Source organism: Candidatus Chlorohelix sp., assembly GCF_037138995.1.
Lineage (GTDB): Bacteria > Chloroflexota > Chloroflexia > Chloroheliales > Chloroheliaceae > Chlorohelix.
This window is the reverse complement of record NZ_JBAXHI010000009.1, coordinates 1-115343: the sequence shown is the minus strand read 5'-3', so window position 1 is coordinate 115343 and position 115343 is coordinate 1. Positions and strand designations below refer to the sequence as shown.

General features: G+C 47.8%; 97 protein-coding genes and 1 pseudogene (1 of these 98 running past the window's edge). 57 read left to right on the top strand and 41 right to left on the bottom strand.

Going from position 1 to position 115343, the window contains the following annotated elements:
• A protein-coding gene (locus WCK19_RS06605) for an ABC transporter permease (RefSeq protein ID WP_342396585.1) crosses the window boundary here: on the bottom strand, positions 1-120 show its 5' portion. Its footprint begins 735 nt before the window's first position; 120 of the gene's 855 nt are visible here — the first part of the coding sequence; the start codon lies at positions 118-120; its stop codon lies off the left edge, out of view.
• A 243-nt stretch (positions 121-363) separates the two neighbouring features.
• Complete coding sequence (locus WCK19_RS06600; RefSeq protein ID WP_342396584.1) at positions 364-1665, bottom strand: CAP domain-containing protein; 1302 nt, start codon at positions 1663-1665, stop codon at positions 364-366.
• Positions 1666-2221: 556 nt separating this feature from the next.
• On the opposite strand from WCK19_RS06600, the gene WCK19_RS06595 reads away from it, so the two are divergent.
• Together WCK19_RS06595 and WCK19_RS06590 are read left to right on the top strand one after the other, a co-directional pair.
• Positions 2222-2638 carry a response regulator gene (locus WCK19_RS06595; RefSeq protein ID WP_342396583.1) on the top strand — a complete coding sequence of 139 codons (417 nt, stop codon included), beginning with the start codon at positions 2222-2224 and terminating at the stop codon, positions 2636-2638.
• 113 nt (positions 2639-2751) lie between these two features.
• A complete protein-coding gene (locus WCK19_RS06590; RefSeq protein ID WP_342396582.1) occupies positions 2752-3147 on the top strand; it encodes a metalloregulator ArsR/SmtB family transcription factor in 396 nt (131 codons plus the stop codon).
• Here WCK19_RS06590 and WCK19_RS06585 read toward each other — a convergent pair.
• Positions 3144-4097 (bottom strand): hypothetical protein, encoded by a 954-nt coding sequence (locus WCK19_RS06585; protein WP_342396581.1) that lies wholly within the window; start codon positions 4095-4097, stop codon positions 3144-3146. The two genes, WCK19_RS06590 and WCK19_RS06585, sit on opposite strands and share 4 nt — an antisense overlap.
• 97 nt (positions 4098-4194) lie before the next feature.
• Between WCK19_RS06585 and WCK19_RS06580 the strand changes: the two genes are divergently transcribed.
• On the top strand, positions 4195-4725 hold the full coding sequence (locus WCK19_RS06580; protein WP_342396580.1) for a DUF2231 domain-containing protein: 531 nt from the start codon (positions 4195-4197) through the stop codon (positions 4723-4725).
• 78 nt (positions 4726-4803) lie between these two features.
• On the opposite strand, the gene WCK19_RS06575 is transcribed toward WCK19_RS06580, so the two are convergent.
• Entirely contained in the window at positions 4804-6129 is a 1326-nt protein-coding gene (locus WCK19_RS06575) for a Rieske 2Fe-2S domain-containing protein (RefSeq protein ID WP_342396579.1), read from the bottom strand.
• Between the two features lie 515 nt (positions 6130-6644).
• Here WCK19_RS06575 and WCK19_RS06570 point away from each other — a divergent pair.
• Positions 6645-7865 carry an acyl-CoA dehydrogenase family protein gene (locus WCK19_RS06570; protein WP_342396578.1) on the top strand — a complete coding sequence of 407 codons (1221 nt, stop codon included), beginning with the start codon at positions 6645-6647 and terminating at the stop codon, positions 7863-7865.
• 330 nt (positions 7866-8195) lie between these two features.
• Positions 8196-9596, top strand: coding sequence for a hypothetical protein (locus WCK19_RS06565; RefSeq protein WP_342396577.1), 1401 nt, complete (start codon positions 8196-8198; stop codon positions 9594-9596).
• Positions 9597-9664: 68 nt separating this feature from the next.
• On the opposite strand, the gene WCK19_RS06560 is transcribed toward WCK19_RS06565, so the two are convergent.
• Both WCK19_RS06560 and WCK19_RS06555 read right to left on the bottom strand, forming a co-directional pair.
• A complete protein-coding gene (locus tag WCK19_RS06560) occupies positions 9665-10150 on the bottom strand; it encodes a CoA-binding protein (protein ID WP_342396576.1) in 486 nt (161 codons plus the stop codon).
• 113 nt (positions 10151-10263) lie between these two features.
• The gene (locus WCK19_RS06555) at positions 10264-10854 is read right to left on the bottom strand and encodes a TetR/AcrR family transcriptional regulator (protein ID WP_342396575.1); all 591 of its coding nucleotides are present in this window, start codon (positions 10852-10854) and stop codon (positions 10264-10266) included.
• A 127-nt stretch (positions 10855-10981) separates the two neighbouring features.
• Between WCK19_RS06555 and WCK19_RS06550 the strand changes: the two genes are divergently transcribed.
• The gene (locus WCK19_RS06550) at positions 10982-11617 is read left to right on the top strand and encodes an NAD(P)-binding domain-containing protein (RefSeq protein ID WP_342396574.1); all 636 of its coding nucleotides are present in this window, start codon (positions 10982-10984) and stop codon (positions 11615-11617) included.
• A gap of 256 nt (positions 11618-11873) precedes the next feature.
• Here WCK19_RS06550 and WCK19_RS06545 read toward each other — a convergent pair whose 3' ends face one another.
• The 3 genes from WCK19_RS06545 to WCK19_RS06535 all read right to left on the bottom strand — a co-directional run bounded on the left by WCK19_RS06545 (position 11874) and on the right by WCK19_RS06535 (position 14467).
• Positions 11874-13274, bottom strand: a complete 1401-nt coding sequence (locus tag WCK19_RS06545) for a hypothetical protein (protein WP_342396573.1) — start codon at positions 13272-13274, stop codon at positions 11874-11876.
• Positions 13275-13387: 113 nt separating this feature from the next.
• Positions 13388-14203 carry an alpha/beta hydrolase gene (locus tag WCK19_RS06540; protein WP_342396572.1) on the bottom strand — a complete coding sequence of 272 codons (816 nt, stop codon included), beginning with the start codon at positions 14201-14203 and terminating at the stop codon, positions 13388-13390.
• A 42-nt stretch (positions 14204-14245) separates the two neighbouring features.
• Entirely contained in the window at positions 14246-14467 is a 222-nt protein-coding gene (locus WCK19_RS06535; RefSeq protein WP_342396571.1) for a hypothetical protein, read from the bottom strand.
• Between the two features lie 302 nt (positions 14468-14769).
• Here WCK19_RS06535 and WCK19_RS06530 point away from each other — a divergent pair, with 302 nt between their 5' ends.
• From WCK19_RS06530 to WCK19_RS06515, 4 genes are all read left to right on the top strand, one after another.
• Positions 14770-14934, top strand: a complete 165-nt coding sequence (locus WCK19_RS06530) for a hypothetical protein (protein ID WP_342396570.1) — start codon at positions 14770-14772, stop codon at positions 14932-14934.
• Between the two features lie 130 nt (positions 14935-15064).
• On the top strand, positions 15065-15949 hold the full coding sequence (locus tag WCK19_RS06525; RefSeq protein ID WP_342396569.1) for an SCO1664 family protein: 885 nt from the start codon (positions 15065-15067) through the stop codon (positions 15947-15949).
• 133 nt (positions 15950-16082) lie between these two features.
• Positions 16083-16589, top strand: coding sequence for a CvpA family protein (locus WCK19_RS06520; RefSeq protein WP_342396568.1), 507 nt, complete (start codon positions 16083-16085; stop codon positions 16587-16589).
• 167 nt (positions 16590-16756) lie between these two features.
• Positions 16757-17098, top strand: coding sequence for an FmdB family zinc ribbon protein (locus WCK19_RS06515; RefSeq protein ID WP_342396567.1), 342 nt, complete (start codon positions 16757-16759; stop codon positions 17096-17098).
• Positions 17099-17114: 16 nt separating this feature from the next.
• Here the strand turns inward: WCK19_RS06515 and WCK19_RS06510 are convergent, their stop codons facing one another.
• Positions 17115-17414 carry a hypothetical protein gene (locus WCK19_RS06510; RefSeq protein WP_342396566.1) on the bottom strand — a complete coding sequence of 100 codons (300 nt, stop codon included), beginning with the start codon at positions 17412-17414 and terminating at the stop codon, positions 17115-17117.
• Between WCK19_RS06510 and epsC the strand changes: the two are divergent.
• The 4 genes and pseudogenes from epsC to WCK19_RS06490 form a co-directional block, all read left to right on the top strand.
• Positions 17413-18027 (top strand): annotated as a pseudogene (epsC, locus tag WCK19_RS06505) (serine O-acetyltransferase EpsC); the annotation flags it as partial. The gene WCK19_RS06510 and the pseudogene epsC sit on opposite strands and share 2 nt — an antisense overlap.
• A 217-nt stretch (positions 18028-18244) precedes the next feature.
• Entirely contained in the window at positions 18245-19672 is a 1428-nt protein-coding gene (cysS, locus tag WCK19_RS06500) for a cysteine--tRNA ligase (protein ID WP_342396565.1), read from the top strand.
• A gap of 3 nt (positions 19673-19675) precedes the next feature.
• The gene (gene rlmB / locus WCK19_RS06495; RefSeq protein ID WP_342396564.1) at positions 19676-20431 is read left to right on the top strand and encodes a 23S rRNA (guanosine(2251)-2'-O)-methyltransferase RlmB; all 756 of its coding nucleotides are present in this window, start codon (positions 19676-19678) and stop codon (positions 20429-20431) included.
• Positions 20428-20652 carry a hypothetical protein gene (locus tag WCK19_RS06490; protein ID WP_342396563.1) on the top strand — a complete coding sequence of 75 codons (225 nt, stop codon included), beginning with the start codon at positions 20428-20430 and terminating at the stop codon, positions 20650-20652. The genes rlmB and WCK19_RS06490 overlap by 4 nt, the downstream gene beginning before the upstream one ends.
• A 48-nt stretch (positions 20653-20700) precedes the next feature.
• Here WCK19_RS06490 and WCK19_RS06485 read toward each other — a convergent pair whose 3' ends face one another.
• Positions 20701-21930, bottom strand: coding sequence for a hypothetical protein (locus tag WCK19_RS06485; RefSeq protein WP_342396562.1), 1230 nt, complete (start codon positions 21928-21930; stop codon positions 20701-20703).
• 228 nt (positions 21931-22158) lie between these two features.
• Here WCK19_RS06485 and dcm point away from each other — a divergent pair, with 228 nt between their 5' ends.
• Positions 22159-23217 (top strand): DNA (cytosine-5-)-methyltransferase, encoded by a 1059-nt coding sequence (gene dcm, locus WCK19_RS06480; protein ID WP_342396561.1) that lies wholly within the window; start codon positions 22159-22161, stop codon positions 23215-23217.
• A 157-nt stretch (positions 23218-23374) separates the two neighbouring features.
• Entirely contained in the window at positions 23375-24712 is a 1338-nt protein-coding gene (locus tag WCK19_RS06475) for a hypothetical protein (RefSeq protein ID WP_342396560.1), read from the top strand.
• Between the two features lie 62 nt (positions 24713-24774).
• Here the strand turns inward: WCK19_RS06475 and WCK19_RS06470 are convergent, their stop codons facing one another.
• On the bottom strand, positions 24775-25494 hold the full coding sequence (locus tag WCK19_RS06470) for a Bax inhibitor-1/YccA family protein (RefSeq protein ID WP_342396559.1): 720 nt from the start codon (positions 25492-25494) through the stop codon (positions 24775-24777).
• A 464-nt stretch (positions 25495-25958) separates the two neighbouring features.
• Here WCK19_RS06470 and WCK19_RS06465 point away from each other — a divergent pair, with 464 nt between their 5' ends.
• Positions 25959-27701, top strand: a complete 1743-nt coding sequence (locus tag WCK19_RS06465) for an MDR family MFS transporter (protein WP_342396558.1) — start codon at positions 25959-25961, stop codon at positions 27699-27701.
• 201 nt (positions 27702-27902) lie between these two features.
• A complete protein-coding gene (locus tag WCK19_RS06460) occupies positions 27903-29714 on the top strand; it encodes an endo-1,3-alpha-glucanase family glycosylhydrolase (RefSeq protein WP_342396557.1) in 1812 nt (603 codons plus the stop codon).
• A 99-nt stretch (positions 29715-29813) separates the two neighbouring features.
• On the opposite strand, the gene WCK19_RS06455 is transcribed toward WCK19_RS06460, so the two are convergent.
• Positions 29814-30869: an SIS domain-containing protein gene (locus WCK19_RS06455; protein WP_342396556.1), complete on the bottom strand. Its 1056-nt coding sequence runs from the start codon at positions 30867-30869 to the stop codon at positions 29814-29816.
• A gap of 254 nt (positions 30870-31123) precedes the next feature.
• On the opposite strand from WCK19_RS06455, the gene WCK19_RS06450 reads away from it, so the two are divergent.
• A complete protein-coding gene (locus WCK19_RS06450; protein ID WP_342396555.1) occupies positions 31124-32503 on the top strand; it encodes a hemolysin family protein in 1380 nt (459 codons plus the stop codon).
• Between the two features lie 15 nt (positions 32504-32518).
• On the opposite strand, the gene pgeF is transcribed toward WCK19_RS06450, so the two are convergent.
• The 3 genes from pgeF to cofD are packed head-to-tail and all read right to left on the bottom strand — an operon-like array spanning position 32519 to position 35161.
• Positions 32519-33385: a peptidoglycan editing factor PgeF gene (gene pgeF / locus WCK19_RS06445; protein WP_342396554.1), complete on the bottom strand. Its 867-nt coding sequence runs from the start codon at positions 33383-33385 to the stop codon at positions 32519-32521.
• 10 nt (positions 33386-33395) lie between these two features.
• Positions 33396-34196, bottom strand: coding sequence for a coenzyme F420-0:L-glutamate ligase (gene cofE, locus WCK19_RS06440; RefSeq protein WP_342396553.1), 801 nt, complete (start codon positions 34194-34196; stop codon positions 33396-33398).
• Entirely contained in the window at positions 34193-35161 is a 969-nt protein-coding gene (cofD, locus tag WCK19_RS06435; protein ID WP_342396552.1) for a 2-phospho-L-lactate transferase, read from the bottom strand. Before cofD ends, cofE begins: the two co-directional genes overlap by 4 nt.
• Positions 35162-35351: 190 nt before the next feature.
• On the opposite strand from cofD, the gene WCK19_RS06430 reads away from it, so the two are divergent.
• Both WCK19_RS06430 and WCK19_RS06425 read left to right on the top strand, forming a co-directional pair.
• The gene (locus tag WCK19_RS06430; RefSeq protein WP_342396551.1) at positions 35352-36209 is read left to right on the top strand and encodes an aldo/keto reductase; all 858 of its coding nucleotides are present in this window, start codon (positions 35352-35354) and stop codon (positions 36207-36209) included.
• Between the two features lie 21 nt (positions 36210-36230).
• On the top strand, positions 36231-38747 hold the full coding sequence (locus WCK19_RS06425) for a hypothetical protein (RefSeq protein WP_342396550.1): 2517 nt from the start codon (positions 36231-36233) through the stop codon (positions 38745-38747).
• An 86-nt stretch (positions 38748-38833) separates the two neighbouring features.
• On the opposite strand, the gene WCK19_RS06420 is transcribed toward WCK19_RS06425, so the two are convergent.
• Entirely contained in the window at positions 38834-39688 is an 855-nt protein-coding gene (locus WCK19_RS06420) for an N-acetylmuramoyl-L-alanine amidase (protein ID WP_342396549.1), read from the bottom strand.
• Between the two features lie 789 nt (positions 39689-40477).
• On the opposite strand from WCK19_RS06420, the gene WCK19_RS06415 reads away from it, so the two are divergent.
• A complete protein-coding gene (locus tag WCK19_RS06415; protein ID WP_342396548.1) occupies positions 40478-41101 on the top strand; it encodes a HEAT repeat domain-containing protein in 624 nt (207 codons plus the stop codon).
• Here the strand turns inward: WCK19_RS06415 and WCK19_RS06410 are convergent.
• Both WCK19_RS06410 and WCK19_RS06405 read right to left on the bottom strand, forming a co-directional pair.
• Positions 41093-42130 (bottom strand): hypothetical protein, encoded by a 1038-nt coding sequence (locus tag WCK19_RS06410; RefSeq protein WP_342396547.1) that lies wholly within the window; start codon positions 42128-42130, stop codon positions 41093-41095. The two genes, WCK19_RS06415 and WCK19_RS06410, sit on opposite strands and share 9 nt — an antisense overlap.
• 76 nt (positions 42131-42206) lie before the next feature.
• The gene (locus tag WCK19_RS06405; protein WP_342396546.1) at positions 42207-44264 is read right to left on the bottom strand and encodes a PQQ-binding-like beta-propeller repeat protein; all 2058 of its coding nucleotides are present in this window, start codon (positions 44262-44264) and stop codon (positions 42207-42209) included.
• Between the two features lie 407 nt (positions 44265-44671).
• Here WCK19_RS06405 and WCK19_RS06400 point away from each other — a divergent pair, with 407 nt between their 5' ends.
• Positions 44672-45766 (top strand): glycosyltransferase, encoded by a 1095-nt coding sequence (locus WCK19_RS06400; protein ID WP_342396545.1) that lies wholly within the window; start codon positions 44672-44674, stop codon positions 45764-45766.
• Positions 45767-45978: 212 nt separating this feature from the next.
• Here the strand turns inward: WCK19_RS06400 and WCK19_RS06395 are convergent, their stop codons facing one another.
• The gene (locus WCK19_RS06395) at positions 45979-46695 is read right to left on the bottom strand and encodes a hypothetical protein (protein WP_342396544.1); all 717 of its coding nucleotides are present in this window, start codon (positions 46693-46695) and stop codon (positions 45979-45981) included.
• Between the two features lie 757 nt (positions 46696-47452).
• On the opposite strand from WCK19_RS06395, the gene WCK19_RS06390 reads away from it, so the two are divergent.
• From WCK19_RS06390 to WCK19_RS06355, 8 genes are all read left to right on the top strand, one after another.
• Positions 47453-48334 (top strand): bifunctional 5,10-methylenetetrahydrofolate dehydrogenase/5,10-methenyltetrahydrofolate cyclohydrolase, encoded by an 882-nt coding sequence (locus tag WCK19_RS06390; RefSeq protein WP_342396543.1) that lies wholly within the window; start codon positions 47453-47455, stop codon positions 48332-48334.
• Positions 48331-48966 carry a cyclodeaminase/cyclohydrolase family protein gene (locus tag WCK19_RS06385; RefSeq protein ID WP_342396542.1) on the top strand — a complete coding sequence of 212 codons (636 nt, stop codon included), beginning with the start codon at positions 48331-48333 and terminating at the stop codon, positions 48964-48966. The genes WCK19_RS06390 and WCK19_RS06385 overlap by 4 nt, the downstream gene beginning before the upstream one ends.
• A 378-nt stretch (positions 48967-49344) precedes the next feature.
• A complete protein-coding gene (locus WCK19_RS06380) occupies positions 49345-49878 on the top strand; it encodes a hypothetical protein (RefSeq protein WP_342396541.1) in 534 nt (177 codons plus the stop codon).
• A gap of 187 nt (positions 49879-50065) precedes the next feature.
• Positions 50066-51058: a zinc-binding dehydrogenase gene (locus WCK19_RS06375; RefSeq protein WP_342396540.1), complete on the top strand. Its 993-nt coding sequence runs from the start codon at positions 50066-50068 to the stop codon at positions 51056-51058.
• Between the two features lie 317 nt (positions 51059-51375).
• Positions 51376-51969, top strand: a complete 594-nt coding sequence (locus tag WCK19_RS06370; RefSeq protein ID WP_342396539.1) for a hypothetical protein — start codon at positions 51376-51378, stop codon at positions 51967-51969.
• A 335-nt stretch (positions 51970-52304) separates the two neighbouring features.
• Positions 52305-52583 (top strand): Lrp/AsnC ligand binding domain-containing protein, encoded by a 279-nt coding sequence (locus WCK19_RS06365; RefSeq protein ID WP_342396538.1) that lies wholly within the window; start codon positions 52305-52307, stop codon positions 52581-52583.
• A gap of 5 nt (positions 52584-52588) precedes the next feature.
• Positions 52589-53878, top strand: a complete 1290-nt coding sequence (locus WCK19_RS06360) for an O-acetylhomoserine aminocarboxypropyltransferase/cysteine synthase family protein (RefSeq protein ID WP_342396537.1) — start codon at positions 52589-52591, stop codon at positions 53876-53878.
• A 442-nt stretch (positions 53879-54320) separates the two neighbouring features.
• Complete coding sequence (locus WCK19_RS06355) at positions 54321-57431, top strand: hypothetical protein (RefSeq protein WP_342396536.1); 3111 nt, start codon at positions 54321-54323, stop codon at positions 57429-57431.
• 315 nt (positions 57432-57746) lie between these two features.
• Here WCK19_RS06355 and WCK19_RS06350 read toward each other — a convergent pair whose 3' ends face one another.
• The 3 genes from WCK19_RS06350 to WCK19_RS06340 all read right to left on the bottom strand — a co-directional run bounded on the left by WCK19_RS06350 (position 57747) and on the right by WCK19_RS06340 (position 66527).
• On the bottom strand, positions 57747-58868 hold the full coding sequence (locus WCK19_RS06350) for a response regulator (protein WP_342396535.1): 1122 nt from the start codon (positions 58866-58868) through the stop codon (positions 57747-57749).
• Positions 58865-61813 carry an ATP-binding protein gene (locus WCK19_RS06345; RefSeq protein WP_342396534.1) on the bottom strand — a complete coding sequence of 983 codons (2949 nt, stop codon included), beginning with the start codon at positions 61811-61813 and terminating at the stop codon, positions 58865-58867. The genes WCK19_RS06350 and WCK19_RS06345 overlap by 4 nt, the downstream gene beginning before the upstream one ends.
• 430 nt (positions 61814-62243) lie before the next feature.
• Positions 62244-66527, bottom strand: coding sequence for a PAS domain S-box protein (locus WCK19_RS06340; protein ID WP_342396533.1), 4284 nt, complete (start codon positions 66525-66527; stop codon positions 62244-62246).
• Between the two features lie 481 nt (positions 66528-67008).
• Between WCK19_RS06340 and WCK19_RS06335 the strand changes: the two genes are divergently transcribed.
• The 4 genes from WCK19_RS06335 (at position 67009) to WCK19_RS06320 (ending at position 71082) form a co-directional block, all read left to right on the top strand.
• Positions 67009-67857, top strand: a complete 849-nt coding sequence (locus tag WCK19_RS06335; protein ID WP_342396532.1) for a PHP domain-containing protein — start codon at positions 67009-67011, stop codon at positions 67855-67857.
• 384 nt (positions 67858-68241) lie between these two features.
• Positions 68242-68835 (top strand): non-canonical purine NTP pyrophosphatase, encoded by a 594-nt coding sequence (locus WCK19_RS06330; protein WP_342396531.1) that lies wholly within the window; start codon positions 68242-68244, stop codon positions 68833-68835.
• Positions 68828-70396 (top strand): glycosyltransferase family 39 protein, encoded by a 1569-nt coding sequence (locus WCK19_RS06325; protein ID WP_342396530.1) that lies wholly within the window; start codon positions 68828-68830, stop codon positions 70394-70396. Before WCK19_RS06330 ends, WCK19_RS06325 begins: the two co-directional genes overlap by 8 nt.
• Before the next feature lie 38 nt (positions 70397-70434).
• Positions 70435-71082, top strand: coding sequence for an HAD-IA family hydrolase (locus WCK19_RS06320; RefSeq protein WP_342396529.1), 648 nt, complete (start codon positions 70435-70437; stop codon positions 71080-71082).
• Positions 71083-71085: 3 nt separating this feature from the next.
• Here the strand turns inward: WCK19_RS06320 and WCK19_RS06315 are convergent, their stop codons facing one another.
• The 5 genes from WCK19_RS06315 to WCK19_RS06295 form a co-directional block, all read right to left on the bottom strand.
• Positions 71086-72387, bottom strand: a complete 1302-nt coding sequence (locus tag WCK19_RS06315; RefSeq protein WP_342396528.1) for a hypothetical protein — start codon at positions 72385-72387, stop codon at positions 71086-71088.
• A 36-nt stretch (positions 72388-72423) separates the two neighbouring features.
• Positions 72424-73089, bottom strand: a complete 666-nt coding sequence (locus WCK19_RS06310) for a hypothetical protein (protein ID WP_342396527.1) — start codon at positions 73087-73089, stop codon at positions 72424-72426.
• Complete coding sequence (locus WCK19_RS06305) at positions 73086-73841, bottom strand: ADP-ribosylglycohydrolase family protein (protein ID WP_342396526.1); 756 nt, start codon at positions 73839-73841, stop codon at positions 73086-73088. The genes WCK19_RS06310 and WCK19_RS06305 overlap by 4 nt, the downstream gene beginning before the upstream one ends.
• Before the next feature lie 310 nt (positions 73842-74151).
• Entirely contained in the window at positions 74152-74745 is a 594-nt protein-coding gene (locus tag WCK19_RS06300) for a PadR family transcriptional regulator (RefSeq protein ID WP_342396525.1), read from the bottom strand.
• Positions 74732-75868 (bottom strand): ABC transporter ATP-binding protein, encoded by a 1137-nt coding sequence (locus tag WCK19_RS06295; protein WP_342396524.1) that lies wholly within the window; start codon positions 75866-75868, stop codon positions 74732-74734. Before WCK19_RS06295 ends, WCK19_RS06300 begins: the two co-directional genes overlap by 14 nt.
• A gap of 499 nt (positions 75869-76367) precedes the next feature.
• Here WCK19_RS06295 and WCK19_RS06290 point away from each other — a divergent pair, with 499 nt between their 5' ends.
• The 8 genes from WCK19_RS06290 to WCK19_RS06255 all read left to right on the top strand — a co-directional run bounded on the left by WCK19_RS06290 (position 76368) and on the right by WCK19_RS06255 (position 83539).
• Entirely contained in the window at positions 76368-77525 is a 1158-nt protein-coding gene (locus WCK19_RS06290) for a L,D-transpeptidase (protein ID WP_342396523.1), read from the top strand.
• Positions 77526-78080: 555 nt separating this feature from the next.
• On the top strand, positions 78081-79328 hold the full coding sequence (locus tag WCK19_RS06285; protein WP_342396522.1) for an acetyl-CoA hydrolase/transferase C-terminal domain-containing protein: 1248 nt from the start codon (positions 78081-78083) through the stop codon (positions 79326-79328).
• Between the two features lie 11 nt (positions 79329-79339).
• Entirely contained in the window at positions 79340-79828 is a 489-nt protein-coding gene (locus tag WCK19_RS06280; protein WP_342396521.1) for a 6-carboxytetrahydropterin synthase, read from the top strand.
• A 51-nt stretch (positions 79829-79879) separates the two neighbouring features.
• A complete protein-coding gene (locus WCK19_RS06275; RefSeq protein WP_342396520.1) occupies positions 79880-80248 on the top strand; it encodes a response regulator in 369 nt (122 codons plus the stop codon).
• A 21-nt stretch (positions 80249-80269) separates the two neighbouring features.
• Positions 80270-81187 (top strand): hypothetical protein, encoded by a 918-nt coding sequence (locus tag WCK19_RS06270; protein WP_342396519.1) that lies wholly within the window; start codon positions 80270-80272, stop codon positions 81185-81187.
• A gap of 10 nt (positions 81188-81197) precedes the next feature.
• Positions 81198-81923 (top strand): hypothetical protein, encoded by a 726-nt coding sequence (locus WCK19_RS06265; RefSeq protein WP_342396518.1) that lies wholly within the window; start codon positions 81198-81200, stop codon positions 81921-81923.
• Positions 81924-81987: 64 nt separating this feature from the next.
• A complete protein-coding gene (locus tag WCK19_RS06260) occupies positions 81988-82401 on the top strand; it encodes a thioesterase family protein (protein ID WP_342396517.1) in 414 nt (137 codons plus the stop codon).
• Between the two features lie 31 nt (positions 82402-82432).
• Positions 82433-83539: a PLP-dependent aminotransferase family protein gene (locus WCK19_RS06255; protein ID WP_342396516.1), complete on the top strand. Its 1107-nt coding sequence runs from the start codon at positions 82433-82435 to the stop codon at positions 83537-83539.
• 73 nt (positions 83540-83612) lie between these two features.
• On the opposite strand, the gene WCK19_RS06250 is transcribed toward WCK19_RS06255, so the two are convergent.
• The 3 genes from WCK19_RS06250 to glyA all read right to left on the bottom strand — a co-directional run bounded on the left by WCK19_RS06250 (position 83613) and on the right by glyA (position 87184).
• Entirely contained in the window at positions 83613-84884 is a 1272-nt protein-coding gene (locus tag WCK19_RS06250; protein WP_342396515.1) for an adenylosuccinate synthase, read from the bottom strand.
• A 319-nt stretch (positions 84885-85203) separates the two neighbouring features.
• A complete protein-coding gene (gene upp / locus WCK19_RS06245) occupies positions 85204-85830 on the bottom strand; it encodes a uracil phosphoribosyltransferase (protein ID WP_342396514.1) in 627 nt (208 codons plus the stop codon).
• 58 nt (positions 85831-85888) lie between these two features.
• Complete coding sequence (gene glyA / locus WCK19_RS06240) at positions 85889-87184, bottom strand: serine hydroxymethyltransferase (protein WP_342396513.1); 1296 nt, start codon at positions 87182-87184, stop codon at positions 85889-85891.
• 371 nt (positions 87185-87555) lie between these two features.
• Between glyA and WCK19_RS06235 the strand changes: the two genes are divergently transcribed.
• The 4 genes from WCK19_RS06235 (at position 87556) to WCK19_RS06220 (ending at position 90523) form a co-directional block, all read left to right on the top strand.
• Positions 87556-88158 carry a hypothetical protein gene (locus WCK19_RS06235; RefSeq protein ID WP_342396512.1) on the top strand — a complete coding sequence of 201 codons (603 nt, stop codon included), beginning with the start codon at positions 87556-87558 and terminating at the stop codon, positions 88156-88158.
• A gap of 65 nt (positions 88159-88223) precedes the next feature.
• A complete protein-coding gene (locus WCK19_RS06230; RefSeq protein ID WP_342396511.1) occupies positions 88224-88847 on the top strand; it encodes a nucleotidyltransferase family protein in 624 nt (207 codons plus the stop codon).
• A 55-nt stretch (positions 88848-88902) separates the two neighbouring features.
• Positions 88903-89553 (top strand): HAD family hydrolase, encoded by a 651-nt coding sequence (locus WCK19_RS06225; protein WP_342396510.1) that lies wholly within the window; start codon positions 88903-88905, stop codon positions 89551-89553.
• Between the two features lie 16 nt (positions 89554-89569).
• Positions 89570-90523: an EamA family transporter gene (locus WCK19_RS06220; RefSeq protein WP_342396509.1), complete on the top strand. Its 954-nt coding sequence runs from the start codon at positions 89570-89572 to the stop codon at positions 90521-90523.
• 176 nt (positions 90524-90699) lie between these two features.
• Here WCK19_RS06220 and WCK19_RS06215 read toward each other — a convergent pair whose 3' ends face one another.
• Together WCK19_RS06215 and WCK19_RS06210 are read right to left on the bottom strand one after the other, a co-directional pair.
• Positions 90700-92037, bottom strand: coding sequence for a biotin carboxylase N-terminal domain-containing protein (locus WCK19_RS06215; RefSeq protein ID WP_342396508.1), 1338 nt, complete (start codon positions 92035-92037; stop codon positions 90700-90702).
• A gap of 4 nt (positions 92038-92041) precedes the next feature.
• On the bottom strand, positions 92042-92254 hold the full coding sequence (locus WCK19_RS06210) for a biotin/lipoyl-containing protein (RefSeq protein ID WP_342396507.1): 213 nt from the start codon (positions 92252-92254) through the stop codon (positions 92042-92044).
• A gap of 138 nt (positions 92255-92392) precedes the next feature.
• Here WCK19_RS06210 and WCK19_RS06205 point away from each other — a divergent pair, with 138 nt between their 5' ends.
• The 3 genes from WCK19_RS06205 (at position 92393) to WCK19_RS06195 (ending at position 94686) form a co-directional block, all read left to right on the top strand.
• Positions 92393-92950 carry a GNAT family N-acetyltransferase gene (locus WCK19_RS06205; RefSeq protein ID WP_342396506.1) on the top strand — a complete coding sequence of 186 codons (558 nt, stop codon included), beginning with the start codon at positions 92393-92395 and terminating at the stop codon, positions 92948-92950.
• Between the two features lie 74 nt (positions 92951-93024).
• The gene (locus WCK19_RS06200) at positions 93025-93822 is read left to right on the top strand and encodes an acyl-ACP thioesterase domain-containing protein (RefSeq protein WP_342396505.1); all 798 of its coding nucleotides are present in this window, start codon (positions 93025-93027) and stop codon (positions 93820-93822) included.
• Between the two features lie 90 nt (positions 93823-93912).
• Positions 93913-94686 (top strand): SDR family oxidoreductase, encoded by a 774-nt coding sequence (locus WCK19_RS06195; protein ID WP_342396596.1) that lies wholly within the window; start codon positions 93913-93915, stop codon positions 94684-94686.
• A 5-nt stretch (positions 94687-94691) separates the two neighbouring features.
• Here WCK19_RS06195 and WCK19_RS06190 read toward each other — a convergent pair whose 3' ends face one another.
• Together WCK19_RS06190 and WCK19_RS06185 are read right to left on the bottom strand one after the other, a co-directional pair.
• Entirely contained in the window at positions 94692-94964 is a 273-nt protein-coding gene (locus WCK19_RS06190; protein WP_342396504.1) for a hypothetical protein, read from the bottom strand.
• Positions 94965-95104: 140 nt separating this feature from the next.
• Entirely contained in the window at positions 95105-95863 is a 759-nt protein-coding gene (locus tag WCK19_RS06185) for a dienelactone hydrolase family protein (protein ID WP_342396503.1), read from the bottom strand.
• Positions 95864-96003: 140 nt separating this feature from the next.
• Between WCK19_RS06185 and WCK19_RS06180 the strand changes: the two genes are divergently transcribed.
• Positions 96004-97725 carry a sugar phosphorylase gene (locus WCK19_RS06180; RefSeq protein WP_342396502.1) on the top strand — a complete coding sequence of 574 codons (1722 nt, stop codon included), beginning with the start codon at positions 96004-96006 and terminating at the stop codon, positions 97723-97725.
• 291 nt (positions 97726-98016) lie between these two features.
• A complete protein-coding gene (locus WCK19_RS06175) occupies positions 98017-98274 on the top strand; it encodes a hypothetical protein (protein WP_342396501.1) in 258 nt (85 codons plus the stop codon).
• A 63-nt stretch (positions 98275-98337) separates the two neighbouring features.
• Here WCK19_RS06175 and WCK19_RS06170 read toward each other — a convergent pair whose 3' ends face one another.
• On the bottom strand, positions 98338-99495 hold the full coding sequence (locus WCK19_RS06170; RefSeq protein ID WP_342396500.1) for a peptidoglycan recognition family protein: 1158 nt from the start codon (positions 99493-99495) through the stop codon (positions 98338-98340).
• 231 nt (positions 99496-99726) lie between these two features.
• Between WCK19_RS06170 and alaS the strand changes: the two genes are divergently transcribed.
• The 3 genes from alaS (at position 99727) to ruvX (ending at position 105174) form a co-directional block, all read left to right on the top strand.
• On the top strand, positions 99727-102342 hold the full coding sequence (gene alaS, locus WCK19_RS06165; RefSeq protein WP_342396499.1) for an alanine--tRNA ligase: 2616 nt from the start codon (positions 99727-99729) through the stop codon (positions 102340-102342).
• 107 nt (positions 102343-102449) lie between these two features.
• Entirely contained in the window at positions 102450-104735 is a 2286-nt protein-coding gene (locus tag WCK19_RS06160) for a hypothetical protein (RefSeq protein WP_342396498.1), read from the top strand.
• Between the two features lie 16 nt (positions 104736-104751).
• Positions 104752-105174, top strand: a complete 423-nt coding sequence (ruvX, locus tag WCK19_RS06155; protein ID WP_342396497.1) for a Holliday junction resolvase RuvX — start codon at positions 104752-104754, stop codon at positions 105172-105174.
• Positions 105175-105218: 44 nt separating this feature from the next.
• On the opposite strand, the gene WCK19_RS06150 is transcribed toward ruvX, so the two are convergent.
• The gene (locus WCK19_RS06150; RefSeq protein WP_342396496.1) at positions 105219-106787 is read right to left on the bottom strand and encodes a zf-HC2 domain-containing protein; all 1569 of its coding nucleotides are present in this window, start codon (positions 106785-106787) and stop codon (positions 105219-105221) included.
• Entirely contained in the window at positions 106787-107521 is a 735-nt protein-coding gene (locus tag WCK19_RS06145) for a sigma-70 family RNA polymerase sigma factor (protein WP_342396495.1), read from the bottom strand. Before WCK19_RS06145 ends, WCK19_RS06150 begins: the two co-directional genes overlap by 1 nt.
• A gap of 360 nt (positions 107522-107881) precedes the next feature.
• Between WCK19_RS06145 and WCK19_RS06140 the strand changes: the two genes are divergently transcribed.
• A complete protein-coding gene (locus WCK19_RS06140; protein WP_342396494.1) occupies positions 107882-109783 on the top strand; it encodes a serine/threonine-protein kinase in 1902 nt (633 codons plus the stop codon).
• A 52-nt stretch (positions 109784-109835) separates the two neighbouring features.
• Here WCK19_RS06140 and WCK19_RS06135 read toward each other — a convergent pair whose 3' ends face one another.
• The 3 genes from WCK19_RS06135 to phaC are packed head-to-tail and all read right to left on the bottom strand — an operon-like array spanning position 109836 to position 113183.
• Positions 109836-110822 (bottom strand): site-specific DNA-methyltransferase, encoded by a 987-nt coding sequence (locus WCK19_RS06135; protein ID WP_342396493.1) that lies wholly within the window; start codon positions 110820-110822, stop codon positions 109836-109838.
• Positions 110819-112039 (bottom strand): dGTP triphosphohydrolase, encoded by a 1221-nt coding sequence (gene dgt, locus WCK19_RS06130; RefSeq protein ID WP_342396492.1) that lies wholly within the window; start codon positions 112037-112039, stop codon positions 110819-110821. The genes WCK19_RS06135 and dgt overlap by 4 nt, the downstream gene beginning before the upstream one ends.
• On the bottom strand, positions 112032-113183 hold the full coding sequence (phaC, locus tag WCK19_RS06125; protein WP_342396491.1) for a class III poly(R)-hydroxyalkanoic acid synthase subunit PhaC: 1152 nt from the start codon (positions 113181-113183) through the stop codon (positions 112032-112034). Before phaC ends, dgt begins: the two co-directional genes overlap by 8 nt.
• A 184-nt stretch (positions 113184-113367) precedes the next feature.
• On the opposite strand from phaC, the gene WCK19_RS06120 reads away from it, so the two are divergent.
• Positions 113368-114945, top strand: a complete 1578-nt coding sequence (locus WCK19_RS06120) for a class I adenylate-forming enzyme family protein (protein WP_342396490.1) — start codon at positions 113368-113370, stop codon at positions 114943-114945.
• Positions 114946-115343 lie beyond the last annotated feature (398 nt).

Sequence of the window (115343 nt, the reverse complement as noted above, 5' to 3'; positions counted from 1 at the left end):
AGAGCTTTTATAGCGGAGTTTTAAATCCTTTAAAGTTAGTTGTTTAACCAGTTCTCGGTAACGGTAGAGGTTAATCAGGCTATGCCAGATAGAGGTATGGCTGGAATCAAATCTACCCACTTGTGGTTTTTCGGTACGATTGAAAGATGTTGAGATGGTAATATTCCTCCTGAACTACCGGCGAGAAAATTAACTCACCAATTTAGCGCATAAATGCACAAACCCTATTCAGTAAAAATACCAAATTCAGGGGAGTGAGTCAAATTTGGCTTAAAATCAGGTTAAAACTTGCGCCCTTTTTTAGGTAAGGCGCAAGCTTTATCTTTAGAAATAACGGTTAGAGGTGGGTTGGGGTTGCGTTACTTATGGCGTACCGAAGTCGGTAGTCCAGTACCATTTATAAAGCGAACTGGCTGTATAGACCCTACCAATGCCTATTTCAGTATAATTTCCTAGCATATTAGTATTATGTCCGGGTGAGTTCTTCCATCCGATGAATACATCTTGGGCGGCTTCATAGCCTGCCGCTATATTTTCTGCTGCCGAGTGATAGGTGTATCCGAAATCGCTCATACGCTTGAAGGGGTCACGTCCCAACGAATCGGTATGGTTGAAGTAATTTTTAGCGCCCATATCACTGCTCATCCAGCGTGAGGCATCGGTTAATTTCTGGTTAATGCTCAATGCACCCTTACCGTTAGTAGCCCGATACTGGTTAATAATACCGAGAAAAGCCTGTTCCTCTGTATCAAGCCCATTTGTGGGAGTGGGTGTAGTCGTTGGCGATTTGGGTGGTGTGGTAGTGACTGGCGTTGCGATATTGCGCCATTCCTTGTAGTGCATCCCAATATTCCCCATCTCTACTTGCCAGACCGGGTCATTTGCAGGGTTAAAAGTAAGGGCGCGTCGCTCAAAGAGTTGTACCAATACTTCCCGCTCAGCCCCTGCTATTTTAAATTTAGCCCAGAATGGTTCGGTGATAGGCAGACCAACGGCATATTGCCAGTCTATTCCTCTTCCTTTAAGACCTACCATCCAATTGTAGAATACGTCCGGAATGTTATGCCCCAGATTATTTTCATAGAAAGCATAACTGGCGCGTTGCGGGTAGCCTGTATTTTTGCTAATAGTGCCTTGTCGGTCAATAAAATCAGTAACATAGCCGCTTTTGTTACCGGCACGCTGGTCATTATTTAATGAAGCAATACTGTTAAAGGTAGCGTAGGTAGGTCCGTAAGGGCTATCAAGATCGCCGCCGATAGGCACATTGGCAGGCTCTCTTTGCTCGGTAGTGTAATCGCCAAGCGCCATTTGCCCTGAAACCAACTCACGGCATAGCAAGCCATTAGTAACAAACCAAATGCTATTGCGATCTCCATTAGGGTTGTTGATTTCCATGCGGCTTTTGTCAAAATAAGAAACAAGGCGTTGCCCACCGGGCGACTCTTTGTAAAGTTCGTAGCGATTCAAGCGCGGTTCTGGTCCCCAAATCCAACTGGCTTTGAGGCTTCCATTGGCAACCGCCTGATCCGTTTTTTGCCAGATATTTGCAAAAGCTTGATCGGAAAAAGCTTCCGCGCTGGTGAATCCCGGCACTGCCAAGAGCAAAGGTGATAGTATTAGTAATACCAATGTGAGTCTAAAGAAATATTTCGTTTTATCCATGTCTGATTTTATCCTCAAAAAAATAAGCATATTAGATGCCAAAATAAGCCATTTTAAACTAGTGTAATCCTATAATAAATGGAGTTCTTCTTCCGCTAATATTTTACGCCAATAGTAGCGTACACCTTTGGCTACACCTAACCGCGCTGCTTCTCTTTCAAATCCAATTGGATGCTTTTTCTGCCATTTTCTTGGAATATTATACCATCCCTCTCTTTTGATACTCCACGAATTCGCGTTAATTTTACGAAAAGTCTGCCGGGTTCGCAAGGGGTGTTCCTTTGAACCACCTTCACCTCCTTTCTTCTTAGTAATAGCCTATTACTGCCTTAAAAACGTTTCTTGCAACTGCCCTGACTGCATTTATCTCTAATTATTGAAAGGATACGAGAAACTGATATATAATGAATAAGGAAGCGATTTACCAGATAAAGCCGCTGAGTCGAGCCATATTGCCCTTGTCCTACAGTTGTAAGGGTTTATCAGTGTTGAATAACAGCCTGAAAGCGGCGCTAACTTTAATAGTTACCTACGTTTTAACTCGGAGAATTCCGGTATGGAAACGTTAAGTGTGCAAATTCAGCCTGTTGTATTCAAAATATTGATTATGGATGATGAGTCAGCAATACGTACCCTGTTAAAACGCGCTCTCATAAATTTGGGGTACAAGGTTTTGGAAGCGGCGGATGGGAAACAAACTCTCAAAATTTATGCAGAAGAAAAGATGTCCGGTGAGCCTGTCTCGGTTGTTATTATGGATCTAACTATACCCGAAGGGATGGGCGGAGAAGAAACAATCAAAAAATTGCTTGAATTTGACCCCGAAGCTAAAGCCATTGTTTCCAGTGGTTATTCCACCAGCCCTGTGATGTCCAATTTCTATGAGTATGGTTTTAAAGCTGTATTGGCTAAACCCTACACACTGGTAGAACTAAAAAAAACTATCGCAAGAGTTCTGAGGACTAACGTATAAAGTGAATCCATTAATTCTGTGCAAAGTGAAATTGAATTGACAGAGCAATCCCGGTCATCTAGTATATCTTTATAGACTTATTAGAATATTTTTGTGTATGGAGTAACTTTAAGGTGCTAAAGCACCGTGTTCCATTTGAAAATGAAGAAATCACGCTAGAACAAGTGCGTGCCGCAATGCCCAGTAATGAAGAAATGGGTATAATAGCACGCATATTTCAGGCACTCTCTGACCCTACCCGTTGCAAAATAATCTTGGCGCTTACCCGGCACGAACTCAGGGTAACTGACCTCGCCACAGTAGTGGGTAGTTCTACTTCCAGCGTCTCGCATCACTTAAAAGGCTTGCGTGATATTCGACTGGTCAAGTTCCGGCGCGAAGGAAACACCATTTTTTATTCAATAGACGATGACCACGTTGGCAATCTTTTCATTGAAGTGATTTGCCATCTGGATCATGTGCAGAACAATCTGCCTGACCACCATCTCCCTGAATTTAAACCGGATTAATAAACGCTCTTAAAACGTACTGAGGGGCTACGTAAGCCCATTTGGACGTATTTACGCGCTAGGTAATCCGCAACGCTGGCATCCAAACTTATGCGGTTGCCAAAAGAGACATTGAAATGTACCGAAGGCTCTCCCGGAGTGATTGATTCGGGAGGCATCTGGGTGCATTGGAAACTCATTATCTCAAAAGGCGCATTCTGTGACGGGTCGGCATAAAACTCGCGCACCCAAATGTTAGCTGTTTTGCCATCCGGTATTGCCGGGACAATATCAAACTTTTGATTAGCTTTGAGGCTTTCTTCCATAGGGTATGCGCCTCGCCGGGTAGCATAACTCATAGACATCGCGGTGGCGGCTTCCACGTCTGTTGGGAAGCTGTATTTATAGCTCACCCCGTTAAATTCAACCTCGAAGTTGTTGTACTTCACGGATAAACCTTGATCTAGAATCGTCCACCAATCGCCTGTCTGAGGGTCAACCGAATGAAATATCGAGCGGGACGGCTCAACGCCATAATCCTTCAATAATTCTCGATTAACCGCAGCCTCATAGCCGGAAGACAATTCGTAATCGCGTATTCCTTTCTGGGTCAGGTATTGCAAGGTCGGAGCTTGCGCCGGAACATCCACCAGATATACTTCGCCCAAATCTTCGGGTAAATAAACCAGAGCAGAAAGATCATCAGGACTCTGCAATAAGTTCTTCACCAAAAATAACCATTCAGTCCAATAATAATTATAGCCGCTAACCCAAAGATCCCAGTAAGGCTGCACATAATCAGTTCGGCAGACGGCTACAAAATCACCGATGACCGTGTTTCTTCGGAGGTTCTGGAGCATACCCTGCTCGTTTTGAGTTAAAGGAGCGTATTTTGCCAGTGTTTGGTTTTTTTTGGTTGCCACGATTTGCCCACCCTTTTTGAGGTAACCTACTCCAATGCCTTTTACCATACTAAAGCAATAAAGCTGCTTTAGCGGTATAATACCATTTTAGCAGATACATTCAAGACTTTGTTATATTTCGCTAAAATTCGGAGGAACTTTTTTTATGACTCCCTATGGCGCTCCCCTACACCCATTACTTGTTCACTTTCCCATTGCATTATTAATAGCTGGTGTTGTTGCCGGATTTGTTGCAAGCTTTCCAAAGCTAGGTTGGTTACGAGTGGTGGAACTGGTATTAATGGCAGTGGGTGGCATTGCCGCTTTGGTAGCCCGCCAAACCGGAGAAGATAATGCCGAACGCTTCATGTCCGCGATAAGAAGTAGCGGCGCATCCACCGATATTTATCAAACCCACAAGCTGTTTGCCAATTTAACAATCGTTGCCTTTGGCTTATTAATCATGTTCAGGTTGGCAATCTGGGGTTGGTTTTTATGGCGTGACAGACAAAAACTATCAGAACTCAGGAATACGCCGTTGGTGTTTCTGAGCGCAATTTTTGCACGCACCCAAAATGTGCCTGTCCTTTTACTGATTGTGTATCTTCTTGGAGCGTTGGTTGCGGTTGGATTTCTGTCTGCAACTGGCTATTATGGTGGCGAACTGGTATTTACCTATGGTATCGGTATAAAGTAGCGGTATTCTCTCTAAAAAAGCAAGGGGCTTAAACCCCTTGCCAAAAACCTTTTGAAGCGGAAGTCCCAAGTAGTTTAACTATCCGTAGATAATGTTCCCGTTACTATCCACTTTAACCGCATATTTTTTCAGAGCGGTACGTGCCGGCATTGACGATGGATTGCCGTTCTGGGTATCGAAAGATACATCGTGACGAGGGCAATAAAGAGATTGGCTCGACTCATTAAATACTAGGTTAACCGGTTCGTGAGTACAAACCCCACCGAAACAACCCACCGAACCATCTTTACGATGTACTACAAAAGCTCTTTGGTTGTTAGGCGTGGTAAAGAGCAAAGCTTTGCCTGTTGCGAGGGTGGCTGTCGTTGCCAGAATGGTCACTCCTGACGCTGTGGTGGTGGCTGTCTTGCTAATAGCGCTTGCCGTTGTCGGTACACTTGCTGTTGCCGCCGAGGTTGTCGCTGTATTAGCGGGAGTTGCTGTAGCGGTAGAAACTGCCGTTGTGTTTTCAGCCACAGTCGCCGAAGCTACTTTCTCCTGAGAAGTTCCCAAAAGGGATATTGCTGTACCGGCAGCAACTCCGGTTATAAAAGCTCCAGCCCCAATTTTCAAAAACTGTCGGCGTGCCATATTCGATGCTATGGCTATTTTTACGGGCTGCCTAGTCAGGTTGGTAATCGGACTGACCTCGGTATTAGACAATTTGCGCTGGCGGTTGCGTACAATAGTTATGGCAATTCCGATTGATTGGGCAACTAGCACACCCATAGTTGCAATAACTGTGCTAACGCTAAACCAAGCTTCTCGCACGTTGTAAAACTGAAAACCAATAGTATGGAGCAAACCGAAAGCAAAAACCAGATAGGTCAGGCGTTGCAAACCCTTCCAACGTTTTCCCTTCATTAGCTTCAGGGAAATTTGGTTTGAGGTAAACAGCACGGGCAAGATTACCAGAAAAGAAACCAAACCAATATCATTGCTGACCCCGAAAATATCAGTACGCACACCGCCCGTTTGTGTCAGAAAGTAAAGTAAAACTTGCCCTTTCTGGAAAAGCTGAAAACTAAAGAAAACGTGAATTAAGGTATTAATACCTGCCCAGATACCAATATCTCGGCGCAGATCGATATTTACAGGATTACGACGCTGACGCAATAGCTTGTAGGGACCGATTAGTAGCGTAATCGCCATTAACAGTAGCGCGTAGTAGCCGGTACCGATTGATATAGTTTCACTGATGTCTGCTTCGGGTCGATATATTGCAGCAAGGATACAGGCGATTATACTCGTAACCAGCATGATTAGATGCGTTACCGGACGATTTTGGCTCTTTTTTACTTTTTTATTCAGCGTTTTACTAGGCTGGACAAGCGGTTCTACCTTTTCTTCCATTATGACTGACATAGCTTTGTTCCTTTTTGTTTAATAAAATAAATGCGTTTTAGATACTTTGCAGTTTGCTTCACAAACTAACTAATACCACTATAGCGAGCTTAGATTGTGAATCCCTTATAAAAAACTGAGAGGTTACTTAGAGAAAATGGGCTTCTCCAATATGAAAGCTCTTATAAACGTGAGTTTTTGGTCAATTCTTACAAAGTTTGAACCTGTTTCCACTACGCCTATGGAAAATGGTCGCTGAATATTCTCAGCAAATTCTAAGCAACGCAGATGCTTGTCTTAAGCTCACGGATGTAAAACTGATAATAGATAAATACAGAAAACCACGGGATAGGTAATTAAAATCAAAAAGCCTGAATTAATTGGAGAATTGGTTTTGAGCGCGGTTTATTTTGTTGTATTATTAACAAGTTATTTGTAACTGCATCATCTTTTCCTCACCAACCCTTTACGCCGGGGCTACAGGCGTTATATTCGACAACAGGGCAAATTTAGCATTCGTTCAAGGGTGAACCGCAATGGATTTTGAGTATTCAGACAAAGTGAATGAATTGCGCCGCAAGTTGCAGGCGTTTATGGATACGTATGTCTACCCTAATCGGGTGACTTTTGAGCGGCAGGTTGCCGAATCGGGCAACCCCCATTATTACCCGCCTATTCTGGAAGAATTGAAGGCGAAAGCGCGTGACGAGGGTCTTTGGAACTTGTTCTTGCCCGATGATGAGTACGGAGCAGGGCTGACTAACCTCGAATACGCTCCGCTCGCAGAAATTATGGGGCGTGTGGAATGGGCTTCGGAAGTCTTTAACTGCAACGCGCCCGATACCGGCAATATGGAGATTTTCGCGCAGTTTGGCACTGAGGAACAGAAAAAGCAGTGGCTTGAGCCGTTGCTGGAGGGCAAAATCCGCTCCGGCTACGCCATGACCGAACCGGGCGTTTCCAGTTCCGACCCGATTAATCTGCAATTCACCATCAAGCGTGATGGCGATGAGTATGTGCTGAACGGGCGTAAGTGGTGGACTACCGGGGCGAGTCGCGAGCGTTGCCAGATTTTCATTGTGATGGGGCTAACGAACCCGGACAACCCGATTAAGCATCAACGCCACACGATGGTGCTGGTTCCGCGCAAGACACCCGGTCTGACGGTGCTGCGAAACCTGAGCGTGATGGGCTACACCCACAATGACGGGCATGCCGAACTGGTTTTTGAGAATGTGCGTGTGCCTGTCAGCAACCGTCTGGGGGATGAGAACGCCGCTTTTGCCATTTCTCAGGCGCGTCTTGGTCCTGGACGTATCCACCACTGCATGCGTTCTATCGGGGCGGCTTCGCTGGCATTGGAAATGATGATTAAACGCGCCACCGAGCGTTCCACCTACGGCAGCAGGTTGGCGGATCACGGCATTATCCAGAATTACATCGCCGAATCCGCCATCGAAATCGAACAGGCGCGTTTGCTAACCTTCAAAGCCGCTTGGACGATGGACACCATCGGCAAGAAAGCTGCCATGAGCCAGATTGCCATGATTAAGATAGTTGCGCCTCGTGTGCATACCAACGTGGTCAATCGCGCTATTCAGGTGTATGGTGGGGAGGGCATCAGCCAAGATACGCCGTTGGCGCATATGTGGGCTTTCGGACGTATGATGCATATCGTGGACGGACCGGATGAGGTTCATATCCGGGCGTTAGCGCGGTATCTTCTCAAGCAAGCCGCGCTGGCAAAATCGGAGTAATTTTTATAAAAGGCGGTTCGCGAAACTCAAAAGAGGGGACGAACCGCTTTTTAATATTCGTCTCATAAAACTACTTTTATCAGTATCGTATAATATAAGTAGTAAGGGTGAGTAAACTACCTTTATTCTTTATTATTTCGCCGTCTCTGCGGTGGAAATGTTCATGCCTCTCGCACGCCTCATCCATCGCAATCCGAACTGATACCCTCTGCAATACATCTTTCATTTATGGGTGTCAGGCAGGAAGCCTTACAGTAGTTGGCAGTAAAAACCCTATGATATACAGCCCTAAAAATTGTATGTTGGGATTGCCAAGTGAAAGGAGGCTATATGAAAAACAAGATTAGTGGTATTTGTATCATGTTACTGGTGCTGGGTGCGCTTTTGACAGCTTGTGGCGATACTAATGCTACCTCTGTACCTGCTACAAGTCTTGCTACTACCAAACGCTCCTTTATCAATACTGGTAACCAACCTTATCTGGGTGGTACGTCTGAAGCTACGATTGCTATTTCTGAAATGAACGAGCTAACAACCGCATATTCCTCAGAAGTGGTATTAACAGCACAGGAGGCAACCTATCTTTACCGAAAGTTGCGGCAGGCAGTAAGCAATTTTGACTCGGTCAGGATTGAGGAAACTTACCTTACAGAGGGCAAGGCAAATGGTGATTACTATAAAGCGGTAGTAATTACCACACCGTCAGAGGCTTTTTATGAGGAGCATAAATCCGGCGGTACAACAGAAAGAACTGTACTGGCTGATGGAGTGGGGTATCGCGACAATTCCGGGAAAGGCTGGAAAACTGAGGTTTCCAATAGCTGGATAGATGGGGTTTGGAACACCCTCTCTAATTACCTGCCTGGTTATCAGATCAGTGAAGTTGAAAATATGGGCAATATTGGGGTCAAACGTATGCCGGATGAGCAACTGGATGGACTAAAAGTTGGAGTTGTGCTGGTTGATAGAACTACTACCACTTATAAACCTTTAAAGCTTGCCCGGCTTTATTTTGACAAGGCTACCATGCACCCGGTAAAAATGATTAGGGAGTATAGCTACGCCGCTGGTAATAGCACTACTGAGTGGAGAGCCTATGAGTACAATAGCGCAAGTTTAAAGGTCGAAGTTCCGGCGGGTGTAACTCTTTCCAGCCCGGAAGCGATAGCCCTGTACAATAAGCTGTTGGATTCTAAGGGGAAATTTAGCTCTATCAGTTTCAAATTTACCGATAAACGAGCTGACAATGATTTTAGCTTCAAAGCGGTGGTTTTTCTACTTCCCAGCGGAAACCCTGAAGCGTATTCAGCCGAAAAGATAGAAGGAAATAAAATTACTCGTGGGGTAGCGCTTGATAAAGTTTACTACGACTACAATGAAGCCAACGGCTGGCGTATTATATCCTCACTAGATGCGGAAGGTTGGGGAATGGGTGTTACGATGTTTGGTCAACCTATGTTTATGCTACAGGGCAGTTCGCCAACGCTCAAAATCTTGCCGGATGAGCAATTGAACGAACGCACTGTGGGGGTTTTGTCTTATGAAGCACTCATAAAAAGTGGTGGTGCATCTTCTACCATAACCCAAAAAGCGGTGATTCGATATGATAAAACGAGTATGCTACCTTTAAAAGTTAGGATAGATTATAGTGATGGAAAGAGCTATCTGGATTGGGAGGCTTTGGAATACAATAACTCTAGTCTGAAAATCGTTGCCCCTGTTGTTAAATAGTAAGTTGGAAAAGGGCGACCACTGCGCCGCCCTTGCCATATTTTAACGTGTGCTATTGTGTGGCTGAACTATTTGGGGTACTTGCCCGTGAGCTTTTTGCCGAAGCCGTGAAGACGGTGGAAGAACGCGGTTTCGGGTAGGAACATGAAGGGGCATTGTCCCGGTACGGTCTCGATGCCTTGTGTGGCGCAAAATTCAAGGGCGTTTTCGCTGACAGCGCCGCTTCCACCGCCCTTGTAAAACCACACTCGCTTGATGCCCAGTTCGGCGCACTCGCGCACCACTTGTTCGGAAACGGCGGGAGCGGTAGTCAATAACGCCCAATCCACCGCTTGCGGCAAGTCACGCAGATTAGCGTAGCACTTCTCACCCTCGATTTCGTTAAGGGCAGGGTTCACCGGAACAACCTCATAGCCGCGTGTGCGAAACTCTTTCCATAGGGCGCGGCTAATATCCGTTTCGGTGCGTGAGATGCCCACTATCGCCAACCGCTTGCACGCCAGAAATTCGTGGATGACTGCCAGCGAGGCTTTTCGATCTGTTGAAATTGCCATAAATCCAACCTCCTTTAATTAAGCAATACGACCAAACTGGCAAAATCCGTTTAGCGTATCGTTAACTATAATAACGCTTTAAGGTAAATTAGCAGGTTGAATCAGGTGTAATTTCAGTGAAGTGGCGGCAATTGCGTATCCAGCAGCAGCGCCGCCGCTTGCGTTACCTGCCGAGCGTGGCTATCCTTGCCGAACATGCGGCTTGCCACGAACGCCCCATCCATCAGTAACAGCAACTGCTCTGCCAAAGCAACGGGGTCAGGCGCACCTGCGTTGGCTGCCATCTCGCGCAATCGTTCTAGCGCCTGCCGTTTGTGGTCAAGGGCAAGGCGATGCCCCGGATGGTCTAGGCTAGGAAAATCAGCGGCGGCATGCTGGAAAGTGCAACCCAAACATTGCGGACTGGCACAAAGGGCAGCAACCCCCTCAAAAAGAGCGTAAAGTTGGCGGTGTGAGTCGTCTCCTGCTGGAGCAATCGCTTGCTTGAACCAGTCCCAAAAGCTGAGGTTTGAACGCTCTAAATAAGCCACGATTAGGTCGTCTTTGGAGGGGAAATAGCGGTAGAGCGTCATCTTCGCCACACCCGATTGCTCCACGATGGTATCAATACCCACCGCACGAAAGCCGTTGTGATAAAACAGTGTGCTGGCAGTATCCAGAATTTGTTGACGGGCGGTACTCGCGCCTCTTGTCGTCTCTTTCATTATTTATCAATTTCCCCCTTGACACTATACAGACCTGTATATATAACTAAGACAAATACAGACAGGTCTGTATTATATTAGCATAGTAATAGATATATTTCAAGATTTTTAAGTAGTGGAGGCAAGCATGAAAATCGGCATAATCGGATCGGGCGTAGTCGGGCAAACCCTAGGTGAGGGCTTTATCAAAAAGGGGCATGCGGTATTGCTCGGCTCACGCGAACCCAACAGCGAAAAGTTGCAAGAATGGACGGCTAAAACCGGCGGCAAAACCGGAACTTTCGAGGAAGTGGCAAAATTCGGCGAGTTGGTGGTGGTGGCGATCAATTGGGGTGGACTCGAACACGCCCTGCAACTGGCGGGTGTACAGAACCTTGCGGGCAAAGTGGTGATAGATGCTACAAATCCGCTTAATTTTGGAGCTACCGGACCGTCGTTAGCCATCGGCTTCAGCGATTCGGCGGGTGAGATTGTGCAACGCCAGCTACCGGATGCACATGTAGTAAAAGCCTTTAACATTATCACCGCCCCTGTTATGATACAAGCCGACTTGTTGGGCGAACAGCTTGATATGTTCATTGCAGGGAACGATGCTGCCGCCAAAGAAACCGTCACCGGCTTACTCAAGGATTTCGGCTGGAGCGTGGTGGATATGGGCGGCATCGAGGAATCGCGCTTGCTTGAACCGCTGGCAATGATCTGGATTAAATATATGGTCAAAACCCAGAACTGGCAGCACGGCATTAAGTTGGTGCGAAAATAACGAGTTATTGAAGGGCAGTTTAGCTTCACGCGGAGTGCCGTTGAACTGCCCCCTAGTCATTTCCAGATAATACCACTCAAGCCAAATAATGTTGGCACACCTCTCATAGATAACCAATAGCCAGCCAAGTAATTCTATCTTTACCCTCGATGAATTACAGAATGTAATAAAGGATGTGCAGAAAAAGGGATAAAGTAAAGACAAGGGTATATTAATCCCTTGTCCGAAATCTTTCCTAAAGCGATAATGCTATGGTTTAAAGCTTACTTGCGATAAGTTGCGCGTAGGCTTTTGCCCCATCCGGGCGCAGGTGAATGCCATCCTCCCAGAAGAACTGGGGGTTGGCGTAACCGAAGTCATGCCAGTTGATTAGCGACACTTTTGAATAGCGTTTGGCATTGGCGGCGAGCAAAGCATTATTCGATTCTTCCCACGAACGCGGTACTTTGTTATTGATAATAACCACTTCGCTCACGTCCGATAGCACATCCATCAGATCATCGAAATCAGCTTGGCTGAACGTGCCGTTGTTACCGAGATGCACCACTACCACATCTCCCAAAGCGCCGCGAGCGCGTTGCGTCTTGAGAATATTAATCCCGGCAAAAGCCTGACGACTAACCGCAGCATCTATTACAATATTGGGAAATGTACTTTCTAATGTGGCGGAAGCGCCAAGCATCACCGAATCGCCAACCGCAAAAATGCGTGGATTGGAAACCACCACAGGCATTGCGCTGGCAGGGCAGGATTCAGCCATTCCACCTAGCTTGCCTTCATAGCGCCAGTTAACATAGTGTTGCCCCACATTGCCCATCTCAACCTGAAATTCGGACGGGTTGGAAGGGGTGTAAGTGAGGACGCGCCGCTCGAACAACTGCACCAGCACATCCTTCTCTTTGCCGCCAACAGTAGCCCGCACCCAGTATGCTTCGCTGATGGGCAATCCAAAAACGTTGGAGACCGGGTTATCGGTGAAGATATTTCCTTCTACGAAACGCTTACCGTTCCAGATTTGACCTTTGCGATGCTGGTAGTCCGCAAAAACGGAGGGGATATTATGGCTCAAGGTTGAGTCGTAAGCGGCTATGGTCAGTGCGGCTGGTAATATCACCAACTGATAAACCTGCCCGTTCCTATCTAAAGCATTGACTACTTGCTTCCCGACTTGATTTGGAGCAGCGTTTGAACTGGGGAAAAGGCTCACCAAATTCTTGAAGGACAAATAAGTGGGCGAAGGGTTGTTCACATTATTATCGCCCGCCACCGGAATTTCGGATGAGTCACGTTGGCTGAAAGAAAAATCACCGACCTGCAATTGACCTGTCACCAGTTCTTTGGTCAGCAAACCGTTGGTTAGGCTCGACCCGTTCCATTCCATTCGGTTCTTGTCAAAATACTGGACTGCGCGTTTGCCCTGTGGCGCTTGCAGGTAGGGTTCGGTAAACACGCCGAAAGTGTTGGAACCCCATGTAAAACCTCGCCCCGATCCGGGTACTTCGTCCACTACCTTATCGCTATAATTCCACAATTGGCGAAACTCGCAAGAACCGAAAACCGGAGCTGCCAGCGTAGTTTGAGTCTGGCTAAAAAGCGTGGTAACTGCGGTTAGCAGTAACGAAACCACAAAAATGAATGGGATTATTTTCGTTTTCATAATAATCAAACTAATCAGCTGCAATTTCCATATCTAGTTGATATTGTTGAAACTTTTGCACAGAAGAAAGAAACTCCAATCCCTTGTCCTAATTTAAGGTTCTATATTTGAGATTACTTATTGCCTAACAGCCCGGTGATAGCGGCAAATACCTGCTGCCACTCTGCCGAGTGTGGGTTAACCATTTCAAAATGTCCAGCCCCTTCCAGCGTTATCAAGGTAGCCTCATCCCCTAGCGCAACGGCGGTATCGTAATAATTCAGGCTGATTTCGTAGGGTACAGAACTATCCTCAGTGCCATGAATGATTATCTGCGGCACACCTAACGCCAGCAATTCTTCGGGCGAGGCAAAGGCGTAGCGATCCGGGTATTCCGCCGGAGCGCCACCCATAAATTGCTCGGTCACATTATCGCTCAAGTGCAACTCACAAGCGCGACGCAAGTTCAACACTCCTGCCAATGGAGCTACACCTTTGAAGCGTAGCGGATTACGAGTGTATAGCTCGTCACCAACTGGTATATGCCACCGACCTGCCAACCATGCGGCGAGATGCCCACCCGCCGAATGTCCTGTTACCACTACTCGCGACAGGTCAAGGTTATAGGTGGGGGCAATTTCACGTAGGAAATCGGCAGCCCGCGCCACATCTAGAAATGTGCCGGGGTAGCCGCCGCCATCGTTTCCGCGACGACGGTATTCGATATTCCAAGTAGCGATTCCGGCAGCGGTTAGCGCGGCGCATGCATGCCCGGCGTATTCCAGACCGTATTGCGCTCTCCAGTAGCCGCCATGCACAAAAATGACCACCGGATGCGGACCGGAGGTAGATGGTAGGCGCAAGTCGCCAAAATTGTTTATATCTGCGCCATAGCTAAGACGGAAGTCAGGCGGCGGTGGGGTGGTATCCAAAAATTCTTCGCTGCTCATATTTTCCATTCATGAATAGGCGAGTCTATACTGCGCCCGGTATTAACGCACGTCGTCGTCATCCATTTCAAGTGTACCGGCACGGAAATTATCCACGTGCAGTTTCGCCCAAGTATATTTGTCGCTCAAAGTCCAATGGTCGGCGCTGGTATCAAAAAAATAGTAGAAAAACACTTTTAATTCTTCCGGGCTAAATCCCTTGGTGGCAAGGTTCACCACCATCAGACTTTGGCGGAAATGGTCAGTATTCCAATAGGTACGCATTTTTATTCTCTTATAAAAATATAATCATTGTGAGTGGGTACAAATACTACCCTTAAACTATTATAACAAATTTTATGAAATCATATCTTAGGTTATGGCAATTTCTTATCGGAATGATAGGCATAATCCCCTCAAATTAGCGTAAAATAGCAAAACTTGTTCCAATCAACCGATATTTTTATTTTTTGACTGGCTTACTTCCAACTAGTTTATTGCCTAGTTCGAGCGTTTAACCTGCTTATTCTGCCAGAAAAGCCGCTATTTCCTGTTTCAGCGCTTCAGAAGTGGCGAGGGTGTAGCGCTTGGAATCCGGGAATTGCCACTACCCGACTTCCGGTGATAATCGCGGCTTCGTCCTGCGTAAAATAGCCTTGCTTTGCCCGTTTGCCGACAGCCCATGCACCAATTCCAACGCTTTCTCAAGGGAGCTAAATTCGCTCCACAATCGCTTTCAGGCAGCAGTATAAAATAGCTCGTCAAAATAGGCAAAACGGGACGAATTAGTGGAGTTACATCTCCTTAGCATTGACACATCGCCCGAAGCTTAATACAATCGCCCTTACCGGAACTGATGGAGTAGCGGCGAGGTCTTACCGTATGGTTAAGCTTAGTAATAATGATGAACAGGAACAACCGCAGGGTGATGATAACATCCGTCCGGTATATTTGCCGGAGGGTACGGTTTTTAAAATCGCGCGTATGCGTCCCAAGCGCAGCAATACCCCTCCTAATCCCGAAGTCAGCAAGGCATGGCGACTGAAACAAACCGAAGAAGAAGCGCTGGCGATGCTGGAAAGAGCGGAGGTACGTGGGCTAAAGCTGATGCCAGCTGGCTCAAATTACACTTTTATGGCGATGCTATGCGACCCGGAAACGAGCAAAGAATACGCGGCGGTTTATAAACCGATGCGTGGGGAAGCGCCCCTTTGGGATTTTCCGAACGGTACGCTCTACCAGCGAGAGTGCGCTGCCTATGTGGTTTGCCGCGCGTTTGGCTGGTCTTTTATTCCTCCAACGATTATTCGTGAAGGTCCGCATGGGGTTGGCACGATGCAGCTTTTCATTGATGCGGACGAAAGTCGTAACCTTTATGATTTTCGCGATGAGCATGAATTTGAAATTCAGCGCATTACCATTTTTGATTTGATTACCAACAATGCCGACCGCAAGCCCGGTCACTTCTTGCTAGGAATGGACGGCTTCGTTTGGGGCATTGACCATGGGCTGTGCTTTAACAGCGTGCCGAAGCTTCGCACCGTTGTGTGGGATTATGCTGGAATGCCCCTACCGGAAGATATTGCACAGGATTTGCAGGAGCTTGCCAACAATCAAGTGAAAGCCAAAAAGCTGGAGTCGCAATTAAATCAAATGCTTGACCCTAGCGAGGTTGAAATCTTTTTCAAGCGATTGGAAAGCTTAGCCCAAAACCCGCGCTTTCCACAACTCAACTCGCGCCGTCAGGTTCCGTGGGGCTTTTTCTAGGCTTAAATTCACTTTCCGGCTTATTCTCAGCGGTTGAAGTGGCACTATCCATTGTAACCTAACCTGTAACCTTTACTGCCCATAAGAGTTATAATAGCAGAAGATGGCGTAAAAGATTAGCCGGAGCAAAATTATGAGCTTTCTTGATATTCTGGTAGTTGCAATTCTGATCTCTTTTACGGTAGTTAGCGCAGTCTGGGGGGTAATACGGCAGGCAATCGCGTTAGTTGGGCTGGTACTAGGTTTGATTCTGGCAGGCAGTTACAGTGAACAAGTCGCCAAATCCTTTTTTGGTTTTATTGATAACCCGCAGGCGGCAAGAGGCGCGGCGTTTCTGGCGATTGTGATTGTGCTGAGCCTTACCGCGAGTGTGATTGCCAGCATCCTCTATTTTGTAGTGGGGTTGCTCTTTCTAGGCTGGCTTGACCATTTGCTGGGTGCGGTAATGGGCTTCATACAGGGCGTGCTGGCGGTAGGCGTAATGCTTATAGGTGTCTTGCTCATACAGCCGGACTGGACAAACCAGCAACTCAAAACCTCGGTTATCTCCAACCAACTGGTGAAACCTATGACCGATGCCGTGTTGCTTGTTGCGCCTAACGAACTTAAAGATATAATTCGGCTTAAAATGCCCAAATAACTGCAAGATTCTCAGAACCTATACTCAAGTGTTCCCCAAGCTTTATTGCCATTCAGCTTCGATTATTGTAAAATTCAAATTGCTGGCAAATTGCCGGCTTTTAGTTTGGCACAGCCCATATAGAAAAATCTTTATAACAAAAATGTTTTTCAGGAGGAAGAAGACTCATGCCTACTTACGACTACAAATGTGAAGAGTGTGGGCATCGGTTTGAAAAGATGCAAAGCTTCAGCGCACCGCTGTTGAAGACTTGCCCCGAATGTGGTCAGGATCAGCTTCGCAAGATGTTCACACCGGCTGGTATTGTATTCAAAGGTTCTGGCTGGTATATTAATGATAATCGCCGCAAGGGTAGCGGTTCTGAAGATTCAGGCGTTAGTAAAAGTACCAGTAGCAGCGCAAAGACCGATACCAGCGCCAGCGCGAAAACCGATACCAGTACCAGCACCAGTACGAGTACGGATTCCAGTAAAAGTACCAGTACCAGCAAAGCCGAATCTGCGGCTTAATCGTCTAAGGAAACCTTTAGTCAGACAAATTGATAAAACCATGTTTTCTGGTCAATCGCGAAAATTCGCGCCAACACATCCGAATAGCGTAAAACGCGCCGTTCTGGAAACCAGAATCGCTTTTAGCCCCATCGCTGCAATTCAAAGCGTTGAGGGAGAGCCTTGCCTGTGTAGTTGGGGACATCGTTAGCCTTGCCATTTTCCAAGCATGCGCTTCGATGTCCCGTACCGAAAGGCGGGCTTTTTTGTTTCTGGAAAGAGAATGGATACGCTGTGGAATGGCGGGAACGAACCCTGCAAGGAGATAACCAGACATGGGAATCATAAATGAAATAAAAGCCATAATGGAGCGCGACCCGGCAGCGCGTAACGTGTTTGAGGCATTGCTTTACCCAAGCCTACATGCCATCCTGTTTCATCGGTTGGCGCATCGGCTCTATATATGGAAAGTGCCTTTCTTTCCCCGCTTGATTAACCAATTGTCACGTTTCCTGACGGGCATTGATATACATCCGGGCGCAAAAATCGGTCAAGGCTTGTTCATAGATCATGGTACGGGCGTGGTAATTGGGGAAACCGCCGAACTCGGCAACAACATCACGCTTTATCAAGGTGTTACGCTAGGTGGAACAGGCAAACAGCGTGGCAAGCGTCACCCTACTGTCGAGGACGATGTGCTGGTGGGTGTGGGCGCAAAGGTACTAGGAGCAATTACCATCGGCAAGGGCGCACGTATTGGCGGCGGCGCGGTGGTTTTGAAAGATGTGCCTCCTTACACAACGGCGGTAGGCGTCCCGGCGCGGGTGGTAGCGATGCGAAACGGGCATAGCGATGAAAATCGTAGAGTGGAAAACCTGCCCGACCCAGAAGGTGATATGATAGACGCGCTACAGGAAAAAGCGAAAGAACTGGAAGCACGTTTGCGCCAATTACTGGCAGAACATACCGATCAGTCGCATGAAGTTGAACACGAACACGAAAATATCGAGCAAATGGATAGCCGTTTGGTGGCTATGGAAGCTAGGTTGGAGCGCATCGAACAGGGTCTTGGCAAATTATTGCTTGGCAACCACAGCAAGAATGGCGCGTATTACTCCAACGGCGGTTTCTACGACCCAATATTGTTAGAACAGGAGGCTGCGGCTAGTGTCGCTTACGGTATATAACACGCTGAGCGGTAAAATCGAGCAATTTGAGACCATCGTGCCGGGAGAGGTTCGCATGTACGTGTGCGGACCTACCGTGTACGATAACAGCCATATCGGGCATGCCATGAGTGCGCTCGTTTACGATATTGTGCGGCGTTATCTGGAGTTCAGAGGTTACAAAGTGATTCACGCCCAGAACTTCACCGATATTGATGACAAAATCATCAGACGCGCTGCTGAAATGGGCGTACCTTGGCAACCAATGACTGAGAAATACATCAACCAGTTTTTGGAATGGATGGACGCGCTCAATGTAAAACGCGCTACCATTTACCCCCGTGCCACCAATGAGTTAGGCAATATACTTGCTGCCATTCAAACCCTTATCGAAAAAGGGTTTGCCTATACCGCCAGCAATGGCGATGTCTATTACCGAGTCAAGGCTAAGCCAGAATACGGCGAGTTGAAACACCAGAGCCTCGATGATTTGATGGTAGGTGCGCGTATTGCGCCGGACGAAGCCAAAGAGAACGCGCTGGATTTCGCGCTATGGAAAGCCGCCAAACCGGGAGAACCAAGCTGGGAAAGCCCGTGGGGCGCTGGTCGTCCCGGTTGGCACATCGAATGCACCGCGATGGCTGTTGAGCATCTAGGCGAGCAAATTGATATTCACGGGGGCGGCGCCGACCTGATTTTTCCGCACCACGAAAATGAAATCGCGCAGAGCGAAGCCGCTACCGGCAAACGTCCTTTCGTACGCTACTGGATGCACAACGGTTTGCTCCAAATGGGCAGCGACAAGATGAGTAAATCGCTTGGCAACTTTGTGACTGTCGGTAACATCCTCGAAAACTACGATGCCGATACCTTACGCGCTTTTATTCTCGGCTCGGTGTATCGCAACCCGCTGAGTTTCAGCGAGGAGAGCTTTATTGCAGCACAGCGTGGGTTGGAACGTTTGAAAGCAGTTTTTAGCTCAGTGGAAAAATGGGGCGAACCCGGCAATACCGAAGGTAATCCTGCTGCTACCTCTACATTACACGCTGCCATCGAACAAGCTCGCGCCGGATTTATCGAAGCAATGGACAGCGATTTCAACAGCGCCATCGCGCTTGCCGCCTTATACGACCTGACCCGCGAACTAAACCGAGAGCGCGAACATGGCGCAAGTCCGCAAAGTTTGCACGAAGCCCGCGCCCTTCTGCTGGAACTTGGCAATGTGCTAGGTTTGCGCCTAGACCGTGATACTTCTCCCAAACGTGGGCTGGAAGCCGCCCCTTTCATCTCGTTGCTGGTAGAAACCCGCACCGCTCTGAAATCTGCCAAACAGTATCAGCTTGCTGACCAGATTCGCGACAAGCTCAAGGCGTTGGGAGTGAAGGTGGAAGATCGCCCGGACGGTACAAGCTGGAAATTTGAAAGCTAACCGATGGAATTAATTTACGGGCGAAATGCGGTCGCCGAAGCGTTGCGTAGTACCAAAGCCGGCACTAAAGTTTTGCGTCTTTATCTTGCTGACGGCGCGGAAGCCAAAACGGGCGGAACGTTGGATTTCGCTCTCAAGGAAACAACCGCACGCAAAATCCCTTTGCAGAAACTATCGCGCCCTGAACTGGACAAGCGCACCACCAACGCCAACCATCAGGGCATAGTCGCCGAAGTCTCAGATTATCGCTACGCCAATCTTGATGAGGTGCTGTCGCAAGCTGCCGATAATCCAGATGCGCTTTTTTTGATACTGGACTATTTGCAAGACCCTCAAAATCTTGGTACGCTCATTCGCTGCGCCGAAGCAACGGGCGTAACTGCGTTGATTATCCCCGAACGCCGCGCTGCCGGGATTACTCCCGCAGTTCGCAACGCCAGCAGCGGAGCAGTCGAGCATCTTCATATCTGTCAGGTGGTAAACTTGCCGCGTGCGTTGGACGAGTTGAAAGAATCCGGCGTGTGGGTGGCAGGGCTAGAGCATGAACCGGACGCGCAAGATTACGACCGTGCCGATTACACCGGCAAAATCGGGCTGGTGGTGGGCAGCGAAGGCGCAGGCTTGAGTCGCCTTGTGCGCGAAAAGTGCGATTTCTTTATTAAGTTACCGATGCTTGGCAGAGTAGAATCACTCAACGCGGCGGTAGCGGGTTCGGTGGCACTCTATGAGATTCTGCGACAGCGCCGCGCCCTGAAGTGAAACGACAGCTTTCAAGGGCGCGACTGGCTTTTTCCGGGCTGACCGGGCTGGCGGGTGCGCTCATTTGGCATTTTTCCCGTATCGCGGGTGAAGAATACTCCGCCTCCTTCACCGATTCCCATTTCTGGTTACATCTGCTAATTGAAGGCGCGTTGGCGTTATATCTAGCTGCCATCACCTATGTAGTTTTGGTGTTGGTAGAGCGGATTAATCGCCAATAAAAAACCCCCTTCCCGGCAACCGGAAAAGGGGCGAGCTTCTGTAATAGCCTACTCGGTTATGCCGGGTATGCCAATGAGCTTGAAGTACACTATCGAGCGATTGCCGCTCTTTTGCCCATCGAAGATAAGGGTATAAACACCCTTTGTAGCTCCAGCATTAGTAGTAAAGACGTAGAGCAATTCACCTTTGGCATTTGCAGCCCAAGTATCAAAAGATGCGCTAGTTTTGCCGTCTGGTGTTATCAGCATAATATTGATTGCCTCATTGGGAATGAAGCTATCACTCCTGACCACGAAGGTTGTACCGGGGAAAGCGGCGGTCGGATTGATAGTAGCCCGCGAGGCAGGTGTTATCGGCACATCGTATTTGGGATCGTAGCGCCAATAATAGTAGTGCCGCCCTACGTTGCCCATTTCCACCTTGAAATCATCCGGGTTGCCGGGAGTCCAAGTCAGCACACGCCGCTCGAAAAGTTGCACCAACACATCGCGTTTGGCGCCAGCAACGGTTGCGACTGTCCACATCGGCTCGGTGAGGGGGTAGCCCACCGTATAAACCCAGTTCAGCACCAGACCCACTGTTGGATTTTGCCCCTCAAAGATTATTCCTTTCTGATTAAAGTAATCCCAGAAAGGCTTGGCGATATTGTGACCTAGCACCGGTTCATAATAGCCGTATGTGGTCAACGCGCCCAATCCCGGATTATTGTCAATTACGCCTTTGCGGTTGATGGTCTGCGTAATTGGCAACCCTACCTGCGGTTCTTTGGAACGGTTTAGCTGTGTGCTTGCAATATCGGTAAAGCTGCCATAGGTAGCCGCATCATTATTAATCGGGTCACCCACGACCGGAATATCGTAAGCGGGATAACGAGATTGGAAGCGACGGTCGCCCAATTGTAGATTGCCTTGCACCAACTCCTTAACCAGCAAGCCGTTGGTAACATAGTAGAGGTTATTCTGGTCAAAATCGGGACGGGTAATTTCCATGCGGGCTTTATCGAAATATTGCACCAAACGTTGCCCATTGGGCGATTCATCATAAGGTTCGTAGCTGGAATAGAAGCCCTCTACCCCATATACAAAACTGCGCTTGACCGCTTGTTGTAAAACGGGCAAATCGGGGCGACGCCAAGTATTTTCAAAAGCGGGCGCGGTGAAAGAACCTGCCTCTACGGTAGGGGTCAAATTGAAGGCAGTTACTAGCAAGAATACTACTCCCAGTATCCGCAACCTGTTTAGCTTAAAATTCCTGTCCGAAGCATTGTTTAGGCGCATTTTGGAAAGCCCCTCCCTTGGGTATGAGCCGGAAAACGCGAGAAATTAACATAACACGATTACTACAGGCTATTCTAATACATGTTATGTAAAAAGAAAAGACCCTTATTATGACAAGTTAAGAATCAATTCCAATTTGTGGAGGTTCTTGTGTAAGATATTTTGAGAAAGCCTTTTGTGATTTCAAAATAATCGAGACTTTACGATACCCCTCAAATTTGATTTAATATGATAGATAAACAAAAAATCCCGAATAATGGTTGGAGAATAAGATTGAAGGAGTTAAAGTACATAGATCTTTTCTGTGGTATTGGGGGGCTTCGTTTGGCAGTTGAGAATATAGCAAGGGAAAAAGGAATTTCTACTTCCTGCGTTCTTTCCTCAGATATTGACTCAGATTCTCAAGCTATGTATGAAGCCAATTTCGGAGAGAAACCCTTTGGTGATATACATAAAATTTCAGCTTCTAACGTACCTGATCATGACCTGCTGCTTGCTGGATTCCCTTGCCAACCCTTCAGTATTATTGGAGAGCGAAAAGGTTTTGAGGATACAAGAGGAACTTTATTTTTTGAAATAGTTCGTATCCTAGCAGAAAAAAAACCAAGAATGTTTGTTTTGGAAAACGTAAAGCAGTTAGTTGGTCACGATAAAGGTCATACATTAAAACGTATCATGGAAAGTTTGGAAGAGCTAGGATACATGGCACAGTATAAAGTGTTAAATGCTCTCAATTTTGGATTGCCGCAGAAGCGAGAAAGAGTATTCATAGTGGGCTTTAAAGAATCGGTGGAGTTTCGCTGGTCCAAAGGCGGAGTTCCTATGAAATCATTGGAAGAGATACTTGAGGATAATGTTTCTGAATTCTATTATGCTTCTGAAATGATTAAGCAAAACCGATTGGCAAAGAGGGATAGAATAAGCACGCATCGCACGGTTTGGCACGAAAATAAAGGGGGTCACGTTAGCGCTTATAACTATTCTTGTGCTTTGAGGGCTGGAGCTTCTTATAATTATCTACTAGTTGATGGGGAAAGACGACTTACAGAGCGGGAAATGCTAAGATTGCAAGGATTTCCTGATAGTTTCAAAATTGTCCGTAATTACGGAGCAATGAGAAAATTGACCGGAAACTCGGTTGCTGTGCCAGTCGTAGAGGCTGTAATCCGTGCGGTTTTTGAAGCTATAGAAGGCAAGCATAAAACAGAGCAGCAGTTGACTCAAGGTAGCTTTCTCACTGATGTTCTTTCCAAGCATTACCCTAAAGTCGCTATTTCCTGTTATTGACAAATCAAAAAAGAGTTCCTGCAAGCTCAAGAAGTGGTAGGCTTTCTGAAAGAGAGAGGCTATACAAACATGAAAGTTCCAACTATGTGGGAAGTAACTATCTAATTCAATTTTTCCAAAACAAGTGGACAAAATTTCAAAGGAATATGCACAAGTCATGGAACCACAACTAAGATTCGCCATAGTTTATCTCTTAATACTCACCCTGATTTTGTCTGCTTGCGGTGGTTTATCGGCAACCGTTAATAGCGGGACTGTTTCAGTAAGCCCAATAACTGGAAATACAATAGTGCAGATGACTACTAACACTCCAGCACCTTCCCCGACACCTGTACCAAAACCAAATATGTTGCAAGTAGGTGGAGAAGATAACCCTTGGATGGAAATCAGTTTATACGAAGGTGTAAACGAACAGTTGCAGGAAGTACCCATGAATCAAAGCATCCTCGATGGGATGGATACTTTTTTTGTAGGAGCTACTTCACTGGTTGCGCTTAAAAATCCTACAAACGTGATACCCAATACCTATTCAGTTATTTGTCAGCCTGCTATTTGCAAGGGTCTAAAGAACGGTAATTATGAGCAAATGAACTATAAAATTGGAGGAGTCAGTAGCGTAATAACTGAGAAAAATACAGGTAAGATAGTGGGGCATATTGGCTTTTCTCCATTCAAGCCAACATCAATAGCACCTTCCGTTCTGGTATTTACTCTAGTAAGCAGCATAGTGCTTGATCAGTTTATGGATGGGATTAATCAGCAATTTGAGGTAGTTAATAAAAAGCTGGATGCTATCAAATCGTTTCTTGATGACAAAGAAATCAGCATTATAGATGGAAATCTGAAATACTTAAACGGTATCAAGACGGTTATGAACCAGCGAAAAATTGCGCCAACCGACTTGGAAAGTTTTCGCACCCAACTTGAAGAAGTAGAGCGTGAATCTCAGCAAACTATCAGCTTTTACCATACGCAGGCAGCCCGTTCTTACGACTCATTCAAACAAATTAAGCTTGATAAGATGTTGATAGGTTTCCGGGATGATAGCAAAATCAACGAATTTAAGAAAAGTATTTCTGATTATCAGCGACAATCTCAGGTTTATCTGGCAGCTTTGAGCGTCAGAGCGTTGTCAGCACAGGTAAGAAGCGCACTGCCGGAGAGCAGAGAACTTGCAGTTAGCCGGATTGAGGAAGTACAGAAGGATCTTAAAACGTGGTTGGATGACCAAAATAAATTTTATGGGGAAGTAGAAAAGCGGATTCCTGAAATGGATGGATGGTTTGCCGACTCCAAAACCCAAGAGCAATTCAAGACATTGGTAGCTAATGGAAAAACGGAGGCAAAACAAACTTATGACAAGGCTAATGATGCACTTGCGGATACAACAAGTAAGGTGAAAGTTCAACTACAGGCAGAGTCTTTACCGTTAAAACTGGTGGTAGTGCTGGATTCACAGGGTAAAGTACAGAAAGTTAGTAAAGCTATAAGTTAACCCGCAAAAAAAGAGTGGCAACGCTGCCACTCTCAAGCTATTTTTAATACTTCTATTCGGAATTAATCCCGTCCCTGTAGTGACATCAGAATTTGCAGGATAAAGAGGAACAGGTTCAGAATATCCAAATATATCCCGATGCTGAGAGCGATAGCGTTACCGATGGTGTTCTCACTCTTCTTGGCTTGCTGCACATCGAAGATAAGATAGAAGCTGAAAATCATCACACCCGCGTACATTATTACGCTGTACAGCATTGTACTGTGCAGGAAGATGTTAAGCATACTCACGATTAGTAGCCCGATAACGGCTACGAAAAGGTACGGCGCAAGTCCGCTGAAATCGCGCTTGGTTGTCCAAGCGTATATGCCGAGGGCAAAGGTAAGCGAGCCTGTTATCAGCAAAGCTTGCACTATGATGCCGCTATAGCCCGCATCTGACAGAATTTGCATGGTAGGGGCAAGCAGCACACCGGACGAAAGAGCAAAGCCGTACAACAGAACGAAGTTGATGGGCGTAACATTGCGTAGCGACATAGCTCCTATCATGAAAGCGATTTCAGCGATTATCCATAGGATTGAGCTACCCCGGCTCATATTGTAGGCGCTGTGTAAGCCGTTCACGCCAAGCCATACGCCTGCCGCCGCCGCTACAATAGAGGTGGTGGTAAACCACATTACTTTCTGGATTAGGCTACTGCGATCTAGCGTAGTAGCGCCTGCATACACGGGTTGCCCTTGCCATGCAGGCGGGTAGTTATTGTTCTGATTGTTGTTCCACATAGTTTCTAACTCCTGATATTAAGTTAAGCCCGCAATTTGATATTAGCAGCTACAGTGTATTATAGCAATATAATGCTTGGAATTGTGTGAGAATTTTTTAACTACTCAATTCACTTTTTCTACGTATAAAGTGTCAGATTTGTTTCATGCGCTAGTTCGAGGATTATATTGGATTGTAACTAGCTGTTCCTGCCAAAATCGTATAAATCGGACGATTAGCGCGGATTTCAAGACCTTATTATCCGGTTAAGGCAACCGCTCGATAAAATGAAAGTTGGCAGAATCGTTTTTTGTTATAATGTTTTTTACTAATATGTTTCTCTGCTCAATATTTTGCAATATTCAGCCCGGAAGAGCTACGGCTTTTTCATGAATTGCTGATACGTTTAACCGATAACCCATGCTCCACACGCCGCTGCTTTGGCGGAACATCATAAGACAACTTGAAAGGATACATAAAACTTATGGAACAATCATCCCCAAAAGGGGCAGTAGCAAGCGCACATCCGGGCGAAATCGGGCGGCGGTTGCATGGTTTTGCGCTGTTCAGTGTACTTGGCGCACTGCTGCTGACTCTTTTGTTAGAAGCACTAGATCAAACTATCATTAGCACCGCATTACCTCGAATTATCAGTACCTTGCAAGGGTTTGACCGCTACACTTGGTCTGTAACAGCCTATGCGCTGGCATCTGTCACCGTGATACCAATCGTAGGCAAGCTTTCAGACCAATTCGGGCGCAAATGGTTTTTGATAATCGGTTCTTTGATATTCTTGATAGGTTCTGTGCTAGCAGGGGCGGCTCAGACAATGGATCAGTTTATCGCCTTCCGAGCCTTGCAGGGTTTCGGAGCAGGTACAGGTATTGCGCTTGTCTTTACGGTGGTGGGCGATATTTTTCCGCCATCAGAGCGGGGCAAGTGGCAAGGACTGTTCGGCTCGGTTTACGGTATCGCCAATCTCATTGGTCCTACTCTAGGAGGTTGGCTCACCGATAACGGACTACTCATGGGCGATTTGGTAACAGAAACTACGCGCTGGCGTTGGGTCTTCTATATTAATATGCCGATTGGATTCTTTGCATTGCTGGGGTTGATGCTCTACCTACCGGGGAATTTGTCCGAGCGCAGCGCCACCCATACCGGTTGGGCAGCCATTCGCCGCATTGACTTTCTAGGAGCAATTTTGGTGGCAGCAGCCACAACTTGCCTGTTGTTGGGTCTAACATGGGGCAGTAACCAAACCTATGCGTGGGACTCAGTGCAGGTGGTAGGCATTTTGATTGCTGCCGGAGCGCTTTACTTGCTGTTTGTGTTGGCAGAACGGTTTGTGCCAGACCCCATTTTACCGCTAAACCTTCTACGCAACCGCATTTTCACCATAGCCTCGTTGCTTTCGATGTTGCAGATGATGGTGGTAATCGGCTTGATTATTTACCTGCCGCTTTTTCTACAGGGCATTTTGGGGGAATCCGCTACTAACGCCGGAGAGTTGATTACGCCGCTTACGCTGAGTTCGGTGGTGGGCGCAATGGTAGCCGGGATTCTGGTGAGCCGTCTCGGACGTTATGTAGTGATTACGATTATAGCCGGACTGATTATGGCGTTGGGTGTGTTCCTGATAGCGCAAATGTCACCTACCACCGCAATAATCGAGGCGGTATTTTTCATGATTATCGCAGGGCTGGGAATGGGTCCGTTCTGGAGTATTTTGACGTTATCTGTACAGAACTCGCTGCCGCGCTCGCAACTGGGCGTTGGTACTGGAGCAGTGAGATTTTTCGGGCAATTGGGCGGGGTTCTGGGAATTGCGATTGTCGGTACTGTGGTTAACAACACTATGTCTAGCAATTTAGCCAATAATCTCCCGGCAGATGCGGCGCGTTATCTGCCTCCGCAAGTTTTGCAATTTGCCACTAATCCGCAGACGCTGGTTAATCCCGACTACCGCAATATGGTTATAGAAAAGGTCAAAAGCTCTGACGGACCGAACGCTCAGCAAAGCCTTGACCTGCTGAATCAGGTATTTGCTTCGGTAAAAACTTCCTTTGCCGGAGCGTTGCAACAAGGCTTCTTTGCGGTTTTGCTTATATGCGTGGCGACAATCTTGATTTGTTTCTTATTCAAGGAAGCGCCCCGTTCCGGTCAAAATCAGCCGTTAACTGCTGAGGTAGCGGATAAAGCCGAAGTCTCGCAGGGACTTTTCTAATACAGTAAAGTACAGGACATCTGCTCTTTTCAGGGACGAGGTTATTATGTAACTCGCCCCTGATTTTTTTCTTGCCTGCTTTCTGTCTTCCTTTTTTTGTTTGGTACTTATCTACGATTTTTTTTACTCGAAAAGCGAGTTATAGTAGTATAACCAATATAAACGTAGGAAATAGGATTAACGGAACAGGAGTATTATCTGGTGAATCCAATAAGAATTAGTTCCTATAGGCGCATGCTGCGTCTTTGCGCCTTAATTATTGCTGAGACAATCGTATTGAGTCTATGTATGTTCGGACAAACTCCGCAAGCAGCCCAAGCTTATGGCGGTAGAACTCCCGGCTCGGTGGTGGCTTTTTACTACCCATGGTACGATCAGCGCGACCCAAAGGTGTGGAATCGGGGCTTGATGAGCAGCCTCCCCAACCCACTCTACGATAGCCGCGATGCTAACGCTTTGCGCGGACACATGGATAAAGCGCGTTCGGCTGGTATTGACGCTTTCGCCGTGACTTGGAACGGTTCAACCGGAGATTGGGCGGATCGTTTCAAAACTATGCTCACTTCTGCCAGCGGTGGCTTCAAACTGACGATTCATTACGAAACAACGTTGGCGGATACTTCGGTCAACGCTACTATTAATAACCTGCGCTACATCCGCGATAATTATATGAGCAGCCTCAATTATCTGCGCTACGAGGGCAAGCCGGTGTTATTTTTCTGGCGATCCGATGCGGTAGGAGATATTGGCGTATGGCAGAATATCCGCAATCAGGTTGACCCCAACCATGAACAACTCTGGTCAACTGATGCAATTGATACCGCACCGCTCTCCGTGTTCGACGGCATACATCTGTTCAGCGCGGCAAAATGGGATAACAACCCGGTTGCCAAAGATCAACAATTCCGTAACGATGTGAATAATTATCAGGCACGCACCGGACAGCGCCGTTATTGGCTGGCGGGAGTAACTCCCGGCTATGATGACCGCAAGTTGCGTTCTCCCGGTGAGTTTCGCGACCGTGAGGGTGGCGCGTATTACCAACGTAGTTGGCAAGCTGCCATCCGCAGTACCCCAGATTTGATTACCATTAGCACTTGGAATGAATGGTACGAGGGCAGTTCCATTGAGTCGGGCGAGTTGTGGGGTAATCAATATGTTGATATGACTCGACAATATGCTCAGCAATACAAAGGCACGCTCAAGATGTTTGGTGAAAGCAGCATTATGAAGGTGTGGAGTCGCACTGATTTATTGGTGGATAATGGGGCAGTCTCGCGCACATGGCTATGGGGACCTGAAAACTTTGCGATGTACCGCGAACCGTACAATGAGGGACCGGGCGGTTCGCGCCTTGTCTATTACTTCGACAAGAGTCGTATGGAGATTACGCGCCCTACCACCGACTCGAACGCGCAATGGTTCGTCACTAACGGCTTGCTGGTGCGCGAGATGATGCGCGGCAAAATTCAGGTGGGCGATGACCCCAACGCCGAGCAGAATAAGGGTGCAGCTAATATCCCGGTGGCGGGTGATTTCCAGAATAATCCGAATAGCCCTACTTTTGCCAGCATGGCGGGAGTCGCTTCGTTGGCTGCTGACAAGCGCGTGGATAACAAGAACGGGCAATTGGCGCTTTCGACTATGGCTGCTAACGGACAGGTGGGCGAGAATGCAGGCTTTACTCAGTATAACGTGCGTTACAACGCTTATGTGAACGAAACCGGGCATAACATCGCCTCGCCCTTCTGGGATTTTTTCCAGCAGGGTGGTCCAATTTGGGAGAACGCCGGAGTCACAAATGCTAATGTGCTTGATTGGGTTTTCGCGATGGGCTTTCCCATTTCCGAAGCCTATTGGACTACTATCAAGGTGGGCGGCAAGGATATGAAGGTGCTGGTGCAGGCTTTTGAACGTCGCATCATGACCTTCACGCCCGATAACCCGGACGGCTTCAAGGTGGAGATGGGTAACGTTGGTCGCCAATACCATTTGTGGCGCTATGGGAAGTAGCCTAGAATGGGCAAAAAGCGAGGTTGCTCTGCCCTAAAGGTAGGCTGAAATAGCGAGGTAAAAATCCCCCTTCTATTTTCGGAAAGAAGGGGGCGATTTTTAGTAGGTTTGGGTGATTTTATTCAAGCCACGCGGTTTATCAGGGTCAAGGTTGCGGGCAAGCGCCAGATGTAACGCCAGCAATTGCCCCGGCACCACACAGGGGATAGGGCTTAACGCTTCCGGTATGCCCTGCAAATTGACAGGTAAAGCGGCTCCGTTGGGCGTGGCGGTACGTAACAGCGTTTGGTCATCCCCTACGGTAGTAATCTCAACCCCGCGCTCAATCAGCTTTCGCGCCAAATCCAGCAAACCCGGTACAGCGGGACCACTTGCGCCTACCAGCAGCGCGGGCAGACTTTTTTGCGCCAACGCGAAGGGTCCATGCAGAAAATCTGCCGAGGAGTAGGGCGCTGCGAAAATATAAGCCGCTTCTTTCAGTTTGAGGGCAATTTCAAGGGCAGTAGGGAAGTTATAACCGCGCCCTAGCACTAGAAAATCCTTTGCCTCGTGGTATATCGGTTGTTGCGCTATTTTGGTAATCTTGTCTTCGAGCTTGAGGGCAGCGCTAATTGCTTCGGGCAAACGCTCTAGCCCAACTCGCAAGCCGTTATCATCGCCTAGTTCGGCAGCAAGCATTGCCATCAGCATCAGTTCGCTGGTGTAAGTTTTGGTGGCAGCCACCGATTTCTCAGGTCCTGCATACAACGGCATAGCTATCGCGGCTGCTTTTGCCAGCGCCGATTCGGGGTCGTTGGTGATAGCGAGCGTAAATGCGCCCTGTGCTGCCGACTCGCTGATAACTTCCACAATATCCGGCGAAGTACCCGATTGGCTGATACCGATAACCCACGCTTTTTTCAGGTTGGGTGGGCGGCGGTATAGTGTGAAAAGCGATGGAGCCGCCAGAGAAACAGGCAACCCGGCATACGCCTCGAAAATATAGCGGGCGTAGGTAGCAGCGTTGTCAGAGCTACCGCGTGCCGCTATCATTACCAGTTCAGGCTTGAAGGCATTTAGTTTGCGTGCAACTTCTCGCACCAGCACCTTGTTTTGATTCCAGGCACGTTCCAGAGCCGCCGGCTGGTCAAAGATCTCTTCCCGCATGAGGGTCATTATTAATAGTTCCTCCGGTAATGTGAAGCTTGGGAAACCCTCTGGTTGTCAGATTACAAATAAATCCAGAATTGGATTATTTCTTCTTTGATTTGAATCATTTTACCACATTTTAAGGTCACATAGTGGTATTATAATTAACTGTAACGGGGCATTTGCATAGTTTCAGGTGTGGGCGGGAGTGCAAAAGCCTCTGATAAGCTGAAAAATCATAGGTAAACCATCAAAAGGTATGTTTTGGGAGATTATAATATTTGGAAGCCAATTTGTTAGAATATCTGGCTATTTTGGTTTTGGTGCTGCTTAACGCCTTTTTCGCTGCCAGCGAAATTGCGTTGGTGACTGTCCGAAAATCTCGGGTCAAGCAACTGGCGGACGAGGGCAACGGTTCCGCCCGTAGTATCTTGCGCCTTACCGACAACACAGGGCGTTTTCTTTCCACCATCCAGATTGGGGTCACGCTGGCAGGGTTTTTCGCTTCTGCTTTTGGTGCGGTGAGTCTGGTCAAGATATTTGAAGGCTGGTTCAAAGCCGTGCCGCTTGATTTTGTGAGCGGCTCCGCTTCCACCCTAGCCTTTATTATTGTGACGGTACTCATCGCTTTTATCTCGTTGATATTCGGCGAACTTGTGCCAAAAACTTTGGCGGTGGAAGCCTCAGAAAAAGTGGCGCTGTTTGTAGCCCACCCCATTGAGTTTATCTCAAAGGTTGCCAATCCGCTGGTGGCGATGCTTACCGGTATCACCAATTTTTTTGTACGTCTGTTGGGAGGACGGCGCAAAGCAACTATGCCTTCGGTCAGTCAAGAAGAAATCGTTTCGATGGTGGAAACCGGACAAGAAGAAGGGGTGCTGGAGAAGCAGGAAAGCGATATTATCAATCGGGTCTTTGAGTTTACCGATAGGCAAGTGCGCGAGATTATGATTCCGCGTATGGATGTGCTGATGCTGGATGTCGCTGTAACAATCCATTCTGCCGCCCATGAGATTGTAAATTCGGGCTATTCGCGCTATCCCGTACATAAGTCTGGAAATAGCGAGCATATAATTGGGGTGGCCTACGCCAAAGATATTCTAAAGCATTTGATAGAAAATCAGCCCAATTTGCCTGTAAGTCATATCTTGCGAAAGCCCTATTTCATCCCCGAATCCAAGCGGGTAGGCGATTTGTTGGCGGAGTTGCAGAAAAGCCGTACCCAGATGGCGATTGTGATAGACGAGTATGGCGGGTTGGCGGGGATTGTGACTCTTGAAGATTGTATTGAGGAAATCGTAGGCGATATTCAGGACGAGTACGATATGGAGGAGAGTCGCATTAAATCGGAGGGGGATGGGCGTTTTCTGGTGGACGGCGCAACTACCCTGAATGAGTTGAACGAGGCTCTCGATTTGCAGTTGGAAGAAGAGGAAGTGGAAACTATCAGTGGGTTAGTGCTGAAACATCTGGGGCGCATCGCCGCCTTCGGTGATGTCATCAGCTTGCCACAGGTGCGCCCCATGCCTGACCCTGACCCCGATTCCGATGAAATTACCTTAGTAAATGTAACCATTACTCTTAGAGTAGAGAAAATGGAAGGAGTACGCATTCGGCAAGTGGCGTTGTCGCTACAGGAAACGCCCCACGCAGAGGAATAGTCCGTTTAACAGCGGTTATACCAGCATAATCAACGCGCCGTAGTTGCCCTGCTTGCCTTTCAGTTCGGGGGGTTGGGCGCGGTAGCTGAAAAAGGTATCATGGTGACACAGGCTACACAATTCGCTATGTTCGATGTGAGAGGGTTTAACGCCCGCTATTCGCAGAGTATCTTCAATTGCTGCCCATAGGTTAAAGAGGTATAACCCATCCTCGCGCAGTGATAGAAAGCTGCGCGATTCTTCCTCGCCAAATGCGGCAAACGCCTCTTGCGCCACTGTCTCATTCACGGTGTAGCAGCAACCCCCAATCGAAGGTCCGATGCCTGTCAAAATATCCTTTGGGTCGCAGCCAAAGCGTGCGTGCATTACCTGCACTGTCTCCGCCGCGATTTTCTGCACCGTTCCGCGCCAACCGCTATGGGCGGAAGCAATCACTTTTTTAATGGGGTCGTAAAACAGGATGGGTGGACAATCGGCGTGTCCGGTGAGTAGAGGGATGCCGGACAGGTTTGTTACCAGCGCATCGGTAGCGGGGATAGAATTGCGCCAGTTGCGCCCTGCTCCATAAAATTCTTCGTCCACCACCGCCACGTTAGCGGTATGTTGTTGGTAGCCGCTGGTAAGGTTGGGCAAATGCTTGCGCCAATCGCCGCCCACTGCCTCGATGAACTCGCTGCGCCGCAGATTCATAACCTCATCTGACAAACCCACATTTCCGCCGCCCATTTTGTAATCATCGGGGCGTTCGGGTTGCGCTTCCTGAAATAAAGGATTGGCGGGAGCGTAGCGGGTGCTGACCCCGTGTTTAACATTGGGAAAGCCACTCAGGATTTTGAACTTGAACAGTGGCATATTTAGCGCATTGTCGCTAGTAAGTGGCATAAACTCCTGCTTAAAATAGCTTGCGATTTGCCGGATAGCGAAAAACATCAGTAGCAGCGGGGCGCACCAGCGAGGCAGCGCCGGAATCGGGTGCGGGGCGATAGTTATAACCCCTGATTACCACAGCCGGAACTGCTTCGGTGCTCTGTCCCATCAGCAAAGAGGCAGCCGCTGCAAGTTCATCACCCGTTGCCACTTGCGTGCCTTGCAGCACATAGCCGAACATATCCCTCTCGCCGCGTTTATCCACCAGCGTTTCCAGTCCGGCAGAACCGAGGCAAACCCCTACGCCACCCATGCGAAAGGGGCGACCATGCGTATCGTTGATGATTACCGCTAACTCTTTGCCGCTCAATTCCAGCAACCGTTGGCGCAGAGCAGCGGCGCTGTCATCGGGGTTTTCGGGCAGAAGAGCGAGCCATTCGTCACCTTGCATCTCGCCCGGTTGCTCGATATTGGAGCGATCTACCCCTGCATTGGCGCAAACGTAGCCTTGCTGTGTCTCCACCACCAAAATGCCGGGACTGACCCAGATAACCTCGCGGCTTTCATCCAGAATGACCTGCACATGACGGGGGTCTTTGCCGTAAACGGCGGCGATGGCAAGGGCGCGTTCGGATGGCACTACCTGGTTTAGATTTACCAACCGTCCTTCGCTTTTACTCACAATCTTTTGCGCCAGCGCGAGTATATCGCCATCCTCGAAGCGCAACCCCTGTTGTAGAAGGCAATCAAACAGCAGCGCGGCGAGGTCGTCCCCCGGTTTGACCAGCGGTACATGCTCAAGCGCAATTAGCTGAACCTGACTCATCGCGGCAGAAATTCCTCCAAAATATGCTCGGCGAGTAACTGCTTATCCTCATCGGTTTGCATAACAGTTTGCGTGACCAGCACCTGATACCCCATCGCGGCTATTTCTTCTGCCAGATTATCATCGGTTACATCCAGCACAAAGCCTCCTACCAAATCTTTATAGTATTTGGCAACGCCCAGCGCGGAAGGTTCTACCCCATCGAAGCTACGCATAATATCGGCAGCGGGTCCCTTGAGGGCTTTCCCGCCCACAATCGGGCTGACCACCACCACCGGAGAATTGCATTGTAGAAGCGCTTGCTCCATACCTTTAACTTGCAAAATCGGCTCGATACTAAGGTAAGGGTTAGAAGGCGCGATTATGACCAGTTCTGATTGCCAGATTGCCGCCGCGATAGGCGCGGTTATTTCGGCTTGCTCGATTCCATCGTAGCGGATACCGACCACCGTATCGGCAGCGTGTCGCCGAACGAAATATTCCTGAAAGGGGATTTCGCCCACTTCAAGCGTTTCCACATAAGTACGCACCGAAGAATCGGACATGGGCAACAGGGCGCAATCCAACCCAAGCGCGACGGTCAAAGTGGCGGTTATTTCGGTGAGGCTAACGCCCTCTTTGAGCATACGGGTGCGTAGGATATGGGTGGCAAAATCCTGATCGCCCAGCAAAAACCAAGTATCCTCGCCGTAGCGTTTAAACAAATCTAGGACGCGGTAGGTATCGTCCGCGATGCCCCAACCCTGCTGAGGGTTTGACAACCCTGACAGCGTGTACAGCACCGTGTCCAAATCCGGGCAAACATGTAGCCCGAACATATCGAGGTCGTCGCCCGTATTGCCGATAATGGCAAGATCATTGGCGCGTCCTCGCTCTTTAAGACAGCGGTAGAGACCGAGCGCCATTTTCGCGCCCCCCACTCCACCGCACAATGTTACAATTTTATTTTTTCCGTTGTATTCCATTTGCCCTTAATTATACATCACCGTAATGGTTATGAAAAATAGCGATTATGTTGCATAATAGTAGTTGTAAGTCTAGCGTAAAAGGCATGAGTAGCGTTTATTATCTTGTAAAAATGATTCGGGCAATCCAGACAATGAGCTTATTTACGAAGCGACAATTCTGAAAAAGATACCGGAAAGATTATAACCTATGATTGAGAAAATACCTTTTGGTAGAACCGGACACCTTAGCACCCGCACAATTTTTGGGGCGGCGGCGCTTGGTCGGGTAAGTCAGGCTGATGCAGACCGTACCCTTGAATTGCTGTTGGAATACGGCATAAACCATATAGATACCGCTGCCAGCTATGGAGAATCCGAATTGCGAATCGGTCCATGGATGCGGGAGCATCGCCAAAACTTCTTTCTCGCTACCAAAACGGGCGAACGCACTTATCAGGCAGCCCGTGACGAAATTCACCGTTCTTTGGAGCGGTTGCAGGTAGAGCGCGTGGATTTGTTGCAACTCCATAATCTGGCAGACCCGGAAGAATGGAGAATTGCGATGGGTCCGGGTGGCGCTCTCGAAGCTCTCATCGAAGCTCGCGAGCAAAAGTTGGTTTCGTATATCGGTGTTACCGGGCATGGGTTGGGCATTGCCGCGACACATTTGCGTAGCCTCGCTTTTTTCGATTTCGACTCGGTGTTACTGCCGTACAATTATATCCTGCTGCAGAACTCAGCCTATGCCGCCGATTTTAACACAGTGGCGGCTTTTTGCCAGAATCGCAATGTAGCCATACAAACTATCAAAGCACTTTGCCGCCGCCCATGGGGAGAACAGGAGCGCACCTGCGCCACTTGGTACGAGCCGTTAGAAAGTCAGGATGATATTAATACAATGGTAAGTTGGGTGCTATCTCGCCCCGGTATTTTCCTGAACACCCTAGGCGACATCAACATATTGCCCAAAGTATTGAAAGCTGCCGCCAACCCGGTGGAACAACCTTCATTGGTAGAGATGAATAGTATGTCGGAACGGTTGAAAATAGCCTCGCTGTTTGTTTAAGGTGAAAGGGGCTGCTGTCAAGTGATTGCTTACAAGTTTGCCTACCCGGTTTTTGCTTGTTTGCTGCTGGCAACTCTGTTACTAGTGGCATGCGGCGATGAGAACTCCACCGCTAACCCTGAAAAAGATTTACCTAAAGACCGCCTGATGTATCTTAGTAATGCGGACGGTTGGCCCGATTTGTACACGGTTGAACCGGGCAGCAAGGTGTCGGGTCGCCTTACCGAAAGCGCGGAGGCAGAGTTTGGGGCAACTTGGTCGCCGGACGGCACGCGTATAATTTTCACTGAGCTTAACGGAGATCAAGCTGCGGGAGATTACAATCGCACTCACCAGCTTGTGAGCGTGGACGCGGACGGCAAAAATCGCAAGGTAGTAAATGCGGATGGGTTTAACCCGCAGTGGTCGCCTGATAGCGCCCGTGTGCTATTCACCCGCACCGTACCAGACCCAGACTCGCCCACTGCAACCCCCTCTCCAACTCCCTCGACCTCTACTCGTTTTTTGCGCCCTTCTGTGCCTTTGCCTATTCTGGCTGAGGTCAAGCAGAAATCTGCACTTTATATAATTCCCGCTGATGGTAGCGTTTCCGGCAAGGATGCGGGAATTTTGCTGGCAGACCGCGCTCTATATGGGGTATGGTCGCCGGATGGTAAGCGCCTTGCCTATATTAGCGGCAATAACCTGATTGACCAGCCCCGTAGCCTGTACCTGACCAACGCGGATGGCTCGAATCGAGTAAATTTGAGCGACAAGCTGAAACTGAACGGTTTGGATGTGCTGTTCGTTAGCTGGTCGCCGGATGGCTCAAGCCTCGCCTTTACCGCCGCAGATTCGCAACGCGACAAGGTTTCGCTGTATAAAGCCAGCCCGGAAGGTACTACCTTTCGTCGTTTGACCGATTACGCTGGAAGCGGGAGTGAGTTTTACAGTTTGGTCTGGGCGTATGCTGATTATTACAGTCCTTCGCCGCGCCTGAAAGTTGCCCCGGTCTGGTCGTTTAACAGTCGTTATATAACCTTCGCCGATGCCAGCCCACGTATCACCATAAGCGAAGTGGATACGGGCAACTCTCGCACCTTTCCGGTTGGTTCTGCCGCTATCGGGCAAGACAAAGATGCGGTGTTATCGGTTAGTTGGTTGCCCGACAATCGCCGCATCGTCTTTGAGCGTGCTGGGGCAGGGCGCAACGCTTTAGTTACTCAAGCGAACAATTATATCTTTGACTGGTTCGATGAAAATCTAGAAGTGTTGGATACTGCCAACAAATCCATTGCTGCGCTCGGAGCAAACTACAGCTTTATCGGGGCGAGTTGTTGCGGCGCTGATGCGTTGGGTGTAGGTTCTACTCTTGCCACACCAACCACGCGCCCTATCTCAGTTCCAACTATAAATGACCTAAAGCCAAGCGGAAAGCTGGTATTATTAGGTGGAGTGGGTACGCAATATCTTAGCGTAGTTGACCTTGAAACCGGGCAGCGCATCGTTATCAGTAGCGGCGCATTTCGAGGGCTAGATGCAAGCGTTGCGCCAGCGGGTGGGCGATTGGCTTATCTGGAAGTAGGCGACCAATACACCGGGACGCTGTGGATTAGTAGCCTTGATGGTAAGCAACGGGTGAAACTGAGCGAAGGTGTGGGCGCACCGGACGACCTGACTCAATCGGTGCGATGGTCGCCGGATGGCAAGCGGGTGGCGTATCAGGCGCTTGGCAACGACCCGCGTTTGGCAGCGGGTTTGTACGTGTTGTCGCTGGAACAAAGCGGCGCCGAAACCCCCGTTCCCAGCTTGATTACTAATGAATCCGTGTCGGCTTTCGATTGGTCAAACGATGGGCGCACGTTGGCATACAAGCTAGACAAAGCGCAATACGAGCTTTACCTTTCGCAGGTTGATACGTCCCAACCTAACAATCGCCTTGTAACGAAAGTGGGAGCGGTTAACTCGAATTATTCCGCGCTTGGCAAGGGCTTATTGTGGTCGCCGGACGGCAAAACTATCGCGATAACCGGCAGCAGCGCTTATTCGCGCTTTACCACTTGGCTGGTATCTCCCGAAGGGCAGGTTAAGGAGATAACCGGCGGCAGTGTGATAAATCGCCTCAACGCTTTCAGCCCCGATAGCGCCCGCTTGGTCGCAACTACCGCCAACTACAGCCAGAACAATGATTTGCAAGCGCTAAATCTTGCCACAGGTAGTTGGCGAGTGTACGGACCCGGCAGCGGCGCCCAACTGGATGTCACCGGGCAGTATGTGGCGGTTTATTCGCGCTATGATATAACCCGAAATGGCGCAACCTCGCCCCCATATTCGCAGCGAATGACGGTCATACAGCTTAGCAATGGGCAGCAATATGATTTGGAATTGAATTATCCCCCTTATTACGCTTTTCGTTCGCGCTTTTTCGATTGGTCGCCATCTCAACCGATTCTGGCATTTTATCAGAACAATACCATTTGGGGTAGCGCACCAGACCTGAAAAAACCGCAACCGTTGGCACGCGCCATCGGTGTAGAGCGCGTTTTTTGGGTGAGGTAATTAGGAAGGAACAACCCAAGATTTATTTCGGGCGTACCGCTGAACTGACCGATGTTATTCAATAAGCTAAAATCGAGCGGAAGGAGTTAAACCTTGTAGTAGGCGAAATATTGCTGAATCGCCCGTGTGTAGCCCTCCGCTAACGCCTTGATAGTTTTGCTATCCTTAAGTAAATTCGCTTCGGTATCATTGGTAATGAAAAGAACCTCGGTTAACGCGCCGGGCATGGTGGTGGCAGACTTGCGGGTGGGCGTAGGTGGTCCAAACATGTATAGGTGATTACCGTTCCAATCAATTTCGAGGTCGTCCGCAACCCGGCGATCTTGCGCCTCATAGCCGAATGAGTACATGCTGGCTATGCTCTCCTGCTGGATTAGTTGAGCAAATAATTTGTTGCGTTCCGCGAAAGAGCGGTCTGCGCAATACCACGTCTCAAATCCGCCTGCCCCGTCACCCGGCGTACTGCTGTTTATATGCAGCGATAGTAATAAATCGGCTTTGCTATTATTGGCAAGATTTAAACGAGCTTGCAAATCATCAAGTTCGTTGATTTTACCATCCCCGTTAAGGTCGGTAGTTAGATTATTGGCGGAAGCGTCGCCGTTGCGGGTTATCACAACCTTGAAACCGCTTTGCCGCAACAGAGTCGCGGTAGCCGTACTCAGTTGTAAGGTCAAATCCTTTTCCAGCAAATCGGGTTGGTCATTAGAGTTGAAATGACCTGCTCCCCAATCATCCCCTCCATGACCGGGGTCTAGCGCCACCGTGAAAGGTCGGGCAGTCGTAAGCGTGGGAGCGATAGTAGATACAGGTTGAAGGGTGGGTGTCACGGCAGCGATGGTTTGAACCGGAGTAGCGGTAATATCGCCACAAGCTGCCTGCAACAGGCTAAGCGCCAGCAATGTCAGATATAGATAGGCTAATCTAAAAAAACGCAGCAAATTTTATGTCCTTAATGAAGTTCATCCAACTAGGGCTGCTTTGCGCCGGAACCATTATACCTGATAAGCAACCCTGCTATAGTATAGTTGAATTGACCTTATGGGAAATGCTAGTGACGTTAAAAAAGTCTAAATTAATTGTAAAATTTCTGAATAGAAGTTAGCGGGGCGGAAATCTTCGCACTTTTCAGGAATAGCTTCTTTAGAAGGCTGGTAAATCACCTGCGCCTACATCGAATCCTCTATCAAAATGGCAAGCCTTTTTGTAATAGGGCGGTTGTGCTTGCAAGGAATTCTAGGAGGCATTATCGGAGATTTAGAGCGGTTTGACCTATTACAAAGCCATAAAACCCCTGCAAGATTAGAACTTATTTAAATATTAGTTCTAGCCATACAGAGAGAAACGCTAAATGAATTTATAAATTCTTTAGATTGCAAGCTCTTGAATATAAAACCTTATTATTAAAATTTTAGGATTTCGCAAAGAAAAGTTTATAAAACATCATGCAATGTCATGCTACAATTCAATTTAGAAGCTGCTTATGCTATGAGGATTTACAAAAAGAGGAATTGGTATGACGCTGAACTATTCAAACTAGCAAACTGTGTTGAGACAGGTGGCTTCAAGGCAAATGTACATACAACCCATCAGATTATACGTGCTGTCACAGGTAACTTGCTCTATAGAGCGTGTACCTGAAAGAATAGGCAAACTTTTAAAACATTAGTTGATATGTAGCTGCCAGTGGTGAGTAAGCTAAAACTATTAACCCGTAAAGGATGTTATCAATGAAAGATAATTCACAGAAGCAGACTATGTATCTGAACTGGGCTGAGTCAATGTTATATACACCACAAGCCAGAAAAATTAATGAGTTAGGGAGTCTTTTCCCTGCAAAAGCAGGGAGGGATGGCGCAAATTGCCCACAGGCAAGCCGCATTAGCCAACTTATTGACTTGCTACGACATGAGGATTGGGGTGTTCGCCAAAATGCTGCTAAGCAACTGGGAGAGGTTGCAAACAAGCGTGCCGTTGCTGAGCTTATCAAAACCTTGCACGATGACAGGGACAGTTTCGTGCGTTATCGCGCCGCCGAAGCGTTAGGTAAAATCGCAAACAAGCGTGCTGTGGGCGCTTTGATAAATGCTTTATGCGACCCAGATTTATTTGTGCGCCGTACCGCTGCCGAAGCCTTGGGTAAAATCAAAGACCCTCGCTCCATCAAGCCTCTATTGAGTAAAATCACCGAGAGCGAGGATTACAGCGTGGCTGAAGCTGCTGCCGAAGCACTCGGCAATATCGGAGACCAGCGCGTTCTGCCGGAACTGGAGCGGGTAGCAAGGGAAAATTTTGAGGCAAATCATAAAGCGCAGGGAGCTATCGAGAAGATAAAGACACGCCCCTTAAATTAATCCCCGCTCCCGCAGCGACTTGAGCAAAAGCGGCTCGATTTGCGCCCGGATGGCAGGGTTGGCGTATCCCACCCAGCTAACGTCCGTCTCCACATTCAGAGGCGGGTTAAGCGATTGTCCGCGCTCGTCCGTAATTATTACGCCCATCTCTCGCGCTATCAACTCGGTACACACATCATAAGGGTGACAGCAGATGCCAAGCCGGAAGCCCTTTTTCATGGCGACTTGCTCCATGAGGGGGCGAATATCGGCAGTAAAGCGGTCATGCCCGGAGAGCAATTCGTAAAATTGTCCCGCGCTAGAGGTGTACTGATCCTCGAAACAGTGGGTCTTGCCGGGCAGGGGCGCGCCGAGCACCGCGAGCACAATCTCCTCGTCAATCGCCGCCAACTCCTCGCGAGTACCGGGGAAAAAGCGCACCACCTGAGCGTAACCATGACGAATAGTGGGGCTATGGCTAGGGTGCAAAGTTATCGGCTGTAACTCTCCGCTTATGCGGTTGTAGCGTTGCGCGAAATAGCCCTCGCCCCGGATAGCCCAAAGCTCATCGCAAAGGTGCTGCTTTACCAGCGGTAATTCGGTTTGAACGGCAAACTCGATGTCTTGCAAGCGCGTATCCTCGCCCAAATTCGGGGCAACTCCCGTCAGAACCCATGCGCTGCGCTTCTGGTACATGATACAGCGCGTTCCGTCTATAGGATCAACAATAATACGCACCTCCGCCTGTTCGGGCGTGATACCTCGCGGCAGTGGCAAACGCCCTTCGCCAAAGCCTGTATCGCGTAAGCCTTCCGCAATCAGCAGCAAAGGGCGTTCGGGCGCAACTTCACGCTCGAAAAACTCCACTAACTTTTCCTCGCTCACCCGGTCAATTGCGAAAATCGTATCGCCCTCGTAAGCGTGGTCGTTGCCTTCCACTGCGGAAAGCTGTTCCAACGCCACAGCTTCGGTTTGCGCCACTACCGCCGCTCTGATTTGCCGATGCAACTCCCGAATCTGTTCCAGCAACCGCGCTCTATCTCGAATCATGTTAGGCTCCGTAAAAATAAAAAATAGGCTCCGGCAGAATACCGAAGCCTATCATAACGTTTTTTAGCTTCAAACGCTACTTGACTACATAGAATTTGCCGTCAGCATTGCCGATGTAAACCCGCCCGTTGGCAACTACCGGCGAGTTGTTGCTGAAACTGCCCACGCCAGTGACCAACTGGTTTGCGTTGGCAGCATTCGCCGCTTCCACTTGGTACAGAACGCCGCCGGTGGTACCGAAGTAGAGGAAGCCATCCACTACCGCGATAGCGCCGCCGGGAACTGTGCCAGCCACGAAGACAAACTGAGTAGTATCGCCCAAGTTCGCGGCGTTAATGCCGTAAACCTTGAAAGCGGTATCTACGCCCACGTAAACCTTATCGGCTGTGACCGCCGGAGAGGTGGTAATTGTACCGTCCAGTACCACATCTTTGATGGTTGTACCGACATTGTTAAGTGCGGTCAAGGTGTTGCCGTTCGGGACAAACAAGACACCGTTAGCATAAGCCAGTGTCCATAAAATGGGGTTCAGGGTTGGCTCTGTCCAAGTTGAAACCACACTGCCGTTTGAGGTCTGGAAAGCGTGAACCTTACCGGTGGTAGCGCCAACGAAAAGATTGCCGCCATAGGCAAAGATCGGTCCGCTTGTTAGACCTACTAGAGAGCTAGATTGCCACACCTGCACGCCATCTGAAAGGCGGATTGCCAGCAAGCGACCCGTGCTGGTACTAAAATAGAGATTAGTGCCATCGGTAATAGCTGCGCCTACCACTGCACCGAAAGGCACGCCCGCATTGCTAGGAGTTGCCCAAACAGAAGTGCCGTCAGCCAGCTTGATAGCATGCATATTTCCGTTGTTATCCCCGATATAAACCACACCGTTGTATAGCATCGGAGTAGCCGTAGTGAAGTTCGGGCTAACGCCAGAGGGGTAAACCCACTTCTGGGTCAGATCGTTCAGACTGGCAGTCAGATTTAGCGCGACTACGCCCTTGTTGGCAGTAGAGTAAACCGCGATGGTCTGGTCACTATTGACCACCGGGGAGTTGGCTACGATGCTAGATGCGCCGACCGCATAGCCGCGGAAGTTAGGGATACCGCCGGGAGAGCCGCCAACCGGGCGAGAACCGTTCTTGTGGTAAGGGGCGCGGAATTGGCTGAAATCCTGCGGGAAAGCTTGGGGTGCAGGAGTCGGGGTAGCGGTAGGTGTGGGCGTAGGGGTCGGAGAACCGCCGCCGCCTAATACATAGCGCCACTTGTAATAGTGCTGTCCCACGTTGCCCATCTCTACTTCAAAGCCTGCCGGGTTTCCGGGAGTATAGGTCAGCACGCGGCGCTCGAATAGCTGCACCAGCACAGGCTTGGTAACGCCGCCAACTACCACCTGAGTCCAGTAAGCCTCAGTCACAGGTCGTCCGGTTATATACACCGAACTGTAAAATATCGCGCCCTGTATGAAGCTGCTACCGTTCCAAATCGTGCCGCTGCGCTTGCCGAAATCCACGAAAACATCGGCAATATTATGACGGGTGGTATCATCATAATCGGTGTACTTGCGCTGTTCAGGCGGGCTAAAGATGCTAACGTTCCCTGCTTTATCAATCTGGGTGTTGATAATGCTGCCGTTAGCCCTATCTCTGCCGTTCTCGTTACCGATGAAAGTTACCACGTTCTTGAAACTGGCATAGGTAGGGGCAATCAGGTTCTGACCGCCATCGTTGGGGTCGCCGGCAACCTGCACGGCGCTAGGGGTAAGCTGCGTAAAGGTTGTATCGCTATCTTGCCTAGCTCCGGTGACAAGTTCTTTAACCAGCAAACCGGTGGATACATAGAACAGGTCGAGCGGGTTAGCGGAAGGGTTATTCACTTCCATACGAGCTTTGTCGAAATACTGTACCTTGCGACTGCCGCCCCCGTAAGATTCGGTGGTAATAGCTGCCGCCCCTGCTACAATGGGACCCCACGTAAAGCCGCGCCCTACTCCGGGGATTTCATCCACTGGCTTATCAATCTTGTTCCAAGTATTGGCAAAGCCCGGGTCATTAAAGCTTATGCTAATAGCCGAACTGGCACCCACAGCAAATGTGCTAACCAGTAATACGGCAAGCGACAGGAACAAATACTTCTTTTTCATCAAAGAGGTCTCCTTCCTTTTTCATTGCACAATAAGCAAACGATTTTCCACTTGCATATAATAACGAAACAGCTTGCAAGTGGTTTTATTTTAGACTATTCCCTAAAAACATGCTAATGTTATCAATTATACATAATAATAGTTCGGCTTAGCTGCAATCGGCATAGCAATTTATGTAGATAAACCACTATATATAGGAATAGACTACAATATTGTAATATAAAATAGTAATAATTTTACCAAAATACTAGCCATGAAATGCAGAACCTCTGTTAAACTATTAAGAAGTAATATGGATTTTCATAGTATTCAGCGTTTTTCACCATTGAGTAAAAAATCGCCAAGGATATTTTTTCTTGATTGTAACTTACCCATCAATTGAAAGCCCTGAAGATGTTAATAAATAGATGTCAAAGCAAAAAATAACCGGACAAATTTCACCATCAGTTTTTCAGAATCCGGATATTGTTATAACGAGTCAAAAACTAAGAGATGGTAATATCCCGAATAGCGATGGAATAGCTCAAACACGTAGCCAGATTATTTCGGTTGTAATTCCTACCCGCAACCGGATAGACCAAATTGAACACGCGCTCGCTTCAATCCTGATTGGCTCCCGCTTGCCTCTTGAAGTTATCGTAGTAGATCAAAGTAATCCTGAGCTTGTTCCTGCTTTATCGGAAGTGCTACAGTCTGTAACTCGGCAACACGGTTTTAGCTTATCTGCCGAAACAGAACGCTTTCCTCTGGTCAGATTTATTCATAGCGATACGGTTGGCGCAGGCACAAACCGCAATCTAGGGGCGGCGGCGGCTCATGGCGAAATTATTCTTTTTATGGATGATGATTGCCTAGCCAGTAACGATTGGGTTGAGATGGTGGAGCAAGAATATACCCAGCATGCCGATATACAGGCAGTTTACGGACGGATTTTGCCCCCGATTGCTAAACGCAACGGCACTGAAATAGGACGGCTTAGCGCCGAACGCCGGGTGTTTGATCGTCCTGTTAAGCCTTGGCATATTGGCAGCGGTGGAAATATGAGTTTTCGGCGTGATGCTTTCCTAGGTTGCGGCGGCTTTGACGAGGTTATGAATATAGGCGGCGCACTTGGAACCTTTGAAGACCTCGATATTGGCTACCGACTGTTGCGTAGGGGCTTAAAAATAGTTTATACTGGCAACTCGCTGGTTTATCACGACAGCAAAAAAGATTTCGAGCAACAGGTACGAACTGAAAAGAGCTATGGCAAAGGGGTAGGTGCTGCAACCGCCAAATATTTGCGCTGCGGTTGGGTTAGCGCGTTGCTGGTACTTTGGCAATGGTATTGGCACATGGCAGTAAGACGTTCAGTTGCTGGGATACTAAAGTGGCATAGCATTAAGGTAGTACGGTTAGCGCTTCTACAATTCTGGTACCCACTCGTTGGATTTATTGAGGCATTGTTATGGCCAATTGATCATGTGCATCAACTTTACAAACCCAAAGTGAGCGATTCTTGAGGGTTCATGCGGCACATGCTACTCTTTCAGAGCTTAGCAGTTTGGTGACGCGAAACCTATTATTCAGTAATATTTTGTGCTAAGCCCCTATGACACCAACTCACTACATTCAAAAAAACAATTGACCGGAGTGCCACCGTTTCCGGGACGTTCCAGCCAATTGTTTTGTAAATATTGGGGAGTCTTATATTGTGCGCCTGAGCGCAACTATACTACTTTGTCACCGTTATGTTGTAGGTTAAGTCTTGTTGGTTCCCTGGTTGATTTCCGCCGAACTTAATAGTATAGGGGGCGCTACGAGGCGACAGTTTCAACATCACGTAGTAACCGCCTTGAAATATCTCGTAGATCTCACCGGGATAACCACCGAGGTCAGCGCCATAGGAGGGCCAGACGACGGAGTAAGGATGCTTGTAATCGGTGACACTGAAAAATTCCATTTGATTCCGGGTTGAAACAATCGGCTTACCATCAACACTGGCATATGCGGTGGTGCCGGATTTTTGATTCAGCGTCTTATTGAGGTCTTTCACAATAGTTTTGGGGCTATAGGTTGGCGGGTTGTAATATTTGGGAATCTCAAAATAACCTTGGTTAACCAATGGGAAAAAAAGCGGCTTGTCTGCTGGTATAGTGCAGTTACGAGTTAAAGGACCACTCCAACTTCCCGCCAGAAAATACACGTCATAATGCTGGTTTGTGTCTATACAGTTAGCCCCACTAAAAAAGCTGTAGAATGTGACAGAATCCGGCAAGGTGAGGGCATATTGCCAGAATAAACCGCCCCATTCCTCATAAGTTTTGCCGGCGTACTTGTGATCGGGTGGCACAAGCCAATCCGACGAGTCGTCCTTAGCCAAAGTAGTGGTTATAAGGGAGAAAAGCAGCATAACCACAAACAGCAAGCTAATACCAAATTTCCTTTTCATGACAAAAAAACCTCCGTAGCATTGAACTAACACTTCGAAATTCCACGCCTAGTAAAAGAGTAACTCCAACAAACCTGTTTAGTTATTATCCAACCAGTCAGCTTTATCTATATAAACTAGAAGAATAGCAATTTCAACCAAGACGGCTTTAATAATTTAATCACAACAAACTGTACCCAAGGCAAGCCTTCAAGGTTTACTTATGCTATTTCAACTGGACTTTTACAAGTCCTATGCGTTTTTGCCTATGCCAAAATGAGGTTATTACGGCTCATCCCGTATGTTTGCCAAGCAGGAGAATTCGAGGTGTATTTGCTAGGATGTCCTGCCAATTAAATCAGGTTTGTTTCTACAAATTGATTTAACTAATTAAAAAGTCTTTTTATTTCAACTTCCACTTCTTAATTCTAGCAAGACGTTATCTATGACTCTTGTGGATTGGTATAAATTTATTTTAACAAACTATTATGGTTTGTCAACTATGATGTTTTACTATTTACTATTCGATTCCTATAGCCAATAAAGTTTTCACATTATTATTATCTATATATATATATATGCATGTATAAAATTATAGATAAAACTCCGGGTTTTTAAAAGATTAACATCTTTCTTTGGCGATTTGATATTTGTTTTTTTCTACTTTATTTCCCGATGATATTGCCCATACTCTACAGGGGTGAAGCTGAAACAAAGCGGCTTATGCTATAATTATAACGGACAAGTTAGAAATTCCCATTTTAAAAGGAGAGTTGGATTGAGCTTCACTACTCAAAGTGGGCAAGCAGTGATGATGGATGGCAAGGCGCTGGCGAAAGAGGAACGCGAACGCTTGAAAGCAGAAGTTGCTGACTTTACCGAAAAATATGGGTTTCCGCCGGGCTTGGCAGTGGTGCTGGTCGGTAATGACCCTGCCTCGATTGATTATAGCGGGGTATTGGTGCGACATGCTCGCGAATACGGTATGCACGCCCTTCACCATGTGCTGCCTTCTGGAATCAGCTTCGAGCAATTCTCGGAGGAAATTGCCGGGATGAATGCCGATAAGTCTATACATGGAATTTCAATCCAATGGCCTGTACCCGGTATTGATCAATCTCATGCCACCCTGACGCTTGACCCGCGCAAGGACGTAGAGGGTTATCACCCTATTTCCACCGGCAAACTCTTCAGTGGAAGCGATACTTTTATTCCGGCTACGCCACTCGGCGGATTGCGTTTGCTGGAACACTACGGCTACAAACTGTATGGCAAGCTCTGTCTGGTAGTAGGCTTTGGCGTTACGGTTGGGCGACCGCTCACCGCCTTGTTGATTGCGGCAGGCGCAACCCCCGTTGTAGCGCATTTGCCAACACCGCGTGAGACATTGGTAAAACTTGGGCTAGAGGCAGATTTTATCTTTGGCGCGGCGGGCGCGGCGCATCTGATTACTGGGGAGATGGTCAAGCCCGGCGCGGTGGTGGTGGACTTCGGCATGAGCTTTAAAGAAGGCAAAATGTACGGTGATGTAGAGATAGAAAGCGTAAAACGAGTAGCGCAAGCGGTTACTACCTCGCCTTCAGTAAGTGGTCGCTTGACTTCAATTGCCCTGCTGGAAAATGTGCTGAAAGCGGCGCAACAGCAAATGGAACAGCTATGAGTGAACTTTTAAGTGATAAGACGGTAAGCGATTTTCTGGCGCAACTCGGTTCAGATGCGCCCACACCGGGCGGTGGTGGAGCATCGGCACTGGCAGGGGCAAATGCCGCCGGTTTGGTGACAATGGTAGCACGCTTAACCATAAGCAAAGAGGCTTTCGCAGCACACGCCTTCCGCATACAGGAAATTATTACCGTAGGAGATAACGCTCGAATCGCACTGGAAAAGGCGATTGACGAGGACGCGGAGGCGTTTGAAGCGGTGATGTCCGGTTATCGGTTGCCCCGCGCTACCCCAGAGGAAAAAACCGCCCGTGCTGCCCGTATTCAGGAGGGTTTGAAAATCGCCACTGAATCGCCGCTAAACATTGCTCGGTACAGTGCGGCAATGGCAGAACTGGCGGCGGAACTCTCCGAAATCGGCAACCCGCAAGCCATTTCTGATGCGGGTACAGCGGCATTGTTAGCGGAAGCGGCAGTACAAGGGGCGTTGTTACAGGCTCGAATTAACCTGAAATCGCTCAAGGATGACGATTATGTGACGGTAGCACGCGCCGAAATCGAGCAGCTAATTGAACGCGCTTCTAATGCCCGTTCTCGCGCCCTTGCTACTACTCTCCAGAAATTAGCGTAACGTTTTATGAGATTACACGCGCCTACACAGAGTTCTTCTATGCTGAATAGCCAGGCCTCTATTTAAAATTCTTATAGCCTTAAGCCTTGCCATTGAGGTGGGGCTTTTTATTTTGCGTACACCCGCATTAATAAATTTATAATTGAAATAAAAGGAAAAATGAGGTATTCTATTGAAAGGAGGAAAATTGCACTTAGATGAGGTTATCATCTATTTGCAATTAAGCTATAACGGGGGGCAAAACTCAATTTATTGATAATACTCTACTTATACCACCTCTATCTGTAGTTAAACAGACAAAGATGTCTTTGGCAGCATTGTATAAGGCAAGGGTTGCACACAGACCCGCACAATACTGGCAAGAGGGAGAACCGAATTATGACCAGAATATTAGATTTAAACAGTACAACACATCCTGAAGCTCTGAGAATTAAACCGGATTGCATGCTCGGTACGCTCTCCAATCTTCGAGAACAACTCGCGAAAGCAGAAATTCTGCTAGCTTCTATCCCATTCGAGAATCAAAATGAACGAAGAAGCCAGATGGAAAAGGTAAAAACGTTGTGGAATCAGATAGCGCAATTAGCCAGTAAGGTGCTGACAACAGAAGATTTCGGTAATGCAGTTTACCTTAACCCGGACGCGATTGATGTGCCTCCCACCGAAAGTTTTGACCATATCTGCCCTTTGTGTCAAGGCACCGATTTGGTAACTAACTATTCTGGAATTACTTTCTGTAAGGTTTGTGATGAGGAATTGTTGCTCTCTCCTTTGGTGAATGTAACTGAAGAGTGTCAAGATGTTCTTGCGGAATGTCCTTTCTGCCATAAAAAAGATTTGGCGATTACTTATTCTAACCTGACATTTTGCAAGAATTGTGACGAGGACTTCTTGCTGCTAAGACAAGCCTGAATCCAGTAGCTGTTTTATTTTTACAACTGCCCCCTTTTCTATTTGGAAATGGGGGTTTTACTTTGCGAATTTTTCTAACGCGCCGAATTTGCTTTTTTCATTCAGTAGCGATACCGTAAGAGTTGCTTTAGACAAGGGGTTTAAACCCCTTGTTTCCGTTTATAAATTGCTTGAAAAGGATTTTATAATGTCCACCAATTACCGCAAAATGATTGTTACAAAGCTTAGCCCCAATTTTAGAGAAGCTATCCAGATAATAGAAGCTCCGATACCTGAGCCGGGGCGAGGCGAGATTCTGGTACGTACTCGGTACGCGGGAGTGAACGCTTCGGTAGGTGTTTTCACGGCGGGCGGTTACCCCAACACTCCGCCACTACCCTTCGATGTCACCACTGAATTTACCGGAGAGGTGGTAGCAGTTGGGGAGAATGTCACTCACCTGAAAATGGGTGATACGGTGATGGGCTTCGGCGCAGGTTTTAGCGAGTACCAGTTGCTGAAAGCACCTTCGGTTTACCCTGTCCCACAAGCTTCGCCCGAAATTACCAGCTTTCTGGTGAGTGGCTTGACTGCTTCGATTGCGTTGGAACAAGTTGGAGAGATGAAAAGCGGAGAGACGGTGTTGGTGACGGCAGCTGCGGGCGGCACTGGGCAATTTGCAGTGCAGCTTGCCAAGCTCGCCGGAAACCATTTAATCGGCACGTGCAGTTCGGACGAAAAAGCGGCGTTGCTCAAAGAGCTAGGCTGTGACCGGGTTATCAACTACCGCCGTGAGGATTTGGGCAAGGCGCTGAAAGCGGAATATCCCAAAGGGGTAAATCTAGTGTATGAATCGGTTGGACGTAGTACCTTTGATACTTGCGTGCGTAATCTGGCGATAAGGGGGCGATTGTTGGTAATCGGTTCGGTGGCAGATTATACCGCCGGTCCTGAAACAATCCCCGCGCCGCGCATTAACTCATCGCTGGTGATGAAATCCATTTCGTTGCGAGGTTTCTTCCTGTTCCACTTCACCCAGTATTACGCCTCGCATTTGCAAAAACTGTCCGAACTGTACAGGGAAGGCAAACTGAAAGTAAACATCGAGCCAACCGAATTTAGGGGAATAGATTCGGTGGTACAGGCATTTGAATTTCTGCACAGCGGCAAAAGCTCCGGCAAGGTAATTGTGCGCTATTGAGGTTATTTTTATATAGGCAAGGGGTTTAATGCCCCTTGTTTTGATTTTATAGGTTTGGCGACAGAGGCTTTTTGATGGTTTCTGCAATGGAAATAACAAGTAAAACAAACTAAACTAATATTTAATGCAATAAAACTATGACATAAAGAAATGTGAAATACAGCATACTTTAAGCTCTCAAGATGTGGTATCCTTCATTTATCGAGCCTATACAGGTAGTTTGAAAAGCAAGGGCAGCCGTTTTCATCAAATTATAATCGTATATTTTGTAAACAACATGTTTTTATTTGTTTCCAACCAATGAAGGAGCAGACATCATGCAGCAACCGCCAGTTCAGCAACCGCCACAAGGTTATTACCAAAACCCACAACAACCCCCTAATAATCCCCAACGTAAGGGTGGTTCGCTAGTATTGTGGATATTGGTTGTTATTGGGGTAGTTATAATCGGCGCAATTGGCGCAGTCTTTTTTCTACAGAAGTCGTCTGGTGGGGCGGAACCAACTAGCGTTGTAACGAATTCCGCAAAAGCAACTGCTACCCCTGCCGCAGTTACTACCGCGCCTATTGCAAATACTACTGCGCCCGTTACTTCGGTTGTAGCTACTACTGCACCTGTTGTTGCTACCACCGCGCCAGTCACAACCGTTGCTGTTACTGCTCTGATTACAACCGCTGCTGCTACTACTGCGCCAGCCGCAAGTCCCACTACGGGGGCAGCACCGACTTCGGGAATCAAACTTACGCCTATGCCAATTCCTACTATAGGAATATTGATGCCGACACCGACTTCGGGAGTCAAATTTACGCCTATGCCAATTCCTACTATAGGAATATTGATGCCGACACCGACATCTAAAGCGCTGAACCCAATGCCCACTATTAAGATAGAACCGATTAAAACTCCATAGATTTTTGCTATAAGAACGGAATCCGAGCGGGGTTCTCAGGGGCGCAATCCATAGGCGTATAGTTAAGGGAACCCCAAATAGAAAAAGGTGAGTTCCTTTGGTAAAATGTAAGACTATTCAACCCTTACTTCAAACCCAAAGGAAACTCATTTTGGCTTTATATATTAATACGTTAGTAACTACACAGCCCGGACGAAAAGGGGTGCCTCCCCTAACTTACTCCATACTGACTGGAAAATCGGCAAAAATCGCATTATGAAAGGCACTCCTTCTAATGTAAAATGGTTTTAACAAATTTGTGAAAATGGGCAAAGTCGAGCTTAGGGGATACAAACATGATACAAGCGCTTATATTGATTAACGTAGAGCGGGGCAATGTGCCGCAAACTGCCCAGCAATTGCTGAAAATTGACGGGCTATATGAGGTTTTTTCGGTTACGGGCGAGTTCGATTTGGTAGCTTTGGTGCGGGTTAAGGAATACGATGACCTCGCCAATGTAGTAACCGCTAAAGTAGCCCAAATCCCGTCAATCATTCATACTACCACGATGGTGGCTTTCAAAGTTTATAGCCGTGACGACATTGAACAAAGCTTTAATATAGGGGTGGAGTGACCATAATGGCAGAAGATCGCAAGTTTGGTTTTAATACTCGCGCTTTGCATGCGGGGCAACGCCCTGACCCTACCACCGGGGCGCGTGCTATGCCCATTTACCAGACTACTAGCTACGTGTTTGATGATACTGAGCATGCCGCTAACCTTTTCGCCTTGCAGCGTTTTGGCAATATCTACACTCGTATTATGAATCCGACTACGGCTGCTCTGGAAGAACGAGTAGCTTCATTGGAAGGTGGGGTGGGGGGATTGGCGTTGGGTAGCGGGCAGGCAGCGCAATTTATCACCATGTTTACGCTGCTGAATGAAGGCGATGAAATCGTCTCTAGTAGCACTCTCTACGGTGGTACTTATACCCAGTTTGACATCAGCTTCAGGAGATGGGGCATTAATACGGTTTTCGTTGACCCGGAAGACCCTGAAAATTTTCGTAAAGCCATTACCCCTCGCACCCGCGTATTATATGCTGAAACGCTAGGCAATCCTAAAATAAATGTGTTGGACATCGAGGCAGTGGCAAAAATCGCGCATGATGCGGGTTTGCCGCTGGTTATAGATAATACCTTTGCTACGCCTTACTTGTGCCGCCCGATAGAATGGGGCGCAGACTTGGTGGTTCATTCTGCTACCAAATTCATCGGTGGGCATGGAACAAGTATCGGCGGAATCATTGTGGATAGCGGTAGGTTCGATTGGGGCAACGGCAAATTTCCCGGTCTAACCTCGCCAAGTAAAGGCTATCACGGCATCCGTTTCTACGAAACCTTCGGCGATTTCGCTTTCATCATGAAGGCGCGAGTGGAGAGTCTGCGTGATATGGGTCCCGCTCTATCGCCTTTTAACAGTTTCATGTTCTTGCAAGGGCTGGAAACGTTGGGCTTGCGGATGGATCGGCATGTGGCAAATACGCTGGCGGTGGCGGAATATCTAAACGAGCATCCGGCAGTTTCGTGGGTAAATTATCCGATGCTTCCATCCAGCCCATACTATAAACTGGCGCAAAAGTATTTGCCCAAAGGAGCGGGCGCAATCTTTACCTTTGGCATCAAGGGTGGGCTGGCAGCCGGGCGTAAGTTCATCGAGAGCGTGCAATTGCTATCACACCTTGCCAATGTTGGGGATGCCAAATCGTTGGTAATACATCCTGCCAGCACCACCCACCAGCAAATGAGTGAAGAAGAACAGCTGGCTGGCGGTGTCACTCCCGACATGATTCGTATCTCGGTGGGGCTGGAAGATTTTGAAGATATACAATGGGATTTGGAGCAAGCGCTCGAAAAATCGCAAAAATAAGGTTTGGCTAAACCCAATTGGTAGCTAGTAGCTAATCTTATTAAACAAACGCCTCCCTTTTTCTTGCGAGGAAAGGGGGGTTTTTGTTTGGACTGATTTATTGCCCTCGCTTGCTTTTTTTATAGGAACATATACCAATACTAGAAAGAGATTTGGGTAGGATAGGAGCGACTCCGTGTCGCACCCTTCACCCATTACTCCTCAATTCTTAACCAATCCTTAATTATCAAGCTTGAAAACCCCCCTGAAAACGGACAAGTTGTTAGAATCCTGTTAGAATCGTTTGCTATAATGATTTTATGTCGGTGGAAAAAGTATTTGCCTTATTGGGCATGCTTTGCTCAGGCTACCCGAATGCTCGCAGGTATAGTACCGGACAAGCGGTAAAAGTTATTCGCAATAAAGAAACAAGGTTTTAGCAGGAATTAAGAAGGGATGTAGAATGATTAACTCAGAGAATGTAGCAACAATTAAGAAGAAGCGGCGCATATCGCCGCGACTGCTGGCAGCCTTAGCGGCTGTCGCCCTGCTGTTGGGGTTGGCGAGCGCGGCGTTCGCAGCCCTACCCTCTACCACTGCCACGCGGGTGTACGGGCAGGTAGGCGATTTTACCGCCAATCAAGAAAACAATGTCGCGCGAACCGCCGACAACCTGTACAATCCAGCCGGAGTAGCAGTTGCCTCAGACGGCGGCATCTATGTGGCGGATTATCAAAATCACCGGGTGCTGCACTACCCGTCAGGGTCAACTACCGCCGACCGGGTGTACGGGCAGGGCGGCAGTTTTAGCACCTTTGCGTATAACAAGGGCGGCGTGAGTCAGGACAGCCTAGACTATCCCGTCGGAGTAGCAGTTGCCTCGGACGGCATCTACATCGCGGATAGCTACAACAACCGCGTGCTGTACTATAGCGGTACCTCCACCACCGCCACGCGAGTGTATGGGCAAGCGGATTATACCACCAGAAGTTATAACCGAGGGAACGGCAATACTCCCTCCGCCGACAGCCTATGGCAGCCCAGTGGGGTAGCGGTAGTTGCGGGTGGCATCTACATCGCGGATACCTACAACAACCGTGTGCTGTACTACAGCGGCACCTCCACCACCGCCACGCGAGTGTATGGGCAGGGGGACACCGGCAGTTCGTTTACCACCAAAATTTCCTTTCCCGTCGCCGCCACCAACATGTTCCATCCTGGTGGGGTAGCGGTAGATTCGAACGGCATCTATGTATCTGACGGCAACAACCGGGTGCTGCGCTTCCCTGTTTACAATACGGGCGGGACGGTCGATTTCACCCCCAACCGAATTTACGGGCAGCCGGATGGAACCAGCGGCAATCCGAACAACGGCTCCAACTCCGGCAATCCCACCAATGACAGCCTGTGGCAGCCCACCGGAATAGCGTTAGCCTCAGACGGCAGCCTCTTTGTGGCGGATAATGCCATTCCCAATCAGGGCGGCAATAACCGGGTGTTGCACTATCCGTCAGGGTCAACTACCGCCGACCGGGTGTACGGGCAGACAAACATGACCGGAAATAATTCCGGTACAACCCAATCCACCCTAAGTAGTCCCGTAGGAGTAGCAGTTGCCTCAGACGGCAGCCTCTATGTGGCGGATTACAACAACAACCGGGTGCTGCACTACGCCGCGAATCCGTCTGCTGATGGACCCAACGCCGACCGGGTGTACGGGCAGGGCGGCAGTTATACCACATGGCTCTTTTTTGCTCCCAACACCGACAGCCTGAACGTCCCGCGTGGGGTAGCAGTCGCCCCAGATGGCAGCGTTTTCATTGCCGATTCCAACAATAACCGGGTGCTGCGCTATACGGCAGGTTCAACCACTGCCAGCGCTGTGTGGGGGCAGAGCGGGAGTTTTGCCGCCAACACAGAAAATAACGGCAGTACCCCCGGTACCCCCAGTGATGATAGCCTGTCCGGTCCCATCGGTATGGCATTCACTTCGGACGGCAGCATGTATGTAGCTGATACCGGCAATAACCGGGTGCTGTTCTTCCCGGCTGATAGTTCTGGCATACCGGCGCAGCACGCTACCCGGGTGTACGGGCAGAAGGACGCTTATACCACCGGTGACGCGAACAAGGGCGGGATAGGCGCACAAACCCTAAACCAACCCGACTCTATAGCGATTGCCTCTGGCGGCATCTTTATCTCTGATTCCAGCAACAACCGGGTGTTGTACTACAGCGGCATCTCTAACACCGCCGACCGGGTGTACGGGCAGGCAACTTTTGCGGGTGGTGGCGCCAATCGTACCAATGTCCCTACTTACGGTCCCACGAGCTTATACCTTCCCTATGGGGTAGCGGTGGACGCGAGCGGCAATCTCTATGTGGCTGATAACCTCAACAACCGGGTGCTATTCTTCCCGGCTGACAGTTCAGGTGTGCCGGCTAACGATGCCGAAGCCACACGGGTGTACGGGCAGGCAAACTTTACCGATCACGGCTATAACAGAGGCAGTACTCCCGGCATAAATACCTTAAGCAAACCCTATGGAATAACTCTGGCGGATGACGGCAGTCTCTATGTGGTTGAATGGGGTAACAACCGAGCGTTGCACTACCCTGCTCCCACGGGTTTGTGGACAGATGGGCCCGATGCCGATGGCGTGTGGGGTCAGGGCGGGGTTTTTACTACCAAAGATAAGCCAAACCCCCCCACCGCCGACAGTTTGTATCAGTCCTATGGGGTAGCGCTATCACCGCTGGACGGCAGCCTTTTCATAGCCGATGGCGACAACAACCGGGTGGTGTGCTATGGCGCCTGTACGGCAAATACTCCTCCTCCTGGCGGAAATGAGGTTGTCGTAGCCCATCCCGCCGATTTGGTGCCTCAACTCCGGGTTAACCCCGATCGGGTGGTGGACACCAATCTTGAGAACCTTGTTTCCTTCAGCTTCAAGGTGAAGAACATCGGGGCGGGTAGCGCGAGCAATCTCGTAATCTCTATGCCAGTACCGCAAGGGCTGGACGTGGGCTACTTGGAAGAGGGCGCAACTTCAGGCGTGTGGGTTACTCAAGTGACCACTACCACCGTAACGATTAAGCTGCCGACCATCGAGGGAGGCAAAGAGGCGCATGGCACGTTGGTGTTCCGCCCGAATATCAGCGCGGTTGCGGGAACTCAAATCGATGTGCGCTATAACTTGGTGTTCGATGACGCAACCAGAGGCGGCAAGAGCCTTTTCAGCAACCACGAACTCTTTGTTTACGGTTCCGCCGAAGGTAACAGCAATGAGACCAAAGGCGAGGTACAACCGGGCGCAGCCGTAAGCGCGAATGCGGGCGAGAAAGTCAGCATCGTGCAGACGGGCTTCTTGGCGGACGAGTTTGTCTCGTTGTGGTACACGGGTCCTGATGGCACGAGTGTGAGCCTAGGCTTACCCCGCGCCAACGCCAACGGAGAAGTTACCATCGTGGTAAATACCGCCGGGCTGTCCGGTTCATACTCAGTCGTAGGTTACGGCAACCGCTCGGAGTTTACTCAGGTGAACATTCTGACGGTAACGGCAGCCGCGGGCTAGTTTAATAGAAGCATAACCTCCCTTTTTCTTGCTAGGGAAGGGGAGGTTTTTGCTTGTATTTACTCAATCTCTAGGGTAATAAGTTTGAGGAAAAGAATGGACACTAAAGAATAAATCATAAATTTATTTCTTGAAGCCAAACTCAAAGGCTGGAACAAGCCACCATTCTGAAACACTTGGAAAATATACTCGACAAGCATGAGCAGCCCTTAAGTGACTACATAGTAAGACTTGAGCTACAACTCAAAAGTGCAGAAGCTACCCTGAATAAAATCCCGGCATAATGCGGGGTTGTTTGCGTTCGTAATGAAGTGTTCACTTGTATTTTTCTTGACACAGCTTTTGAAAAAGCTTGCTAGTGGAAGCTGCGGGTGTCATATCATAATCGTTTTTTAAGACTCTTTCGAGCCATTGGAAGTGTTTTATAATGGCAGACCTTTTATTGCTTTTGGCATAGGCTTCAAGCAATTTATTGTTGCTTTCTTCATCGTGTGGCGTTAAAATCAGGAGCTTTTCTAGAATGCTGATTGCGTCTTCATTATCGCTAATTGAAGCATAATATTCGGCAAGGTATTTTAAAGTCTGATATAGCCTGTTTTTTAAATCTTCTCCCTTATCAATAGCCCAATGGTAGCCATGTTGCGTAAGGAGACCAGCCTTATATAAGCTGGCTGCTTTTTCTATTGCGCTGTAAGTAGCGTTGTCCTCTTTCTGAAACCTGTCCAGAGCTTTTACCACTTCAAAATAATCGCACTCACACTCGTCTATTTTGAGGCAATAGCAGCCCCCCGAAAATTCGAGCGCTACCTTGTTTCTTGCGAAAGACGCAAAAATATTCCTAATCTTGCAGACAGAGGTTTGTAAAATTGGCGTGGCTTTATTCGGCTCATACTCGGACCAGAGTTGTTCAATGATGGTATCTTTATGAATTCTTTCATTTTGGTGTATTAGCAAGAATGCGAACAACTCTTCGGCTTTGGAGCGTTTCCATTTTACTTCCTTATCTCCAATACTAACCACAAGTCGGTCAAAGCACTTGATTTTTAGCGATACCCCAACTTGTAGCGCTTTGTTGCTTCTTGCAATTTTTAGCCTTTGGGTCATTTTATTAAACCGCTCTGTATTTACAGGCTTCAAAATATAATCGAGGGCATTAATTTCGAAAGCTTGTATGGCATACTGATTATAAGCGGTGATAAATACAATATGGAGCGCCGGATTAATTTCGAGTAATTTCTCGCCAAGCGTAATTCCGTCCATTTCGGGCATTTCAATATCAATAAAGGCAACTTCGGCTTTGCTGGTAGCTGCTTCCGCTAAAGCAATCAGCGGGTTCTCGTAGGTTTTCCCCACCCGAATAAATCCGGTGGCATTAACCAAATCTTTTATTTCTTCCAGCGTAAGCCATTCGTCATCAACAACAATAGCTTTAATCATTGTACTTTTTCCTGATAAAACGGTATAGAAAATGATACGCAAGCGTTTTGATTCATAACACTTTTAATAGAAAGCCCACTTCCATAATACTTCACCAAACGCTTGTTGATGTTCTTTAAGCCCACCCCTCTAGAAGTGCCATTAACATCAAGTAAATTTTCAATCAGGTTCTCTGGTATCCCAATACCGTTATCGCTAACCTCAAAATGAACTTTGCTATCGGCTGCCCATATCTTTAGCCTGATATTGCCGACTGTGGCACTATTAAATTTACCATGCCGGATGGAATTTTCAACCAGCGGTTGCAGCGTCAATCTAGGGATTTTAACATACGGAACTCCCTCACACTGCAAATCAAAATTTACTCTCTTACCGAACCGGGCTTTTTCAATGGTTAGATAGGCATTCACCAGTTCCAGTTCTTTAGATAGCGGGATTAATTCTTCGGAACTGTCAAAATCAAAACTGCTGCGTAAGTATTCGCCCAGAGTGACAAGCAAGTTTCTGGCTTCTTCGGGGTTGCGCGTGGTGAGCGACCCAATAACGCTTAAAGCGTTGAAAAGGAAGTGTGGTTTGATTTGTGCTTGTAGAAAAGATATTTCTGCGGCAATGGATTTGTCCACTGATTTTTTAAGCTCTATAAGTGTGCCTACCCTTGCTAAAAGTTCCTCCGACTCAAAGGGTTTTGGTAGAAAATCGTTCGCGCCGACTTCAAAGCACCTAACTATATCCTGTGTTGCTGTTCTGGCGGTAAGCATAAGCACCGGCAAATCAAAAAGGGTTTTGAACTTCCTGATTTCGTTGCAAACCTCGAAGCCTGACATTCCCGGCATCATCACATCTAGCAGCATAACGGAAATGGATAGGTCTTTTCTCGCTTCTTCCAAAGCAGCCTTGCCGTTAGTAACGGCAGTAATGGCATAGCCGTTAAGTTTTAGAATAGTCGCGGTTGCTTTAAGATTAGAGACGTTATCATCTACCAACAGGATATGCGCTCTACGGGTTTCCAGCTTAAACGGGATTTCCTCGAAAATTTCAGCGGGGGATTCCGGCTCAGGCAAGGGTGTATAAACGCTTTCCGCTTCGGCTTTTTCTTTTGAAATAGGCAGCGTGAAAAAAAACTTTGCGCCTTTGCCGAGTTCCGATTCAACTCGGATTGTGCCACCTTGAAGCTCTACCAGTTGTTTTGTGATGGAAAGCCCAAGACCCGTTCCTTCATAGCTGCGCGTTAGCGAAGAATCCGCTTGCTCAAAAGATTTGAAAATATCCGTTTGTTTATTTTTCGGGATTCCGGGTCCGGTGTCCGCTACACAAATTTCAACCATCCCACCAATAGTTCTGGCGGTTATTCGGACAGAACCTTGCCTAGTAAACTTGACGGCGTTACCGATGAGGTTATATATAATTTGGGTCACTCTATTTTCATCTGCTAGAATTAATGGAGTGTCCGCTCTGATTTCATTTTCGAGTTGTACCGAATTGCTGTTATCCAGATAGATTAACACCTTAAGGGCGTTCTCTATCACTACCCGAATATTTACCGACGCGAGTCTTAGCTTTATGTCCCCATGCTTCATTCTGGAATAATCCAAAATATCATTGACCAGTGCGGCAAGCCTTCTGCCACTGGAGGAAATTACGGAAAGGTTGCTCCTTTGGTTTTGATTGATTTCTCCACCTGCCCCTTTCATCATCCCATCCGCAAGCGTTATTATGGCATTTAGCGGAGTGCGAAGCTCATGAGAGGTATTTGCCAGAAATTCATCTTTAAGTTTATCTAATGAGGAAAGCCTTTCCACCACCGCGTTTTGTTCATGATACGCGCTTGAAAATCTTCTGGCGTGTATGTATATTTGTGTCACCAAAACCGTTAAAACACCCAGAAATAGTATTTCTCCCCAATCACTTTTAATATAATTCTGCCAGCACAAAAAGTCATGAATAAACGTACCTAGCAACAGAAAAAGGCTTGCGGTATATATTAAAGCGCCTTGTTGTTTTTTCAAAGCGCCCCTTATAGACAGCGTCAAGGCGTATCCAATTATTGATACTTGGACTATATTTTGATAGACCGTAAATTGTGAAAAAAAGGCTACCGGCGTAAGCAAATAAATCAAGGTAAAGCTCGCCAGAATAACGGAAATAAACTTCAGCACAGTGTTTGAAAAACTTGCAGGAAATAGTGTGTTTATTACTAATACTAGACAGAATAGACTCCAATTAGCAGATGAATACCATAAAAAGACTAGGATTTTAAAATTTTGGTTTGGTATAAGACCTGCGACAAGGTATTCTCCAGATGTGCCAGTGTAGATAATGTATAGTACACAGCTTATTGCAACATCAAGGGTATTTTTGATTCTTTTTCTGAGTAGGAACAAACAAGAGGAATATAAAACCACAGTAGAAAAACACCCTAACAGTAACCATTCTTGCCTTGTTATGGATTCCTGAAGGTTTTTGATTCCTTCCACGTTGCCCAAATTAATACTAGACCAGAAGCCTCCCCGCGTATAATCGAAATTTGAAACTTGGATGATAAGGTCAAATTCGCTACCCGGCGCTTGGAAAACCGCCGAAAGCGGCTTGAATTGGGGTATAGCTTGCTCTTTGATAGCGGTTACTGTGCCATTTGATGCCAATTTATTGCCGTTGAGATACAAAACATAGGCGGTTGAAAAGGTGTCAACCCGGATACTACCAAGTTGTCCGGCAGACAAATTAGTTTTTAAATGCAGTTTGTAGGTGGCAAAACCCTCTCCCGGAAGCTTTTCATTATTCAGGGTGTAAGAATTCCAGTTGTGTGGAACTTCTGCCATAATATCCGGGCTTATTTTCCCGCCGCTTAAATCTTCATATTGCAAAAGCTTATGCCAGTAAAATTCCCATTCGCCATCAAGTTTAAGGGTGCCATCTTTATCGAAATCCCATTGAGATAAGTCCAATATACCCATGTTGGCTTGAGGCGGGGATTTTTTAGAGCTGTTTTGAATATAACTATTTATTGCTCCTAATGAAAGAAGTAAAATAAATATTATTACCAAAACAAAGAGAAATTTTTTGCTATTTCTAATAAACCATTTTTTCAAAATCTACAGACCTCGTAATAATTAATAGGGTGGTAGATAAAGATTGTACCAAATATTCTGTGGTGGTATCCAGAGGTGTATGATTTTATAATTTTTGCGCCTGAAGGTATTCGGTCTAATTCGTGACCTCTCACCAATTTTGGGTCTGGGTTTTTCAAAAATGACACGAATTAAAGCGAACAGTGGCGGTCACGAATTACGAAAACAGTACACGTAGAGTATTATAGCATTCCTCTTTTTTAATACTCCACGATTTCGGTTAACTTTTCAACACACAAATAAGAGTTTAGGCTTGGGGTTGTTCTAGCGGTAGCTCTACCCGGCAAAGGGTGCCTTTGTTCAATTCACTTTCTATTTCTATTTTACCGTTATGGGCTTCCAGACACTTCTTTACAATTGTCATGCCAAGTCCACTTCCCTCGAAGTTGGTTGCGTTTTTCGCCCGGTAGAAAGCATCAAACAGATGGTTTAAATCTTCGGGCGGTATTCCAATACCTTCATCTTTCACTTCTACCCAAACTTTATTTGCCGCATAACCTAACCGGAAGTGAACCGTGCTACCTTCCGCCGAATATTTGATGGAATTGTTTACTAGGTTTGAAATAATATGCCGAATTAGTTTGGGGTCGCCCTGTATTGTGACGGGCGCAGGCTCAATGTGCAGGTCGAATTGGCGGTTCGTGTCAGGGTTCATTTTAATTTCTTCCAATATTTTAGCGCAAAGCTGGCTGAAATCCATATTTATCGGGTGGTATTCCATTTTGCCTGTGCCAGACCTATTCAATAGCATCACATCTTCCATTAGCTCGGTCATATTGGAGACCGCAAGATAGATGCGCTGGAATATCTCCTGCTTGTGTTCTTCCGTCCATTTATGCCCGTAATACTCTAGCAGTTCTGTTGATGAGTTGATGATGGTGAGCGGGGTGCGGAACTGATGCGAGGCAGTCGCGATAAAGAGCGATTTTTGATTATTCAATTCTTGTTCAATTTCTAGGCTTTTCGCGAGTTTTTCTTCGGCTACGATCCGCTCGGTGATGTTGGAAATCAAGCCAATTATGCCGGATACGCGCCCCTCTTTGTCACTAATGGGCGTATATACCCCCTCAAAATAGCGCTCCCCAATGTTGGCGATGCCATGAACAACTTCCCCGCCAAGTGCCAGCTCTATAGCCCCTTTGATTTTATTCAAAACATAATCGCCGATACATACCTTTAAATCTCGGATATTTTGTCCGACAATCTTTTGTGGTTCGATATTGAAGTAGGAAAGCGCTTTCCCATCCACAAAAGTGATCGTACCGTTGGCATCTATGGCAAACAGAATCAGCGGCGCGTTTGAAACCACCGTTCTCAAAAGCTGCTCGCTATTTCGCAAGGCTTCTTCGGTTTTGCGCCGTTCAGTCAAGTCGGTGAGTACGGTAATTACTCCTGTCAGTTCGCCATTGTTATAGAAAGGTGTGCCGGTGATGGAAACATATTTCTCTGAACCGTCTTTTGTTAGAATAATGCTTTCAGTAGTGGCGGTGTTGCCGTTAAACCACTGCCACCGGGCTTCCCGCACTTTCTGGCGGTAATCCGGGTGGGTAAAATCTAGCGGGGATTTGCCGGTCATTTCTTGCGCGGAATAGCCTGTCAGTTTGGTTAAAGCCGGATTAACATAGCCAAGAGCGCTTTCCCGCCACGAAATCGATAACCCTTGCCCTAGGTTGTCCATCACCAACTGGGCGAAATCGCGTTGTTCGATTAGGTCGCGCTTTGTCTTTTGGTGTTTAAATGCGCTGGTGAATACCTCCGCCACTATTTTGAGCAACACCATATCGTTGTCGCTCCAAGCATTTTGCTGGGTTACGGTTTCAAAGCTGATGAAGCCGATAACTTCCTGTTCTATTATCAAAGGAAGTTGCACCATTGATTGGATAGCCCCCTTTTCTAATAATGCCTGAAACGAATTAGCTTCTGGGGGCAAGTCTGCCAGCGAGTTCAGCCGAATAGCTTCCCCTTTTTTGAGGAGCGCTTTTGCCCACAAATCAACGGGGACATTATTATTTTTACCGAGTAAAGGAACACCTTCCTTACAACATTCATATGCTCTGATTATGTAATTTAAATCATCTGAGTAATAATAAATCTGGCAGCGATCTAGGGAGAGAAACTGAACGATAACGGCAAGCGCTTGGTTTATCTCAGCATCAATGCTTTCAAAATTGACCATCAGTAATTTGGAAGAAATGTTGGCAACCAACTTTTCAAACTCATACCGATAATACAGCTCATTTTCTGCCTTTTTGCGAGCGGTTATATCGTGCCAAGTAATAATTTGGCTATCCGCTTCTCCGGTTTCCTCCGAATAGGCGGTTACTCTGTCAATCTCAACCCAGATATAATGTCCCTGCTTGTGTCGAACCCTGACTACTATTGGTTCATAAGGATTTTCTAAAGCCCGATTGCTTGGCACACTCACATTGATTAGTTGAATATCATGGGGGTGTACTAAATCCTTACCCCACGTTCTCCCCAACTCCTCAGAGGTATAACCGACTACTCTTTCGCATGAGGGGGAGGCGTATAAATATTTCCCCTTTTTCGACAGGGCTATCACCACATCAACGGTGTTTTCTGCCAGCAAGCGATAACGCTGCTCGCTTTCGCGCAAGGCTGTTTCCATCACAATCCGTTGGGTTACATCGCGCAAGCTGCCAACGAAATCAATGGGTTCTCCAGTTTCTTCGGAGAAGCGCGTTTGCCCTGTCCCTTCCAGCCAAATATAATGCCCCTCTTTATGCCTGAAGCGGGTCAATACGCTGTCGTATCTATTGAATTGTTCCCGCGACACTTTGAGAGCGTCAAATGCTTTGTGTAGGTCATCGGGATGCGTAAAATCTAAACTGTATTGCCCAATCAGTTCTTCCGGAGCGTAGCCGACAACTTCTTTAGAGGAGGGGGATATATACGAATATTTCCCCATCATGTTCATCACGAGTACCATATCGCTGATATTTTCTGCCAGCAAATTATAACGGCGCTCTTGTTGCCTGTTTAGTTCCTCCTGCGCCTGCTTGAGCGCGGTAATATCTTCTACTATCCCGATTATAAGCTTTGGTTTGCCGTCTGGGTTTCTGGTAGTGGAGACGGAAAGATTTGCCCACAGCAGCGAACCGTCTTTACGAACGTAGCGTTTTTGGTAAGTAAAGTGAGGGATTTCACCTGCTAACATTTGCTCTCCCAACTGGCGCTCGACGGGTAGGTCTTCCGGGTAGGTATAGTCGATGGTACGCATTTTGCTTAATTCTTCGGCTGTATAGCCAAGCATTTCGCAAAGGCGCGGGTTAGCGGCGGCGAAATGCTTATCCAACTGTATTAATATAATACCAACAGCCGCCTGCTCAAAGATTATCTTGAAGCGCTCCTCGCTTTCGCGCAAGGCTTTTTCGGCTTCCTTATGAGTAGTTATATCTTCTATCACTCCGATTATAAGGTTTGGGCTGCCGTCTGGGTTTCGGGTAATGGAGAAAGAAGTATTTGCCCATATCAGCGAACCGTCTTTACGAACATAGCGTTTTTGGTAAGTGAAGTTAGGGATTTCACCTGCTAACATTCGCGATACCAACTTGCTCTCGGCGGGAAAATCTTTCGGGTAGGTGTAGGAGGCGTAGGGCATTTTGCTCAATTCTTCGGCGCTATAGCCTAGAATTTCGCAGAGATGCGGGTTGGCATAAGTGGAATAATCAGCGAGTCTCAATACTGCTATACCGACAGCCGCATGTTCAAAGATTACCTTGAACCGCGCTTCGCTTGCATAGAGGGCTTCCTCTGCCTGCTTACGTTTGGTGATGTCACTCATCATGGTTAGCAAATACTTTTCGCTATCAAGCTCTATTATTTCGGCGTAGGCAAGGCAGTGAATTATCTCGCCCTTGGAGGATTGGACTTTTATCTCGAACCCTCTAACGTAACCTTGCGCCTGCATAAGCTGAAGCATTACTTCCCGCTCGTTCTTATCAAACCAGATGCCTAATTCTACTGAGGTTCGCCCTATCATTTCCTCACGGGTATAGCCCACTAATTTTAAAGCACTTTCGTTGACTTCCCAATAACGCCCATCTGATATGGTAGAAATAGCCATCGCGACTGGGTTTGTTTGAAAAATCTTGGCGAAGCGTTGCCCAAATTGGCTCAGGATTTCCTCTGCCTGTTTTGCAAGCTCAATAATACTGTGAATGTAGATTGATAGCCCTTCTTGGGAGGGGTAAAGGTGAAATTGAAACCATGTGACAAGGTGCGGATGCTGAAACTCAAAGCTAAGCGGCTCTCCTGTTTCTACCGCTTTGTGGAATAGCGTGAAAGCAGCGGTTTTTGCTAAGTCTGGGCATTCTTCCCATATATTCTTACCTACTAGTTGAGCGCGTTCTTTGGAAAAAAGGGGCGTGGCTTGGTGGTCAATGTAGGAAATAGTCCAGTCTGGGTTCAGCGCAAAAAAAGCATTATTAAAGCTCTGTGGCTGGGGATTGGTCGGGTTAAATTGTTGCCCTGTTTCAGTAAGTTGCAGAGGACTTACATCATTGTCCATAGAAGGTTTTTCGTTTGCTTTAGCGTTTTTTTTATGCAACCACTGTGCTATAACGTGAGAAGCTTGGGTCATAGTAAATATTATAAAACATATAAGAATAAAGAAAAACTGAAACGATTAAATATGATTATACACTTAAAAAGAAAAAAACAATCTAATAATTATCTAATAGTAATCTAAATATTGTATAAATACCGAATGTTTACCGTCCCAAACGTGACCATAATTCGCTGTGGAATAAGATTCGCGGAAAAATGGAGGGAGTTGAGGGGAGGGAACACCTCTATACGAAGAAGTTGCGCCCTTTTCCTATTTCGAGCTAATACAAAAGTACTATATATCGAGACGTACCGCTATTTTTTGTTTCTCTTCACGTTCTTAATAATAACAGCACAATAATTTTAGTAGCTCGCTTCTGTATAACTTAATCTGCTGAAGCGGTTGTCAAACTGAAAATTATTAAAGAACAGGGGAAATTCTTATGAAGTCTTTAGAAAAACTTAATGCAAAGCCCAGTATAGATTTACACACCCATACCAGCGCGAGTGATGGGAAATGGTCGCCGCAAGACCTAATTAACGTGGCTGCTGCTCAAAAGATACAGACGCTTAGCGTCTGCGACCACGAAACTACCGCTAACCTGAAAACCCTGCAATTGTTAGCTCGGATGCATGGAATTCAGTTCATTTCGGGAGTGGAAATTGCAGTGGAGCATAGAAACAAGAATTATCATCTACTACTATACGGATTTAATCCCGAGAGCATAAAGCTCCAGATGCTGCTGAAAGAAACTAGGCAAAAGCTACTAGAAAAGAGACAAACAATGGCACTGTCTCTGCTGAGAAAAGGGTATGATTTGGAGGGATTAACAGTCGCTCATTCGACTTCCCCAATTTATGAGTTGGCAAGCGCTTTGGTAGAGGCGAATACTGCGCTAACCTTTAGACAAGCTTGGGATATTTGCCGGTCGGTTGAGCCAGAGATGAAAGTGGCACAACCGCTAGAGAAGGCTTTGGCAGTCGGTCGGTGTGCCGGCGCAGTATCTATTCTGGCTCATCCGGGGAGAGGGGGCGCGGAAACTGCTGTTGCATCTGATGAGGTACTGAAGGAGATGGCTGGAATGGGATTGGAAGGGATAGAAGGGTTTTATTCAGGACACAGCCAAGAAGAAACAGCGCGATTACTTCAGCTTGGGCGGAAGCGGAATTTGCTGGTAAGTTGCGGGTCGGATAGCCACGATGAGCATAAAAAGCCGATTGCATGGAACGCTGAATTGTGCCGAGGGCTGCTGGAAAGGCTAGGGATAGAATCCAGCGCCCTAGCTGCTTAAAAACCGTCCGCCGAAAGTGTTACATATTTCTATACATCTTTCAACATAAACCACAAAATAAATCTCAAGATTAAAGGAGGTTGCGCCGAAAAGTGCTTTCCCACATATCCCCCTAATTCCCCCCACCCCTTGAGACCGCAATTAAAACCCCTGACCTAATTTGGTCGGGGGTCTTTTTCTTGGTACAAGTTCAACTCCCTAGTTTTTGACGTTAATGTCCCATTATCACATACTTGTTAGTTTGTGTTCTGGTTTTGCGGGGTTCACTCCCCCAAAATTACGGCGGTGGATGCGCTATAATTAGCATGTCCTAAAACTGCAATTCTGGCTTTTGGCAATATGTAAACTCAGAAAATTGTTGAGATAGAGGATTATTAATTGCTTATGCCCCGAATGTTGATGGCTACCAGAAATCAGATGAAGTACCTTTTATTCCAGCCTTTATTTGAGGAAGCCGGGTTTGAAATCCTTACTTTGGCTGCTGCCGGGTTGAACCATGTCAGCGGACTGGAAACGGGCGCTACTCCGCTAGAAAATGCGCTGATAAAGGCGAGGTATTTTCATTCGCCTGAGTATCCTTGGGTGTTTGGCGATGATGCTGGGCTGGAAATTGATGCGTTAAACGGCGAACCGGGCGTAGAAACCCGGCGTTGGGGCGGACAATTCACGGAAGATGTGGACGACCAAACGTGGCTTGACTATCTGATGCAGCGGATGCAGGGTGTACCGCTCGAACGCCGTACTGCTAGTATTTTCGCAGCATGGGCGTTGCTTGCTCCAGATGGCGTTGCATATTGGCGGGATGTGCGTTTCCCCTTTACGATTGCCCAAGAACCGTTTCGCCCAATTTTGCCCGGTTCACCGCTCACCGCTGTTCGCATCGGCAATGCTGAAACGCTGGAAGAAAGACGCGCCGAGATTCGCGCCGAATGGCAACGCTGGGGGTTATTGCCGGAACTGGTGAAACGTTTTGAATAAGCGGGGAACTGCTTTGCCGCTGGTTGAACGCGCCGGAGCGGTGGTATTTGGGTTATTCGCAGTTTCCTTCTTGCTGCGTTTGCTCTATGCTTTGCAATTGCCTTCGCCCGGTCTGGACGACCCAGCCTATTATATTCAGGTAGCCCGCAGCCTTTACCATAACGGCAATCTGGATGTTTCGATACTTTGGAACTTTAATCCTCGCTTTGAAAACGTCACTCACCCCGGCATGGAGTTTTGGCAACCGCTTTCATCCTTTGCCCTTGCTTTTAGCTTCATGTTATTTGGCGATAATTTATTCGCGGCGCAATTGCCAAGTCTTTTAGCCGGGTCGCTTTTGCCGCCCCTTGCCTACCTGTTTGCGCGTCGTCTGCCTTTGCAAAATGCTGCTTGGCTTGGCTTGCTGGCGGGAAGTTTGCTGGTTTTCAGCCCTTTGCTGGCTTACCAATCCACTCTACCGGATAGCTCAATGCTTTATGCTGTTCCGGTGGCGCTTGCTTTCCTGCTGCTCACTCGCCAACCGCTAAAACCGCTCCCCGCCCTTGCAACCGGGCTATTGCTGGGCATCGCTTATCTGGCGCGTACTCCCGCTCTTTTTGCGGGGCTGGTATGGTTTATCCTTCTGTTGCCGCGCCTATTTAGGAAATGCGCTAACCGCGAAAGCTGGCTCGAAGCAATTTTTGGGGCGATAGGAATCGCTATTCCGGCTGGAATCTGGTCGTTGCGTAACATGTTGGAATTTGGCTATATCTCCTCACCAGCCGGAACCCAGACCATTTTCTTGTTCGATTACGAGAGCCTCTTTAATTATTCCACTCCCTTGAATTTTCAAACGTGGTTGGAGGGAGGAATAGGAAAAATAGCAGCGGTTCGGGTGGAAGCCTTGCTGGTGGCGTGGCGTGGCGCACTTGACATAATGTTTATACCTAGCGTGATTCCTGCTGCAATCGGCTTATGGTTGTTGGCGAGAAAATTTACAAGTTCACGTCCTGCTGCGCTCTATACGATGTTACTTTTCTTCACCTTGCCGCTAATCTTTGGAGTCGCCAGCGCTAACGGCAGTTACTATCACTCTGTCGGAAGTTGTGCGCCTTTTTTGGCAGTGGGAGAGGTGTATGCCCTTGAACGCTTTGCAGGTTGGCTATCGTTGCGCCTCAACGTGGCTTCCCGCTCAATTTATGGCTTCTTGCTGGGCTTCTTTTTGCTGGCAAGCATAGTATGGCTGGCAACTAGCGCGGTGAATGTGGCGCAAACCCATCGCGCCGAAACTGCCCTGTTTAACGAGATAAATACATGGTTGTCGGTGCGTCCACCTGCTCCGATAATCACCAATCAGCCTTCCACCTTGAATTATGTTAGCGGGTTGCCCGGTATTCGCCTACCCGCAAATGAAAACTTAGCCACGTTACTGGAAGTAGCGCATCGCTATAAGGCAGGTTATATAGTAGTGACAGAGCGCATGGGTTTGTATCCAGACCTGCTGCAAGCGCCGGAAAACAAGCTTTTCCCCTTGTTGTATCGCAGCCCGAAAGGGGATTTTGAAGTTTATGAAATACGTTGAAATTCAGGGTTAAGCTAAATTTAGAGATTGAGGAATAAATGTACAAAACGATTCTTTTCGACTTTGACGGTACGCTCACCCCTTCGTTGGATTTATGGCTCGAAGCCTACCGCTACGCTACCAACGTATGTGGGCTGAATCTGGATGATTCGGAGCTAATCGAACGCTGGTTTTATACTTCCTATACGGAGCTTTGCGATTATTACAAGCTGCCTTCTCCTGAAATCGTGGATAAATTGGTGGAAGAAGGGCTGGCGCAAGCATGGACTCATGCCGAACTCTACCCGTTGGCGCTGGATTTGTTGGAGAGTTGCCGAAATGCGGGCATGAATATCGGGATGGTCACTTCTTCTTACCGCAATCAGGTAGAACATTCGCTGAAAAAGCTAGGTATCGCTGAGTATTTTGGAGCGGTGGTAACAGCGGGCGATACCCCAGAATTCAAGCCTAGCCCTGCTCCGGTTTGGTTGGCTTTGGACAAGCTGAAAGTTAAAGCGGAAGATACAATTTTTGTGGGCGACTACGAAGTGGATGTAAAAGCGGGAAAGGCGGCAGGAACCGCCACTGCCCTGTTCCTGCCAAAACAAAACGCTCCTTACTATGATTTTGAGGCTTTACGCGCCACCGAACCGGATTTCGTTTTTAGCCACTATCAGGAGCTAATGCAATTTCTGCGTTTTGCCTGATACTTAAAGTTGGGCTTTGAACTGATCCAATAATTTGCGCCGGGTGGGGAAATGGTAGTAAAAAGTATCGTAAATTGCCTCGAAATGCTGTTTGGAAATGTGCGGTAAATCTTCATCGGTGATGTTGTGTTCCACAAGACGCACAAGTTCCGCCGCGCCCTGCCAGCCCAACGCTTCGCAAATCCAGCCTTGAAAATCATGGGCGTAGGGTAATGCTTCGAGCAGGGTTTTTGCCTGATATTGGCTTAAAAACTCGATTGCTTGCGCCTTATCCTCGTCAGGGTTGTGCAGCGCCATGCACAATTTAACGATGGCGCTGGCAGGGCTTTTGTTGGTGCGCCAGCGATTGGAAGGGGGCAAATGCGCCAACTTCTTTTCCTCAATATAGGCGCACGCCATCAACAGCCACTCGCTGCCGTGTAGGTCATTGTATAGTTTGAGTAACGCTGCTGCTTGCTCATCTCCCTGCGTTATCTTTTCGACCAACTCTACTGCCAGCGAACGCCCGAAGCTTTTCAAAAGTGCCACGAAATCGGCGGGTAGGTCGCGATAGACATCCGGTAATGTGTTATTGCAGGGAGTGGGATTAAGGTCTTCAATTACGCCGGGAAGAGCATAAATAGCCTGTTTGTATTTGGGATAGTCGAAAAGCTTTTCCTTCCACAGCCGATAAAATATCTGAGGATAGTATTTTCTCAATTCGGGTTCTTCCACCGACCCCACTTTTGCAATGCCCATCGCTCCGGCAATCATTTGTTGGATTATTTCCGAAGCTTCCAGCGATGTATCTTCCAGCAAACTCAAAATCAGGTCAATCAAAGCGGGTTTGTAAAGGTCTGGTTTGAGGTGGTTTGCAGAGTCATGCAGGAGGTGAGATATACGCTCGTTCATCAGCGCATAACTGGCATTTGAAGTGTTATGGCGCAACCACAGCCCCAACACGGCTTGGATAATTTCCCCTTTAGCGTGGCGTATGTATCGCTCAAGGTCTTGCAGGTTAAAATCCCAGCTATATTGTTCAACCCATAGACCGGGGCGGTAATACAGGATAGCGGTTTGCAGAGTCAATGCCTCTTTGTCAAAAGCGGCTAATTCTAGCATACGGTCAAAAGTATTAGAGATAAAAGCATGCCCTTTTTCTGGTTCGGTAGCGGTTGCCCCGATAAGGGCAAAAAGAGGATAAGGGCGGGGTCGTCCCATCGGACCGATACACAGGTGTGGCACATCCCATATTTCATCTACTGCTCGGCTTAGCGCATCGAGCAATTCATTTGGTTTCTGCACTGAAACATTAGTAGCTTCCATATTCTTGCCGTATCCTTTATACGGTTTTTGCTTGAATTACTCAGGGTTTGGTTTTCCATCTATAGGCGTGTTATATCTTGCGAGAGCAAGCTCAAGCACGCGCTGGCGCAGGGTAAGGGTCAGATCGCCTCTGGTGCGTTCTAGCACTCCGCGCAATTGGTCGGTAGTACGGCGCAACCCGCCAGTAAGCACATCCGGGTAATCTACCGTGACTAGGCGGCTATACACTTCATCCATCATTTCCAGCAATTTTTCGCATTCTTCGTTGTGTTCTGCGCCATGCCGGATAAGGTCAAGAATATAGCGTCTCAGTTCGCTGGCGGCTTCGGCAAGCGCATTCAGGTAGGGCGCATCTTCCACTCCCAACGTTTCTGGCAAAGGCAAAACTTCCCCACGAACCAGCGCATAGGTCAGGCGAGCTTCCGAATATTCCTTTTGCGCGTCCTGTACATAACCTGCCCAATATATATCCGGGAAAAGGGACAGGACATTTTTCAAGCCAAGCAATAAAGCACGCCCTTGCTCCAACATTTCAGCAGCCTGCTCAAACTCGTGGCGATGTAGCGCCCGGATTGAATTAGCGGCGTTGCGAATTACCTGACGCGATTCGGCTAAAGCCTTTTCGCGGGCAGCGTTCTTTTGCTCTATACGTGCTACGATAGCCGAAATAGTGGCTTCAATAGCGCTGCTGTTGTCACTCATAGCATATCCTTTTCGATGGTTTTAAATGAATTGGCATGCAATTCACGTGCAGTTTTCTCGATTATAGCCCGAATCTCTAATTTGTCCAACCATTCAGCGGGGATGCCCTTTATTCCGTGATATGCCCCGGCAATTGCTCCACATATAGAGGCGCTTAGGGTAGGGTTTCCTGCTGCAAGCGCTACCGTAATTGCCTCTTCAAAGCTATCCTTGCGGGCGGTTACGGCGTAAAAAGCTGCCGCTACGGCTTCTTCGATATTTGCGCCCGCCCCACAACGTTTGGCATTCCGCCTGTCAATTTCCAACAAATCCAGTTCCAAATCGCCCGCCAGCATGTTATCTACCAGCGTTTGCCGCTCTTCCAGATAATCTTGAGCCGCCAGCAACTTCGCCCGCAACGGATTATCAAAAATGCCGCCGGGCGGCAGAAAGTCAATAACTGCGCTCATCAAATCTTCTGGTAATAATTCGTGTAGGCACATCAGACGCACGGCATGTCCCAATAATATTTGGCTTTCAAAAACTAATGCTGCTTGGGCAGAGTCGGCAATTCCCAACGCCAGCGACACCTTTAGCGGGTCGGTGGGTTGCCGCGCCAACGCCTTATCCTCGTCTGTTAGTGGCGCAAAGACCTTGTACAGCCCCGTACACAACCCGGCGTAAAGGCTCTCGAAAACCGCGCTCGTTTGCCCGGAACTATTCAAGCTGAAGCCCAGTAAAGCGCCCTTAAAATTATCTAAATAGTTTGTCATATACTCTTGAGAAAAATATAGGTTAAACCCCTTTTTTGTAGTAAAAGCTACTCGATACAAAAGTAGTATAGCGGATAATGTAAAGGTACACACATATTTAGCATATTGGGTTTTAACTACAGGTGGTTGGGAATAGAAGCCTTTATCGGATTACCTTTTTTCAAACAGAAATCATGTGGCGCTATATGGATGCTCATTAAAATGTTGCGTCCGCGTCTGCCCCCATCTCAATCTTAAAAGCCTAATATCTGTTCCTTTTAAGCCGTGTGTCGTGTGTTTTGTCGGGCGACTCCAATGGGTCGCCCCCTTTTTATTCTCCGGCAAGCTCTTTCTGGCAAGAAGCCAACCATCGCAACGAGCCTTCATTCTGTTCTATTCTGAATTCTAGCACCCACCTTTTGTAAATATTACTTTCTTGGTTTTGCGATTTCTTACGTTCTTCCTTAAGATGGTTTAGCAAACTGAGGTTGTAATCGTATTGGCGTTGCACCAGCGCAATTGCTATATTGCTGCCGCGTCTCCGCGCAAAATAGAGCTTGACGAGAAAATCGAGACGCATTTCACGGGTGCGTTTTACGGGTTGTGCCAGCCATTTCTCAAACACCTGTCTGCCTTCTTCGCTCAACTCAACTACATGGCGGGTTTTGTGTTCGCTTACTGGCTCTTCATGACCCAACGCCAAACCTTCCTTTTCCAACTTTTTGAGCAAAGCATATAGCAAGCTCATTTCAAGTTGGCATACCTGTGCCAGTTCGGTATCTTCGCTGAAATGGCGCGTTAGTTCGTAGCCGTGACTTGCTCCTTCGCACAATAACCCTAGCAAGGCAAATTCAGTGGCGGGGCGTTCGGGTTGAAGCGGTGATTTTTTGCTTTTTCCTTTAGTTTCGTTCTCAACTTTGGTCACTTAGAACCTCCGGAAAGATTAAATGGGCGGCGCTGGCTTCGAGCCTGACTTGCCATTGTCCAGAATCCATACTCTTGAGCGCAAGATACTGGCGAGCAGGTAATTCTATTTCGAGTGGAGGAAATACCGTCAAATCTCCGGCAAGCGGGGCAAAATAAACCGTGTATAGCGAACCTCGCGCCACTTCTTCGGTAATGATTCCCCGAAAACTATTCAAGGTTACTTCCTCTCCAGTGCGTATAAGTTCCAGATTTTCAGGGCGCAAGCACACTTTAAGCTTAGTTCCCGGTTGCGGTATCACTTGCTCTTGTCCAATGGCGGCTTCTAGCATTAGCCCGTTACAATTTATCAGTGCAACCCGCTTGTCGCTGTTCACTTCTGTAACTTTCCCTGCAATTATATTACGAATACCTAATAACCGGGCTACTCGTTCGTTGTCAGGGTGATAAAAAATCTGGTCGCGGCTACCGCTCTGCAAAAGCTGCCCCTTATCCAATACCGCCAACTTGTCTGCCAGCATATAGGCTTCTTCGAGGTCGTGGGTGATAAATACCACCGGAATAGCGAGGTCACGGCTGAGGTGAGCTAAATTTTGGCGCAATTCTGCGCGGATATTGACATCAAGAGCGGAGAACGGCTCGTCTAGCAGCAAAATAGAAGGGCGTGGCGCAAGGGCGCGGGCAAAAGCGACCCTTTGTTGTTGCCCACCCGATAATTGGCGCGGATAAACCTTTTCCAGCCCGTCAAGTTGCATCAAGCCCAATAACTCGCGCACGCGCTTTGTTGTAGCTATCCGTTCTTCGTGGTGCAGACCAAAGGCTATATTCTGCTCAACGGTAAGGTGTGGGAAAAGAGCGTAATTTTGAGGCACATATCCGACATTGCGTTTCTGAATCTTTACGCTCAGGTTTTGACGGCTATCGAAAACTGCCCTGCCGGAGATGGATATATAACCCGCATCCGGCTCTATAACTCCGGCTATGCACTTGAGCGTTACGCTTTTGCCGCTGCCGCTTGCTCCGAAAAGCACCAGCACTCTGGCTTCTTCTTCGTTCAGGCTCAATTCTGCTTGTAGGGTGAAGCGTTTGAGTTGTTTTCGGATAGCTAGTTCCAGCGGTTTCATGGCAAAATCTCTAAGCTTGCGTTTGCACAAAAATAAGTTAATAACAAATAGCAAAAGCTATAAGGTCTAGCTCAGCACGAGGCATTCAACAAAACTCATGGTCAGAAGGTAATGTATGAAAACTAAATCCACAACCACATACCACAAAGCTATTCTGACACCTGCCAGTATATCACTAAAAGTAAAATGCCCTTTTTCCTTTACTAGGTCAAAAAGCAAGTACAATTTGGTAAGCGGTTATAATTGGTCAAAAGAGCAAAACTGGCGCAGCTACTCGAAAATTACAAAAATAATGCGGTTTATCTGAAAAACTGCTATACTATATAGGCGGCATCCCAGAAGCTCATTGGGTAGCCGTTTTCATATAAGATTTGCAAAATATTAATATTGGATTTCGCTTGCAAAATTGTTTTTGGCAAGAAAATAATCTGCTTGCCTATTAAATTCCCTGTCTAGTTTTAAGCGGAAAATTGAGAAATAATAACTGGAGGTTGCATCGGTGTCCTTACTAGCTAAACAATATCGCTGGCTATTGGCGTTTGCCCTTATGTTGATAATTACTAACGGAATTAGTACGACCTTTGCGGCTTCGGAGACAGGTTCAAATACTTCTGCACCGATTGTTAATCAGGTTAAATCCTTCGTACCCACTATACCCTACGCTAATAATTTTTCGCCCACCCCCAACCCGGATAAAATCTATTTTTCCGATTGTGGTCACTATCTCAGCTACGGTTTCTTGCGCTTCTGGCAAATGAACGGCAAATTCGACTCGTTTGGCTGTCCTGTAACCGATGAACTTACCGAAAATGGACGTACGGTGCAGTATTTTCAAAAAGCGCGTATGGAATACCACCCTGATTTAGCCGGAACGCAATGGGAGACAAGTTTGGGCTTGCTCGGTACTGAATTATATTCAGTTGCTTCACCGGAAGAACGGGCTAATCCCGCTTACCAACCGATTGCCGCTTTGCCAAATGGTGATTCGCGAGTTTACTTTGAAGCTACCAAACATAGCCTAGGTGGTGGATTCCAGCAATTTTGGAATACGCAGGGCGGCTTATACTTTTTCGGTTATCCCATCAGCGAGGAATATCCTCTATTGGTAGGTGATACATGGGTAGCAGCGCAGGATTTTGAAAGGGCGCGACTCCTGTTTCATCCAAGCTTTGGCGTGAAATTGGCAGAACTCGGTCCGTTGGCGGCAGCCGCCCGTAAAGTTAGCACTCAAGCAAGTGGACTTGATCCGAGCGTAATGTCAGTAACCAAAGATACTCGCATTTGGGAACACTGGGTTGATGTAAATCTGACCACTTTTAATGCTACTTTTATGGAAGGTGACACTCCCATCAAAACTATATTAGTAGTATCAGGTAAGCCGGGACACGAAACCCCGGTGGGTACTTTCGCCATCTTCAGCCGTATTCCGAACGAACACATGAAGGGTGGTGACATCGGTACTGAGGATTATTACGACCTATACAATGTGCTGTACACTCAGTATTTCACCAGCGAAGGGCATGCGTTACATTATGCTTGGTGGCGTTCTAGCTTTGGCTATCAGGCAAGTCATGGCTGTGTGAATATGGGCTTGGACGAGAGCTTTTACGCTTGGAACTTCCTTAGTATCGGTTCACACGTTAACATTCATTACTAGACTCTGGCATAACTATCGCGCTTTAACCCCTTTGCTACCCGATGGCGAGGGGTAGCGTAGATATGCAAGAAAGTATAGAAAAAACAAAGCTTCATTAGGAAATTGAAAACAACTGCTTACTAAAGGCATAGTCAAAATGATGTTGCGACTGTGTCATATTGGAGAACCTTTGCTGCACTAGCAAACCCATTACTTTCGTACTAGCCACATTAAATGCTTAGGCTTTACCCTCTCGTTTGCCCTCAACCTTTTTTTTTTGCAACAGACCGGGAAGTATCAAATAGAGTTTAATAATTATTAATAAAAAAAACTAAATACCGTTGTAATTTGTTTTGTAATGTTGAAGTGTAATAATTCAATTGGAAAGTACATAGGCTTTATCAAAACTGGTTGAGCCAATCAGTATCTCCGTACTACTCCATAGAATTTATCCCTCAATATTTGTTAAATCTCCTTTCGTTGTTCGTTTCGCAACAACGCCGAGTCGTTTCCCTCGGCGTTGTATTATTTTATATACACGGGTATAATGCCCCTAAAAAAGAGGAAACAATACCTTTGAACCTGCTCAAATCCGTTAACGAATGTCTGGAGCTATTGCCTCCCGCCCCTATAATCGCGCTTCACTCTGCCTGTGCCGAGCCTCAATCTTTATTGGAAGGTCTTGTGGGTGTTCTCCGCTCTGGCGTTACACCGCTGAGCGGCGCGACTCTATATGCCCTTACTTACCGGGGAGCAGGTTCACCCCCGCCTCTTTACGCCGATACCGTCCTTTTAGGCGAAGGCAAATTGCATCTGAAAAGCTTTTTCCCGCATCCCTCTTTAAGGCACGCAGCACACGCCGGGTTGGTGGATTATGTTCCTGCCAGTTTTTCAACAGTACCGGGTCTAATTCGGCGAGGCTATTTAAAGCTGGATGCGGCTTTTTTACAGGTATCTGTACCGGATGCGGAAGGCTATTGCTCACTCGGACCTAGCGCGGATTATGCCGAAGCGTTGGTGGATAGCGTGCCTTTGCTTATTGCCGAAATGAATCACCAAATGCCGCGCATTAACGGCTTGAGGGTACATATTGATAGATTTGCAGCCGTTATCGAAAGTGACCGCCCTTTGCTGGAAGTTCCTCCATTGGAGGCGGGCGATTTAGAGCGGCGCGTGGCGGTAAATGTAGCTAGTCTGATTGGAGATGGGGCAACGGTACAATTGGGGGTTGGCACAGTGCCAGAACAGGTGGCGCGTTTGCTCAAATCACACCGGAATTTGGGTATTCACGGCGGCGCAATTACCGACCCGTTAATCGAGTTGCTGGAATCGGGGGCGGTGACAAATCAAAATAAACCCTTTGATAAGGGCAAGAGCGTTACCGCTCTATTAATCGGCACTCAACGCCTGTTCGACTACGCCCATGAGCATCCCGCTATCGAATTGCAGGGGATTGATGTCGCCAATAATCCGGCGCATATTGCACAATTACCGAACTTTGTATCGGTTAATTCGGCGATTGAAGTTGATTACTGGGGTCAGGTGAATGCTGAAGCTGTGGGTGATTGGCAACTAGCGGGGGTTGGCGGACAACTTGACTATGTTATTGGGGCGTGGGGAGCGGAAAACGGTCTTTCGATAATCGCCCTGCCGAGTGTTACAGCAAAAGGGCATCCCCGAATCGTACCGCACTTAAAGGCGAGTACGCCAGTTAGTACCCCACGTCATTTGGCACAAATTATCGTAACCGAGAACGGCATAGCCGATTTGCGTGGGAAATCGCTTTCGGAACGCAAAAATTTGCTGATGCAGCTAATTTCTTAAAGAAGGGTTGAATGGGATACCGGATTAAGGTTTATAAAGAAAATTTCGATTTTAGCGCGGCTCACTTTATAACCACGAGTGGACGTTGCGAATCTTTGCATGGGCATAATTACCGGGTAGAGGTTATGCTGGAGGGTGAGAGCGGCGCAGATGCCTTTCTCTATAATTTTAGTGATTTAAAACCGCTAGTGCGGCTGGAATGTAATGCTTTAAATCACAAAATGTTGCTGGCACGCGATAACCAGCAATTGCGTTATAATATAACCGGAGAAGAATTAGAGGCGCTTTACCAGAATCGCCGCTATGTTTTCCCGGTTGCCGAAGTAGTTATGCTGCCGGTGCTTAACACCACCGCCGAAGAGTTGGCGCGTTATTTAACTGGCTGTATTCGTAAGCGGATTTTAGAATTAAACCGCCCGGAAACAAAGTTGCTCCAAGCTATTGAGGTGGGAGTAGAAGAACAACCGGGTCAGGCTGCTTACTATTTTGAGCCGTTTTAGAATGCTTAGCGATGCCCTGAGTTGGCTGGAAAGGCGATTTGCCAAGCGCAAATGAATAAAAAACCTAAAATACTTATAGCTGAAGATGAGGATGCCTTGCGTCTTCTAACTCGCGAAACTCTAGCTTCACAAGACGCGGATTTGCTGGAAGCGTCCGATGGTTTGGAAGCGCTGGAAATTGCTCGCCGCGAAATGCCCGAACTACTACTACTGGATGTGGCAATGCCGGGCTTAACCGGCTTTGAAGTTTGCGAGAAGCTGAAAGCCGACCCCGATACTGCCGGGATAGTAATTGTAATGCTAACTGCACATGGTCAGGGTAGTGACCGTGCGCGGGCGATAGCAGTTGGAGCCGACCATTTTATGACCAAGCCCTTCAGCCCTGTACAACTCATCCGGTTAGTCGGGCAGATTCTATAGGGGCTAAATTTTGCAACGCCTATGCCATCGGTAGTATCAGGTTTACAGCGAAGTATTTCGCCGAATAAGGCGAGAAAAAGGCTAATTTTCACCGTCTTTACTTTGTGGTTAAATTTATTTTTGGTTGCTGCTTGTGGTGAAGAATTTGCTACCCGCTCATCTTATATCCCTCCGACACCGCCTCCAACTCCTGCCAATTTTGATAATGTTTCGCCTGCTGCTACCATTGCAATTGGCGTACGCACTACCACCACCGCTTCGCTTAATTACTATACGCCACTTCCTACACCAACGCTTCAGAGCGATGATGACGCTAATCGAGGCTTTATTAATGCTGACCCTACTTTGATGGCGCAAATTTTTGGAACGCCCGGACCGGGTAACTCAATCCCAAGCGGCGGGAGCGGTAAGCCTAGCGGAGTTCGCCCTACGCCAACTCTTAATACCAGTTCTGGACAAACCACAATAGGGTCATTGCGTACCAGCCGGGTTTCGTTCCAGTTTGCTTATCGACAAGCGTTGGCACGGGTTCAACTTTTGCAGCGACAGGCAGTGATTGTTTTTGCTTCAGCCCAAAATCTCAAACCGGAACGTACTACTTGGACTTTTTATTTCTCATGGTTGGAGGGGCGCAAAACTTGGCGTGCGCTTTTCGATGCGCGTTCTGAGCAAGCCCAACCCGATTTACAGCTTGAAGAAGTGGCTTCCACTATGCTATCGGATGTGGGGCAGTTTGATATGGCGCGAGTGCTGGATGGCGATGAACTGGTCAGTCGAGTTGAGGCGGCAGGGCTACGAGTTAATATTCCGGTAGATGTGGTAAATTTCCAACTGGATGGGCTTACACGGCAGCCCAGTTTTATTATGACCAATGCGCCACAGGGTAAGCAGTTAGTAATTAACGCTTATAATGGGCAAATTCTTCGCAATGATTTCTAGGGAATGAGCAATGCGGTATTCAAGGTTACTTTTTGCCTTCACTTTTTGTCTTATGCTGCTGGCTGCTTGCGGGGAAACCGTTAATACGCCTGTTCCTACCCTACGCACTATCCAAACTCCGTTGCTTACCCCCACCGAAGTTTTCCCTAGCCCTACCCCTGTTACTCCGTTGCCTACTTTTACGCCTTTTCGTCCTCCGCCAACCGTTACCAGCACTCCCTATATTCTGCCAACTTATACATCCGTTCCGATTAATTCGAGTTTGGGAATTTTAAGTCAGGCGCGAGGCTCGTTTAAAGAGGCTTATGCTAGAGCGTTTTCCAGAATAGAACAACCTGCCGCAACTTTGGTTTTGGCGCAGACCAATCAATTTGGGGCAGACCACGTTGTCTGGAATTTGTACTTTGTACAACCCGATGTTATGAAAATGTGGGTAATAGCTTACGACTCGGCACGAGGAATATTGCGTGTGGATGATACCCAGAAACCGATACTGCTCAGTGATGCAGGTCAAATTGACATAACTAAAACACTCGATAGTAACATAGCGGCACAACGGTTAGTGGCACGCGGTTTCTCGGCGCAAACCCCTGTTGATACCTTTATTTTGCAACTATACCAGACTCAAGATAATAAAAAGATACCGGCATGGTTTGGAGTAAGCTCTGCTTACAATCGTCAGGTTGTGTTGAACGCTTATAGCGGTGATATAATGGAGAACAGCTTTAACCGTTGAGGTTAAATAGTGCAAAGATGCTCAGATTCATTACTAGAATTACGATTCAGGAGGAAACAAAGACGTGTCGCCGGAGCAAACTTTGAAGGTGGGTATGAAAGCCAGCGTTGAGGTTGAAGTAGTGGATGCCAACACTGCCGCTACTTTCGGTAGCGGATTGGCAAGGGTTTATTCTACTCCGAACATGATTGGGCTAATGGAAACTGCTTCATGGCACTCGGTGCAAAATGCTATGCCGGAGGGTTTTAGTACGGTCGGGACATTGGTAGAAGTAAAGCACATCGCGGCATCTCCGGTTGGTTTCAAGATACGGGCAGAGGCTGAACTAGCGGAAATAGATGGCCGCCGCTTGGTTTTTAAGGTGGTAGCCTACGATGATGTAGAAAAGGTGGGCGAAGGGGTACACGAACGCTTTATAATTGATAATGCCAAATTTATGGGCAGGGTTGAACAGAAAGCAAAAAAACAAGGGATTTAAATCCCTTGCCTGAAAAGTAGGAGGATTAAGCATGTCAGGCACGGTTGAGACCGAGCAAATATTATTTACACGCGGCGTTCCTGCGGCGGAAGCCTTGCCCGCAAAGCTGCTAAGCGATTGCTTGCATACTGTTTTGAGCGGACCGGATGCGAAAGTAGTTTTGCAATACGGGCATAATGGCGGCTACCTACCGCTTCGCAAATTAATCGGGGAGCAATACGGCTTAACCGAAAATGAAGTCATAATCGGCAATGGCTCGCTACATTTGCAGGATTTACTGGCTGCGTTATTCATCAAGCCGGGTGATACAGTGCTGGTAGAGCAACCTAGCTACGACCGTGCTATTCGTACTTTCCGAAGGCGTGGTGCTACTGTAATCGGCATTCCGCTCGACTTGGATGGGGTAAGCCTTGAAAAGCTGGAACTGGCGTTGCAACAATATAAACCGGCTTTTATGTACGTCATTCCTGATTTTCAGAATCCGGCGGGGGTTACTACTTCGGAGGCGAAACGCCGGAAACTGGTGGAATTGGCAGAAAAGCACGATTTCTGGTTGCTTGAAGATGTGCCGTATCGCACCTTGCGCTACAGTGGTGAGTCTGTGCCGTTGCTGCGCGATATTAGCCCGAAGCGGGTTGTAACGCTGAGTTCTTTTAGTAAGCTCATCAGCCCGGCGTTGCGGGTTGGCTATGCAATTGCTCCGGCAGATTTAGTTACGCGCTTGCGTGATTTGATGGAAGAAACAATTTTAGCTCCAGTGCTGCCGACACAAGCGGCGGTTGTGGAGTTTTTTAAGAGCGGCTATTTCGATACTAACCTTGCTTATCTAAAAGAACTTTATGCGCCGCGCCTTTCCGCTACCATCGCGGCAATCAAGAAATATTTGCCGGGCGTGCCTTTTGCCGAACCAGAAGGGGGCTTCTTTGTAAGCGTGAACCTACCCGGTGAAGGCAACATGGTTGACCTGTTAAAACAGGCGAAGGATAAGGGTTTGGTATTGACCGATGGGCGCAGTTTCTTTGCCGATTTGTTGGAAGAAGGCACTGATACAGGCGAACGCTTTGTGCGCTTACCCTTTTGTGCGCTTACTCCGGCGCAAATTGAGGAAGGAATCAAGCGTCTGGCAAGCCTGATTTAAGAGAGTATTTCACTTCAGGAAAGATATTTCAAGCAAGGGGCTTTTTATGCCCCTTGTTTTTGATTTGGGTTATTTAGCGGATAATGGTTTCGCGCCGGTCAGGTCCTGTGCCTATCATACTAACAGGCACACCTGTTATCTGCTCGATGCGCTCAATGTAGCTGATTGCGCCCTGCGGCAAGTCACTCCAGCGATTGACTCCCCGAATATCCTTTTCCCAACCCGGCAGACTTTCGTAAACCGGGGTGCATTCTTCGAGGAATACTGCGTCTCCCTCGAAATAGTGCGCCTTTTGTCCGCCCCATTCATAAGCGGTAGCGATTTTAACTTCGGGGAAAGTATCCAGCACATCTAGCAGGCTTAACGCTAGTTCGGTGAAGCCGTTAAGGGCGGCAGTGAAGCGCACTAATTCGGCATCTAGCCAACCGCAACGGCGCGGTCGTCCGGTGCTGGTGCCGTATTCGCGCCCAATTTGGCGAATACGATCTCCTGTCTCATCGGTCAATTCGGTGGGCATTGGTCCGTTACCAACGCGGGTGGTATATGCTTTGCATACCCCAATGATACGCTCAATGGCGCGGGGCGAGATGCCCAAACCGGGAGTCGCGGCAGATACCAACGTACTGCTGCCGGTAACGAATGGGTAAGTACCCCAATCGGTATCGAGCAAGGTTGCTTGCGCCCCTTCCAGCAGTATATTCTGGTTACTTTTAACCGCGTCTTGTAGCAGCCCAAACGTTTCCTTAATAAAGGGCTGGAGAATGCGGAAATATTCAAAATATTCGTCCGCAATCTTGTCGGCATCCATAGGTTCACCCCCCAAAGCTCCAATCAGACGGTTTTTGATGGAAACTTGGGTTGAGAGCTTTTCGATGAAAAGGGTACGGCGTTGCAAATCGGCGAGGCGCAACCCGTTGTATCCGGCTTTATCGGCGTAGGTAGGCCCGATGCCTCTACCGGTTGTGCCGGTGCTGAGATGTCCTTTTGCGCTTTCATAAAGCCTATCCAGAACTCGGTGATAGGGCATTACTAAATGGCAGCGCGGCGAAATAAATAACCGCCCTTTGAGCGGGACTCCGGCTTTATCAAGGGTATTGATTTCTTCGGCTATACCGGCAAGGTCTAGCACAACACCGGGTCCGATAATACAGGTAGCCTTTGGGTTGAAAACGCCGCTGGGGAGCAAATGCAGCTTGAATGTACCCAGTTCATTGATAACGGTATGCCCGGCATTATTACCGCCGTTAAAGCGAGCTACAATTTGAGCATCCTGCGCCAGAATATCAACGTATTTGCCTTTGCCTTCGTCGCCCCACTGAGCGCCGATTACTGCTGTTATAGGCATAGGTGAAATCTCCTTCTGCTATTGGTTGGTTAATAGTAGAAGAAGTATTCCAAAACTCCTTTTTCAAGCCAGCGGGCAAGACTATTTCTGCTTGAGATCCGAGCTTTGAAAGTACCTCAAATAAAAAAGGCGAAACCCTACCAACGTTGGCTCACCTTAAAATTTGCCTACATAAGTTTAACATTTTCAAAGATGAACGGCAAGCTAGTTTTCAAAGCGCTTTCGGACGGGTAACAAGGGTTGTAGCTTTTCGAGCAAGCTATCAAAAAGCACGAATCTGGTTAGTAGTATTAGACCCGAAACCTTATTGTTTCTCTCGCTATATTGTGCCGAATTGTCTATCCCCGGCATCGCCAAGACCCGGCACGATGTAGCCATGCTCATTCAGGTGGTCGTCTAACGCTGCAAGGTAAATTGGCACATCCGGGTGGGCATCGCGTAGAGTTTGCACTCCTTCGGGTGCGCCTATCAGCCCCATATACTTTATTTTTCGTGCGCCCCATTCTTTTAGGATAGAGATGGTGGCAACCGCCGAACCGCCAGTAGCCAACATCGGGTCGAGTACCAGACACAGTTCGGTTGGGCTGTTAGTGGGCAGCTTGTTGTAATATTGCACGGGCTGTAGCGTATCGTGGTCGCGGTACAAGCCGATGTGCCAGACTTTCGCACTTGGTATCAACGCGAGCATTGCCCCAACCATGCCTAAACCGCTTCTCAAGATTGGCACCAGTCCGATTACGGTAGCCAGTTCACGGCTTGGGGTATTTTCCAATGGGGTAGTAACTATAACTTCCCGCGTGGGTAAATCCTCGGATGCTTCGTAGGCGAGCAGCATGGTTATTTCGTAAACCACTTCCCGGAAGCGTTTAGGCTCGGTGTTAACATCTCGAAGAATAGTCAATTTGTGGTGAATTAAGGGGTGAGACGATACAAATAATCCATCCATTGCACAATATCCTGTAAAAAAAGGAGCGAACTGCTCGTTCGCCCCAGCTATTCATAAATTAGTCAATACCCGGAACAGGGAACTTCTCTACCACTGCTGCAACGCGCCGCCGCGCTTCTTCGTAAGCGGTTTCGCTATCAAGATTCTTGAGGGTGAAGGCAATGATTCGCCCGATTTCTTCGGTTTCGCTCTCACCAAAACCGCGAGTAGTGGTGGCGGGCGTACCGACACGGATGCCGCTGGTTACAAAAGGCGATTTAGGGTCAAAGGGAATCGTATTCTTGTTAACGGTGATGTTTACCTCGTCCAACGCTAGTTGGGCTTTTTTGCCAGTTACATCAACCGGGCGCAGGTCAACCATCATTAGGTGGTTGTCGGTTCCGCCGCTAACAATTCGCAAACCTTCATCTTGAAGAGTCACCGCCATCTTTTTGGCGTTTTTGATAACATTTTCACCGTAAATTCGGAATTCGGGCTGTAACGCTTCTTTGAAGGCTACCGCTTTGGCGGCGATAACGTGCATCAAAGGTCCGCCTTGCATGCCCGGAAAGACGGTTTTATCTATTTGCTCGCCTAGCGCAGGGTCAGAGGAAAGTACCATGCCCCCGCGTGGTCCTCGCAGGGTTTTGTGGGTAGTGGTAGTGACCACATGCGAGTAAGGAATCGGGCTTGGATGCAAGCCAACCGCTACCAAACCAGCGATATGCGCCATATCTACGATTAGGTATGCGCCTACGCTATCGGCAATTTCGCGGAATCGCTTGAAGTCAATGGTACGGGCGTACGCGCTTGCCCCTGCAATAATGGCGCGGGGTTTGTGTTGTTCCGCCAGTTGCGCTAGTTCCTCGTAATCAATTGCTTCCGTTTCTTTATTGACACCGTAGGGAATAACATTGTAAAGCTTGCCGCTGAAGTTGACCGGAGAACCGTGTGTAAGATGTCCACCTTGTGAAAGGTTCATACCCATTATGGTATCGCCCGGTTTTAGGAGCGTGAAATATACCGCCATGTTTGCTTGTGCGCCGCTATGCGGCTGAACATTTACCCATGCTGCATCAAAGAGCTTTTTGGCGCGTTCAATTGCAAGCGTTTCGGCTAAGTCCACATACTCGCAACCGCCATAGTAACGCTTGGCAGGATACCCTTCGGCGTACTTGTTGGTCATTATCGAGCCTTGCGCTTCTAATACCGCGCGGCTGGTGTAATTCTCGCTGGCAATTAGCTCGACTTTGTCCTTCTGGCGAGCTTCTTCTTTCTTAATGGCATCAAATATTTCAGGGTCAAATGCCGCAAGTGATTCCATTTCTCTGATAGCGGCTTTGACGATTTTTTCAGCGGCAGAATTTAACGTCACTCTGCTTCTCCTTTCTCAATTTTGACGCATCCCATGCGCCTTTTTCACGGAAGTGAGCAGTTCTGTGGTGGTATGGCAGTTTTTGTATAAGAGTGAGGTGTGTAACTATGGCGAACTGACCCTCCCCGGTCTTCCTCCCCAGAAGACGATTTTTAGTATATTCTTTTTTTGAGACACTCGCAACCTTTATTTTTCATTGCTCAGGGTAGTTGCGAGAGACGTTTTTAGGGCATTAACTTGCTGCATCCGCTGGATTAGAGGAGAGAAAGGGACTTTGCGACTGCCTATTAATCGCCTATGTATGTGCTATACTAGGCGCGTTTAGCTCAAACTTAATGTACTGGTATTTGAACTAGAAAACAGAAAGTGGTATGTGGTACAGGCTCGATAAAAATATAACAGCGGTAATACTTCTCGCTTTTGTTTTTGCGTTGGCAACCGCGCTGGTAGCGAAATTGTGGGTTGAGCCTGCTTATAGCGGCACAGGCAGCATCCCTTTTTGGCTCTATAGTAGCGGCAAATCTCTCACCCTGACGGCTGGCATCGTCAATTTCTTGCTTCTTTTTCCCGCCCTCATTGCCCTATACTGTTATCCTATACCCAAACCTGCCTTTGTCTTTGTGCGTCCGGCGTTGCCTTTTTTGGGCATTATTTGTTTTTTCATTGGGACAGGCGCATATACCGGGCAGGGTACGTTGGCTTACGATTTCAGCACGCCCGACCACGCCTACCGCATCGAATCGCTAATTGATTACAATGGGGTGATGGGCGCATACGCGCTTAACAACAAGCTACAGGTAAAGCTGTGGGAGTGCGATAGCGGCGGAGAGTGGTGTAGCGTCAAAGAAAGTTACAAGTGGGACAACCTACCGCCCCCCGATAAAGGCAAACCGCTCTACGAGTTCGACAAGTATCAGAAGCAGGTGCTGATAACGGTGGGGGGCGAGCAGTTCGGGAAGTTCAACCTCCCCTGAGTTAAATCCGGGCGTATCAGAATGCGTCCCTACGAATTACCACGAAAGGTAAGGAAAAGCGGGTGATGTTGGTGAGCGCGGTGGTGTTGGCAGCGGGTGCGGCTCGGCGCTACGGTAAACCCAAACAACTGGAATGTTACCCGGCGGACGGAACTACTCTGCTGGAACGGGCAATTTCGCTGGCGTTGCTGTCGGGCGCTGGTGAAGTGATTGTAGTATTAGGCAACGCAGAGCAAGCAGCGTTGGAAATTCTCAATAGCTATATCAGACCGATAGACACAAAAAATGTGCCGATGCAAATAGTTTTCAACCCACGTTGGGCAGAAGGGCAGGGCTTTTCGGTGGCAACGGGCGTGGCTGCGCTAGACCCACAAAGTCGAGGCACTCTTTTTATCCTTGCCGACCAACCCCGCGTGAATCCAGAAACGGCGCGTAATCTTATTAGCCATTTCCTGAGCCTCCCCGATTCGGACAATAAAATTATTTTCCCCACTTTTAACGGCAAACGCGGCAATCCAGCGTTGTTCGGGCGTGGCTTCTTTTCCGAACTGGCAGCGTTACAGGGCGATAGCGGCGGACGCGAAATAGTCAAAGCGCACCCGCAAGCGGTGATTGAGCTTGCGGTGGCTGACCCCGCTATACATGAAGATGTTGATACACCCGAAGATTTGGAGCGGTTGGGACGCTAATCGGGCGCAATATATCAAGGGGGTTTAACCTCTTGTCTAACGGGAGCATATTCTAATGAATCTTTCTACGATTCTGTTTGATTTTGATGGTACGCTGGCGCAATCGTTACCGAAATGGATGGAAACGTATCGTTACGCTTTCAGCTTTTACGATAAAAAGATAGAGGACGAACGCGCCTTTGTACAATACTGGTATCAGCCCTTGCCAGAAACGGTGGCGCAAGTGGGCGCGTCTTCAATAGAAGAGTTTGCTGGATATATGGGGAAGGGCTTTTTTCGAGCGTTCGCCGATTTGGAGCTTTACCCCGGCGCGTTGGAGATACTGGAAGCGTGTCACCGGAAAGGGCTGAAGTTGGGTCTAGTCACTTCCTCACCGCGTGAAGCGTTGGATTATACGCTTGGGCGGCTGAAGATTGAGCAATATTTCGACACGATTATTACCAGCAGCGATACCAAGAAGCCCAAGCCGCACCCTGAGTCGGCGCTGGTGGCTCTGTCAAAGCTTGGGAAAGCGGCGGGCGAAACCCTATTCGTGGGCGATTATATCTACGATGTGCAAGCAGGGCAAGCCGCAGGCACGCATACCGCCCTTTTCCTACCTTCCGCAAATGCAAATTTTTATGATTTCGAGGAATTACGCGCCAGCCGCCCCGATTTTACCTTCTCGCGCTTTGAGGAGTTGAGTTCGTATCTCGGTTTAAGTTGAGAAAGAGAGCCACGTTTTGACGGCTAAAGCCGATTCAGTCGTAGCACATCGCCACGCGCAAGAGTACCGAGCAGGTTTGCTGTGGGCATTTGGCAGCACGGCGGTTTGGTCTAGCACCGCCCTTTTTATAGAAACGTTGAGTCGCGATTTCGGCATGACAACGGTGGAACTGGCTTTCTGGCGCACCTTTATCATCACGTTATCGCTGGGTGTGGTGGTGCGGAGGCTCTATCCCGGCAGCGCGTTATTGGTCTCGTGGCGTGAAATGGGAGTGTTTTTTCTGGCGGGTCTGGTGGGAATCGCTATTTTCGCGCTGCTTTTTAACGGTTCGGTACAGGAAAACGGCGGAGCGGTTGCTACCACTCTGATATTCTGTTCGCCCGTTTTCGTGGCGGTGGGCGGGGCGTTATGGTTGCGCGAAAAGGTGACGCTGGCGCAGGTAATCGCGATTGCAATAATCCTATTCGGTTGTGGGCTGGTGGCGGGCATCACTGACCCGGCAGCTCTGATAAAAAGTCCGCTCGGCGCAATAATGGGGTTGGGCAGTGGGCTGGTTTTCGCCATTTACATTCTGATAGGAAAAGTGGTGGCGCGTACTGAGCGCAGGGGTGGGTTGATAAACCTGTTTTACTACTTTCTCTCCGCTACGTTGGTTCTAACGCCTCTCGGTTTAATACAGGAAGGCTTCGGGCTGTTCACGCACGCCCTGAATTGGAACGGTTGGTTTCTGCTCATTGCCCTTTCGCTTATCTCGCTGTGCGGCTACGCCTTTTTCAATGCCAGCTTGAAGTATTTACCCGCCGCTGTTAGTAGCCTGATTCAAACCCTCGAACCCTCCATGACGGGCGTACTTTCGTTGCTCTTTCTAGGACGAGGCATGAGCGGGCTGCAATGGTTCGGCACGTTGCTGATAATTTCGGGCGTGGTGGGGCTGCAATTACGGGATTTACGCGCCCGCAATCTGGCGTAAAGTTTTTACAAATCCTTTTTTTGACATATTCACTTTCGTGCGGTGGGGTTTTTCGGTGGGGGATTTGGGAAGGCAAGAAATCGCGACACGGAGGTCGCTCTTACAAGATGCGCCCGAATCAAAACAAGGGGCGGTGAAACCCCTTGCCTGACTATTTCACTTCTAAATAATTTGAGTTAGGCTTTGAGAAGCCCGGTGTTGTAGTTGCCGCTGACGAAAGCGGGGTCGTCTAGCAAGCGCAAATGTAGCGGCAGGTTGGTTTTGAGACCCTCGATTTGGAACTGCGAAAGGGCAACACGACTGCGCTCTAACGCCTCGGCGCGATTCTCGCCCCACACCACCAGTTTGGCAATTAGCGGGTCGTAATGTGGCGTAATCGTATCACCTTTGCCGTAGCCGCTATCAAGGCGCACAAACTCGCTCAATTCGGGCGGTTGGTACAGGCTAATGGTGCCGGGTTGCGGTAGATAACTCACCGGGTCTTCTGCGTAAATGCGGTACTCGATGGCGTGCCCCTTTGGTGCAAGGTCGGCTTGGGTAAGGGGTAACTGCTCGCCTGCCGCTACGCGCAATTGCAACTCCACCAAATCCAACCCTAGCGTCATCTCGGTGATGGGATGCTCCACCTGCAAGCGGGTGTTCATTTCGAGGAAATAGAACTCGCCGTTATCTCCTAGAATGAACTCAACCGTTCCGGCGTTGCGATAACCCACCGCTGCGGCAGCCTGTAGCGCGGCTTGAGTCATGCGTTGCCGCAACTCCGGGTTATTGACCAGCGCAGGCGAGGGCGTTTCCTCAATCACCTTTTGGTAACGGCGCTGCACGCTGCACTCGCGTTCGTACAGATGCACCCCGTGACCGTGTGCGTCAAACAGCACTTGCACTTCCACATGCCGCGCTCCCGGCACATAACGCTCGATGAAAACCGAATCGTCGCCAAAAGCGCGTTGAGCGCGACCTTGCGCGGTTTTGATACCTTGCCGCAATTTGTCGGCGTTATTGGCAATGGTCATGCCGATGCCGCCGCCGCCCGCGCTCGGCTTCACCAGCACCGGGTAGCCGATTTCCTCCGCCAGTGTCACGGCTAGTTCAATATCGCTAATCGGCTCGGACGTGCCGGGAGCGACAGGCACCCCCGCTTGGCGCATCAGTTCGCGTGCTGCCACTTTCTCGCCCATCGCTGTCATCGCTTCGGGCGAGGGTCCGATGAAGGTTATTCCTAACTCTTGGCAACGGTCGGCGAACATGGGATTTTCCGCCAAAAAGCCGTAGCCGGGATGAATTGCCTCGCATTCGGCTTGCTGCGCCACCTCCAGAATGATTTCCATATTCAGATAACTGGCGTGAGCAGGGGCAAGCCCGATTAGGATGGCGTAAGTGGCTTCGTTCACAAAGGGTAGCATCATATCGGCATCGCTGTGGACGGCGACAGTTTCGATGCCCATCCGCTTGCAAGTGCGGATGATACGGCGGGCAATCTCGCCCCGATTTGCAATCAAGATTCTATTAAACATGGCATTATTCCAGCACTATCAAAATATCGCCCTGATTCACAAAATTTCCCGCTTCGACTCGGATTTCGCGAACCGTGCCGGAGAGGGGCGCACTTACCGGGATTTCCATTTTCATGGACTCAAGGATTATCAAATCTTCTTCTTCTTCAACTGCTTGTCCTATTACCGCCGGTATCTGCCAAACTGTGCCCGATATTGGGGCTTTCACCTCGGTCATTCGTATTCCTCCTTGTTATATAGGATGAGTCCATAATGCGTTTAGATGGCATGTTATCAAGTTCAAAGCCGCTTGACAAATTTGTTAGTTTTAGCCACTTTATCCTATAATAATGCCAAAAGTAAGGAGGGAATACGGATGGGTTTTGAGTTTGGCAAGTTCTGGCGTAGCAAGGAAAAAAATAACATCCGCGACAACGAGCGCATCACTGTTAGGCAAGGGCGCGATACGCCGGAAGACCGCGAGGCAGCGAGGGCGTTGATGCAGGAAACCTTCGAGTATCACGAAAGGCTTGGCATTGGAGAACTGGGTCTAACCTTCAAGCCTTCTTCGCAAGTCAGCTATATGGAAGAATGTCTCAGCGCGTTACTTTACGGAGATAGCGGTAATGAGACGGTACGTGCCTTGCTGGCGTTCAGGGGCAAAAAAGCGGTGGGTTTTGCGCTGGTACGCATCATACGCGATTATTATTACACCCTTGACAGCTACGGCTATATCGAACAGCTAATTGTAACCGAGCATGCGCGACAGCAGGGCGTGGGTGCGCTGCTGCTGGAAAACTGCTACGATTGGCTGAAATCGCGCCGTATTCACAGCGCCACCCTCAAGGTGTACGCTCCTAACCGCGATGCGCTGCGTTTCTACCAGCGCGAGGGTTTCTCCCATTTGCGCCACGAGCTAATCAAGCATTTCTAATAGGAATCAAGGGAATGCTTGCTAGGGGGTGTACTATTTTTGCGAACAGGTCTCTGGCATGCGATAATACAGGTATGGAACAAAACGAAATCAAAACCAGAAGATTTGATTTTACCTATTCGGTGCGCTTCGATGAGGTGGATTTGTTTGGCTACCTTACGCCTGCTTCTGCCTCGCGTTATATGCAGGATATTGCGCGGCGTGATGCCGCTGGGGTGGAATTGCCGGAGGGGTTTAACTGGCTCGCCAAACGAACTTTGATAGATTTTAATCGTCCCATTCCAGCGTGCGCCAACCTTCAAACCGTCACTTTTCCGATTGGTTTCAGCCGAGTTACTGCCCAACGCGCTTACGAATTTAGGTTGGAAGGTGATAATGCGTCTTTACCAGCTATAAAGGCGCGTACTTTATGGGTTTATGTTGATGCTAAGGGACACCCGGCGCGAATACCGCCTGAAGCGTCTGAAATTTGGCTGCCCAACGGCGCACAACCACAACTGAATGACCCGGCATGGTTGCCTTTCCCGGCAACTGCCCCGCTTGAAACCAACGGGTCTGTGCTTTTTTCCCGGTTGGATATTCTGGCGCATATGAATAACACTGCCTATTTTGAGATGCTGGATGATGCCGGTTGGGGCGCATTGATGGCTGCCGGTATTAGCCCTCTAAACCCGTCGGGTGCGTTGCTGCCTTTGCATTATGATATTGAATATATGAATATTGCTGAATTTGGAGACGCTCTAACCATTTTGAATTGGTTTTCTCCCACTCCCTCCCACGCAACTGAATTTGAGAGATTGCAACAAATACGACAGAGGGATGGTTTGGTGGCACGCGCTCGTTCGCGCTGGCGTTGGCTGAAACAGGGTTGAGCAGCTTTTTAACTGCTTGTGGTAGCAGAAACGTTATACCGAAAGTTTTAGGATGGCTATTAACTATTGGGAGGGGCGATTTTGAAAAGTGTGGTCATAACCGGTAGCACTAAGGGCATCGGTTTAGGAATGGCGCAGGAGTTTTTAACGCGCGGACACCGGGTAATGATTTCTGGTAGTAATCAGGAAACGCTAAATCAGGCACTGCAAAAACTAACGGCGCAATTCGGCAAAGAAAAGGTGCTGGGGCAAACTTGCAATGTACGCTCTTATGAGCAGGTAGAAGCGTTGTGGGATGCTTCTAGCAAGGCTTTTGGTAAGGTGGATATTTGGATAAATAATGCCGGAATTGGCGCGTCTCGCATACCTTTCTGGGAAATCAGCTTTGATAGAATTGAGCAGGTAGTACATACCAATGCGCTAGGGATGATGTACGGCTCAAAAATTGCCTTGCGCGGTATGATTAAGCAAGGTTCGGGTCAAATCTACAATATGGAGGGAGAGGGAAGTCAGAGCGATCCGCGTGAAGGGCTGATTCTTTATGGTTCGACCAAAGCCACGCTTACCTATCTGACCAAAGGCTTGATTAAAGAAGCTGCTAATACGCCAGTTCAGGTATGCTATCTTAGCCCCGGTATGGTCATAACTGACCTGCTTATGGGTGATACCAAGCCCGAAGATATGGAAAGGGTTAAGCGCATCTTTAATATACTGGCGGATACAGTAGAAACGGTTACGCCTTGGTTGGTAGAGCAAATATTGGCGAATAACAAACATGGAATACGCATAGCATGGCTCACCAAGAGCAAAGCTATGTGGCGGTTTGCCACCGCTCGCTTTAATAAGCGCGACCTGTTTGCTTGATAGTTTTAGTAACCGGACGGGGACTTTTCCATCCAACTGGCTTCTTTACCCAATACCCCGTCCTTCCACCAGTTTACCTGTTCTACCTTAAAACCCGCATTTTGCAAATGACTTATCGCTTGCTCTAATTCGCCACTGCTCATCATGCGGTGTGCATCTTTTACGGCTTCAGGAATTTCTTCCGCCTTTGAACTGGAGCCAATATTGCCAACCAACCCATGATTTATAATGTACTTGTGGGTTCCATCTTCTAACCATGCGGTTATAGAAACGTCCATTTTTTTATTTTACTCCTGTTAAATATATTTTTAGTCAATCTTTTCTTTTCAAGAATAACAAAAACATGTTAAATCCAATCCCTCAAATTGTAAAGAAGGAGTAAAAGTATGGCGCACTTGGCTAAGGTGCGCCTTTTGGATTAATGCGCTGAAATAAAGCTCAATATCTGATTCCAAGCATCGGCAGAAGCATCGGCAAATTCTTCGTAGCGTCGGTCAAAGAAGCTGTGAGGTGCGCCCTCGTAGATTTTGATGTTGGTTTCAACTTCGGCGGCGATTAACTTTGCCTCAAGAGCTTTTACATCATTTACAGGGATTCCGGGGTCGTTACCGCCAAACAAGCCCAATACCGGATAACTCACCTCCCCTGCCTGTTCAAGGGCAGTGCCTCTACCTCCAAAATTACGGGTTAACCCAGCGTAGAATGGAATCAGTCCAGCGAAACCGAACTCTTTATTTGTACCACTAACCAGCGTTAGCGAACCTCCCATGCAAAAACCTACCACAAATACAGACGAGCTAAAATCGCCTTGCTGTCGCAAGTAATCCAAACCTGCCTCTACATCCTGAAAGAAGTTGTCTATTAGCAATTGCTGAACATGGGGCATAAACTCGAAAGATTCATCGCGTGAGGTTAGCCCGGCAGTACGCCCGAAATAGTCTATTGCCAGCGCGGTAATACCAATCTCTCCGAAACGTAGCGCCAATTCTTTATAAAAGTTGTGCAAACCCCGAACATCTGGATAAATCAGCACAGCAGCCTTGCCCTGCTTAGAAGGATGCGCCGCAAATGCTAGAAATTTGTTGCCATCGGCAGCTTCCAGAACCAATTCTTCGCCCTGTGCCGAACCGCTCGCACCCGGCGGTAGAGGTGGTTGCGCTTTATCGTCATAACACATTTATTTGTACACTCCACTTATGATTTTATGAATCCGTGTGCCGGGAATTATACTCGAAAGTACCATAAATTCCCATTGTTATGCGCTCTATACTTTGCTAATATTAATGTAAGACAGTAGTAATAGGAGAGAACAACAAAATGGTTGGAAACGGGCAAATCAAGCAAAAACTGGAGTTTATTTACGGCGAGCAGTTAGGGCAGGCAACTTTCGATACGCTGGAAAAGCTTCTGTTGAAATATGCCTTTCTAAAAGAGCGTCCCGCCAAACCAATAGGGCGATTCAGCGAGAAAGATGCAATCCTGATTACCTATGGAGATCAGGTGCAGCAGGAAGGGCAACACCCCCTCGCCACCCTACATCAATTTCTCATCGGTCATCTAAAAGGCTCAATTAACAGCGTACATATTTTGCCCTTTTACCCCTATACCAGCGATGATGGTTTTTCGGTGGTTGATTATCGTCAGGTTGATGCCCATCTAGGCGATTGGGGCGCTATTGAGGCGATAGAGGGCGATTTCAAGCTGATGTTTGATGCGGTGATTAATCATATTTCTGCCGGTAGCGCATGGTTTCAGGGCTTTCTGAAAGGGGAGTCACCCTATCGTGATTATTTTCTGATTACTGACCCACAACTTGACCTCTCCGGCGTAACTCGCCCTCGCACCTTGCCTTTGCTAACGGCTTTTGAAACTGCCAACGGCAGGCAACATGTTTGGACTACTTTTAGCGCAGATCAGATTGACTTGAATTTTGGAAACCCTCAACTATTACTTGACATAACCGAATTGCTATTATTCTATGTGTCTAAAGGGGCGAGCTTGATTCGGCTGGATGCCATCGGTTATTTATGGAAGGAGGTAGGCACAAACTGTATTCATTTGACCCAAACGCATGCGGTAGTGCAATTGTGGCGTGCCGTGCTGAATGAACTTGCGCCCGATACGTTGCTGGTGACTGAAACCAATGTGCCGCACCGTGATAATATCGGCTATTTTGGCGATGGCTATAACGAGGCGCAAATGGTTTACCAGTTTCCGCTTGTACCGCTAACCCTGCACACCCTGTTAACAGGAGATTCGAGTAAACTCAGGCAGTGGGCGAGAGAGTTGGCTGCACCTTCCACGCAAACTACTTTCTTTAACTTTTTGGCTTCGCATGATGGTATTGGAGTAGTTCCGGCAAAGGGCATCCTCAGCGATGCCGAGATAGAGAATTTGGTGGCGGCTACTTTGCGACATGGCGGTCAGGTAAGTTATAAGAACAACCCAGATGGTAGCCAAAGCCCGTATGAACTTAACATAACGTATTTTGACGCATTGTCTAATCCTGCTGAGGGCGAGGAAATAAAAATCAAGCGATTTATGGCATCACAAGCGATATTGCTATCTTTTCAGGGGATGCCGGGAATATATTTTCACAGCTTGTTTGGTTCGCCAAGTTGGCAGGAGGGCTTTGCTCAAACCGGACGCGCTCGCACGCTTAATCGTCAGAAGCTTAAATTGCCCGAACTGGAAGTGGCTCTGGCAGATTCGTTGACAAGAGAAGCGCGGATTTTCGAGGCGTATTCTGAGCTTTTGCGCCTACGGGCAGCACATGTCGCTTTCCATCCCAATGCCGCGCAGGAGATTTTGGAAACGTCACCCGGTATATTTGCGCTACGCCGAATTGCGCCGGATAGCTCAGAGCGGATTCTGTGCCTTCTGAATGTAACAAACCAAATGCAGACCCTTGATTCTCTTGCTAGTATTATAACTGTTGATTATGGTCATGCGTATTTGGATTTGCTGAGTGGGGTTAAATATCGGGGGGACGAAACGGTTAGGCTGGGTGGCTACCAACTAATGTGGTTGCAAGATTAGAGTTTTTTCATCTATTAAAATAATGTTGTAAATGCGTTCAGATAGTTATATAATTTTTCCAATGAAGTTGTTGTAGCATTTATGAATTGCAAAGACGCACTTCAACAAATGGTACATAAGTGCAAATTGAGCAGACCAGAACTATGAGGTCTGGATGGACATCAGTATTACTATCATAAAGATGGTAGCCGCCGACAGTGTGGTTGGCGGCAGCTTGATGTTTGGTTTGGAAAGTTTTTTGTTATAGAACTAGTACAGGCATTATTTTTTTAAGCAAAGGAGCTTGAAAATATGGCATTACTCTTGAATCTGCGTGCTGATCGCGAATTATGGAAGTATATATATACTAATTATCCGTTCGCAAATAGTCTTCATCTAAGCGTGCTGCCGGATTATAACCACGTTTGGGCAGAGCAAATTTATCATGAAGACCCGATTGTGCGGGCGGAACTTTTAACACCGAGACACCAACGTATTATTAAAGCTATAGAGAAACAAGCTAAGCTTATGGGTATAAGACTAGACAAGTCAGCCCGTATAGCCAGTTAGGAGTTTATCTGGTTTAAATATATATTTTAGACCGGGCTACAATGGAGTAGTCCGGTCTTTTATTTAGCCAATCATGCGGGCGTGAATCCAACCGCCGCCGTCTTGCTGGCTGATTTTGTACCAGCGGGCGCTGCCCTGAAAAGCAGGTCCCTGATCGGTGTAGCCGTCAAAGTGGAGCGATGTATCTTTGGGGAGTTTGCGTTGAACCGTGCCTATTGATGAGTCGAAGGACGGATAGGCGCGTACATAAGAGTTGTTAAAAGCTACTGCGCCGGGACCAAACGGTACCTCGGTATAACCGGGTGGGTCGCCTAGGGGTTGGGTAGCAGGTTGGCTGAACTCTGCCTTTAAATCTGCCATTAATCTATCCCATGGAAAGCCTTTGCCGGGACAAAGCGGGCGGTTTACCGAATCAATCTGGTAATGCCCAATTATATGGTGGCGGTCAACTGGGATGTTAAGTTGCCGAATGATTTGTTTGTGGAGGAAAAAAGTTGCCTGATACATTGTTTCGGTAAAGGCTTCTCCTGTTTTACCCTCATGCTCGATTGATACGGTTAAACGATTTGGGTTAATGCCTTTGCTTATTGCATCTGCTAACCACTCAATATTTGGGTCTGGTTTATTAACGGGTCCGTTGCCCCACGCGCTATTCTCAAGGCGCACATACTGTATGATTCGACCGTCTTTACCAACTCCAAAATGGGTGCTGGCTTCTGCGCTTGGGTTCATAAACCAACTTGTAGTGGCATCAAGGGTGCCTTGCATAATGTGGTCAACTATTGCAATGGCGGTTAGTCCATTACGACCCTGCCAGCAATTGGGGCTGACCTTAAACATTATATCGAAAGCCGACCCCCCGGCGGAAAAGGCGCCAACCGAACCGCTATCCGTATTGGCAGCTTCTACGCTTTCTTGCAGATTATTGGGGTCAGTAGAAGCGCTGCCGTTATCCTCTGGGAATATGCCATCTGCTAACAAGCCTTCCGCGCTATCCGGCTCACCTTGTTTATCGTGTTCCATGCGTGGGCGGAGATTTTGATTATTATCGGGCGGTAAAAGGAAAACCACTCCATCACTATATGCGCCGAACGTTGCTATGCTATCAGTGTCACCATCGGAAGGTGTCGCGTTTAGTTGAGTTTGATTGTCTGCTATACTGGTTGTGTCAGAATTGGGTTGTGCAGGTTGATTAGTTGGAGCATCTGAGTCTGAAGGCATTTAGAAACCTCCTAATACTTATCATGATGTACTCTAGTAAGGTGAAAAAATACAACTTTAGTTTAGCATAAAAGGTCAAGCAAAGTGTATTTTCTGAAAGTTCATGCCGACTTGACGGATTTTGGATTACTTATCCCTAAATTTGAGCTTAACATACTAAAAACAACTTGACAATAAATAATAACTGCCATAAAATTAACTAAGCGATTTGCTAACTAGAATAGGGGCTTTATGCGTAGTCGAGAAATCCGACAAACTTATGTAGATTATTTTATCAAAAACGGGCATTTGCATTTGCCTAGTTCTTCGCTTGTCCCGCCTACCGGTGACAAGACGGTTCTGTTGACGACTGCCGGGATGCAGCAAATGACCCCCTTCTTTCTGGGTGTCCAAACGCCTCCCCATCGCCGCCTTACTACCGTACAGAAGTGTTTTCGCACTGTTGATATTGATGAAGTAGGCGACCCAAGCCATCTGACATTTTTTGAAATGCTCGGAAATTTTTCGGTTGGCGAATACTTTAAAGAAGGGGCAGTTTCCTTCGCATGGGAATTGCTGACTCAAGTTTTTAAACTGCCGGAAGATAAACTCTACCCCTCAATTTTTCCTACCGATGAAGAGGCGCTAGAGTTATGGACTAAAATGATTGGTCTTCCCGCCAGTCGCATTACCAGGATTGAAGATAACTGGTGGGGTCCTGTGGGTAAAACCGGACCGTGCGGACCTGACAGCGAAATCTATTATGATTTAGGACCTGAGTTCGACCCCGACCCCGATGCGAGGGTTGGCGATTCGCCGCGCTATCTTGAAATCTGGAATCTGGTGTTTATGCAGTTCAACCGCGATACGCATGGAGTAGATACCCCGCTACCGCGTAAGAATATTGATACCGGAATGGGTCTGGAAAGGCTGAGTCTGGTTTTGCAGGGCGTTAGCTCAATTTATAGCACCGATTTATTCCAGCCGATTATCCAACGCGCCGCCGATATAACCGGAAAACGCTATGGGGCGAACGAGAAAGATGATATTAGCCTCCGGGTTATTGCCGACCATAGCCGCGCCGCCACCATGCTGATTACCGATGGGGTGCTGCCCGGTAACGTGGACAAAGGCTATATCCTGCGCCGGATTTTGCGCCGCGCTATTCGATACGGGCGGTTGCTAGGTCTGGATACACCTTTTATGCACCATACCAGCCAAGTTGTAATGGATATGCTGGGTGATATTTATCCTGATATTATCGAGCGCAAAAACCATGTATTCGCAGTATTGGCGGATGAGGAAGAAAAATTCGGGCATACCCTACAAATGGGCTTGAACCGCTTTGAGATACTTATCGAAAATAACCCGCTTGATACCAAAATTGTCAGCGGTGAGGATGTTTTCGACCTGTTGGCAACGCATGGCTTCCCGCCTGACCTAACGCGCGAACTTGCTGAAGAACGTGGTTTTGAAATTGACTGGGAAGGTTTTGAACGGGCGAAGCAAAAACATTCCGAAGCTAGTACCAACCCCGACCGCTGGAAAGTAGCGCGGGTTGACCTAGAGGATTATAAAGCGCTAGGTTTGCAGAAAACTCCTTTCAAGGGCTATGAAACTAACAGCCTTGAAACTGAAGCGCTGGCGGTATTGGTCAATGGAAAGCGTGTTAAGAGCGCGGACGCAGGGCAGGACGCTGAAATTGTGCTGGCGCAAACGCCCTTTTATGTAGAAAGCGGCGGTCAGATAAGCGACACGGGCTATATCGAGACTGAGTTTGGGCGAATAGAGATTGAAAATACCTACAAGCCAGTTGGTGATGTGATAGCGCATCAGGGTAAGGTAGTGGAGGGCTTTATCGGTGAGGGGCAAAAGGCTCGCGCTGTAGTGGATGAAGCGCGTCGCCTAGATACTGCTCGCAACCACACCGGTACTCATATACTGCATCAAGCTTTGAAGGATGTACTTGGAAATAATGTAGGGCAAGCCGGTTCGTTGGTTTCACCGGAGCGATTGCGCTTTGACTTTACCTTCCCAAATCAGGTAACTGCCGAGCAACTGATAGAGGTTGAGCAAATTGTAAATGATAAAATCCGCGCAAGTTTGCCCGTAACGGTTAATGTGCTACCGATTGATGAAGCTAAAAAGAGCGGTGCCGTAATGATGTTCGGTGAAAAGTACGGCGAGGTGGTGCGCGTGCTTGGCATCGGGGATTACAGCAAGGAATTTTGTGGCGGTACGCATCTTCAGAATAGCGGTCAAATCGGTTTGCTACTCGTTACTAGCGAAGGAAGCGTTGGAAGCGGTTTGCGGAGAATTGAGGCTGTTACTGGTAGAGGCGCGGAAAAATATATTGAGGAACGGTTGCAACTGGTAAACAAGTTAGCGAGCGTATTGCAAACTCGCCCGGAACAACTGGTTGATGAAGCAATCGAGCTTAAACGAAAATTACGCGACACCGAACGCGAATTGGCATTGCTCCAACAAAAGCAAGCGCTGGCAGAGTCCGGCGAGCTTTTGAGGAGTGTGGTTGAGGTTGAAGGTGTCAGAGTATTGTCGGCTAAGGTAAATGCGCCCAATGCTGACGTGTTGCGAAGTATCGGCGATAAACTGCGCGATAGCCTAAAGAGCGGAGTTGTGGCTATTGGGGCGGTTATCAAGGAAAAACCTTCTTTGCTAGTGATGGTAACGCCTGATTTGGTGGAGCGAGGTTTAAACGCTGGAAAGATTATTGCGCCAATAGCGGAGAAAGTTGGCGGTCGTGCTGGAGGTCGCCCTAATATGGCGCAAGGTGGCGGAAACGACCCGGAGAAACTCGATGAAGCTCTGTCGCTCACGGTAGGGTTAGTTCGGGGAGCTATTAAATAAAATTTTGTTGGGGTTGGCAGAAGCCTTATATGGATAATCCCGAAATTATAAACATCTATAGCTTTCGTTTTAAGGCTTTTTAGATTGGGGCAGGAGGATTCTGAGCCATGGCCCAGGAAACAATAACGGTTGGCGTTGAAGAAGATTTAGATTCGGTAATTAATCGGTTGCGGCAATCACGCACAAAAGAAGTGTTGATTATGCTGCCCGGAAAAACCCGTGCGCTCGAAACGCTCGACCAGTTCAATATGCTTCGGCGAGTGGTTCGCGAGGAAAGCATCAATTTAACATTTTCAGGTGGTAGCAAAACTTCGCAAGGTCTCGCAAAGTTGTTGGGCTTTCAGACTGATAGGAGTGATGGTATAACCAGTCAGTCAGTTTCTTCTGCTGAATCTGAAGATGATAATTTGTTTGCGAATTTCGGTGAGACTCCTTCTCAGCAATCTACCCGTGTTTTTAGCGAAGTGCCGCAGGGCTTTGTAGTTCAGCCCCAGCAGTCTAACCCACCGTTAGAATCTACTCAACCCTTGCGCCGTCCCTCTCAGGAATTTTTCAGCCAGATACCCAACCTTCAAGTGCCGGATATGATGTCTCGCCCTGTTCCACCACCTCCGGGGAATTTTTTGCAACAGGATGTCAATGACACCCCACGCGAGACGTTGGGTTCGTTTCTAGAGTTAGACTCTCCGCCACCTAAACTAGTCCCTTCAACCGACTTTGATGGCGGTGGCGCAAGAACCATGACCTATGAAGAAGCGGCACAATTCGGCTATTTCGGGGATGATGCGCCCATTGGCAACGAAAGCAATACTGCTCAGTTCCCCTTTGACCTGACTGATGAGCAGGATGATGATGTGCCTTCGATACTTGGCTCTACTTCGGATAATGCTGCTGCCGATTTCAAACAACGCAGTGGGGTTCGCAGAAGCGCGGATAGTGGACGCGGCAGGAAGAAAACAGCCGATACGGATGGGCGCGTTCGTAAGGGGACAGGTTTGGCGGCAATGGCTACCGGCTTAACCGCTAATTTGAGCCGTCTATTACCTCGCAACCGCGCCCCAAAAGAAGCGGTTGCTTCTATATCTATGGGGCGTACTCCGTTACCCCCCGATGTTCAAAGCCAACGCGCCCGTGACAAAAATAGATTCGGTTTGTTCGCCTTGGTGGGAGTAGCAGGGGCATTTATAATCCTGATCGGTTTGTTATTAATAACGCTAGGGGGGGGGCAGAATCAGGGTAATAGCAATGCATCAACCGGAAATTTACAACGGGTTAATCTGATACTGGCTACCTCACAGGTTACAAATACAGTGCCGATTTTGCTAGATACCAGCAGTAATAGCACGGTTCCAACTGTAGTGAGCGGTAGTAGCTCAACCTCTAACCCGATCCAAAGCGCGACTTCCGGCAGGTTGAATGTAACGGAAGTAACCACCGGGAAAATTACTAAAACCGGCACATATCCCGCCTTCGGCTCGGTTTTCAAAGCCGATGGAGTAGCGCAGGGACAAGCTAGTTTTGTGAACGGCGGTGCAAGTCCCAAATCTTATGGCGCAGGGGCGGTTATATACACCAATCAGCGCACTGGGGTACAGTATCGTTTGATAAGCGCTGTGACCATTCCGGCAGGAAATCCTTTTACCACCGCGGTTGGCAAGGCTACTGGGCAAATTCAAGCTGGTGTGGCGGGTTCTTCTGGTAATTTTGAGGGGGTTTCTCAAGTTTTCTTGACCGATTCGCTAGGCGTATCTATCGGGCCCGTTACAGGCGGTTCCGAGCGCAAAGTGCAAGTGGTTTCCAAAGAGGATAGAGCAGCTTTAGAGCAAAAGTTGGTTGAAGATGCTCGCGCTCAGGCAAAGCAGGAGTTGCAAGGTCGCTACGACCCGAATACGCAGGGCATCCAGTTCTTGAACGTTGGCGATAATCAATGCCAATTTTCTAAGAACGTGGGAGATGAAGCCGCAGAATTCAGCGGAACTTGTTCTGTCTCACAAAAAGCCTATATCTATAACCAAACTTCGTTAGCTGATGCGGTGCGGAGTGCGCTGGTGAAAGACCCCCGCCAGCAAATTGACAGCTTTAAACTCGTGGGTGATGGTCAGGTTAGCCAAGAAAACGGTAGGCTCATGTATGTTGTATCGGTTACTGCCACCTTGTACAGCCCTTTGACCGATGATATGAAGAAGGATATTGCAACGCTTGGAGCCGGGAAATCGCCGGAGGAGGCACGCGCCGCAATTTTGCAAAAATATAATCAGTACCTGTTTGATGTGAATTTTAGCGGCTTCACCGGCACTTTACCTGCTGCCGGCAAGCTTGATTTGAAACCAGTTTTTGATTATCAAGCCGTTTCTACCAGTGGTCAGTTAGCGCAACCAACGCCAAAGGCTTGATGTTTATTGAGGCAAAATGAGATACCTTGCTCTTGATTTGGGTCGCAAGCGAATCGGGCTTGCGCTCAGTGATGAAACTGGTTTGATTTCATCCCCTGCGGGTGTTATTCAGGTAAGAAATCCTGAGCAGGTATTTACAGAAATTGTAGCATTGGTGAAACAAAATGAAGTGGGCAAGCTTGTGATAGGCTTGCCCATTCAGTTAAATGGGCGCGAAGGGATAGAAGCCGAACGCGCCCGTGTGTTTGCCTCCGAACTGGCGGGGCGTATTTCAGTACCTGTAGATTTTATGGATGAACGCTTGAGCAGTGTTGAAGCGGAACGCCGTTTGATTGATTCGGGTAAGCGAGGTCAGAAGATAAAAGATAATATTGACGCCACCGCTGCTGCCCTGATTTTACAAACTTACCTCGACCGAGAACGCCGCCGTAGTTCATAGGGGCGTGTCGAGCCACGCCCGCGTTGGGGCGGACTTTGCAACTTTTAAGCCCCTGAAGTATCGGGCAACACCAGCAGAGTACCGCTATTGAACATGATGTAGATGCGACGACCGACCATATCTACCGGATTCAAGAATAATCTGCCGCCTGCGAAAAGTTGGGTTATGCCCGTCCTGGAACTGGTATCAAGCACACCGGGACATCCTACCAGATTTCTCACCTCAATATTGGCTCGCCAAACGTTCGTAAAGGCTGTCGCAGGGCTGATGCTACAGCCGAAATTACCGGGTGTTGCGGTTGGCGTTGGGGTAGTAAGTTGCGCCACTACGCTAGTTATTGTACCTGTTGCTTGAATAGTGACAGCGTTGGTAGTTGCGGTTGGAGTCGGCATAGGTATAGCGGGAATATCGGCGTAAGAATGCCAGCTACCGTTGAGGGTGGAAAAGGCATATATTTGCCCGTTACTCGCCAGCATAAAGCCCTTTTCGTACACCTGATATGCCAATGTCACCGTATTTTCTGCGGCTGAAGGACAGCCCAATTTCGTGGCAATATCTGGATTATCCGCCAGTAATTTGGTGAAGGAGGTAGATAAAGCAACGTTACAGCTAGGAGTGGGTGAGGGAGTTACGGGAACGGTAGTAGCCGTAATATCGGTTGTGACCGTTACAGGCAGGGTGGTAGAGACGGTAGTAGTTAGCGGGATAGTTGTAAAGGTAGTTGCGGTTATACTGCTGGTGGTAGTAACAACTCCGGTAGGGCTTATAACCGTTGTGCTGGTTAGAATTGGAGTGGCTACAGTTGTGAAAACGGTAGTAGCGGTTATCGGCGCGGTAGTAGTGATGATAGGTGTAGCGGTTATGGTGGTAGTGATAATATTGGGCGTAACGGTGGCTACCTGTGCTACTACGGTTGTTCGAGGTTGGGTTGTGTTAGTGGTTTGACGGGTAGTAGCAGTGGCAGGCGAAACTATTTTAACCTCAACATGCTTTTGCGCTAAATTCTCCCCGCTTTTATTCAAGACATTGGTATTAGTCTCAACATTAACTTGCTGCCCTGCTACCAAAGTTTGTTTCGGTTCAAGCACTACTGTATGGCTATCGGTAATCTTTATATCGTACTCTATTTTTTTACCGCTATTGTCTTGAACGTTGAAAAACAACTGCCCCTTATCTCGGATTAGGGCTTCGTCCACCGCTTGATTAAAGTGGATTGTAATTTCCTGACTATTGGCGGCAATATCGGCAATATCAAAGGCGGAATTGCGATTTGTAAAAAATATAATCAGGACGGCGGCAATCATGACTATAATAACAGCCATCAATGACAAGGACAGAATTTTCAGCCCATTTGCCGAAAGCAACGCGGGTTGTGAGTCCTTTATTCGCGCCAGATGCACGCGGTTCAAGACGGCGCGGCGGAGTTTGGGAGTGGGCAAAGGGTCAGGCACACGCTTTAATTGTACCCGAATACCCCGATAAGATTCTAAGGCTGCTCGGCAATCAACACAGGTTAGCAGATGTTGTCGGATAAATTCTTCTTCTTGCGCTGAAGTCTCTTTATCAATGTAGGCAGAGAGCAACGGTTGACAGCGTAGGCAATTCGCGTCCATTAGCTTTTATCCCCTTGCCGTCCTTTGGCTTTAATGATAATCCCAGCTTTCCAGCCTGCGCTGTCAAATTCGGTATAGATTTCACGAAATTGTTCTCGCGCCCGGAATAGAAGTGATTTGACGGCGGCGCGTGAAGTACCGATTACAACGGCGATTTCATCGCAACTCATATCTTGATATTCGCGTAGGACCAGACAAAGGCGGTATTTTTCGCTCATACGACTCAACACCAATTGCACCTGTTGTCGGGTTTCGTGTAATTCTGCATTATATTCAGGCTCATCGGTATTTAAGGCAGGGGTAATATTGGCATGTACGGCTGGATCCCACGGCAACCAGCGTACAATTTTGCGCCTTCGCAAAATATCCATACAGGCGTTAGAGGCAATGCGATGTAACCAAGCAGATAAATTTAAATCAGGAGTTGTTTTGGGTAACGCCCGGTAGGCTTTCACAAAGACATCCTGAGTAATATCATAAGCATCTTCGGAATTGCCCATCAGCCGATATATGAAGGCATAGATGGGTTTTTGAAAATGGTCATATATGGCAGCAAAAGCTACCTCATCGCCCTGACGAGCCTGCTCTATGAGTGAGGCATCATCTAACAATGTTTTGCTTCCCTCTTCCCAGCTACGCCCCGTTGTAGCAGATTTTACGGGCGTGTATCTTAGAATTCGCGCGGTTGATAGCCCGATACTACCAAACAGCCCATAACTTAATTGTGCGACCAAAAGTCCCAACCTCCTGTCATTCCGACTATGCTTCGTAATATAAGACGGATTATGACTGCTGAGGTTTCATTTATCTGATAGTATAGCTTTAATTTAATCCATTTGGTGTAAAATTATTGTGATATAATTTATACGAATTCGCCTAATTAATTAGGATAATAAATAGAGCGGTTGCAAGAAACATTTTTAGGGGGTAACTCGTTGCACTTACCACAGAGAACAAGTGGAGGCGTTCCCCTTTCCTACTTTGCAATAGCCCTAATTCGGATAAATTGCAATGTAACATAATACTTTTTCCAGCGTTATTATAACATGTCATAACATAATATCGTCTAAACCTTTTTATATAGGAGAAAACGAATGAGCGGGCAGCTCGAAAAGGGTTATAAACTTGGACAATACGAAATTATTGAACCACTTGGGAAGGGCGGTATGGCTTCGGTCTATCGCGCTCATCAGCCTAGCCTAGAGCGGGATGTGGCGATTAAAATTATGGCGGAGCAGTACGCGACAGACCCGTCATTCGTAGAACGCTTTCGGCGAGAGGCGCGTTCTATTGCCAAGTTGCGCCACCCCAATATTTTGACCGTTTATGATGCTGGAGAAGATCACGGCTTGTTGTATATGGTAATGGAGCTAATAGAAGGACCTACTCTGAAAGATGAGATTCAGGGGAAGCCGCTTTCGTTGGATAAAACTACCAAAGTCATGCAACAAATCAGCGGTGCGCTGCATTATGCCAATAATTCCGGGATTATTCACCGCGATGTTAAGCCTTCAAACGTGCTAATTGACAAAACCGGACGCGCGGTTTTGAGCGATTTTGGCATTGCAAAAATGGCAGAAGCCAAGACGCAATTGACCAGCACCGGAACGGGCGTGGGTACACCTGATTATATGAGTCCCGAACAGGCGATGGGTGAGGAATTGGACGCTCGCAGCGATGAGTATTCGCTGGGGGTGATGTTATATGAGATGTTGACGGGACGACCTCCCTTTACGGGGGATACGCCGATTGCGGTGGTGATGGGGCATGTTAGCAAACCGTTGCCCTCCCCTCGCCAATATAATCCCGATATTCCGCTTTCAGTTGAGCGCGTGATTAGCAAGGCGTTATCAAAGAAGGCGGAGGATCGCTATAAGGATTGCGAAGTCTTTAATGATACTTTGGTCGAGGCAATAAAAAATAAAGATGGTGAAGTCGCGCCTCCGGTTTCAACTTCGGGCGCAACTCAATTGCAGAGTTATGGGCAACCGCGCCCCGGTAGCGGTTCTTACCAGACTGTAACTAACCCCGAAGCAGAGCAATTGTATGCAGAAGCTCGCCGTTTGGAACAGCAAAACAATTTTTACGGCTCTTATGATGCTTTCAATCGGTTAAATAGCCGCTTTCCCGGTTATCGTGATGTACCTAATATACTACAGCGGTATCAATTGATGGGTTATGGGACAGGTCAAAGCGTGGCATGGTCGAATCAGGTTCCAAGCGGTACAGGTTATCAGTCTTCAGGTTCATATACACCGGGGTCAGGACAGTATTATGGCGCTCAAACGCCACCATCGCTTGCACCAAATTCTCCGCCAAAATCGGGTAGTTCGTTGCCAATAGTGCTGGGAATAGTAGGCGTGCTGGCGGTGGTGGCAGTGGTAGCGCTGGTAGTGTTGGTGGCGACGGGTGGTGATAAGAAAGCGACTCCTACCGCGCAGGCGGCAATTACCTCAACGATTGTGCCTACAACTACGATTAGTACAACTTCTAGTACAACTTCAGCCACTACTAAGGCTGTAACTACTATAGCGGTTACTACTACTGCAAAAGTAACTACTACCAAAGCCGCTACTACTACGGTTCGTCCGAATACTACTACCAGCGCGACCCAAAACGGGACGGTTGTTTTGGCTTACCCCGGCGCTGACGCTCTGGATATTCCAGATATATTACAAGCGCAGTTAAGCGATTCTTTTGCTCAACTTCAAAATGGAAAAGTGGAAGCCTATAAAACTCTGGATGATGCCAGCAAGATTAAGGATTACTATGTGAATAGCCTTTCTAAAGGCGGTTGGCAAGATCAAACCGATCAAATGAATATGGACTCCTCAGTGACCACACTTGAGAGTATGGGCGCATTTGTGCTGGGTTATCAGAAAGGCACGAGCGCGGTGGCGATTATGTCTTTGCCCGGTTCGTTGGGTGTGGCGTTTGGTTTCACAAATGTTACTCAGAAGGATACTTTAATTCTGGTTATCACCGGCAGCATGTAAAAGATTTTTCAGAGAGATATGAACTCAGGCAAGGGGCGTAAGCTCCTTGTTTTTATTCTGGGTTAATTTTTAATGGTTCAGGTGAAAATACTGATTCGTTTGTTTCGGCAGAATCTTGAAGCTCCTCAGCAAAGGGGTTGCTGTTTTGCCATCCGGTCAGGTTATCTTTGCGATAACGCTCTAGGCGGCGAATAGTAATTTCACAGAAAACCGGGTCAATGTCACTGGTCAGGCAGATACGCTCGCTCATCTCGGCTGCTAGCAAGGTAGTTCCGGCGTGCGCGAAGAAATCCAGTACAATATCGCCGGGTTGGCTGCTTGCCTGAAGTATGCGGTCAATGGCGCGTAAGGGCTTTTGGGCGTAACAGCCGTTCACGTTTTCCTTCATTCGGTAAAACACCTGTTGGACATCGAACCAAACGTTACCTGCTCTGATATTTGGGCTACGTCCTCGCTCAAGGTTCTCACGGAAAGTTCCATCAATCTCTTTGTAATAGCCTTTAAGCGATTTGGGGATTTCGGTATATTGGGGCTGGAAGAATGGATTGCCTAAAGTATAGAAAAGCAATTCCTGCCGAACCGACATCCAGTTTTTTTGAGTGCCGTAGCCACGCTGATTACGTAGGGTGATAAAGCTACGGCTCGCAAAAGGAGTTTGGCGCATCATTAGCATAAATTCGGGTAGGGGTTGGAAGCCGTTATTTTGGTCTGCGCCAAGCCAAGCATAGAAGCTGCTATTTTCACAAAGATGCGCTTGGCTAATATCTACCCAGCGAAGACACCATTCAATGTATTTTTCCACCGACCTAGTTTCAAATGCGACAAGGTTATAGGGGGGGTCTTGAATGGCAAGGGTGGCGGCTGGTAAATCTTCGCAAAGGCGATTTATCTGGTGGCGGTCTGTCGCGTCTAGGCAGCCTACCCGATGCCCTTTCAAAGGGTCGTGCCATATTTCGCCGGGCTTCAAACGGCAAAACTCAAGGAGTTTTTGATGGATTTCGGGAGCAGTATCAAGGCGATGCAAAGGGTCTTTTCTCATATATTATAGATGCTACCAGTATTGGGTAAAAATAGCCGCGCGTAAACTTTTTCAGCGTATTCATCGGTCATTCCGGCGATATAATCGCAAGCGATACGGAGTTTGCCCTCGTTATCAGCTTCATTCCAAAGGTCTCTGAAATCGTTGGGAAACAGATAGGCGGTACGTTCTTCCGGGTTACTGAAGATTGAAAACAGCCCTTCTATAATACGCGCTGCTTTATTCTCTAGGGTGGCGATTCGCTCATCCTGCACCATAAGATGCAGCATCACTTCCATGAGCGTCTTGCTACGCGCTTTTTGTATCGGGTCAATCATCAGCTTGTAGCGATAACGGTTGCTTATTCCGGCTGGTAAATCCGCCCCGTTTATTTCTAACCGTTCGCTGGAAGTGATAAATTCGTGAATAAGGTGGCTGGTGTGTTGCTTGCGAGCGGCTTTGCGGCTGCGTTCGCTAGGTTGATTCTCGATTAAGTGCATCTGTTCCAGCGCCCATTTTAGCAAATTATCATCAATAAAGGCGGTAGCCGCTTTGAGACGGGCGGAGGTTATCATGCCACTTTTGATGCCATCCTCGAAATCATGCACGCTGTAAGCAATTTCGTCTGCCCAATCCATCAGTTGGCAATCGAAGCTACGTTCTGTCAAACTTCCGCCAATACATGCCCACTCTACTAGAGGTTGCTCTTCCGTGTAATAGAATTTCTGACGATTTGGGGAGTAGGGATACTTATATTTAAGTACGCCATCTAGCGTGGCGCGGGAGAGATTTAAGCCATCATAGTTAAGAGCTTTAATAGATAAACGGCTGACTAGGCGCAAGTTTTGAGCATTACCCTCGAAACCGCCATGCTCTTGCATGCACCGATTTAATGCTGCTTCTCCGGCATGCCCAAAAGGGGGATGACCGAGGTCGTGGGTCAGGCTTACTGCTTCGAGTAAATCAGGGTTTGCGCCTAAGCGAAGCGCCAACCCTTTGGCAATTTGGGCGGCTTCGAGGGAATGAGTTAGGCGAGTTCGATAAAAATCACCGCTACCACGCATGAATACCTGTGTTTTGCCTTGCAAGCGGCGGAAAGCAGAACTATGAATCACACGGGAACGATCAACCTCAAATTCACCGCGCTCTTCGTCAGAAGGATGAGATTCGGGATAAATACGCTCCCAATCGGGCGGGGTATATTCGATTTGCGGCAAATTTCTGGAAATATCAAGCACTGCGTTGTTCCAACCAATTTGCGATAAGGGGCCAAAGCTGCGTTACTGCGCCCCGCCCTGCTACCATACCCACATGCCCTGCTGAAATGATGTGCTGAGTTTTATCCTCGCTGCTTACCATGTTCACCAGAGTTTTAGTCATATCCGGCGGCACAAGGTGGTCTCTATCGGCGATAATACTCAGTAAGGAACAGTTTAGGTTACTCAAACTGACATGCTTATTGCCAAGGGTAAGCTTACCCTTTACCAGTTTGTTATTTTGGTAAAAATCTTTGACCCAGCGACGAAAAATTTCACCTGCCATTGGGATACCATCGTTTACCCATTTGTTCATCGCCACCCAAGATTCTACATAGTGGTCATCCCACAATTTCCCATGCAAATCGAGATAGTTTTGAACATAATTCTGGAAGGGTTTAAGCATCTTAGTGCCGTAATCTATTAAATCGGCTGGAATGATGCCAAGCCCATCCACCAGCAAATCCACATTGAAATATTGTTCTTGTAGCCATAGTGAGAAGGTATTGGATTTTTCAAAGTCAATGGGGGCAGCCAGCAAAATCAGGTTTTTTGGTTGGTCGTTGTGGTGAGCGGCAGCATAAATAACGCTCATTGTACCGCCCATACAATATCCGAGCATGGAGAACTCATTTTGCCCGGTAATTTGGCGCATTTTGCCAATGGCGCGGGGGATATATTCCAGCAGATAGTTTTCAAGATTCATTTCGCCATCTTCAACGCCGGGCGTTCCCCAATCTAGCAAGAAAACATCAAAGCCGCGCTGTAACATGTAGCTTATGAAGCTGCTATTGGGTCGCAAATCTAGGATGTAAGGCTTGTTAATCAGCGCGTAAATAATCAAGAGAGGGATTCTGGGGCGCGTTTGCCCCAATGTTCCACTATCTTTAGCCAGATGATAGCGATACAAAGAAGCTTTATTGCGAAACCAGACTCTTTCTCGTGGTGTGGTTCCAACCTGTACAGAATTAATTTTTTCAGTTAGCTCAAGCGCGTTCAGGAGCTTACGTTCCCCGTGGGAAACCTGTTCCATAAACTTGTTGTAGTAGCTTTCTTGGATTTCGGTAAGACTAAGCCATTCATCGGGTTTGGCAGCGGTCATATCCTTCTCCATTTTTAACTGCATTTACTCACACTTATATGCTTTATGATAACATCAAAACGTTCAAATTTCCAACAATATTTTTCTATTTTTACACAGAGTAGCCGGATAAAAAACCCATGCCGGGAACGAAAAGTATATTTACATAACTTGACAAATTAAGGTAAAATAAATACATCGAATAATAAACTTGAATAAGGCTATATTGATGACTAACACTATTCCCCTTGATGATTTGGTTCGGCGTATGGCTGACCGGGAGGCTTCCCGGACTGCGCTGGTATGGCGAGACCAGAGTACCAGTTATCTGACACTCGATGCGCGGATTGATCGGGTTGCTTATGGTTTGTTACGCATGGGCGTAACTGCGGGAAGTCGAGTCGTCCTTTACATGCATAATATTCCGCAGTTCATTGAAAGCTATATGGCTATAACGCGGATAGGCGCAATTGTTGTGCCGCTAAATGTGCTTCACGAAGGGCGCGACCTCGAATATTTGCTGGCAAATTGTGGGGCAGTGGGTATTATTACGATTGCGCCTTATTATCCCCGAATTAAAGAGGTGCGTGATACGCTGGTGCGGCTGAAATGGGTAGTGTCTATTCGAGGAAACGCGCCCCAACCGCCCAATACTATGGCGTGGGAAGATTTAATTGGGGAAGCGCTACCGGGGCGACTGGATTCTTTTGCTGAGCCGGATGCTATAAACTTAGTGGCTTATACTTCTGGAACTAGCGGGCCTCCTAAAGGGGTGTTGCATACGCACAATAGTTTATTAACAAATTGCCGACAGTTTAGCACGATGCAGCAAGTAGATTTTGGAAATATCGGGCCTGATGTGGTGTTATTGCCGATACCCTTATTCAACCTTTATGGGCTTAATATCGGACTTAACCATACTCTTATGATGGGCGGGATGTTAGTTTTAATGGAGCGGTTCGATGCTGTTCACGCTCTGGAGTTAATCCAGACACACAGCTGCACCGTCATACACGGAACTCCTTCTATTTATCGCGATTTGGTTAATTCTCCTGATTTATCACAAGTTGATTTAACCAGCCTTCGGTATGCCTTTTGTTATGGCGCAGCCCTCTCCGATGATGTAGCTTCAGCATTCTTGCGCCGTACTCGGCTGCAAATCATGGAATGTTACGGGTTGACTGAGGCAGGTCCCGTAGTAGCTTGCGCGGCAACCTCCAACAGTTTTCGCCCCGGTTCGGTTGGACAGCCCTTGCCGGGGGTGAAGATACGAATGGTGGATGCCAACGATAATGACCTGCGCCCCGGTACAATCGGGGAAGTGGTGGTGTCGGGTGCTAACTTGATGCAAGATTATTTTAATCTACGCAAATTTGAGGCAACTTACAATTCTGATTCTTCGGTGGAACCGCCTGTTTCTTCTGATGCGCCTTTATGGCTGCATACCGGCGATATGGGTTGGATGGATCCTGATTTTAATCTCTACCTGATAGATCGCCGTGAGGATATGATGTTTATTGACGGGGAGATGGTTTTTCCGCGAGAGATTGAGGAAGCATTAATCCAGCATCCGGCGGTGGCAGAGGCGGCAGCAATTCCGGTACGGTTGCCGGGTACTGAGCCACATTTTCAAGCAGTGGTAGTTTTGGACAGTTATCAGCAGAATATACGGGAAACCGAATTGATAGAGTATTTGCGAAATTCGTTACCAGCCAAGCATATGCCGCAGAGAATTTACCTCGCAGATTACTTGCCGCGTTTGGTGAATGGGCGAATAATGCGCCGCGCCATACGTTTGGGCAGCTAAAAAACCTTGGTTTAAGCCGAATCTGGCGAATTCACATTAAAATTTGGTAAATTCAAGAAATTGGGCTTAAAAGGGCTTGACATGCCTTGCAAGAAGTAGTATATTAGCACTCGCCCCAAAAAAACAGGGCGGCGCAAAAACAAAGGTAAGACTGGATAAGTATTACAAATGCGTTTTGGCGGCGAGCTAATACTCGCGAGAGCACTTTAACAGTCGAGGAGTGATAGAGAAAAATAGAGATCACTCTAAAATATTGAATAGGTAAACCAAGAGAATTCAGGAACGTGACGGAGAAATCGTCAATTTAACGCTTTTCTATTGAAGCCCGATCTAGGTCGGAGCTAAAAAGAGAAGGTGTGAAGAGTTTGATCCTGGCTCAGGATAAACGCTGGCGGCGT

Excerpts from the sequence above, each read along its gene's own strand:
- WCK19_RS06295 (WP_342396524.1), bottom strand. The coding sequence starts at position 75,868 with ATGAAACCGCTGGAACTAGCTATCCGAAAACAACTCAAACGCTTCACC.
- WCK19_RS06150 (WP_342396496.1), bottom strand. The coding sequence starts at position 106,787 with ATGGACGCGAATTGCCTACGCTGTCAACCGTTGCTCTCTGCCTACATT.
- WCK19_RS06370 (WP_342396539.1), top strand. The coding sequence starts at position 51,376 with ATGCAGCAACCGCCAGTTCAGCAACCGCCACAAGGTTATTACCAAAAC.
- WCK19_RS06190 (WP_342396504.1), bottom strand. The coding sequence starts at position 94,964 with ATGGACGTTTCTATAACCGCATGGTTAGAAGATGGAACCCACAAGTAC.
- WCK19_RS06320 (WP_342396529.1), top strand. The coding sequence starts at position 70,435 with ATGTACAAAACGATTCTTTTCGACTTTGACGGTACGCTCACCCCTTCG.
- WCK19_RS06455 (WP_342396556.1), bottom strand. The coding sequence starts at position 30,869 with ATGACCCTCATGCGGGAAGAGATCTTTGACCAGCCGGCGGCTCTGGAA.
- WCK19_RS06430 (WP_342396551.1), top strand. The coding sequence starts at position 35,352 with ATGATTGAGAAAATACCTTTTGGTAGAACCGGACACCTTAGCACCCGC.
- WCK19_RS06485 (WP_342396562.1), bottom strand. The coding sequence starts at position 21,930 with ATGCGCCTAAACAATGCTTCGGACAGGAATTTTAAGCTAAACAGGTTG.
- WCK19_RS06210 (WP_342396507.1), bottom strand. The coding sequence starts at position 92,254 with ATGACCGAGGTGAAAGCCCCAATATCGGGCACAGTTTGGCAGATACCG.
- WCK19_RS06465 (WP_342396558.1), top strand. The coding sequence starts at position 25,959 with ATGGAACAATCATCCCCAAAAGGGGCAGTAGCAAGCGCACATCCGGGC.
- WCK19_RS06310 (WP_342396527.1), bottom strand. The coding sequence starts at position 73,089 with ATGAGTGACAACAGCAGCGCTATTGAAGCCACTATTTCGGCTATCGTA.
- rlmB (WP_342396564.1), top strand. The coding sequence starts at position 19,676 with ATGGAATTAATTTACGGGCGAAATGCGGTCGCCGAAGCGTTGCGTAGT.
- WCK19_RS06280 (WP_342396521.1), top strand. The coding sequence starts at position 79,340 with ATGGGATACCGGATTAAGGTTTATAAAGAAAATTTCGATTTTAGCGCG.
- WCK19_RS06375 (WP_342396540.1), top strand. The coding sequence starts at position 50,066 with ATGTCCACCAATTACCGCAAAATGATTGTTACAAAGCTTAGCCCCAAT.
- WCK19_RS06120 (WP_342396490.1), top strand. The coding sequence starts at position 113,368 with ATGACTAACACTATTCCCCTTGATGATTTGGTTCGGCGTATGGCTGAC.
- WCK19_RS06385 (WP_342396542.1), top strand. The coding sequence starts at position 48,331 with ATGAGTGAACTTTTAAGTGATAAGACGGTAAGCGATTTTCTGGCGCAA.
- WCK19_RS06230 (WP_342396511.1), top strand. The coding sequence starts at position 88,224 with ATGTTGGTGAGCGCGGTGGTGTTGGCAGCGGGTGCGGCTCGGCGCTAC.
- WCK19_RS06355 (WP_342396536.1), top strand. The coding sequence starts at position 54,321 with ATGATTAACTCAGAGAATGTAGCAACAATTAAGAAGAAGCGGCGCATA.
- WCK19_RS06545 (WP_342396573.1), bottom strand. The coding sequence starts at position 13,274 with ATGAAAACGAAAATAATCCCATTCATTTTTGTGGTTTCGTTACTGCTA.
- WCK19_RS06350 (WP_342396535.1), bottom strand. The coding sequence starts at position 58,868 with ATGATTAAAGCTATTGTTGTTGATGACGAATGGCTTACGCTGGAAGAA.
- WCK19_RS06400 (WP_342396545.1), top strand. The coding sequence starts at position 44,672 with ATGTCAAAGCAAAAAATAACCGGACAAATTTCACCATCAGTTTTTCAG.
- WCK19_RS06170 (WP_342396500.1), bottom strand. The coding sequence starts at position 99,495 with ATGCCTTCAGACTCAGATGCTCCAACTAATCAACCTGCACAACCCAAT.
- WCK19_RS06180 (WP_342396502.1), top strand. The coding sequence starts at position 96,004 with ATGGTTGGAAACGGGCAAATCAAGCAAAAACTGGAGTTTATTTACGGC.
- WCK19_RS06160 (WP_342396498.1), top strand. The coding sequence starts at position 102,450 with ATGGCCCAGGAAACAATAACGGTTGGCGTTGAAGAAGATTTAGATTCG.
- WCK19_RS06330 (WP_342396531.1), top strand. The coding sequence starts at position 68,242 with ATGCCCCGAATGTTGATGGCTACCAGAAATCAGATGAAGTACCTTTTA.
- WCK19_RS06535 (WP_342396571.1), bottom strand. The coding sequence starts at position 14,467 with ATGCGTACCTATTGGAATACTGACCATTTCCGCCAAAGTCTGATGGTG.
- WCK19_RS06575 (WP_342396579.1), bottom strand. The coding sequence starts at position 6,129 with ATGTCAGTCATAATGGAAGAAAAGGTAGAACCGCTTGTCCAGCCTAGT.
- WCK19_RS06200 (WP_342396505.1), top strand. The coding sequence starts at position 93,025 with ATGGAACAAAACGAAATCAAAACCAGAAGATTTGATTTTACCTATTCG.
- WCK19_RS06275 (WP_342396520.1), top strand. The coding sequence starts at position 79,880 with ATGAATAAAAAACCTAAAATACTTATAGCTGAAGATGAGGATGCCTTG.
- WCK19_RS06580 (WP_342396580.1), top strand. The coding sequence starts at position 4,195 with ATGACTCCCTATGGCGCTCCCCTACACCCATTACTTGTTCACTTTCCC.
- WCK19_RS06215 (WP_342396508.1), bottom strand. The coding sequence starts at position 92,037 with ATGTTTAATAGAATCTTGATTGCAAATCGGGGCGAGATTGCCCGCCGT.
- WCK19_RS06565 (WP_342396577.1), top strand. The coding sequence starts at position 8,196 with ATGAAAAACAAGATTAGTGGTATTTGTATCATGTTACTGGTGCTGGGT.
- WCK19_RS06540 (WP_342396572.1), bottom strand. The coding sequence starts at position 14,203 with ATGAGCAGCGAAGAATTTTTGGATACCACCCCACCGCCGCCTGACTTC.
- WCK19_RS06205 (WP_342396506.1), top strand. The coding sequence starts at position 92,393 with ATGGGTTTTGAGTTTGGCAAGTTCTGGCGTAGCAAGGAAAAAAATAAC.
- upp (WP_342396514.1), bottom strand. The coding sequence starts at position 85,830 with ATGGATGGATTATTTGTATCGTCTCACCCCTTAATTCACCACAAATTG.
- WCK19_RS06185 (WP_342396503.1), bottom strand. The coding sequence starts at position 95,863 with ATGTGTTATGACGATAAAGCGCAACCACCTCTACCGCCGGGTGCGAGC.
- dcm (WP_342396561.1), top strand. The coding sequence starts at position 22,159 with ATGATAGATAAACAAAAAATCCCGAATAATGGTTGGAGAATAAGATTG.
- WCK19_RS06255 (WP_342396516.1), top strand. The coding sequence starts at position 82,433 with ATGTCAGGCACGGTTGAGACCGAGCAAATATTATTTACACGCGGCGTT.
- WCK19_RS06225 (WP_342396510.1), top strand. The coding sequence starts at position 88,903 with ATGAATCTTTCTACGATTCTGTTTGATTTTGATGGTACGCTGGCGCAA.
- WCK19_RS06140 (WP_342396494.1), top strand. The coding sequence starts at position 107,882 with ATGAGCGGGCAGCTCGAAAAGGGTTATAAACTTGGACAATACGAAATT.
- WCK19_RS06360 (WP_342396537.1), top strand. The coding sequence starts at position 52,589 with ATGGCAGAAGATCGCAAGTTTGGTTTTAATACTCGCGCTTTGCATGCG.
- WCK19_RS06265 (WP_342396518.1), top strand. The coding sequence starts at position 81,198 with ATGCGGTATTCAAGGTTACTTTTTGCCTTCACTTTTTGTCTTATGCTG.
- WCK19_RS06550 (WP_342396574.1), top strand. The coding sequence starts at position 10,982 with ATGAAAATCGGCATAATCGGATCGGGCGTAGTCGGGCAAACCCTAGGT.
- WCK19_RS06305 (WP_342396526.1), bottom strand. The coding sequence starts at position 73,841 with ATGACAAACTATTTAGATAATTTTAAGGGCGCTTTACTGGGCTTCAGC.
- WCK19_RS06515 (WP_342396567.1), top strand. The coding sequence starts at position 16,757 with ATGCCTACTTACGACTACAAATGTGAAGAGTGTGGGCATCGGTTTGAA.
- WCK19_RS06415 (WP_342396548.1), top strand. The coding sequence starts at position 40,478 with ATGAAAGATAATTCACAGAAGCAGACTATGTATCTGAACTGGGCTGAG.
- WCK19_RS06520 (WP_342396568.1), top strand. The coding sequence starts at position 16,083 with ATGAGCTTTCTTGATATTCTGGTAGTTGCAATTCTGATCTCTTTTACG.
- cofD (WP_342396552.1), bottom strand. The coding sequence starts at position 35,161 with ATGGAATACAACGGAAAAAATAAAATTGTAACATTGTGCGGTGGAGTG.
- WCK19_RS06555 (WP_342396575.1), bottom strand. The coding sequence starts at position 10,854 with ATGAAAGAGACGACAAGAGGCGCGAGTACCGCCCGTCAACAAATTCTG.
- WCK19_RS06470 (WP_342396559.1), bottom strand. The coding sequence starts at position 25,494 with ATGTGGAACAACAATCAGAACAATAACTACCCGCCTGCATGGCAAGGG.
- pgeF (WP_342396554.1), bottom strand. The coding sequence starts at position 33,385 with ATGCCACTTACTAGCGACAATGCGCTAAATATGCCACTGTTCAAGTTC.
- WCK19_RS06250 (WP_342396515.1), bottom strand. The coding sequence starts at position 84,884 with ATGCCTATAACAGCAGTAATCGGCGCTCAGTGGGGCGACGAAGGCAAA.
- cofE (WP_342396553.1), bottom strand. The coding sequence starts at position 34,196 with ATGAGTCAGGTTCAGCTAATTGCGCTTGAGCATGTACCGCTGGTCAAA.
- WCK19_RS06585 (WP_342396581.1), bottom strand. The coding sequence starts at position 4,097 with ATGGTAAAAGGCATTGGAGTAGGTTACCTCAAAAAGGGTGGGCAAATC.
- ruvX (WP_342396497.1), top strand. The coding sequence starts at position 104,752 with ATGAGATACCTTGCTCTTGATTTGGGTCGCAAGCGAATCGGGCTTGCG.
- WCK19_RS06175 (WP_342396501.1), top strand. The coding sequence starts at position 98,017 with ATGGCATTACTCTTGAATCTGCGTGCTGATCGCGAATTATGGAAGTAT.
- WCK19_RS06560 (WP_342396576.1), bottom strand. The coding sequence starts at position 10,150 with ATGGCAATTTCAACAGATCGAAAAGCCTCGCTGGCAGTCATCCACGAA.
- WCK19_RS06475 (WP_342396560.1), top strand. The coding sequence starts at position 23,375 with ATGGAACCACAACTAAGATTCGCCATAGTTTATCTCTTAATACTCACC.
- WCK19_RS06525 (WP_342396569.1), top strand. The coding sequence starts at position 15,065 with ATGGTTAAGCTTAGTAATAATGATGAACAGGAACAACCGCAGGGTGAT.
- WCK19_RS06395 (WP_342396544.1), bottom strand. The coding sequence starts at position 46,695 with ATGAAAAGGAAATTTGGTATTAGCTTGCTGTTTGTGGTTATGCTGCTT.
- WCK19_RS06595 (WP_342396583.1), top strand. The coding sequence starts at position 2,222 with ATGGAAACGTTAAGTGTGCAAATTCAGCCTGTTGTATTCAAAATATTG.
- WCK19_RS06570 (WP_342396578.1), top strand. The coding sequence starts at position 6,645 with ATGGATTTTGAGTATTCAGACAAAGTGAATGAATTGCGCCGCAAGTTG.
- WCK19_RS06135 (WP_342396493.1), bottom strand. The coding sequence starts at position 110,822 with ATGAGAAAAGACCCTTTGCATCGCCTTGATACTGCTCCCGAAATCCAT.
- WCK19_RS06340 (WP_342396533.1), bottom strand. The coding sequence starts at position 66,527 with ATGGACAATGATGTAAGTCCTCTGCAACTTACTGAAACAGGGCAACAA.
- WCK19_RS06270 (WP_342396519.1), top strand. The coding sequence starts at position 80,270 with ATGCCATCGGTAGTATCAGGTTTACAGCGAAGTATTTCGCCGAATAAG.
- alaS (WP_342396499.1), top strand. The coding sequence starts at position 99,727 with ATGCGTAGTCGAGAAATCCGACAAACTTATGTAGATTATTTTATCAAA.
- WCK19_RS06315 (WP_342396528.1), bottom strand. The coding sequence starts at position 72,387 with ATGGAAGCTACTAATGTTTCAGTGCAGAAACCAAATGAATTGCTCGAT.
- WCK19_RS06405 (WP_342396546.1), bottom strand. The coding sequence starts at position 44,264 with ATGAAAAAGAAGTATTTGTTCCTGTCGCTTGCCGTATTACTGGTTAGC.
- phaC (WP_342396491.1), bottom strand. The coding sequence starts at position 113,183 with ATGCAGTTAAAAATGGAGAAGGATATGACCGCTGCCAAACCCGATGAA.
- WCK19_RS06365 (WP_342396538.1), top strand. The coding sequence starts at position 52,305 with ATGATACAAGCGCTTATATTGATTAACGTAGAGCGGGGCAATGTGCCG.
- WCK19_RS06410 (WP_342396547.1), bottom strand. The coding sequence starts at position 42,130 with ATGATTCGAGATAGAGCGCGGTTGCTGGAACAGATTCGGGAGTTGCAT.
- WCK19_RS06510 (WP_342396566.1), bottom strand. The coding sequence starts at position 17,414 with ATGTCTGGTTATCTCCTTGCAGGGTTCGTTCCCGCCATTCCACAGCGT.
- WCK19_RS06600 (WP_342396584.1), bottom strand. The coding sequence starts at position 1,665 with ATGGATAAAACGAAATATTTCTTTAGACTCACATTGGTATTACTAATA.
- WCK19_RS06380 (WP_342396541.1), top strand. The coding sequence starts at position 49,345 with ATGACCAGAATATTAGATTTAAACAGTACAACACATCCTGAAGCTCTG.
- WCK19_RS06335 (WP_342396532.1), top strand. The coding sequence starts at position 67,009 with ATGAAGTCTTTAGAAAAACTTAATGCAAAGCCCAGTATAGATTTACAC.
- WCK19_RS06235 (WP_342396512.1), top strand. The coding sequence starts at position 87,556 with ATGTGGTACAGGCTCGATAAAAATATAACAGCGGTAATACTTCTCGCT.